Below are 113,219 nucleotides of genomic sequence, written 5' to 3'. Positions count from 1 at the left end.
GCTCGGCGTGAATCTGCTGTGGCAGCAGCGCGACACCTTGTTGCTGCGCGAGGACGCCGGAATGGTCGCGCAGGTGGCGGCGATCGCCGCACAGTTGCCGCGCGACCGGGTCAGTTATGTCGTCGCGGCCGGTCCGTTGGCCAGTGCGTTGATCACCGGATTCGGCGCGCGCGTCGCGCCGGTCGCATCGGCGTCGGGTCCGCAGTGGGAAGCGTTGCGCGATCCCGCGGCGAACGGCGCCCGACTGGTGCATTTCGCCGGCATGGACATAGGCCGCACCGATGCGGTCGAGGTGGCGACATTACCGATCCGGCGTCTGCGCCGGGCCACCTCGATGGGCGAGCCGGCGCACGGCACCCGCGAGGAAATCAGCGATTGGAAGGTGGTCCAGATCGGCCCATAGGCGGCCGCGCGGCCGCGTCCTCGCAAGCGGACGTGGATCGACGCGATCGCTTACCGGCGCAGGCAAGGCGAAGTCATCGCCATGGAATCGGATAGGAGCTCGAACGATGAATGCTCGCAGATCGTTTCGCATGGAAGACATCACGGTTCGGCATGCCGGCAACGCGATGTTGTCCGAACCGCTGGCGATCGGCGGCGAGAAGCTCGCACGCCGGCCGATCAAGGTGGTCATCCAGATTCCCTGTCGCGACGAAGCCGGACAACTGCCCGATACGCTCGCCGCGCTGCCTTCGTTCATCGGCGGCGTGCAGTCGGTGGAGTGGCTGGTCATCGACGACGGCTCGACCGATGAGACCACCCAGGTCGCGCTCGAGTACGGGGCGCATGCGGTGCTGCGTTTTCCGGGCAATCGCGGGCTGGCGCATGCGTTCTCGGCCGGGCTGGAAGCGGCCTGCCGTCGCGGCGCCGATGTCATCGTCAACGTCGACGGCGACAATCAATACGATGCGTCGGCGATTCCGCGCATGGTCGCCGAGATCGTGGCCGGTCGCGCCGACATCGTGGTGGGCTGCCGGCCGATCGAGCGCATCGGCCACTTCCCGTGGTGGAAGAAACGCCTGCAGCGGCTGGGCAGCCGGGTGGTGCGGGCGGTGTCCAACGTCGCCATCGAGGACGCCACCAGCGGATTTCGCGCCTACAGCCGCGACGCGGCGATGCGCATCAACGTCTACTCGCGTTACACCTACACCCTGGAAACCTTGATCCAGGCCGGTCAGACCGGACTGCGGATCAAGGGCATTGCGGTCGAGGTCAATCCGCCCACCCGGCCTTCGCGGTTGATTCGAAGCGTGCCCGAGTACATCGCCCGCTCGATGCTGACGATCCTGCGCTCGTTTCTGATCTATCGGCCGCTGGAGTTCTTCCTGGTGCCGTCGGGCCTGGCCGCATTGCTGGGCGTCGGGATCGGAGCGAAGTTCCTGTTCGAATTTGTTCAAGGTCGCGGCGACGGCCACATCCAGTCGCTGATTCTGGCCGCGACCGCGGTGCTGGCTGGCGCGATCGGCGGCGCGGTGGGACTGCTGGCGAATCAGTTGGTGGTGAACCGCCGGCTGCTGGAAGAACAGCAATTGAGCCGGCGCCGCGCGGAATGGCGACAGATGCCTTGAAGTCGTTCTGGTACATCACCCGAAAATTTCCGCCGTCGCGCGGCGGCATGCAGCAACTGAGTCATCGCATCGCGACCGAACTGAGCGTCCTGCGCCCGCTGACCTTGCTGCGCTGGCGCGCCGGGCAGTGGGGCTTGCCGCTGTTCGTGCTCGGCTCGTTGCTGCGCCTGGGCTGGGGCCTGCTGCGCGGTCGGGTCCGGGTGCTGCTGCTGGGCGATCCGGTGTTGTCGTTGTTGGCGCTGCCCGCGCGCTGGGCCGGGGTGCCGGTGGCGGTGGTGGTGCACGGTCTCGACCTGACCTATTCGAACCGTTTGTATCAATGGTACTTGCGGCTTTTTTTTCGCGGTCGCATGGATCGCCATATCTGCATCAGCCGGTTCGTGCTCGATGCGTTGATCGCGTATGGCGTGGACGAATCGCGATGCGCATTGATCCATCCCGGCGCGAGCGATTCGCCGATATCGCAAGCCGGCGGTGGAGACGATTCGCCGCCCGCCTTGCTGATTCTGGGGCGCTTGGTCCGGCGCAAGGGCGCGTTGTGGTTCGTGCGCGAGGTGATGCCGCGCCTGCTTGCATCGCGGGCGTCGGTGCGCCTGGACATCGTCGGCGACGGTCCCGAGCGCGCGGCGATCGCGCAGGCGATACGCGACGCGAACCTGGACGAGGCGGTGCGGCTGTGGGGCGACGTCGACGAGGCGAGCAAGGCGCAACGGCTGGCGCGATGCGATCTGCTGCTGATGCCGAACGTGCGGGTCGAAGGCGATCCGGAAGGTTTCGGCCTGGTCGCGCTGGAAGCGGCCATGAGCCGGCGTTACGTGGTGGCCGCCGATCTGGAGGGATTGCGCGACGCCGTCGCGCGTCCCGAGTTGGGTCGGCTGCTGCCGACCCAAGACGCCGACGCCTGGGCGATGGCGATCGTCGAGTTGCTTGCTGATCGCCAAAACCTGCGCGCCAAGGGCGAAGCGGCGCGCGCCTATGCCGCCGCGCATTGTTCGTGGCGACAGATGGGGCGGCGTTATGTCGAGTGTCTGGATGCGCTGGTCTAAGCTCGCCCGGCGCTTGGCGCGCAGTCTGGGTTGGGTGCTGGGCTTGCTGGCGCTCGGTCTGGTCGCGGCGCAGGCGTGGTCGCGGCAGGACCAATGGCTGCCGTTGTGGCGGCAATTGCAGGCGCGCGATGTCGTCGCGGTGGTGGGCCTGTGCCTGGTCATGCAGGTGTTGCTGGCACTGGCCTGGCATGTGTTCGTGCATGGACGGGTGGTGCCCGATCGATTGCTCGGCGATCAGTTGCGCTGGGGGCAGAGCCTGTTGGCCAAGTACCTGCCCGGCAAGATCTGGCAGGGCGTGGCGAGAGGAGCGTTGTACGCGCGCGACCGCGGTTCCGGCGCCGCGTTCGTTTTGTTCGTGCGCGAGCAGCTGTTGTCGCTCGGCATCAGCGCGTTGATCGCCGCCGCCGTCGCTCCCGCGGCGTTGTCGCCGCGACTGGGCTTGGGTTTTCAATGCGCTTTTCTCGCCGCTGCCGCGGCATTGACCTGGATCGCGATGCTGAAACGCGTGCCCGGACCGATCACGCGGCGTTTGCCCGCCATCGTCCGCGATGGTATCGCCGAGCGTCCGGACGCGACGACGATGCGGCGGGTGTGGATGCTGCAATTCGCGGGGTATGTGGCGATGTGCGCGGCGTTCGCGCTGCTGGTCGCGTCGTTCGGGCTGCGACTGGATGTGCTCCGACTGTCGGCCGCGTTGTGCTTCGCCGGTCTGGCCGGAGTGGCCGCGCTGTTCGTACCGGCGGGCCTGGGCGTGCGCGAGGCCGGTCTGTTCTGGTGCCTGAGTCCGTTGCTCGGCGCGGCCAATGCGGCGATGCTGGCGCTGGCCTGGCGGGTGGCGATCACCTTCGCCGAAGCGCTGTTCGCCTTGCTCAGTTTTGTTTTGAGCGTTGGTCGCCGTTGATGCGGAAACGGTTCCGCCCGCGGCGCGGACGGAACCGTATTCAGGCGATGAGTCGCTGTTTCTCAGAACTCTTCGATGACCGAGTGATTGACGAACAACGGCGGGTTGGAGCCGTTGCCGGACTCGCAGGTCAGGCCGTAATTCACCGGCAGGCTCAGCAGGTTGCGCGTCTCGACCTTGAGTTTCCACAGACCGTGCGCGCCGTCGTTGCGGGTGCTGCGTTCGCCCAGATAGACCTTCTGGAACGAGCTGACGTTGTTACCGCCGGCGACGACGTTGCCCTGCGGATCTTCCAGGCGCATTTCCAGCTGATTGGCGGCGGCGCCGTTGATCCGGCACTGCACCCAGTCGGGATGCTGCAGGTACAGGCCGAACTGATCCTGGCCGCTGGCCAGGCCGAGCAAGGTGCCGAGCGAGCTGTCCAGCGACACGCCGACTTTCTTGGAACGTTGATCGGCCGGATCGATTTCCTTGGCGATGCGGAAATCGCCGCCGAAGTAGGTGTTGTCCTGGGTGGTGCAGTAGGCCACATAGCCCGGATTGGTGCTGGCGGTGGACTCGGTGAACACCGCCTGGACGTTGGAGTAATCGCCCGCGGCCGCGCCGACCACGTTGAACACGTCGAGATAGCGGATGGTTTCGTTGGCGCTGAGGTTGCTGACCTGCGGGCTGCCGAGCGGCGCGCCGGCGCCGGTGCGCAGCGACCAGCTCACCGACACCGGTTCGCCGAGCGCGCTGATGAAGCAGTTGCTCTGATAGCCCGGCGCGGCGGCCTGACGGCGCAGGCCGGCGACCGCGGAGGTGGTCGAGCCGCCGCTCAGCGAGCCGACCTTGAACGATTCCACCGAGAAGCCTTGTCCGGCCGCCGATTGAATCCGGGAATAGCCCGAGATCGCCACGTTGGCCGCGCTCTGTTCCTCCAGCGCGAGCTGGCCGTAATTGCTGGTCGCGCTGACCGGGACCGAGCACAGCGTGGCCAGGTCGCTGCTCGCCACCGCGCCGGCGGCGACGGTCAGGGTCGAGCACGGGCGCGTGCCGGCGAACGGCGTGCCCGGCGCGCCGTAGTAGGTGACCTTGACGCTGGCTTCGCTGTCGCCGCCGTTGCGCACGAACAAGGTGGAGGAATAGGTCGAGCTGTTGACCACGAGCGGAATCCGCAGCGAGGTGCCGTAACCGTCGCTGGTCTGCGCCAACGCGTTCGAGCAGCACAGGGCCGCCGCCAACAAGCAGTATTTATAGGCTTTCATGATAAGGAACCCTCTCGTCCATAAAGGTCATGGGCGCTTGCCCATGGGTGGTCGTTCCGAACCGGACGCTTCGCTGGGGCCGCATCCGGGCTGAAGCACGGCTGGTCTTCGAAGGCTGTTCGCCGCCGAATGCCGAGTCCGCTTACTGATCGAGCAACTTCTCGGGGAAGGGCTTGGTGCCGGCGACGACGGCGGCGATATCGTTCGGGCTGATCTGATAGATGCGCGACACCGCCTCGGGTTGTTTGCGCATCTGCGCCAGCAACTCGCGCTTGAGTTGTTCGCGCGCGCCCGGCGACAGGTTCAGGCCTTGGTTGTAGACGATCTCGTGTTGCTTGCCGTCCGGCCCGGTGTAGTTGCGAGGCGGTTGCGCCTGCGCGCTCGCGCTGCGCGTGTGCTCGGCCGCCACGGCCGCGGCGCGCATCGTGGTGGTCATGATCGGCGCGGTTTGGGGCGTGGTAGCGACGGATTTCGGCGAGTCGGCGGGTGTGGAGGCCGTGGTCGGCGTCGACGCATCGCGCGAATATGAAGGCGTGTCTCTATGCCAAGGTTTCCACGCCAGCGCGATCAGGATAACGGCGGTGACGCAGAGTAAAGCCTTGGGAAGGCGCGCGGTTGCGGCCATGAGTTTCCCCCTGTTTTTACGGTTCTGAAAATTATTTCGCGAAGTCGGACGGAACAGTTTTCGTGTGACTTTCGGTGAGTTCGTGGCATCACTTTTATCGCTTCGCAATCGTCAATAACGTGACAAGCGGCGACAAAGCGAGGGCGCGTGCGCGTGGGTTCGGTTACTGCAACCGCAGACTCATGTGAACTGAGGATTGGGTCGCGCGATGTTTCCGGCGCGCGGGATGTTTTGTTTGCACGCGCGCGAGGCGCGCGGATATGTGTCGGTCGCGACCTTGATTCGCGTTTTTCATCGCATGGCCGATTCGAGCGTCTTACTTCGTTGGCCGTTTTTAATGGGCTCGAAACAGGCGTCGCATGATTGGAAGACGTGATCGTCGTGAACGCTCCGCTCGCTCTGAACGAAAAGCGCATGAGCACGGAATCGATGATGGCGCGCGCAATGAACTGCGATCGCGATCTTTTAATGCGTTCGATGATCTTGTGGTTACATCGATCAGCGCGGATCGCGCGCCGCAAATTCGGGATGCGTCGGGCAACCGGACACGGTGAGGGGCGTGCAAGTGGGCAGTCGCGGATGTGACGGCGCACGCATCGCGTGGTCGGCCGTCGACCTTGGTTTTCTGGCGCGGCGAATGGCGATTCGCGGCTCATCGCGGCTCATCGGAGCATCGACGCCTTGCGTCGCGGTTTCGCCGCGCAGATGGCGCCGGGGCGCTGCGCGCGGCAGGCAAGGCGCGACGCAAAGAAAAAGGGCTTCGCATCCGCGAAGCCCTTTTGCCTGCATCGAGGTCGGGACAAAGCCGCTTACGCCTCGGCTTCCTCTTCCTTGTACGCATCGATCGGAATGCATGCGCACATGACGTTCTTGTCGCCGTAGACGTTGTCCACGCGCGACACCGGCGGCCAGTACTTCTGCAGCTTCAGCGACGGCAGCGGGAAGGCGGCCAGTTCGCGCGGGTAGGCGTGGGTCCATTCGCTCGCGGTGACCTGGGTCGCGGTGTGCGGCGCGTGCTTGAGCGGGTTGTCCTCGCGGTCCAGGCGGCCGTCTTCGACCGCGCGGATTTCGTCGCGGATCTGGATCATCGCGTCGATGAAGCGGTCCAGTTCGTGCTGCGATTCGCTCTCGGTCGGCTCGACCATCAAGGTGCCGGCGACCGGGAAGCTCAGGGTCGGGGCGTGGAAGCCGAAGTCGATCAGGCGCTTGGCCACGTCCTCGGCGCTGATGCCGGTGGCGTCCTTGAGCGGGCGCAGGTCGAGGATGCACTCGTGCGCGACCAGGCCGTTGCGGCCGGTGTAGAGCGTTTCGTAATGCGGCTCCAGGCGCTTGGCGATGTAGTTGGCGTTGAGCAGCGCGACCTGGGTCGCCTTGCGCAGGCCCTGGGTGCCCATCAGGGTGATGTACATCCACGAGATCGGCAGGATGCTCGCCGAGCCGAAGCTCGCCGCGCTGACCATGCCGACCACGCCTTCGCCATCGACCGTCTTTGGCAGGAACGGCGCGAGGTGCGACTTGACCGCGCACGGGCCGACACCCGGGCCGCCGCCGCCGTGCGGAATGCAGAAGGTCTTGTGCAGATTGAGGTGCGACACGTCCGAGCCCCACTTGCCGGGCTTGGCCACGCCGACCAGGGCGTTCATGTTGGCGCCGTCGGTGTACACCTGACCGCCGTGCTTGTGGATGATCTCGCAGATCTCGACCACTTCCTCTTCGAACACGCCGTGCGTGGACGGGTAGGTCATCATGATCGCGGCCAGACGGTCGCTGTATTTCTCCGCGGCGCGCTGGATGTCGGCGACATCGACGTTGCCGTTGGCGTCGGTCTTGGTGACCACGACGGTCATGCCGCACATCTGCGCCGAGGCCGGGTTGGTGCCGTGGGCCGAATCGGGAATCAGGCAGATGTCGCGATGACCTTCGCCGCGCGAGCGGTGATAGGCGCGGATCGCCAGCAGGCCGGCGTACTCGCCCTGCGCGCCGGAGTTCGGCTGCAGGCTGACCGCGTCGTAGCCGGTGCATTCGACCAGCATCGCTTCGAGTTCTTCGATCAGCTGCTTGTAGCCGGCGGTCTGTTCGGCCGGGGCGAGCGGATGGATGTTGCCGAACTCGGGCCAGGTCACCGGGATCATCTCGGCGGTGGCGTTGAGTTTCATCGTGCAGCTGCCCAGCGGGATCATGGTGCGATCCATCGCCAGGTCCTTGTCGGCCAGCGAGCGCATGTAGCGCAGCAGTTCGTGTTCGCTGTGATGGGTGTTGAACACCGGGTGCTGCAGGAACGCGGACTTGCGCACCAGCGCGGACGGGATCGCGTCGGCGGTGGCGGCGTCGAGCGCGTCGATGTCGAGGGTGGCGCCGAACAGGCCGGCCAGCGCGCTCAGATCGTCGCGGGCGACGGTTTCGTCCAGGCTCAGGCTCAGGCTGGCAGCGTCGATCGGACGCAGATTGATGCCGGCCGCGCGCGCCTTGGCGTGGATCGCATCCGCATCGATGCCGCTGACGTGCAGGGTGTCGAAGAAACCGTCGGCGACGGTGATGCCGGCGCCGCGCAGCGCGGCGGCGAGGATCGCGGCCTGGCGATGCACGCGGCGGGCGATGCGGGTCAGGCCGTCGGGGCCGTGATAGACCGCGTACATGCTGGCCATGACCGCGAGCAGCACCTGCGCGGTGCAGATGTTCGAGGTCGCCTTTTCGCGGCGAATGTGCTGCTCGCGGGTCTGCAGGGTCAGGCGGTAGGCCGGCTTGCCGTCGGTGTCGACCGACACGCCGATCAAACGGCCCGGCATCGAACGCTTGAACGCGTCGCGACAGGCCATGAAGCCGGCGTGCGGGCCGCCGAAACCGAACGGCACGCCGAAGCGCTGGGTGTTGCCGACCACGATGTCGGCGCCGAATTCGCCCGGTGCCTTGAGCAGGGTCAGCGCGAGCAGGTCGCTGGCGATCGCGACGATGCCGCCGCGCGCGTGCACCGCGTCGGACACGGCCTGGTAGTCGTGGACGCCGCCGAAGGTGTCGGGGTACTGCAGCAGCGCGCCGAACGCGTCGACGGTCAGCGCGTCGGCGTCATCGGCGATGTGCAGCTTGATCTCGAGCGGCTCGGCGCGGGTGCGCAGCACTTCCAGCGTCTGCGGGTGAATGTTCTTCGAGACGAAGAAAGTGTCGGACTTGGACTTGGCCGAACGCTTGGCCAGGGTCATCGCTTCGGCCGCGGCGGTGCCTTCGTCGAGCAGGGACGCGTTGGCGATCTCCATCCCGGTCAGGTCGGCGACCATGGTCTGGAAGTTGATCAGCGCTTCCATGCGGCCCTGCGAGATTTCCGCCTGGTACGGGGTGTACGCCGTGTACCACGCCGGGTTTTCCAGGATGTTGCGCAGGATGACGTTGGGGGTGTGGGTGCCGTAGTAACCGCGGCCGATGAAGCTGCGGAAGACCTTGTTCTGGGTGGCGATGGCGCGGATCTTGGCCAGCGCTTCGACTTCGCTGATCGCGGTCGGCAGGGCCAGCGGCTGGGTCGACTTGATCGAGCCGGGCACGATCGCATCGGTCAGCGCTTCGAGCGAGTCGTAGCCGACCTTGCCCAGCATGTGGCCGATTTCGGCGTCGTTGGGGCCGATATGGCGCTCGATGAAGGCGTCGTGGTGCTCGAGCTCGCGCAGGGATACGTTCGTCATGGGCAGGGGGCGTCCTTTGGCAGCGTGCGGTGCCGCACGCGAGGCGCCCCTCTGTCCTTTTGCCTGAGAGTTTGGAAGCCCCGCTGCGGTCAGGCTGCGGTGTGACGGCTGGGGAGGGATGGCCGTTGGGGGCCGCTCCGTTCCGCGCTGGCTTCGTGCCCCTTCGGCGCCGGTTCCACCCGCTGGATCGCGGGTGGTCGGTCTCTCCAGAGTTTGTACACGCGGCGGTATGGGGCCTGAGCGATTACGGGCGTTGCGCCTTCGGCAGCGGTCCAGGCCTGGGGCCGGGGCGCTTCTCCCACCGGGTGTTTCAAGCCGGGGATTATAGCCGGGGATGGGGTTTGGGGGCAGGGGCTGGAGCGGGTTCAGGGTTGGGGCGGTGGGGTGAGGTTTGGGGTCGGTTCGGGGGCGGGCCGGAGGATGCCGCGACGATGGGCGCGGTACATGACAGCCGTCGTTTGGGTAAGGATTCCTCCGTAGATACGAATCTCTCAGTCCGTCATTCCCGCCTTCGCGGGAATGACGGTGGGAGAGATCATCGCGAGTGCGAGTTACCAACCCAGGATGATGACGACAAGAGCGCTACCAACAGCCCCGCATCCACCACCCTCAATCAACAAATCAAAACAACTTCTCCGCCCGATCGCATCCCCGCGCGGTTGTATGCTGTGAAGTCTCCCCCCAAGCCCCGACGCCGACATGAGCGCGCGACCGTTTCAGCTGATGCAACTCGATCACGTGGTGCTGCGCGTGCGCGACACCGCCGCGATGATCGCCTTCTATTGCGATGTGCTCGGCTGCACGGTCGAGCGGCGCCAGGACCCGATCGGGCTGGTGCAGTTGCGCGCCGGCGCCTCGCTGATCGATCTGGTCGACGTGGACGGCAAGATCGGCCGCATGGGCGGCGCCGCGCCGGGCGAGGAGGGCCGCAACATGGATCATCTGTGCCTTCGGGCCGAGCCGTTCGACCGCGAGGCGATCGTGGCTCATCTGGCCGCGCACGGCGTGCGCATCGGCGACTTCGGTTCGCGCTACGGCGCCGAGGGCGAAGGCCCGTCGCAATACTTGTTCGACCCGGAAGGCAATCTGGTCGAGCTCAAGGGCCCGCCGGACGAAGTGCCGATCGACACCCAGGCCTCGGGCGCGGTCACCTGATGAACGCTTCCGTCAAGGCGCCGTTGTCGATCCGTCGCCTGGCCCTGCTGCTGGGCGGCCTGGCGATGTTCGGGCCGTTCTCGATCGACACCATCTTCCCGGCGTTTCCGGCGATGGGCGCCGAACTGGGCGCGGACAAGCTGCAGATGCAGCAGACCATCAGCGTGTATCTGGTCGCGTATGCGCTGATGAGCATCGTGCATGGGCCGCTGTCGGATGCGATCGGGCGGCGTAAGGTGATTATTGGTGGGTTGGGGGTGTTTACGCTGGCTTCGGTGGCTTGTGCGTTGTCTACCGATCTGCCTACTTTGCTTTTCTTTCGCGCGGTACAAGGGCTTTCGGCGGGTGTTGGCCTGATCGTCGGACGCGCGGTGATCCGCGACGTGCTGCACGGCGACGATGCGCAGCGGCTGATGAGCCAGGTGATGATGATCTTCGGCATCGCCCCGGCGATCGCGCCGATCATCGGCGGCTGGATCCTGGGCTGGGCGCACTGGCCGGCGATCTTCTGGTTCCTGGTCGGTTTCTCGGTGCTGCTGCTGGCGGCGGTGATCGTGCTGCTGCCGGAAACCCATCCGCCGCAGGCGCGGCTGGCGCTCAAGCCCAAGCGCTTGCTGCGCGATTACGTCGCGATCTTCCTCAACCCGCGTTTCCAGCGCCTGACCGCGGCCGGTGCGTTCAACTTTGGCGCGTTGTTCCTGTACATCGCCTCGGCGCCGGCGTTCGTGCTCGACATCCTCAAGCTCAACGAGCGCCAGTTCGCCTGGTTCTTCGTGCCGACCATCGGCGGCATGGTGCTGGGCTCGTTCGTGTCCGGCCGCGCAGCCGGCAAGATCGGCGGCGATCGGCTGGTCAACATCGGCTTCGGTTTCTGCGCGCTGGCCCTGGCGATCAACCTGGGCTACAACCTGTGGACCGCGCAGCCGCAGGTGCCGTGGGCGATCATCCCGATGTGCATCGGCGCGTTCGGCATCGCCCTGGTGTTTCCGATCGTGACCTTGTCGATTCTCGACATGTACCCGCACCAGCGTGGCTCGGCTTCGTCGCTGCAGGCGTTTTCGGGGCTGGTGGTCAATGCGCTGCTGGCCGGGGTGATCTCGCCCTGGCTCAGCGACAGCGCCGTGCATCTGGCGATCGCCGCGTCGGTGTTGACCGCGGTGGCGTGGGGGTTCTGGCGTTGGGAAGCCTTTGTTTCGAAGGCCGCGTGCGCGCGGGTGCCGGAGGATGCGGTGATCGTGGAGCCGCAGGATTCGATGTGAATCGGGTGCGCGGCGGGTTGGGGCGTTTGCGCGTATTCGAATCCACGATGTTGTTGTGAATTCGCGGTCGCGGCTTACGCCGCTCCTACACAAAGCAATTCGGCAGCAGGCCGATTCGCATGCATCGGCCGCTCCCTGTAGGAGCGGCGCAAGCCGCGACCGCGCAACCTCAACGACGACGCAAGCGCGAGGCCGCGGCGATCGCCGCGGCCAACGCCATGCTGCAACCCCGACGCCTAGATCAAGCCCGGATCGGTAATGCCGTGCTCGCCGGTCTCCATGCGGCCGGCCAGGCGACGGTAATACGCCGGGTCGTTCGCGTCGGTCAGCACGAAGTCGTACCACTGCTGACTTTCGTCGAGCTTGATCGGCCGGTAATGCACCGCGGCCGGGCCCAGGCGCTCCAGGCGCGGTTCGTACAGGCCGTATTGGTCGGCGAGGTTCAACCGCAGCGGTTTGAACGCGGGGTTGCGCAAGGCCAGGATCAGCTTGCGGCGACGCAGGCGCAGGTCGGGCACGGTGGTCACGGTCGGGTTGGCGCCGCCGAACGAGCCGCGGAATTCGCGGAAGAATCCGTTCGGCGCGAACACCTGCAAAGCGTAGGCGCGGGCGCCGTCGCGTTGCAGCGTCCAGTCGCCGTGCAGCACCTTGCCCGGTTCGACCGTGTAGCGGCGCGGAATCGCGTTGGGATTAAGCAGGTCGTAGACATGGAACACCGCGGCGATGCGGCCGGTGTTGCCGAAGCTCAGGCGCAGCCGCCGCGCGTCGTGGTCGAAACGTTCGCCGACCTGCAGGTCGTAGGGCAGGGCGCGCGAGGGTTTGATGCCGGGTTGTTGCCGCGGCGCGCTCGCCACCGCCGGCGGCTTCGGCGCGGGCAGACGGCTTTGTTCGGCGACGATGCGGTCGGCGTCGCCGATGTCCGGCAGCGACGGAATCGGTTCGTGATTGGGATCGTGGAAGTTGAACGCGGTGGTCAGGTCGCCGCACACCGCGCGCCGCCACGCGCTGATGTTGGGCTCGACCACGCCGAAGCGTTTTTCCAGGAAACGGATCACCGAGGTGTGGTCGAACACCTGCGAATTGATCCAGCCGCCGCGGCTCCACGGCGAGATCACGTACATCGGCACGCGCGGGCCCAAGCCGTAGGGGCGGTCGTAATAGATCGCCGGGTCGCTGGAGCTGCCATGCGACGGGCCGCTGCGCGCGATGTGGTGTTCGCCGCGCAGGTCCACGGTCGAACCGCCGATCAAGCGGCGATCGGCGTCGAACGACGGCGGCGCCGGCGGCGGCATGTGATCGAAGAATCCGTCGTTCTCGTCGAAGTTGACGATCAGCACCGTGCGCGCCCACACCTGCGGATCGGCGGTGAGCGCTTCGAGCACGCGCGCGGTGTAGTCCGCGCCCCAGATCGGCGCCGACGGGCCGGGATGTTCGGAGTACTTGGCCGGCGCGACCAGCCACGACACCTGCGGCAGCTGGCCGCTGCGCACATCGCTGGCGAGATCGTCCAGAGTCCAGGTTTTCAACGCTTTTTCGGCCAGCGCCGAGCCCGGCGCGGCGGCGCGGAACTGGCGGAAGCCTTCCAGCGGGTTATCGGAGAAGTTGTCGTCCATGTCCTGGTACAGCTTCCAGCTCACCCCGGCCTGTTCCAGGCGCTCGGGATACGTCGTCCAGAAATAGCCTTCGCTGGCCGGGCCGCCATCGTCGAAGGTGTTGACGATCGCCGGGCCGCCGCGATCGGCGGCCGGGTTGTTGGTGCCGGTCCACAGGAACAGACGATTGGGATTGGTGCCGGTGAGCTGCGAGCAGTGATACGCATCGCACAGGGTGAAGGCGTTGGCGAGCGCGTACTGGAACGGGATGTCGGCTTCCTGGTAATGGCCGAGCGAGCGTTCGGTCTTGGCCGGCAGCCACTTGTCCATCAGGCCGTTGTTCCAGGCCGCCTGCGCATCGGGCCAGGTGTGCGGCGTGCCGCCGATGCGCTGCGCGCTCGTGGTCTTGGTGTCGATGTGATACGGCTGAATTTCGCGGCCTTGCGCGGTGGTCTGCCGCCACACCGGCTTGCCGCTGGGCAGCGGGATCGGGAAGCGGTCGCCGAATCCGCGCACGCCGCGCATCGCGCCGAAGTAATGGTCGAACGAGCGGTTCTCCTGCATCAGGATGACCACGTGTTTGACGTCGTGAATGGTGCCGCTGACGCGCGCGGCGGGGATCGCGAGCGCTTTCTGGATGGCGGGCGGGAACAGGTTGAGGGCCAGGCCGGCGGCGGTGGCGCCGGCGGCGCCGCGCAGGAAGCTGCGGCGGTGGGAATCGTGCGAGTCGGTCATGACAATCCGGGCATAAATCCGCTGGAAAGCGGGAGGCTGGGGGAGCGGCGGGCGACCGCCATCGCAGGGTGCTGGGCGCAGATGGCAGTGCGGTTACTGTCTGTGGACCGGTGCGCGGACTTGTGCGTGGCTGCGCAGTGCGCCGCGACGGTCGTCGCGGCCGCGCGGCGTCATGCGAGCCTGGGTTGCGGTCCGCAACCTCGCTGAACCCGTCGCATCGCGCGCGCATGCGGCCGGGCCGAGCGCGAAAACCGCCGCGCTGTGCCCGCCGTGGTCGCTGTGGCTATACTGCCGAATCGATCCATTCGCCAAGGAATGCCATGAATCAGCCCGTGATCCCCGACGTAGCCCTGGTCGACAACACCGAACAGCGCACGCCGCTGGTGCTGGTGCTGGACTGCTCGGGCAGCATGATGGGGCCGCCGATGCAGCAGTTGAACGAAGGGCTCAAGCTGCTGGAGACCGAACTCAAGAGCGACGTGATCGCGGCCAAGCGGGTGCGCGTGCTGGTGGTGCGCTACGGCGGTTTCGATCATGCCGAGGTGGTCGGCGACTGGTGCGACGCGATGGATTTCACCGCGCCGGTGCTGGAGGCCGACGGCACCACGCCGACCGGCCGCGCGATGGACCTGGCCCTGACCGAAGTCGAGAACGAAAAGCAGCGCTTCAAGGCCGCCGGCATCGCCTACACCCGGCCGTGGCTGTTCCTGATGTCCGATGGCGCGCCGACCGATACCTGGGAAGCTTCGGCCAAGCGCGCGCGCGAAGCCGAGCAGGCCAACAAGGTCGCGATTTTCCCGATCGCGGTCGGCGACGGTTCGCAGGTCGGCGCCATGGGGCAGTTCAGCGGCAAGGGCGAGGGCGGGGTCAAGCGCCTGCAAGGGCTGCAGTTCCGCGAATTGTTCCTGTGGCTCAGCGCGAGCATGCAGGTGGTGTCGCAATCGCGTCCGGGCGGACAGGCGCAACTGCCGTCGACCGACACCTGGTCCTCGGTGCCGACCTGAGCGGCGGGGCGCAGGCCATGGCTTGGCGCATCTACGCCGCATCGGCGACCGGAACTTCGCACGTTGGCAAAGGCATTCCCTGCCAGGACGCGTTCGCGTTTCATGCCGACGGCGAACGCCTGGTCGCGGTGGTTTGCGACGGCGCCGGCTCGGCGTCGCGCAGTGATCAGGGTTCGCGCGTCGTCGCCGATACGGTGACGCGCGTGCTAAGCGAACGGCTGCGCGGCGATTCGACCGGGCTGGACGACGAACACGCGTTCGAGGCGATCGCCAGCGCAGCGGTCGAGACCGCGCGCGCGGCCTTGATCGACATCGCCGACGCGGACAAGACCTCGCTGTCGAGTTATGCCGCGACCCTGGTCGGGTTCGCCGGCGACGGGCAGCGCGGCTGGTTCTTCCATATCGGCGACGGCATCGGCGTGGCCGAGGCGGCGTCGACGGACGAAGCGAGCGTGGTGTCGGCGCCGGAGAACGGCGAGTACGCCAACGAAACCTATTTCGTCACCGGCGACGCCTGGCGCCAGCACCTGCGCGTGCTCGCGGTGACCGCGCCGACCGCGCGGCTGGCGCTGATGTCCGACGGCGCGATGCCGTTCGCGATGGACAAGGGCAATACCGGCCTGTTCAAGCCGTTCATCGATCCGGTCGCGCGCTATCTGGCCTCGGTCGGCGAAGACGACGGCAGCCGCGCGCTGCTGGGCACGCTCGACGACCCGCGCACGCACGGCATCACCTCCGACGACAAGACCCTGCTGATCGCGTTGCGGGGCTGAGTCCGACGTCATGAGCACGTTGCCATGAGCCCCGACGCCATGCGTTTCCAGGTCGTCAGTGGCGCGGCTGCGGTCGAGGTCTTTGCGATTGGACTGGCCCCAACGCGTTCGCATGCTCATCGAACGGGCATGCGGCAAATGCGCCCGCAGCAAACGGGCCCGCGTCCATGAGCTTGGTCACCGGCCAGACCATCCTGATCGGCTCGCGCCGTTCGCGCCTGGGCAAGCTGATCAAGAGCGGCGGCGCCGGCAGCGTGTACCTGCTGCCGGACGATCCCAATGCGGTGGCGAAGATCTACCACGCGCGGGTCGATCCGCCGAGTTACACCGATCGCATCGAAGCCATGCTCGACCTGCGTCCGCATCTGCCCGACCAGATCGAAGCCGGCAAGCGTTACGTGCAGATCGCCTGGCCCGATGCGGTGGTGCGCGACGAACGCGGCAAGTTCGCCGGTTTCACCATGCCGGCGCTGGACGTGGATTCCACCTCCGAACTCGAACAGGTGCTGCAGGAGCGTCAGGCGCGCGCGGCCGGCCTGCCGGTCGGGCTGGGCCACAAGATCACCCTCGCGGCCAATCTCGCCGCGGTGCTCGCGGCATTGCATCAGCAGCATCACTGCGTGGTCGATCTCAAGCCGGTCAACCTGCGTTTCTATCGCGCGTCGTTGTACATCGCGCTGCTCGACTGCGACGGTTTCAGCATTCAGGGCCGCGGCCGGCGTTATTCGGCGCCGCAGTACACGCCCGATTACCTCGCGCCGGAGTATCAGGCGCACAAGCTCGACGAAGCCGGCGAGGAAACCCAGGACCGTTTCGCCCTGGCGGTGGTGATCTTCCAGCTGCTGAACTTCGGCATCCATCCCTACAGCGGCAAGCCGTCGTCGGATCGGGTGCCGACCGATATCCCCGGGCGCATCCGCGAACGCTGCTACGCCTACGGACTGCGCGCGAACCGGATCATGGCGCCCAGTCCGGTCAGCGCGCACGCGAGCATGCCGCGGGAACTGCGCGGCCTGTTCGATCGCGCGTTCGGCGACACGCCGTCGGCGCGGCCGCCGTCGTCGGAGTGGCGCGACGCCTTGCGCGCGTACGCGCAGCCATCGAGCGGACGGCTGGTGGTGTGCGGGCGCAATCGCGAACATCAGCATTACGCCGGTCAGCCTTGCGCGTCGTGCATACGCCTGGATCTGCTCGGCAAGACCGCGCGCAATGCCAAGCCGCGTCCGGCCACTCAGCCGCAGGATATGCCGCGCGCCTGGGCAACGGTGATGCGCACGACGGTGGCGGCGACGCAGCCGCGGCCGCAACCGGCGCCGCGCCGGTTCGGGGCGAGGCCGCCGTTGCCGTCTTCGGTGCCGCAGCGGCAAATGCCGTCAGGGGCTTCGACTACGCGGGGCTACCGACTCCAGACCTTGCGCGTGGTCGCGACCGCGCGCGCTGCGATGATCCTGGTGGTGCCGCTGGTGTTCGCCGCGGTGTCGTATCTGCTGCAGGGGTATTACGCCAGCCTGCGTAGCGCGGCCACTTCGCCGCTGGACGGCTGGATGAACCAGATCCTGCTGACCTTGATGGGCATCGGCTTCGTGGTGTTCTGCTATGTGTTTTTGGTGGTGTTGCCGCGGATGATCAAGAACCGATGAGCTGGCAGGGCCGTCCACCGCGCTGGCATCCGCTGCGTTCGCCGCCGACCCGCTTCGCCTTGATCAAGGTGGCGGTGCTGCTGTTCTTCGTGGTGATCTTCCTGGCGCCGCTGACCGGCTGGCTGATGTCGATGCCGATGTGGCTGATGGATTTCATCGGCTATCTGGTCTCGACCTCGCGGCACAGCCCGAGCGAACGCTGGTTTCGCGGCGCGCTGGCCGTCGGCGGCGCGGTGTGCACGATCGCGGTGCTGTGGCGCGCGCGCGAGGACGGCGACGGCGATCTGACCAGGCGCGCGGTGATCGCCGCGAGCATCCTGGGGGTGTATCTGGCGGCGACCTATCCGGCGTCGCGCGGCTCGCTGTCGCCGCGCGCCGAACGCGCCGCGCCTGGCCGCGCGCAAGCCGCGCCGTCGCCAGCGCGCGCGAGCCGCGCGCCGAACGCGCCGAAGACCGCGCCGGCGAAGTGGGGCGAACCGCTGCCGCGGCTGCCGTCGGCCGACTACAACGCGCTGGCCGAACGCCTGGTGCGCGGCGCGGCGCGCAGCGCGGCCGGCGGCGATCCGTTCTTTCGCCAGCAACTGGCGATGCTCGGCGAGCTGCGCAAGGAACGCGCGCCGGCCGAGGCCGACGGCGCGCGCTACGAAACCGCGATGCAGCGTTACCGGCGCAGCGCCGAAGCGGCCGTCGCGATGCGGCCGGTGGGAGAAAAGGTTCCGGCCGAAAACTATCTGCAGGCCGCGCGCAGCGCCGATCCGAATTCGGCGATGGCCGCGCGCGAGCTCGGCGCGTGGCGCTTGCGCGCCTACCTGCGTCAGGTTCAGGGCGATGCCGAGGGCGAGCCGGCGCGAGCCGACCATCTGCGCGAAGCCAGCACCGCGGCGCGGGCGATGTTCGTCGATGCCTTGCGCATGAATCCGTCCTACGACGGCGCCTGGCGCGGACTGGCCTGGAGCTGGCTGTACGACGATCCGGACCTGGCCCAGGGCGCGTTGACCATCGAGGCCGATCAGCAATTCGGCGCGGGCGGCGCCAAGGCCGTGCCCGCGACGATCGGCGCGGTCGGCGATGCGGCCGGCGCGGCGGGACGGCTCCGCTTCGAGGTGCTGCAAGCGCGTGCCCGCGCGACCGCGATGGACCTGCGCAATCTGTCGGTGCCCGGCGCTGTCCAGGAGGTCGCGCGCTTGCCGTTGCCGACCGCCGTCGGCCAGGCAACCCGCACGGCCGCGGCGGCGGCGAAGCAGGCCGATGCGAAGCGCGTGGCTTCGCGCGCCAATGCGATCGACCGGATCGAACGGCCGTGGCGCGACGGCAGCTTGAAAGTCGCCGGCGCGGCCGACCTGCGGGCGTGGACCGATGCGGCGCGCGCGCAGGCGGCGAGCTTCGCGCCCGATGCCGAGCTGACGCTGGCGGGCTTGCCGCGTTATCGCGTGGTCAGCGGTTTCAAGTGGCCCAAGGGCATGGCCGATGCGAGCCCGGCGGTGTTCGTGGTGCCCGAGCGGGTCGCGCGGCCCGGCGGCGATCCCGGCAATTCGCTGGTGCTCGACATCGCGCGCGGCGATTGCCAGGGCCGTTACTGCGACGGCGTGGTGCGCTTGAATTGAGCCTGCTTCGGTTGAGCCGGCTTTGGTTGAACCTGCTCTGGTTGAGCGTGCTTTAGTTGATCGCGCTCAAGCGGAGCGGGCCTCGGCCAAGCCTCGAGCCAAACCAGCTCAAGCCAAACCCCGCCAGAAACAAATATGCCGCCGCCCTGCGCCACCGAGCGAACTCCGGCCGATGCGCGTGGAGGTCCCCACTGACGCGCATCGGCCGGACCGCTGGAACGAGGTGCACAACTTCGACTCCCTTCCGAACGCACCACCCGGGCTTCGGTTTACACCGGCCCGTTCGGCAATTCCGACACGGTCGCGCCGATGATCAGCGCGCGCTCGCTGCTGGTGGTGCCGGTGAAGGTCTGGGTCGCCGGGTCGGCCTTCCAGCCGGCGGCGAGGCTGCCGCCTTCGGCTTCGAAGGTGAACGGTCCGATCCGCAGCCCGGTGGCGGCGCGGAACGGGTCGGCGAAACGGCGGAAGGTCGAGGTGGTGGTGCGGATCGCGAACGAGGGCTTGTAGCCCACGCACATGCCGTTCTTGATCAGGCCGAAGAAGCCCTTCTCGCCGAACACCGGCTGGCCGCGCGTCTCCACGGTGTCGCCGCCGAACGGGCTGTAGCCGTGGATGAAGGGGCCGTCGATCATGCCGCGGGCGAATTCGCCGTCGTACCACCCGCCCGGGCGGATGCCGATGCGGTCGACCGCCTGGAAGTCCAGCGACAGCTCGAGCTTGTTGTCGAATTCGAATTCGTCGATGCGCTCCCAGCGGCCGTTGATGCGCACCTGCCAGAACAACTGGCGGATGCGGCTGCGGCGGCCGGCCCAGGTCTGGCCGAAATCGTAGGGCGCTTCGCGATTGCTGAAACCCAGGGTCACGCCGCTGGGGCCGTGGCCGGCCTGGACCTTCGCGACCCAGTCGGCGGCCTCCTGATCGACCCGCCAGTCGTGGACCTTCGGCAGCTTGATCAGGTTGAGGTCGGCGAAGCGGACCTGATGCGCCTCGTTGCTGCAGCGCAATTGGGCCTGGCCGAGTTCGGGCGATTCACACTGCGCGACCAACGCGGCGTAATGGCTCTGGGCCTGGTTCATCGCCACCTCGGCGGCGACGATGCGGGTCTGATAACCGGCGCCGCCACGGCTGCCGAGCCATTCGGTGAAGCTCGGACGATTGTCGTCGACCTGATTGGCGTAGGCCGAGGCGGCCGAGGTGGTGGCGAGGGTGTAATGGTTGGTCGCCACCACCAGCGCGTCGTCGGCGTCGTGCAGGTGCTGGCGCAGGCTGCGGTACTCGGTCTGCGCCGGGATCACGTTGAGGAATTGCTGATAGGCCTGGTGGACGGCGTCGCCGCTGGACACGTAGGCGCCGATCGCGCTCCATTGCGGCGCGGTCGAGCAGAAATCGTAATGGGCCGCGGCGATGAAGCCGGCCTGGGTGCGCGGCCAGTCCCACGGCACCGATGGGTACATCAGCTGAAAGTCGTCGGGCGACAGGCCGATCGAATCGATCAGGGCGCGGTACAGCAGGCCCCAGGGTTTGTCGTCGAAGTCGCTGTTGGCGGCGATGTTGCCGGCGTCGAGGCGGGCGACTTCGAGCAGGCGCCGGTCCTGCGCGCCATGGCGGAATTGCGAGAGCGGACCCACGTCGTCCTGCGAATCGTCGGTGTCGCTGGCGCAGGGGTAGGGATACTCGGAATCGGACATGACGGCACTCCTGACTGCATCGCCGGATCGGCGCGTGGTGCCCGGGCCCCGCGCGCCGGCCGGCGTGTCGGTGTCCGGCCGTGGCACCCGCGGTCCGGATGCCGCGCAGGTTGCTCGTCGCCTCGCGCTCCTGCCTTACGGCAACCTTACGGAGCAGTTTTACCTTTTTGATCAATAAGTTGATGTCGGCCCCGTCAGGTTCGCGAGGCCCGGTTCCGGCCTGTGCGGGGCGTGGATTGCGCACGCGACTCACCGATTCGCTACCTCCGATCACCGCCGGCGACGGGCGCGATCGGGCGCGATCGGGCCCGGTCGCGGCGGGAGGCGACCGTCAGGTTGTGGTGCGGCGGGGCGGGTGGCGGGGCGCGCAGGGTGAGCCTGCGGTCATCGCCGCAGCGCGAAGCAGGTGCATCGGGACGCCCGGTGCGGTCGCGTCGAACGTCATGAACGCCAGACTCGTGAAGTGGTCGCTGCCGGTCGCGCTGGTCCTCGCCGTCTCGCCGGACCAGGCCGCCGCGACGCCGGCCTGCAAGTCGCTGCCCAAGGACGTGGCCAAGATGATCCAGTCGTTCGACACCCGCGCCCGCACCGACAACCCGACCGGGCCGGCCCCGCTGGGTTCGCCGCAGGGGCTGGTCTATCTGGTCCAGGAGAGCGCCAAGAGCCGACCGATCACCCAGCGTTATTACACCGGCGACAGCTTCGGCAAGTTCTGCACGATCAAGAAGTGAGTCCGCCGATTGGGTGAGCCTGCGTTGCAAGCACCGGCAATGAGTGCGGATCCGTTGGCGTTGCGAATCGTCGGAACGAACAGCGTCGTGGCTGAAACCCCTCCCACAAAAAATTTCGTGCCGTCGGGAGGCTCGATTGATGGTCGAGCGCTTATGAAGGCTGCGAGGTATTTTGTGGGAGGGGCTTTCAGCCCCGACGCCTTCCGGTCAGATCGCCGGGTCTTGTCAGGTCGGATCTTGTCAGGTCGGGTCTCGCCAAGTTGGATCTCGCCAAGTTGGATCTGGGCCACGTCGAATTTCGTGGAGTCGAGCCGGTATCGATCTGGGTCTGGAGGCAACAGCGGCCGGACGCACATTCGGCCGAACGCGGGCACCTGCATTCGCGACCCACACCCGCGCCGCCTACCGCAAGGGCGCAGACGGTCACGGGCCGTCTGCGCCATTGGCATTCGCGTGGGATCAGCCGCGCTTCTTGATGATGCCCGGCGGCACCGTGCGCGGGTCGTTGCCGACCTGCGGATCGCAGGAGATCACCCGCAGATCGTTGCTCTCTTCATCGCGCACCAGCACGGTGAAGAAGATCAGGGTCTGCACGGTGTTGCGGTTGTGCATGCTCACGCTGCGGCCGTCCGCGGCCACCCGCACCTTGTGGATCTGCTTGAAGGCGTCGGAGTTGAGCACGCTGACGATCTGGAAGCGCTGCGGCACCTGCGCTTCGAACTTGTAGGTGATCACCACCGGGCCGGCGCCCTGCACGGTGACCACGTCCGGCGCGAAGCTGTAGAAGTACTGGCCCAGTCCGGCGTTGCCGCCGAAGCCGACGTAGGCGACGGTCAGTTGGATATCGATCGGCGCCGGGTCGCCCTTCTTGCCCGACTTCTTCTGCTTTTCCGGCGCGGCGGCGGATTTCTTGCTGTCTTTCTTGCTGGCCATGAGCGGTTTCCTGGTGATTGGGATTGCTGCGGAGCGGCTTCGCGGACGCTCAGTAGAACGCGACGAAGCCGGGATGACGGTAGCCGGCGCGTTGCAGCCAGGCGATCTGGGTGGCGGCTTGCGCGCGCGTGCCCAGGTGGGCCTGGGTGCGCACCCAGGCTTCGAGCAGGTTGCGGTCGCGGGTGTCGGTCACGCGCTTGGCGAGCAGTTCGCGCACCCGGTTCCAGTCGGCGCGCGCGCGCGTGGCGTCGCCGTCGCGTTGATAGCGTTCGCCGCGCCAGACCAGGCTGCGCGCGAGCATCGACAGGATCGGCGGATCGTCCGGGGTTTGCCGGTGCAGCGCGTCGAGATCGGCGACCAGGCGATCGATCGCGGCCTGCGGCGGCGCCGCGGCGACCTGATCCATGCGCAACCGCACCAGCAGGTCGAGCACGCGCCAGTCCGGCAGAGGTTCGGTCTGTTGCAACAGCGGCGCCAGCACCTGCTGCGCGCGGCTCAGGCGTTCGTCGGCCAGGGCGGAGACGCCGCGCAGGTGCGCGACCCAGCCGGCGTGCGCGTAAGCATGGCCGAGGTTGCGGCGCCAGTCGCGATTGTCGGGCTGCTGTTCGACCAGCGCGCCGAGCAGACGGATCGCTTCGGCGATTTCGTTTTCGGCGTCGTCGGCCAGACCGCGATCGAGCGCGAGCACCGAACTGCGCAGCAACGAGGTCGCCAGCTTGCGCCGCCACGCGTCGGCTTCGGGTTCGCTGTCGACCAGCTCGCGCAGCATCGCGGTCTGCGCGGCATAACCCTTGGCGGCGTCGGCCAACTGGCCGCGCGCATCCTGCGCGCTGCTCAGCCACGACAGGCTGTCGACCAGTTCGTAGCGCAGCGGTTTGTCGGCCGGCTTGGCCGCGAGCAGGGCGCGCTTGATCGCGACCGAGCGCGCGAACAATTCGGCGGCTTCGTCGCTGCGCAGGCGCACGAAGGCGAGCGTGCCGAGGTTGTTGAGCGCGTACGACAGTTCCAATTGCCAACGCGGATCCTTCGGCGCGCGCGCGACCAGACCTTCGCTGGCGTGCAGATAGGCCTGCCAGTATTTTTCCGCCGGGTCGTACTGGTTCTTTTGATAGGCGTAATAGCCCAGCCAGTACGCGGTGGTCCCGGTCTCGGCCAACGCATCGAGCGAGTCGGGCGCGCCGGCCAGCGCGCGCCGCGCCGCATCGTCCGCGCGTTCGAACGCGGCGCGCGCTTCGTCGAAGCGGGCCTGGTTCATCAGCACTTCGCCGACCGTGCGTAATGCGCGCGCGTGGCTGACCAGTTCGCGCGGCTGCATTTGCGTTTCGGGCATGCGCTCCAGATACGTCAGCGCCTGGCTGCCGACGCTGTCGAGCAGTTTCAGATTGCCGATCGGACGCAGCTGCTCGGCCAGATCGCCGAGCATGAAGCCTACGAGTTGCTGAGCCTGATCGCGGCGTTGCTCGGCTTCGCGCCGCGCCTGCCAGGCTTGCAGGCCCAGCCCGGTTGCGGCGAGGGTCAGCACGCACAGGCTGGCGATCGCGCTGACGCGCAGCCATTGCTTGCGCCGTTGCTGACGCTCGGAGGCTTGCAGGAACTGGCGATCGTCTTCGCCCAGATCGTCGGGCAGGCGGCGCGCGGCCTCGCGCGCTTCGGCCAGCGGCCGGCCGGGGTTGAGCAGATGATCGGCGCGCCGGCCTTCCAACGCCCAGCGCCGGGTCGCGCGTTGCAGGCGTTCGCGCGCCTGCAGCAGTTGCCGGTTTTCGTTGGCCCATTCGCGCGCGCGCGGCCATTGCCGCAGCAGCGCTTCGTGGGCGACGCCGAAGCCCGGCTCGCCGCCGCTGAGTTCGCCGACGAACAAACGCGCGCGCACGAAAGCTTCGGCGAGTTCGCGCGCGGCCGCATCGTCCAATGTCGACCACAGCACGCGCCGGCCGGTGACCGCGTCGCTGTCGGGACGCAGCACGATCAATGCCGCGAGCACCCGTTCCAGGCTGGCCTGCGCGCTCGCCGGCAGCGCCGCGTAGACCTGTTCGGCGCGATGCGCCAGCGCGCCCTCCAGGCCGCCGAGTTCGCGATAGGTGCTGACGCTGAGCACGCCGCCTTCGTCCTGGCGTTCGTACAGCGCCTGCAGGGTGTGCTGCAGCAGTGGCAGCGAATCGGGATGCTGGGCGGCGGCGTCGCGCAGCAGGTCGTCCAGGCGCAGCGAGCTTTCCGGGTCTTCGCCGAAGCTCAGCCCAGCCAGCGCCGCGGGCGCGCGGATGATCTGGCCGATCTCGCCTTCGCGCGGCGTGAGCAGGTCGATATGGCCGTCGCCGGCCTTGAGTTCGGCCAGACCGGGCACGCTTTCGATCAGACGCGGGTAGAAATCGCTGCGGGTGATCGCGATCACCGCCACCCGCGGCGACGCGCAAAGTGCAGTCAGCGCGGCGCCGAACTCGGCGCGATCGCGCGCGTCGATGCCGGGCGCGGCGACCGCGGCCTCGGCGTGATCGACCACCAGCAGCAGATGCGCGCGTTCGGCCAGATGCGCGGTGCGGCGCGCGAACGCGTCGTCGATGCGCGCATGCACCGCGGCCGGGGTATCGCGCAGTTGCGCGGCGAGGATCTCGGCCTCGCCGGGCAGGTACAGCGGGCGGCCGTCCAGCGACCAGTCGCACAAGCTCTGGGCCAGCCGCGCGAGCAGGTCGCCGCCGCGGCAGGCACCCAGGTCGAAGTAGGCGCTGGTCAGCGCGTGCAGTCCATCGAAGCCGCCATCCTGTTGCAGCAGCGGCATAACCGCCGCGCGCAGCAGCGAGGTCTTGCCGCAGCCGCTCGCGCCGGAGACCAGGACGAAGCGGCGCTGGCTGTCGAGTTGTTCGCGCAAGGTCGCCAGCAGTTCGGCGGTGGCGCGGCTGCGGCCGAAGAACACGCCGGCATGGGCCTGGTCGAACGAACGCAGGCCGACATACGGGCTGCCCTGGGTCCATGCCGCCGCGCGCGGCAGGCCGCTGCGGTAGTCGTCGGGAAAGCTCACCCGCGCGACCAGCCGGTAGCCGCGCTTGCGGATGGTTTCGATGTAGTCCGGTTCGCGGCTGCTGTCGCCCAGGCGGCGGCGCAACTGGGCGATGGTCTTGTGGACCGGGTTGTCGCCGTAGAAGGTGCCGCGCCAGATTTCGATCAGCAGTTGTTCGGCGCTGATGACTTCGCCGGCGCGCTCGGCCAGCGCGATCAGCACTTCCATCATCCGCGGTTCCAGCGCGGTGGTGACCCCGTCGCGCACGATCGCCAGACGGTCGGGCTGGACCAGCAGCGCGCCGATGCGGAACTGCGATACCGCCGCCAGGTTCTTGATCCGGTCGATGCGTTGGGGCATCGCAATGCACACTCGCGTTAGAGAAAGGTCGTTCGCGTTCGGGGCCGGCGAGCATGGGCGGTCATGCATCCCCGTCGTCCGCGTCGGCCGGTGCGGCGAGTCGGCGTGACGCCGGCAACGTCGCACCCCATCGCGGCATCAGGCAGGCGGGTTTTGCCTCACGCAAACTAACAAACCTGTCGCCATTCGTGTGGTTCTATCGATGAAATATTGTGCGAGGCGGCTCGGTGGGTGGGGCTGATCGCGGCGTTGGCCGGTATCGGTGCCGTTTTGCGTCGGTCGCGGTGGCGAGGGGCGATTGCGCGGGCGATGGATCGCGGCCGGCATGGACAGCGGGCCGGTCCGATCGAGTCGATCCGACCAAACCGCTCCGATCAGACCGTTGCGAGCGACGCGGAATAAAAAAAGCCGGCCGGGGGCCACCCCCCGCGGCCGGCAGACGCTGGCGGCAGAGGGGGATCGGCCGCAGCAATAGCGAAACAAGGGACGGCCCGGGGCATCCGGGCCGACGATTTCATCGAAGCACGCGCAAGGGCTGCACCCAGCGGACGCGGCGCGCGATTCGGAAACAGGTGACGCCGTGCCGGGGCAGGGCGGTGGCCACGAGCGCTATCGAGGCCGGCGCCGACACGCGCCGACGCGATGGCGACCGCGGTTCGCAGCAGACGCTGCGGGTGCCTCGGTGGTGGGCGATTGCAGTCGGGTGGCGTCGACATGCCACGACCCTAGCAGCGCGCGCAGACGCCGAACTTGACGCGGCTCACATTGGCGAGGGCGATGCCGTCGCCGCCTGACAATCGTCATCGCCCGCGCCGCCGCTACAACGCCAAGCCCCCTGTAGGAGCGGCGCGAGCCGCGACCGCGCCACCACGACCACGACGGAGCTTTCGGCACGACCGCGCCATGACGCCAACCGCGCCGAGCCGGCAGGAGCGACGTGTCATCCCTGCGGCCGACCAGTCGGTCAACTCAGCCCGCACATTCCCGCGACTGCAACACCACCGCCGGCCTCTGCCGCAACACCTGCGCCACCGCCACACCGAGCAAGGTCAACACCCCACCAATCCAGTGATAGGCCTGCAACGGCTCGCCGAGCAAAAACACCGCCAACACCGCGGTGAACACCGGCGTGAGGTTCATCAGCACCGCGGTCTTGTCCGCGCCCAGGCGCAGCAGCCCGTGCATCCAGAACCACGGCGCCAGGGTCGAGGCGAGCAGGCCGGCGTACAACACCAGCGGCAGGTTGTGCGCGGTCAGCGCCACCGACGGCGCCAGCAGGAAACCCGGCAGCAACAGCGCCGTGCCGCACACGATCTGCAGATACAACGATTCGCCGTTGGGAATCGGCAGCGCCCAGCGCTTGACCAGCACGCCGTACAGGGCATACGAGCACGCCGCCAGCAGCATCATCAACTCGCCGCGGCCCAGGCCCTGTTGCAGCAATTGCGCAGGATGGCCGCCGCTGAGCAGCCAGCTCAGGCCGGCGAACGAGATCAGCGCGCCGATCAGCATGCCAGGCGACGGCCGGGTCTTGAGCACGACCATGCCGATCAGCATCGTCATCGGCGGAATCGCCGCGACGATCAACCCCATCGACATCGCGCTGACGCTGTGCGCGGCGAAATAGGCCAGCGACTGGTACATCACCATGCCCAGCGCCGACAGCACCACCAGCTTGCGCCAGTACGGACGCACCTGGGCGCGCAGTGTCCAGACCCGCGGCAGCAGGAACGGGGTCAACGCAAGCAGGGCGACCAGCCAGCGGTAGAACGAGATCGCCGCCGGGTCGATCGCGCCGGCCGAGAGTTTGCTGACGATCGTGTTGCCGGCCCAGATCAGCGTGGCCAGGATCGGCAGGAGCAGGTGCATGGGGGACTTCCTGGCTGAAACAGCCGTTACAACGTGGGGCCGCTCATTCTAGAATGTCGGGTAATCGGCAGATGCCGATAACCAGACAGGCCATGACGGGCCCCGGACAAGATGCGTCGCAGCCGCCAGTTCCACTATCCCTATCGCTCGTTGCCGGGCCCGCTGCTGCTGCGCTACGAAGCGCTGGCGGTCGATACCGAGAGCGCCTTGCACCAGCATCCCTGGGGCCAGCTGGCGTTCGTCGAATCCGGCAGCATGGCGTTCGTGGTCGAAGGCCAGCCGTTCTTCGCGCCGCCGGGGTATGCGGTGTGGATCCCGCCGCGGATGAATCACACCTCGCATAACCGGCGCGAAGTGAAATGCCGGCTGATCAATATCGCCGAACGCTACACGCCGCAGCTGCCGAAGGCGCCCGGCATCGTGCGCCTGCATGCCTTGTTCATCGCCGGGGTCGAGGACTTGTTCGATCGCGGTATCGAAATACCCGAATCACCGGGCGACCGCCGCCTGGCGCGGGTGCTGATCGACAAGCTGCTGGCCACGCCGATGCTGCAACGCTTCGTGCCGCAAAGCGGCGATCGCCTGCTGGCGCCGATCCTCGATGCCTTGCAGCACGCGCCGGGCGACAACACCACCCTGGAGCAATGGGCGCAGCGCGTGCATACCACCGAGCGCACCTTGAGCCGTCGTTGCCGCGACGAACTGGGCATGTCTTTCAGCCAGTGGCGGCAGCGGTTGCGTTTTCAGCAATCGATCCCGCTGCTGGAGCAGGGCCGAAGCGTGCAGCAGGTGGCGGCGCAGATGGGCTATGCGAGCGTGTCGGCGTTCATCGCGATGTTTCAGCAGTTCAGTGGGACTACGCCGCAGAAGTTTCGGAAGTGACGACGAAGGGCAAGCACTCCGAGGTCGCTACTTCCATCCACGCTCCCGTGCTTTTCCCCCCTTTGGAAAAGGGGGGCAGGGGGATTCGCTTTTGCTTTTGTTGTTGCTCTTGCTTTTGCCGCAAAAAACGGTTCGGAAGACTTCAAGCCGTCCGGGCTAAAAGCGAATCCCCCCTGCCCCCCTTTTCCAAAGGGGGGAACAGCAACAGCAGTCCCGCCTTATTTTCCGAAGGGGAACATCGACGGCAGTTTCGTGGCGACGGGGAACACAAGCACTTACTCCGCCTTCTGCGCCGCCACGCGCTTGCGCACCTCTTCCAACATCCCATCCAGCGCCTTGCGGTCGTACACGTTGCCGCGCAGCACGAAGGTATCGATGCGACGGACCGCGGCGATATCGCGCAGCGGGTCGGCGTCGAGCAACACGATATCGGCCGCCTTGCCGGCGGCGAGGGTGCCGTGCAATTTCTCCTGGCCCAGGAAGCGCGCGCCGTTGATCGTCGCCGCCTGCAAGGTCTGCAGCGGGGTCAGGCCGCTCTCGACGAAGCGCTGCATTTCATCGTGCAACCCCACGCCGGGGTAGTTGAAGGAATTGAGAAAGCCCGCGTCGGTGCCGGCCAGCAAGGTCACCCCCGATTGCTGCAGCAACGGCAGGAGCGCGGCGTTGCGCTCGTAGCGCTGATGGCGGCGCTCGATCGCGGCCGCGTCGTCCTTGGCCGCGCGCTCCACCCGCCAGGCATAGGTCGCCTGCAGGCCGGGGCCGATGTATTTCAGATAGTCGTCGCCGCGATGATCGTTGCGGTCCAGATACGTGGTCACGAAGCTGCCGTTGAGGGTCGGGGTAACCGCGGTGCCGCGCCGCGCCAGGCGCTTGTAAGCGGCGCGCGCGGTTTTTTCGTCGAAGCTGGATTGAATGCGATTCCAGCCTTCCTTGCTGTCGATCTCGCCGCGCCGGACCATCGCCCCGATCTGCGCTTCCTGCGGCGAGCCGGCCTTGTACGCGTAGTCGATGTGTTCGATGGAGCTCAGCCCGGCTGCGCTGACCTCGTCGATGGTGAGCGCGAACGGCACGTGCGCCGACACCCGCAGGCCGCGCGCATGCGCCTGCTTGAGCGCGTCCATGAACAACTCGGGCGACAAGGTGTTGTCGGTAATCTTGACGAAGTCGACCTTCCAGCCCTTCAGCTGGTCCAGCGCCTTGCTGATCTCTTCGTGACTGCCGACTTCGATATCGCCCGGCCAGATCGACTTGTAGCCCTCCAGCTTCGGGCCGGAGGTGAAGATGGTCGGGCCAGCGAGCGAGCCTGCATTGATCGCATCGCGCCATTCGAACACGCTCGGGCTCAGGTCGCCGGCGGCGTCGCGCACCGCGGCGATGCCGTGGGCGACATACAACGGCAGCAGGTTCTTGTTTTCCTCGATCAGCTTGTCGCCGCCGCCGAAATGCACGTGCATGTCCCACAGCGCCGGGATCGCGTACTTGCCTTGCGCGTCGATGCTGCGCGCGGCCTCGAAGCGCTTGGCCTTGGCGTCGTCGACGATGGCCAGGATGCGCGCGTCCTTGACCGCGATGGTCTGGTTCGCACGGGTCTTGCCGCTGGTCACATCGATCACCGCGGCGTGGCGGATCAGCAGGTCGGCGGTTTCGCCGGCGGCCTGGGCGGTGGTGGCGATGCAGGCGAGCGCGAGCAGGCTCAGCGCGAGGGCGTGGCGGCGATACGGGGCGATCATGCGGCGATTCCGGTTCGTGGTCCGCAGCGATGATCCGGCGGCGCGGCCGCCCGCGCCAGTCCCGATCGGGCGGGGCAGATGGATCGGATCGGGGGGTTCGCGCCGGGACGTGCCTGTCGTCCTGATTCAGCGTGGCCCGGCTTGTGCCTGGCTGTTGTCACCGGGCACCGCCGAGTAGTACTGCGCGACCCGCTTATGTTTCAGCAAGGCCTCAGGCCGGTACGCGTTCTTGCGATCGCGGATCAATACCCGTGAGGCCTCGAAACGCTCCAGCACGGTCGGATCCAGTTCGGCCTCGTCCTGAATCGGACGCGGCGCGCTGGACCACTTGAAGCAGCGCATCCACCAGGGGCCTTGTTGCCGTGCGAATACCTCGCAATGCTGCGGCCCGAGAGGATCCGGGTGCAGATGCAGTTTGCTCATGTCCAGCAAAATGGGATGCGGGCCGGCGGTCGCTTCGTCGATCATCCAGCGCAGGGAGATGTCCGACAGGCGCGACTCCTCTTCCGCGTAGCTGCCGCCGATGTCGGAATGGTTGCCGGCGAACCAGCGCTGGCGGAAGTGTCCGCGCGTGTCGTCCTGCCGGTCTTTATTCACCCGGCTTCCCCAGGTGACGCGCCCAAAGGCGATCCGCGTTTCGTCGATGGCCAGCGCGTGGCGCGCGATGGGAATGCGCGGGTCCAGAAAACGATCGTAGTTCTGCGAGCGCCACAGGGCGAAATGCCACGGCCGGGTCTCGCATCGAACGTCCTTCGACGCCCATCGAAAGGTGATGCGTGCGTAGGCGAACAGCGCCAGCGAGATGCCGGCCAAGAACACGACCCCCGCCACCTCCCATTGCGTCCGATCGAACCAATGACTCGCCAGCGCGCCCAGCGCCATGCTCACCGCACCCAGAACCAATGCAGCGACACCCATCAGCGCCAAACGCGCCGGCACGGGCAGACCCAAGGCCGCCACCGAATCGAATACGCCGATGAATTCGGGATGCACATCGCCGCGCGCGGGATGGTCTCCGGATCCGTACTTCAATCGAAAACGCCGGGCGATCGCCTCGCGCTGGCGTTCGAAGCGCTTGCGAGGGTGCCCGGCGCCATGCTCGTAGACTTTCACGACCGCCTCGGTGGCGATCGCGCGCAGCGCCCGGCCTGTTCTCGGCAGCGACCCGCCCTGGCCATCGGTGGTCGGCACGCCGCACAGGTTCAATACGTTGGCCAAGGCGCGCACGGTGTAGCCGCCGCGGCTGAATCCGAACAGATAGATCCGGTCGCCCGGTTCGTAGCGTTTGAGGATGGCCTCGTAGCAATCGATGACGTTGGTGCTGAAGCCCAGGCCGACCGCCAGCCCGGCCCAGGATTTCAATCGTTCCCACAGGCCCAGACTGACGTTACCGGCCGCGTTGGACGTTCCGAGACCCGGTTCGTAATAAGCGACCTGTTCGCTGGGATCGATCGGGCTGTCCGGCCCGACCCGACTCGCGCGGAACAGCTTGTAGATGTTGCTCAGTTGCTGATCCGGGCGAACGCCGCCGATCTGGCCGGTCCCGTCCGCGAATATCAGAATGTTCTTTGGCATGGTCGAATGCGCGCCTGTGCGGGCTTGGGCTTTTGGGTCGGGTCGACGACGGCTTTCGTGACGCCGACGAGCGCTTGCGCATTCACCACGGAAAATGCGTTCGCCAACCCGAATGCGGGCGCTTCCGGATTTCGATGCGTCGCTTCATGCCTGCGCCGGATCGTGGTCGCCGATTTCACTCGGACCCCATCCATCCAGCCTGGGACATCGCAACGGATCGCGCGTCCCGGTCGTCGTCGTCGTTTTTGTCCGATAAACGTCAGGACGTGGGCCGGCGTGAACGGCGCGAGCGCATGGACGTTGTTTCGCGCGAGCGGCGTTTCACAGCGATCAAATGCTTCAACGAATTAGCCCGATCGGATCGGCCAACAATCGGCCGCGGAGAGTCGAACGTTGGCGCTCCGACGCCAACGTCTGTCGCCGGCCAAATCGCTCCGCCGACCACTGCCCGAATCCCGAATCCCCAATCCCCAATAACAAACAAGCCGGCATAAGCCGGCCTGTCTGCATCACTTCAATGTCGCAAGCAAGGATCGATCAGCCTTCAAGCCCGATCGATCGCCGCCGCGCGCGGCTCAACCTTGCACAGGCTTCGCCTTGGCATCGGCCTTCACCGCCGGCTTGGCCGGCGACACCGGCGCCGGAGCGCCCGCGGCCGAGGCCTGCCAGCCGCAGCTCTTGCCTTCGTTCTGCTGCTTGAGCCAGGTCTGCAGCGGCGCGAAGTATTCCAGCACCGCGGTGGCGTCCATCTTCTCGCCGCCGGTCAGTTCCTTCATCGTCTGCTGCCACGGCTGGCTCGCGCCCTTGCTCAGCATCGCCTCGAACTTCGCGCCCGCGGCCTTGTTGCCGTAGAAGCTGCATTCGTACAGCGGGCCCTTGTAACCGGCCGCGTCGCACAGCGACTTGTAGAACTGGAACTGCAGGATGTGCGAGAGGAAGTAGCGCGTATACGGCGTGTTGCCCGGCACGTGGTACTTCGCGCCGGCGTCGAAGAACTCCTCGCCGCGCGCCTGCACCGGCGCCACGCCCTGGTACTTGGCCTTCAGTTCCCACCACGCCTTGTTGTAGGCATCGGGCTTGATCGAGCCGTCGAACACGCCCCAGCGCCAGCGGTCGATCATCAGGCCGAACGGCATGAACGACACCTTCGCCAGCGCCATGCGCATCTGCGCGTTGATCAACGCCTCGTTGCTCTGCTGCTGATTGCCGACCATGCCGATCGACTGCAGGTACTTGGGCGTCATCGCCAGCACGATGGTGTCGCCGATGGCTTCGTGGAAACCGTCGTGCGCGCCGGTCTGGAACAGCGGCGGCTGCTTGTTGTAGGCCAGGTAGTAATACACGTGGCCGAGCTCGTGATAGATCGTGGTGAAGTCTTCTTCGTTCGGCTTGATGCACATCTTGGTGCGCACGTCGCCGCCCATATTCATGTCCCACGCGCTGGCGTGGCAGACCACGTCGCGGTCGCGCGGCTTGACGAACTGGGTCTTGGCCCAATAGCTGTCGGGCAGCTTGGGCATGCCGAGCGAGACGTAGAAGTCCTGCGCGCGCTCGGTCATCTGCTTGGCGTTGGCCAGGTTGGCGTCGACCTCGGTCTGCGCCTGCTCCAGCGGGCTGCGATCGCCGCCGGCCTTGGCTTCCTGCGCATCGAGCACCTGCTGGTACTGACGCGCGAGCGCGCCGTTGATGTCGAGGCTGCCGGCCTGCTGCTCGGTATAGGGCGCGAGCACGTCCCACAGATTGCCCCAGTCCTGCTGCCACATGTTGCCGAGCAGGTGCGCCGGCAGCATGCCGCCGCCGGTCTGACCCTTGTCGACGCCGTACTTGGATTCCAGGCGCGAGCGGGTGTAGCAATGCAGTTGTTCGTACAGCGGCTTGACCTGGCCCCACAGGCGGTCGGTCTCGGCGGCGAGTTCGGCCGGGCTCATGTCGTAGCCCGAGCGCCACAGCTCGCCGGTGTCGGCGTAGCCGAGGTTCTGCGCGCCTTCGTTGACCAGTTCGACGAAGCGCGTGTAGTCCTTGCGCATCGGCTTGGAAATCGTGTGCCAACCCTTCCAGGCGTCGAGCTGGGCGTCGTAGTCGCGGCTGTTGCGCAGCACGTCTTCCAGATCGCCGAGCTGACGGCAGTCGGTGTCGCCAGGGCCGCTGCAATAGCTGCCCGAGCCGTACATGCCTTCCATGCGGGTGGCGATCTGGGTGAGTTCGGCGAGCTTGGCCGGGTCCTTCGGCGCCGGCATCGCGGTGCCGATCTTGAGCAACTGGATCGCGCGCGCGGTCGCCGGCGACATCTGCTTGCCTTCGAACTTCTTCGACTGCTCGATCCAGCTGTTGAGCTGGGTGAGGTAGCGCTCGTTGGCCTTGGCCGACAGCAACTGGCTGTCGTCGTTGATGTAGGTCGACGACAGCCACTGCGCGGCGGTCATCTCCGGATACATCTTCTTGTACTCGTCGTTGACCCGCGCGATGAACTGGTCCGCGGTCTCGCCCTCGGGCGCGGCGGCCGGAGCGGTGGTGCTCGAGGAGGGGACGGGTTCCTTCTTGCAGCCGCTCAGGCCGATCACGGCCGCAGCGACGCCGAGCGCCAACAAGGCGCGGACATGTTTCATGTGTGCTCTCTCCGGAAGAAGTGCGGCGCTTCGCGCGCGAGCCAGAAGGCTAGAGGCCGGGTCGGTCCGGCGCAAGCCGGGCTTGATCGGGCCGTCGGGATCGTCCGTCCGGCAGGTGAACGCCGGAGCGGCCGTAAGGAACTTTTGCGCAAACTCGGCACAGCCGCCGGACTGAAAACGGTTACGGCGCAGGTAGGGTGAGCCCGAATTTGGCCGATTCAGGCGAATTGCGCATTGTGACCCGCGAACGCCGTCGCGGAATTTTGTAAATAATTCGTTACGTGAAAACGTTTAGATTGTTTTATTTGTGTTATTCACGTGCGCTTTACGCAACGGCGAAGCCTTTTCGCAGCCGTTCGTTCAGTTTCTGATACGGCCACGATCCGGCCTAGCCCGATTCATGTCACAAAAACAGAATTGATTTGTGACGCGAAAACGGAAAAAGTGACGTCCAACGGCAGCCGTTCATCGGCTGCGCTGCCGGGGCGGGCAGGGCCGATCGGGGTATCTCTTCGGAGGGCTCCGTTCAGCGCACCCAACCCGGCACGGTCCTGGCTTCAAAAGGTAAGGCATGAAACATACGACGGGCACCGCGAACGGCACGCTGCACACCGCCACTCTGGCCTCGGCCCTGCCGATGCGCGGGCGCGAAGGCGGGGTCTGCCTGTTCTCGGCCGACCTGAGCTGGGCCCGCGAACAAGCGCCGGCGACCTCGCGCAGCCTGTTCGCACGAATTCAGTTCACCCGTATCGCCCTGTTCGCGTTGCTCGCGCTGGCGGTGGTCGGGGTGGTGATGATGAATGGGCCGGCCGATGCCGGCCCGAACCGTTCGCTTTCCAAGGCGCTGCCCGATCCGGTCAGCGAAGCTGAGGTCGAATCGGTGGTCGCGAACACGGGGCACCCGGCCGCGCGCCTGAAGGCGACGGCCGAACGCACGGTGGCGCGCTGACGCGCGAACCGGCGTACACCCGATACGGAACTCGGTGGGAGTAGGCGCCTGGATGGCGCAATCAGGGGAAGGGAAGCAAGCAGTACGCTTCAGCAGTACAAGTCGGAGTCCGGTTATGGGGATAATCCGTTCCGCGCAGTTTGAATGGCGTCGGCGCCACGGAAGGCGTCGGTGACCGCTGTCTTCCCGGCCCGTGTACGGGCCAGGAACAAGACCGACCTACCGCCGCGCGCAAGGCGCCGGCATCACCAGTCCGTAGGCGCGTAATCCTTGAGGAACTGACCCCACACGTGGGTGCCGGTGTTGAAGCCGTGGATGATCGGATCGACGATGCGCGCGGCGCCGTCGACGATGTCCAGCGGCGGATGGAAGCGTTCCTCGATCACCTTGCGCGCGGCGATCTCGACCGGATCTTCGTCGGTCACCCAGCCGGTATCGACCGAGTTCATATGGATGCCGTCGCCGTGGTAATCCGCGGCCGAGGTGCGCGTCATCATGTTGAGCGCGGCCTTGGCCATGTTGGTGTGCGGGTGCTTGGTGGTCTTGAAGTTGCGGTAGAACTGGCCCTCGACCGCCGACACGTTGACGATGTGCTTGTCGCGGCGCGGGCTGTCGCCCTCGGGCACGCGCAGCATCAGCGGCTTCAGCCGCGCGTTGATGATGAACGGCGCGATCGCGTTGACCAGCTGGGTTTCCAGCAACTCCACCGACGGCACCTCGTCCATCTGCAGGCGCCAGGAATTGCGTCCGCGCAGGTCGACCTGTTGCAGGTCCTGATCGAGGCGTCCTTCGGGAAACAGATGCGCTTGGCCGAGCAGTTCGTCGGCGAGCAGCGGCACCTGCGACAGTTCGGCGGCGCGGGTCAGGCCGGTCGCGTCGATCAGCGAGCGCACGTTGCCTTGCGCTTGCACGGCGGAGTTGCTCCCGCTTTCGCCAGCATCGGGCAGCAGATCGAACGCGCGCAGGCCTTCGTAGCGGCCGACCAAGCGGCGCACGTCGTCGGGCATCTCGTGCAGCGCGGAGGTCTCGCCGGCCATCATGTGCGCATAGAACGCCGGCGGGCGGCGCACGGTCTGGCAGGCGTTGTTGATGATGAAATCGAGTCGTTCGCGGGTCGCCAGCAGTTCGCTGCAGAACGCTTCCACGCTCGGGGTGTGGCGCAGGTCCAGGCCGAACACTTCCAGGCGATGGCCCCACTGGGCGAAGTCGGGCTCCTGCGCGTAACGCAGCGCCGAGTCGCGCGGAAAACGGGTGGTGACGATCAAACTGCAACCCGCGCGCAGCAGCTTCAATCCGGCCTGATAACCGATCTTGACCCGGCCGCCGGTCAGCAGCGCGACCCGGCCGCTGAGGTCGGCGGTTTCGGTGCGCTTGAAGAAGTTGAGCTCCGCGCAAGGCGGGCACATCTGGTCGTAGAAGTGATGGACCTGGGTGTATTTCTTCTTGCACACGTAGCAATGCAGCAGCTCGGGCGATTCGCTGTAGGCGATCGGCTCGGGCGCGTTGTTGCTGGGATCGTGCTGGCCGGCGGGCTGCGGCGGAAAATAATTCGGCGTGGTGAACACCGGCTTGCGGCGCAGCGCGCGGATGCCGGTCTGGTTGAGCAGTTCGTCGGCCTTGCGCAGCTTTTCCTGATGGCGGTCGCGCGCCTGTTGCTTGAGTTGCTTGCGCCGCGCCTTGGGTTCGGGATGGAAGGCCTGGGCGATCGCCTGGTGCAGGCGCGCGCGCTCGTCGGCGGGCAGCGCGTCGAGCATCGCGCGGTCGGCGTTGAGCTGTTCGAGCACGGCGAGCGCGTCGCGGACGCGATCGAGCAGCGGCGCGCGGTCGGTCTGCGCGGCGTCGGCGCCGTCCTGGGCGTTGTCGGTGGGAGTATTCAAAAGAGGGGGTCCGCGGCGCACGGCGAGGGTGCGCGATTCAATGGGGCTGATCGAAAGGGCGATGCGAAGGCGCGATTCTACAGTGCGCGCCCGTGACCGCCCGCGGACCGCCATGGAGGATGGATCGGGTGGCCGCTGATTCGACCGGCGGCGCCCGGGTCTTAAATCGCCAGAACCCGTTCAGGCAGCCGCACCAGCCCGTGTTCGGCCAGCCATTGCCAGGAGGTTTCGGCGTCCTGCTCGACGTAGGCGCGCGCCGAGCCCATGCGGAAGCTGTAGCCCCATTCGTCCATGTCGGCCAGAATGCGGTCGCGGCCGGCGCCGGGCAGGGCGTCGCCCAGCAGGGTCTGCAGCACGCACACCGCGTCTTCTTCCTCGACCGAGTCGGTGGCGTCGGTATGCACCTGCGCGCGGCGTTCGGGCGGCAGCACGATCAGGTGCGCGGCTTCGTGCAGCAGCGAATGCACGGGCGTGTCGCCGCGCGCGTACACGGTGCTGCCGATCAGGCCGGCCTCGTTGTCGCCCCAGTAGCTGCCCGGGATCGCCTCGCCGTCGGCGACCCGCTCCAGGCGCAGGTCGTAGCGCGCGAGCAGGGCGGCGGCGTCGTCGAAGGCGATGTCGGACAGGGTGAGCATGGGGTGGGGCGTTTTTGGTAGTAGAGGGTAGAGCGCGCTTGGGGCAAACGCAGTCCGCACGGGTGCGGGGGATTGCGATAGAGGCCCGAACAAAGCCGCATAGCCTTGGCGATGCGATATATGGCGTATTGACGCCGTCGTCGTATTGACGCGGTCGCGGCTTACGCCGCTCCTACAGGGGGATACGGGGCAAACAGCGGCGGTCGGCGGGCCGACCGCTTGCCGTCAGGCTTGCGCCTGGTGCGGGGTTTCCGGCAGCGCGACGGAAATATCCAGCACCTTGTTGTCGCCTTCGCCGATCAGATCGACCTTGACCGATTCGGCGTCGACGTTGACGTACTTGCGGATCACTTCAAGCAGCTCGCGCTGCAGCATCGGCAGATAGTCGGGACCGCCGCCGCGGCCGGCGCGCTCGTGCGCGACGATGATCCGCAAACGCTCCTTGGCGACGTTGGCGGTGGGTTTCTTGGCCAGCAGGAAGTCGAACAGACCCATGAGCTCAGCCTCCGAACAGCTTGGTGAAGAAGCCCTTCTTTTCCACTTGCGTGAAGCGCATCGGTCGGGTGTCGCCGAGCAGGCGGGCGACGGCGTCGTCGTAGGCCTGGGCGGCATCGGATTCGGTTTCCAGGATCACCGGCTCGCCCTTGTTGGACGCGTTGAGCACGTCGCCGGATTCGGGAATCACGCCGATGGTCTTCAGGCCGAGGATTTCCTCGACGTCGCCGATGCTGAGCATCTCCTGGTCTTCCACGCGCTTGGGGCTGTAGCGGGTCAGCAGCAGGTGTTCCTTGACCTTCTCGCCGTTCTCGGCGCGGCGGGTCTTGGATGCGAGCAGGCCCAGGATGCGGTCGGAGTCGCGCACCGACGAGACTTCCGGGTTGACCACGACCACCGCCTGATCGGCGAAGTACATCGCCAGGAACGCGCCTTTTTCGATACCGGCCGGCGAATCGCAGACGATGTAGTCGAAGCCTTCGGCGGCGATGTCCTCGAGCACCTTCTGCACGCCTTCCTTGGTCAGCGCGTCTTTGTCGCGCGTCTGCGAGGCGGCCAGGATGAACAGGTTCTCGAAGCGCTTGTCCTTGATCAGCGCCTGCTTGAGGTTGGCTTCGCCGTTGACCACGTTGACGAAGTCGTACACCACGCGGCGTTCGCAACCCATGATCAGGTCGAGATTGCGCAGGCCGACGTCGAAGTCGATCACGGCGACCTTGTGGCCGCGACGGGCGAGGCCGCAAGACAGGCTGGCGCTGGTGGTGGTCTTGCCGACGCCACCCTTGCCCGAAGTGACAACAATTATTTCGGTCAAAACACGTTCCTCCAATGGTGCGGCGTCAATCCAGCGCCGCAATTTTGATTTGTTCGTCTTCCAGCCAGATCTGCACGGCCTTGCCGCGCAGCTCCTTCGGGATGTCTTCGAGCACCTTGTAATGGCCCGCGATCGCGACCAGCTCGGCATGAAACTCGCGGCAGAAGATGCGGGCCTTGGTATTGCCTTGCGCGCCGGCCAGCGCGCGTCCGCGCAACGGGCCGTAGATGTGCACCGAGCCGTCGGCGATGACTTCGGCGCCGGCGCCGACCGTGGTCAGCACGGTCAGATCGCGGTTGTCGGCGTAAATCTGTTGGCCCGAGCGGACCGGAGCGGATTGGATAAGTCCAACCGAAGTGGACTGAGCAACCGCCGCTGGCGCCGTAGCCGAGCGCGACACTTTAGCCGGCTCCGGCGCGGCGACCGCCGCGGCCTCACGTCGAGGCGCGGCCGCTTCCGGCGCGGTGGCGCCGTCGGCGCGTTCGTACGACGCGCGGAACTTGGCCAGCAGCGGCAAGCCCAGCGCCTGCGCCAACCGATCGGTCTCGCTGGTGCCGTAAGCCAGCGCCACCGGCAGCACGCCGGCGGCGCGCAGCCCGTCGAGCAAGGCTTGCGCGGTGACCGCGTCCGGGGTCTGGCTGAGGCCGCCGAAGTCGATCACCACCGCGGCGCGGCCGAACATGTTCGGCGCGCGCTGCACGCGGCTGCGCATTTCTTCGGTCAGGCGTTCGACATCGAGGGTGCGGATGCGCAGGTTGGCGATGCCGACTTGGCCGATCTTGAGTTCGCCGGCCTGTTCGTAGTCCACGGCTACGCTCACGGGCACGTCCCGGTCGGCCGCTGCGCGGCCTGGTCGGGCACGCGCTGCACCGGCACCCGCGGACGGGTCAGCCAGCTGGCCTCGGGCAGGGCGTCGCCATAGGTTTCGCGCACCCAGGCGTAGCTGCACAGCGGCTTCATCAGCATCGCCGCGCGCACGCCGGCTTCCTCCATCACGTGCTGGCCGACCTCGCGGAAACCGAAGCTGCCATGGAACAGCAGCGCCGGGTCGTTGCCGCCTTCCAGGAACACCTCGCAGGCCAGCTGCGGATAGCGCAGCTCGGCGTAGCTTTGGGCGTCGGCATAAAACGCGCGGCCGACACCGCCGCCGCGGCGCCGGCTGGCGACGACGATGCGGTCGATGTAGAAGAAATCCGGGTGACGATCGCGAAACCAGCGGAAATTACTGCTGTCGTGATCGGTGTTGGCGCCCATCCCAATCAAGAAACCGGCCAGGGTCCCGTCGCGCTCGGCGACGCGGAAATATTCGGCGCTGTCGAAGAAATGACGCAGACGGGCCGCATCCAGCGGCAGGATCGCGGGGCCGGCGGCGTTGTTGAGGGCAAGGACGGAATCCAGCTCGTGCTCACGCACGTCGCGGACGACGATCGACATTCCACGCTCCAAGTATTCAAAAACCGGCACGCGTTCCGTGCCGGCGTCCCGATTATCGCATGGCCGTCCGCCTGGGGCGAACGGCAAGTGCATGACTTCTGGACGGCTCGGCGGGGGCGCCCATACCGTTAGCATGCATTCATGCTGGCTCGCCTCACTCCTACTCAACTCATGCGGTTCGCCGGGCTGTTCACCTGGGGCATGGCGGGGTGCTGGCTGGTGATCATGTGGCTGGAGCCGGAAGCGGCCGCCACCCTGCCGGGCGGCAGCGAGCACACCTTCTTCCTGCTGATCCTGCGCTGGGTCGCGATCCATCTGGCCTTCGGCGCGGTGTACTGGTGGGCCAGCCGCGGCCTGGGCCAGCGCCGGCCGGGGCCGACCGACTACGCCATGGTCCTGGTCCTGACCGCCTGCGCGATCGGGGTCGGCTACTACTCCAACAGCGGCATCGGCAGCATTCTGCTGATGGTCGTGGCCGGGCTGCTGCCGTGGCTGCTGCCGCTGCGGGTCGGCGCGGCCTGGCTGGTGCTGGGCAATCTGTCGATCATCCCGGTGTTCGTGATCGCCATCGGCCAGCCGCTGCTGGTCGCGATCGTGCAGTCGCTGGCCTATGCCGGCTTCTCCAGTCTGGTGTTCGTCAGCTCGCTGGTGGCGATGCAGCAGGCCCTGGCCCGCGAGGACCAGCGCCGGCTCAACGCCGAACTGCGCGCGACCCGCGCCCTGCTGGCGGAAAGCGCGCGGATAAACGAGCGCACCCGGATCTCGCGCGAACTGCACGACTTGTTGGGCCACCACCTGACCGCGCTGAGCCTGAACCTGGAGGTCGCCGGTCACCTGTCCGAAGGTCGGGTCAAGGAACACGTGCAGCAGGCGCATACTCTGGCCAGACTGCTGCTCACCGACGTGCGCGAGGCGGTCAGCCAATTGCGCGAGAACGGCGCGATCGATCTGGCCCTGGCGCTGCGTCCGCTGGCCGAAAACGTACCGGCGCTGGACATCCGCATCGACATAGAAACGCCCCTGACCCTGGACGATCCCGAGCGCGCCCACGTGCTGCTGCGCTGCACCCAGGAGATCATCACCAACACCGTGCGCCATGCCGGCGCGCAGCACTTGTGGATCGATGTGCGCCGCAACGGCGAACAGATCGTCATGAGCGCGCGCGACGACGGCCGCGGCGCCGATCACCTGATCGCCGGCAACGGCTTGCGCGGCATGCGCGAGCGGCTGCAGCAGTACGGCGGACAACTTCTCATCGAAACCCGGGCCGAGGCGGGCTTTTGCCTGCAGCTGACACTCCCCGCCACCGCGGCCGCCATGGCCCGCGAAGGAGCGCTTGCATGATCCCCAACCCCATCCGCGTATTGCTGGTCGACGACCAGACCCTGGTCCGGCAGGGGGTGCGCTCGCTGCTCGCCCTGGCCGAGGGCATCGAGGTCGTGGCCGAGGCCGGCGACGGCCGCCAGGCGGTCGAGATCATTCCGCAGATCCGTCCGGACGTGGTCCTGATGGACATGCGCATGCCGGTCATGTCCGGCCTGGAGGCCCTGCAGGCGCTGTCGCGCGCGGGTTACCTGCCGCCGACCATCATCCTGACCACCTTCGACGACGACCAGCTGGTGCTGGCCGGGCTCAAGGCCGGCGCCAAGGGCTATCTGCTCAAAGATGTGTCGCTGGCGCAGCTGGTCGGCGCGATCCAGGCGGTGGCCGACGGCGGCTCGCTGGTCCAGCCGGCGGTGACCCAGCGCCTGCTGTCGGGGCTGGAGCACATGCGCAACGACTTCGTCAGCCTGGACCGGCCCGATCCGCTGACCGAGCGCGAGACCGAAATCCTGCGGCTGATGGCCGGTGGCTTTTCCAACAAGGAAATCGCCAATTCGCTGGGCGTGGCGGAGGGGACGATCAAGAATCACGTCTCCAACATCCTGTCCAAACTGGGCGTGCGCGACCGCACCCGCGCGGTGCTCAAGGCGTTCGAACTGCAGTTGGTCTGAGTCGTCGGGCTGAATCGTCGATTCGATTCGGACGCTTCCGGCCCGGCGCGCCGCGCCGGGCGTTCGCGATAGAGCGAGTCGTTCATCCGGAGCGGCCGCGCATTGGACGCATCGAAGGCGCCGATCGCGCCCGTGTCGCGCACTCTCGGCCCCCGCCGACTTGTCCGAATTTGCGCATCCGCATCCGCGCGGCCGCCGCGTACCGTGGCGAATGCGGGCGGCAGACGAGGAAAAGCCGGTGATTTCCCGGCTTTTCGCGACGCGATGGTCCAAGTGGGCGATTCGGCGAATTTTCTTCGCTGTGACGGCTGTCCTAGCCGGGATTTATCTTGCTACGATTGTGGGTCTGCGCCCCCGGCCCGATCCGGGCCCGGCCCTGGAGAACCTGAATGACCCGTCTGATCGAGATTCTGATTTCACTGGCGATCGTCGCCGTGCTGTTCCTGGTTGTCGGCATCGTTCTGCCGTCGAGCCGCCATCTGTCGCACTCGGTTGAGACCAACCGCAAGCTGACCATCGTGTTCGACACGTTGAACAGCATGCGCCGCTTCAAGGATTGGAACCCGCTGGCCCTGCGCGATCCGAACATGGAGATCAAGCTGGTCGGCAAGGAAGAGGGCGTCGGCGCCCGTCTGGAGTATTCGTCCAAGGAACGCGGCCTGGGCAACGGCAGCTGGGAAATCGTCAAGAGCGAGCCGGGCAAGCTGGTCGGCTACAAGATCAGCAACCTCGAGCGCGGCGACAACAAGCGCTCCGAGTTCACCCTCAAGCCGACCGGCAAGAACAACCGCAACGTCGAGATCACCCAGACCTACGACGTCGACTACGGTTGGGACCTGCTGGGCCGCTACTCCGGCCTGTACGTGAGCAGCAACGTCGGCGAAGACGTCAAGATGGGCCTGGCGCGACTGAGCAACCTGCTCGCGACCGTGCCGAACTACGACTATTCCAAGCTGGCCGAAACCGATCCGGCCGGCGCGCCGAAGATCGTCGACCGTCCGGCCGAGAACGTGCTCAGCGTGACCGCCGCGGTCGAGCGCAACAACGACAAGATCAAGGGCCAGATCCACTCCAACATGGAATGGATCAAGAAGGTCATCGCCGCCAACGGCCTCGAGGCGGTCGGTCCGGTCCGCATCGTGACCAACGAGTTCGGCGCCGAAACCTATTCGTTCGACGTGGTCCAGCAGGTGCGCAAGATCGGCGACACCAGCACCGAAGCGACCAAGCTCGACGTCAAGATCGACGGTCCGGGCAACCCGGTCAAGGCCGAGTTGCTGCCGCCGACCAAGGTCGTCGTTTCCTCCAGCAGCGGCCACAACTTCGCGGCGCTGCCGCCGGTGCGCGACGCGGTCCGCGCCTGGGCGCTGACGCGCGGCTACACCACCACCGATCGCCCGTACGAAGCGTGGAAGGCCGGCATCGACGAAAGCTTCGATCCGGCGCTGGGCAAGTTCGACGTGTACTGGCCGGTAAAGTAAGCCGCGCCACATCGCGACGCCGCCGAGGCGGTGTCGCGTGCGAAAACGCGCCGCGGTTTTCCGCGGCGCTTTTTTTTGGCGCTCGCGTTGCCGCGTGCCGGTCGGGCGATGGATTGCGGGCGCTGCGTTGCGTCGCTCGCCTTCGACCGGGAACGTCGCCGCCCGCATCACCGCCGAGAGGCGGCTGCGTGGACTATTGATCTGCAGTCGCAAGGAATGGGGTGATCCGGCCAGCGCCGGCGCGGCGGTTGCTCCTGCGATGCACCGACCGCTGCATTCCTGCGCTTGCATGCGACCTTGGATCGCATGGCCCACGCGCCGCGGGCCACGGCTCGGCTGTTATCGTGGCGTTCCGCGAATCCCATGGTTTCGACCCGCATGAACCTTCCCGCGCACGACGCCCGCGATGGGCGAGCCGCGTTGTTCCCGTTGCCGTTTTCGTCGCGATTCTTGGCCGCCGCCGGGGCCTTGCTGGCCGCGCTCGCGGTCGCCTTGTCGGCCTACGCCGCGCACGTGGCCGATCCGGCTGGGCAGTCGCGCCTGCAGACCGCGGCGATGTACGCCTTCGGCCACGGCATCGCGCTGGCCGCGCTGGCGCCGTTGGCGCGCCGCGCCCTGGGCCGTTACGCCTTGATCGCGGTGTTGATCGGCACGCTAGTGTTCGCCGGCGGCCTGGCGTGCGCGCATTTCCTTCATACCTCGACCGCGCTGCTGCCGTATGGCGGCAGCCTGATGATCCTGGCGTGGCTGGTCTACGCCATCGATGCGCTGAGGCGCTGAGCATGCCGCGCCAGGTTCGCGGTTACGACGCGCAGGCCGCTTACGCGCACTTGAGCAAACGCGACCGCAAGCTCGGTGCGTGGATGAAGAAAGTCGACGCGCTCGAAGGCGGCCCGATCCCGACCGATCCGCGTTGGCGCAAAACCTTCGATCCGGTCGATGCGCTGGCGCGCGCGATCTTGTTCCAGCAACTCAGCGGCAAGGCCGCCTCGACCATCGTCGGCCGGGTCGAAGCCGCGATCGGCGCGAGCCGTCTGCATTACGACACTCTGGGCCGTTGCGACGATGCGACTCTGCGCGGTTGCGGCGTGTCGGGCAACAAGCTGTTGGCGCTGCGCGATCTGGCCGCGCGCGAATCGCGCGGCGAGATTCCCGATCTGCGGCGCATGGCCGGCATGGACAACGAAGCGATCATCGCCGCGCTGGTGCCGATCCGCGGCATAGGCCGCTGGACCGTGGAGATGATGCTGATGTTCCGGCTCGGCCGAGCCGACATCCTGCCGGTCGACGATCTCGGCATCCGCAAGGGCGCGCAGCGGGTCGACAAGCTCGAGGCGATGCCGGCGCCGAAGGCGCTGGCCGAACTCGGCGAGCGCTGGGGGCCGTATCGCAGCTATGCCAGCTTGTATCTATGGCGGATCGCCGATATCGGCGATGGACCGAAGATCGGCAAGGCCAAGACGAATCGTTCGCAGGATTGAGCGACGGTGGGTCGATGCACTTGGTGGGTGGGTTTTTACCGGGCGAGTGCGTGCGATCTGAGACAAGAGCGTCGAGGCTGAAGCCCCTCCCACAAAAGACCTCGGGGCTTCGACGTACAGTCCCGCATCAGTTCCTGGCAAAGGCGTCGCTCTGTGCAGGAACCTTCGTGCACAAGAATTTTTCCCGCACGAGGCCTTATAGCCGCGAAGTCTTTTGTGGGAGGGGCTTCAGCCCCGGCGCTTTTGTCTCAGGTAGCGGCGCAATCTGGAGGCTTGAGGTGGGGCGCGAGACATTGCGTCCATCCGAACAGGAAGCAAGCACCTAGCCCGTATCCGCAACCAGCAGCAACGAAACAGGCCGCCCGCTCACCGGATGCACCGGTTCGGCCAGTTCGCGCAAGCGCAGTCCGCTGCGTTCGAGCAGCGCGACCCAGCCGCCGATGGTGCGGAAATACCACGGCGCCGGTTCGCCGAACGCCGCGTCGCAACCGGCCCAACTGCCGTCGCGCCAACCGTCGATGTAGGGCGCCTCGCCGCAGGCTTGCGGCGGATGCAGGGTCTGGATCAGCACCCGGCCGCGCGGGTTCAATAGGCCCGGCATCGCGCCCAGTAGGCCGGCCACGCTGTCGTCGCCGAGCAGAGAGAAGTTGCAGATCGCCAGGTCGTAACGCGTGCTCAAAGCGCCGGCAGCGATGTCTTCGTAACTCAGACAGTCGTAGCGTGGCTCGGACGCGTCGGCGCCGGTTTGCATCTGGCGGGCGGCATCGATCAAGTCCGCTATCGCATCGACGCCATGCACGTCGATGCCGCGCACGCACAGTGCGCGGCTGAGCCAGCCTTCGCCGCAACCCAGGTCGAGCACGCTGCGCGGCGCCAGCCGCAGCGCGGCATCGACGACGGCGCGGTCGGTGACCAGGCGCCGGCTTTCGATCGTCTGCGCGCGCACTGTGCGGGTCCACGGCGCGGCGTTCTCTTGCCAGGCCTCGAGCACGCGCGCATCGCTGTGGCGCGGTGGAGTGCGGGTCATGGCTCAGGCTTCGGCGGCGGTAGGGTCGCGGCGGCGTGAGGTCGAATACGCCAGCCACGCCAGGCCGGCCAGGGCCAGCACCGCGATCGATCCCGGCAGGTACAGCACGAACCAGGCGATCGCGGTGTCGGCCTTGCCGTAGGTCCAGATCGTGAACGCCGCGAACAGGCCGTCGGCCAGGATCAGGAACGCCAAGGTGGTGGTGCGGCGCACGCTGGCGAGCAGGCAGGTCAGGGCGATCAAGGCCTGCGGCAGGCCGATGTAGAAGAAATTCATCGCGCCGGCGTACAGCGATTGCGACAGGCCATGGCCGTCGGCGATCCACGACTGGGCGAAGAAATACCCGAACGGCAGCGAGAACAGAATGGTGGCGAGCGGCCAGAACCGGCGGGTGCTCATGCGACGCTCCTTGAGCGGATCGGATTTCGATTGGGTTCGACGACCCCGCCTGGTCCCGCGGCGGTACGCATGCGATGCGTACTGTTTTGTAGCCAGTGGTGCCACAACGCCGGCTGAGTGGAATGCGGTGGCACACCCGATGCTGCTTCGTTACACGTGGGTTTCGAAGCCGACGCCCGATCCGCCCGCGTCGATGCGCTCAGCCCGCCGCCGCCGCGGCCATCGCGGTCAGGCCAGCGCGCTCAGATCAGCGTGCTCGGACCGGCATGCTCAGACCGGCGTGCTCAGACCGACGTGTAACGCCAATGCCAGGGTTCGTAGACGATCCCGTGCGGATTGCCGCGCGGATAACTCATCGCATAGCCGTAGCCTCCGGCGCGCTCGCGCAACCAGGCGAAGGCCGCGCTGTGTTCGAAGGATTCTTCGGCCGGCGGTTCGCCCGGCGTGCCGATGTCCAGCGCCAGGCCGCTGTGGTGTTCGCTGTAGCCCGGCGCGGCGTTGACGGTGAGGATCTCCTCGACGCTCAGGCCGCGCGCGAGTTTGCGTTCGAAGATGCCCAGTTGGTAATCGTGGCTGCGATAACCGGAGATCGCGTCGAGCACGATGCCGTCGCGTTGCGCGGCCTCGCGCAGATGAGTCCAGGCGCGCGCGGCGGCCGGGTGCAGCCACAGCGGGCGGCGGAAGCGGTCGACGCCGGCCAGCGCCAATCGATCGGGTTCGGCGACCAGGGCCAGGCCGGTGCGTTGTTCGTAGGCGCCGCCGTCCAGGTCGAGCGCGTCGAGCCGATGCTCGATCCGATCCAACGGCAGCTCGTGCACGCGGACCAGGCCTTCGCGGCGGTACTCGACAATGCTGTCCAGGGCGTCGAGCGCGGCGTCGATGCCGTCCTCGCGCATCAGCCGGTGGACCAGCGGCAGCAGGCCTTCGGGCAGGTCGGCGGCGAGGAAACGGCCGTCGTGCTTGCGCCGCAGCACGTGGCGCGCGCGCGCCAACGCGCGGGCGTCGTGGTTGCTGCGCGCGCGCAGCAGGCCGCCCGGCCACAGTTCGATCTCGGGCGTGTTGATCAGGACAGTGCCGGGGCCGCGCATGGGCTCAGGTTAACGGCTGCGGCCGCGGCGTGTCACGTTGCCGAGGGCCGGCCGGGCTGAAGTGTGCCGGGCAGCGCGCGGACTGGTCATGCCGGCTGCTTGAAATACAGACGGGTGCCGAGGATGCCCGGGTCGTGTTCGACCGCGACCAGTTCCCAGCCCTGTTCGCCGCGCTGATCGAGTTCGCGCTGGATGCGTTCGCGCATCGGCGCCTCGAACAACTGATAAGTGAGTTCGGTGACGTGGTGCTTCCATTGGCTCATGCGTCGTCCTCGGGCGTCGGGGTGTCCTGGCGCGGTAGCCGGCCGCTCTTGCGCAGCGCCTCGCGCAGGACATATTCGATCTGCGCGTTGAGCGAGCGCAACTCGTCGTCGGCCCAGCGCTGCGCGGCGGCGAGCACTTCGGCGTTGATGCGCAGCGGGTAGGCCTTCTTCTCGCTCACCGGCGGCCGGTCCGCTCGCCGCGCGATCCATTCGCTGTGTCGTTGCGCTGCGAGTCGCGGTCGCGGTAACCGCGTCGCGCCTTGGCCACCGCCAGCATCAGCGCCACCACCAGGCCGTTGACCGCGATCAGCAGCGCCACGGTGACGCCGGTGGTGCGGCTGTCGTTGCCGGCGGCCCAGTAGTAGCCCGGCGCGGCCAGCAGGATCGCGATGGCGATCAGCGCGAGCAGCCGCGACAACCGCTCCGCAGTCGCGGCCGGGTCGCGCAGGCGCGAGGCATCGAGCCCGTTGACCAGGTGCAGGTTGCCGCGCGCGACCAGGACCGCAGCGACCAGGGTCGGCACCGCGCTGATCAGCATGATCGCCGGCAACATCAAGGCGTGAGTGGTCGTGCTCATGGGCGGGCCTCAGTACAGGGTGCCGGCGTTGACGATCGGCTGGGTGCTGCGGTCGCCGCACAGCACCACCAGCAGATTGCTGACCATCTGCGCCTTGCGCTCTTCGTCGAGCTGCACCACGCCGTTCTTCTGCAATTCGGCCAGGGCCATCTCGACCATGCCGACCGCGCCGGAGACGATGCGGGTGCGCGCGGCGATCACCGCGTTGGCCTGCTGGCGCTGCAGCATGGCGTGGGCGATTTCCGGCGCGTAGGCGAGGTGGCTGATGCGCGCGTCGACCACGTGGATGCCGGCGTCGGCCAGGCGTTCCTGCAGTTCGTCGCGCAGGTGCACGGAAATCTCGGCGGCGTGGCTGCGCAGCGAGAGCTGGCCGTCCTCGTGCTGGTCGTAGGGATAGCTGGTGGCCATCGCGCGCACCGCCGACTCGGTCTGGATGTGGACGAAGGTTTCGTAGTCGTCGACGTTGTAGACCGCCTCGGCCGAATCGACCACCTGCCAGACGATCACCGAGGCGATCTCGATCGGGCTGCCGTCGAGTTCGTTGACCTTGAGCCGGCCGCTTTCGAAATTGCGCACGCGCTGGCTGACCTTGCGCTTGGCGAACAGCGGGTTGTTCCAGCGCAGGCCGTTTTCCTTGACCGTGCCGATGTAGCGGCCGAACAGGCTCAGCACCGCGGCCTGGTTGGGTTCGACCATGTACAGGCCCATCAGGCAGAACGCGGCGGTCGCGCCGATCAGCGCCGAGGCCACCATGGACAGGAAGCGGCCGGGCTCGACGAATCCGGTGAGAAAGCCGTAGGCGCAGACGAGCAGGATCAGCGACAGGCCGATCAGGGTCGGAATGCCGGGCAGGGAGGTGGTCGGGTTTTCTTTCATGGCGTCGGCTCGGTCGGTGTCTGCGATATTGATATCAGATTGATATCAAATTAGGGCGGCCGTTCGTCGGGGCGGTGCGTCGGGCGAGGTGGCACGCCCGGTCTGGCTTGAGCGGCGGTCTGAAATCCCGCGACCACGCCAACTCGCCTGCCGGCGCAAACCGCCGGCGGCGATGCTCCATCCGATTCCCGATTCCCGATTCCCGATTCCCGAATCCCAGCCGTCAAGGCGTAACCCGATAAAGCGGCGCCGGAATGAATTCCCCGGTCGCATACAGGCTGTGGCCGTCGGCCGACCAGCCCAGCGCCTCGGCCTGCGGCAGCCACGGCAGATCGCTGACCCGCGGGGTGCCGGTGACCGCCTGGGCCCAGCTCTGCTTCGGCTGGCGCGGGTACTGCAACAGGTAGCGATACGTCATCACCGCCAGGGTCGCGCCGTCGGGCGAGATGTCGGCCGCGGTGACCTGGCCTTGCAGCTTGGCCCGGCCGGGGTTTGATTTGCGCAGTGCCTCGTCGGCTTGCGGGATACCGGCCAACTCGCCGAGCCGGGTCGCGGTCTGCAACGCATTGCCGGCCGGCATCAGCGGCAGCGCGAACAGCTCCGGCGGCTGGCGTTTCTTCGAAATCAGCAGCACCTGCCTGCGCGCCACGTCGACCGCCACCGCTTCGCAGTCGCGCGCGCCGTCGGGCCAGCGGAACGCGATCGACCAGGCCGGCTTGAGCCGCGCGTTCTCGATCTTGGAAGGCTCTTCGATCACATGCAGCTGCAGGCTGCGGCGCAGGCCGCCGTTGTCGCCGGTGTCGGCGATCAGCAGGTAGGAGCGGCCGTCGAGTTCGAACGCGGCCATGTCCTCCCAATCGGTCTTGGTCACGCCCTCGATCCGCAACGTGGCCAGGCGGTCGCCATTGGTCGCGACCGCGAACAGGCGCTCGGGGTTGCCGCCGTCGTCGTGCATCCACAGCACGTCCGGATGCCGGCGCGAGGCGGCCAGGCCGCTGATCTCCGACAGCTGCGGGTCCAGCATCATCCCGGCCAGTTCGCTGCTGCCGTGTTCGGGCGGCGTGTCCGAGCCCGAGCACGCGGCCAGCACGGCAGCGCCGAGCACGCCCGAGAGCCACGCCAACCGGCGCCGAACGCCGCCCGGCGCGGCGGCGGCGCGGGCGGTCGGCGGGGCATCCGGCGATGCGGGAGCGACGGCGCGCGCTGCGGGCCGAGGACGGGCAAAGGGCATGGCCACAGCATCGCACGGGCGATGTGTGCCGCCATAGTCCGCGAACGCCGCGCCGGCGCGGAAAGTTAGACTAGGCTCATCCCACCCCACTTGAGGTTTCGTCCATGACCACGCTCGGTACGCCGCTGTCCCCGCACGCCTTTCGCGTGCTTCTGCTCGGTTCGGGCGAGCTGGGCAAGGAGGTGGCGATCGAGTTGCAGCGCTTCGGGGTGGAAGTGATCGCCGCCGACCGCTACGCCGACGCGCCGGCAATGCAGGTCGCCCATCGCAGCCACGTGCTCGACATGCTCGACGGTCAGGCCATCCGCGCCCTGATCGCGGCCGAGCGGCCGCATCTGATCGTGCCGGAGATCGAGGCGATCCACACCCAGACCCTGGTCGAACTGGAACGCGAATTCGCCGAGCGCGGCACCGAAACACGGGTGATCCCGACCGCGCGCGCCGCGCGCCTGACCATGGACCGCGAAGGCATCCGCCGTCTCGCCGCCGAAACCCTGCAACTGCCGACCTCGCCGTACCGCTTCGTCGACACCGTCGAGGACTACCGTGCCGCGGTCGCCGAACTCGGCCTGCCGTGCGTGATCAAGCCGGTGATGTCGTCCTCGGGCAAGGGCCAGAGCCTGGTGCGTGATCCGGGCGAGATCGACAAGGCCTGGAACTACGCTCAGACCGGCGGCCGCGCCGGCGCCGGCCGGGTCATCGTCGAAGGCTTCATCGATTTCGAATACGAAATCACCCTGCTGACCGTGCGCCATGCCGGCGGCGTGACCTACTGCGCACCGATCGGCCACTTGCAGCGCGACGGCGACTACCGCGAAAGCTGGCAGCCGCAGCCGATGAACCCGGTCGCGCTGGCGCGCGCGCAGCAGATCGCCCGCGCCATCACCGACGATCTCGGCGGTTACGGCGTGTTCGGCGTGGAGTTGTTCGTCAAGGGCGACGAGGTGTGGTTCAGCGAGGTCTCGCCGCGGCCGCACGACACCGGCCTGGTCACGCTGATTTCGCAGGACCTGAGCGAATTCGCCCTGCATGCGCGCGCGATCCTCGGCCTGCCGATTCCGACCATCCGCGAACACGGCGCGTCGGCTTCGTGCGCGGTGCTCGCCCAGGGCGTCGGCGTGCCGGTGTTCTCCGGCGTCGATGCGGCGCTGGGGCAGGTCGACACGCAATTGCGCCTGTTCGGCAAGCCGCGCGTGGAAGGCCAGCGCCGGGTCGCGGTGACCCTGGCCTTGGGCGCCGACATCGATCAAGCCCGCGCCAAGGCGCGCGAAGCGGCGGCGCAATTGCAGATCGAATTGCGCTGAGCGCGAGCAGGCGCCGCGATCCTCGATTCGCGGCGCGACAGCGTCCGCCGCCGCGCGCGCCGGACCACCCGGTACCGAACCATCCAGGGAAGCGACGATGAACGACACGCAGGGCTACGCGGTATTTTTCTTCCCGCAGGCGTTGGAGGTGCTGGGCGATGCGATCCGGCCGTATCTGCTCGACGGGCCGGCCGGCGCGCATGTGCTGTGCAAGGAAATCGACACCGGCGGCGCGTTCACCGAAATGACCCTGGAAGGCCGCACCGCCGACGGACAGTTTTTGTCGCTGGAGTTGATGGTGCCCGGCAGCATGGTGCGCATGATCGTCTCGGCGCACGGCGAAGGTTCGTTCGGTTTCGGCGCCAGCCTGCCTAAGCCCGCGCCGAAAGCCGCGCCGAAGACCGTGCCCGCGACTGTCGCGCCAGCCGCGGTGCCAAGTTCCGCTCCGACGCCCGCGCCGGCGGTGCCGGATGCGCCGGCGACGGTTATCGCGGCCAGCAATCCGAATAAAACCGAGTAAGCCCTGGATAAACCCGACTGAGCGGCGTCGTCACCGAGCCGCCGCGATCGTACCGCGTCGCACGCGCGCATCGTTTGCGAGCGCGATCGACGCAAACGCGGTAGATTGCGCCGCTTCGGGCCGGACGATGGATTCGGCCCGCACTTCGCCTGCGGGTCGGGCGCGGACAAGGAGTCCAGCAATGAACGCTGCAAGCAAGCACGAAGACACCGTCACCCTGTACAGACCGGTTGGCCCGGAGGAGCTGGCGAAGCTGCGCGACAGCGCATTCAAGCGCTGGCCGCCGCGTCTGCCCGAGCAGCCGATCTTCTATCCGGTGACCAACGAGCAATACGCGGCCGAGATCGCCGAACGCTGGAACATCAAGGACAGCGGCTACGGCGCGGTCACCCGTTTCCAGGTGCGCGCCGCGTTCATGGCCCGCTATCCGATCCAGAAAGTCGGCGGCGCGCATCACACCGAGTGGTGGGTGCCGGCGGAGGAGCTGGAAGCGCTCAACGACGAAATCGTCGGGACCATTGAGGTCATCCGCGAATTCCATCGGCCTGCCGAGGGCTGAGCCGCGCGCGGCGCTGGCGGATCGGCGATCGCCGCGTCAGCGTTGCGTATCGGTTGGAGATATCGCCAGGCTTGAGCGACCCGTCAGGTTCGCACTGGCGGTTGGTTTATTCGTCGTCCGCCGAACTCGGATGCGGCGCGATGCACGGGTCGCGACGAATTGGTCGTGGATGGTTGCCGGTAGAGCGCCCGCTACGTTGGCAACGACGTGCGTTCGCGCAACGATGCTTCAGGCTAGTTAAGCCTCAATCCAACGGACAGCCTGCGTCGAGCCAGCCCGCAAGATCGTCGCCGACCACGACGAAGTCGTCCTCGCTCATGCTGCCGTGGCCGACCACGAACACGGTCGGTGGCGCCAGCCCCGCGTGCACGAGGATCGCGCGGCCGCCGCCATCGTCGCCGATGGTCAGATAGCCCGGGCAATAGACCTGGGTTTCATAGCATTGATTGCGTTCGGTCAGTTCCTCGACCGCGTACAAACGGACCGCACCGATCTCGCCGCCGCCATGGCCGGCGATCGCCTCGCGCAACCCCGTCGCGATCGGCGCGCCGAACCAGCGCTCGATCGCCGTCCACGGTTCATGCGGGCGCATCGGCTTCGACCGCCGTGGCCGCGTGAGGCGAGGCGGCGAAATGCACGGTCACCGCGGCGACGATCTTCTCGATGTCGTGCGCATAGAAGCCCGACGAATTGAAGGTATTGAATTCGATCACCTTGAGCCCGTCGTCGGTCTGGGCCACGTCCATCACGCAGGTGCGGTGCGGCAGCCAGCCGTCGGCCAGCGCCTGCGCCTGTTCGTACAGTTCCGGACGCGCGACCGCGTTGGCCATGCGCTGGCCGGCGATGCGGTAGGAGGAGCCGTCCACGACGGTGCCGTCGACGATGAAATATCGCCACTCGGCGTGAATTTTCCGCGGCGGCGCGACGATCACTTCGGTATCGCCGTCGAAACTGAAGTTGCCCGAATCCACGCTGCTCATCCAGCGGCGGATTTCCTTGGCGACGGTCACCGTGCCGTCGAAATGCTTAAGGTCATGCAGCGGGCGCACGAACCAGACGCTGTCGTCGGGCTCGTGTTCCATCGCCGCCATGCACTCGCGCACGCTCATCTGCCGCACGTGCTGGTTGAGCATGTCGTCGCGGTTGCGATTCCAGCAGTCGACGCGGAAGGTGTCGGGATCGAAGCACAGCCCGGCCCAGCCGCGCTGCATCGCCAGCCGGGTCAGCTTGGTCGCGCCGTAGGGAATCACCACGCCGTCGATCTGCGGCACGTGGTTGCCGAGTTCATCGGAGAACGGAATGACCTGAATCTCCTGCACGCGCGCGCCGGCATCCTCGGCGGCGTTCCACACCCGGCGGATCTGCTCGTCGGCGATGAAGTTGGTCTGGATGGCCCAGGTGACTGAGGTGCTCATACGATGGTTGCCGCTCGGGGTGGGTGCGATGACGCAGGCCCCGATTCTATCGCCCGGATTTCACCGGCGGCGATGGCGAACGGCGATGGCGCATGCGGCGACGGCCATCGCGACAACGCGAAAGACGCGGCCGGCGCGTTCTATGCGCGCGCGAAAATCCGCAGGTCGCTGCTGGTGGCGATCACCAGGCTCAGTCCGGTGGCGGAGAAGCCGCAGGCGCGCACGGTCGAGTCCTGATGGATCTTGTGCAGCGGCGCTGGCTTGTCGTACAGATCGCCGAACAGGTGCGAGCCCGGTTCGGTCAGCACCAGTTCCTGTCCGGGCCAATCCAGTTCGAGCCGATGCACGGCCCAGCCGTCCGCGGTGGTGGTGGCCAGTCCGCCGCCGCCCGCGCCGGCGATGCGGATCGCGCGGCCTTGCAAGGGGCCGATGCCTTGCGCTTCCAGATGGGCATGGTCTTCTTCGTAATCGCCGCGATCGCGCGCCACGCGCTCGCCGCGCAGGCAGTCGAACACGCCGCGCCCTTGGCTGGATACGACCAGCAGCAGATCCGAATCGCGGTCGAAGCCCACCGAACTCAAGCCGCCGACGGCGACATTCGCGATCGCTTTCCAGGGCGCGGGCGGTGGGGTCGTCGGCAGCGAACGAATGCGTTCGCGCAGTGTTTCAAGACGTGAAGTATTCAAGGTCGACATCGGTTGTGGCGGTGGAATCGTTGCGGGTCCGGCCGCGATGGCGGGCATCGGACCGGGCGCTTCATCGAATCGGGCGGCCGACGCGAAGCGCGGCGTCGGCGTGGGTTGCAACTGCTGCGTTGTATAACTCGATCGGCGCGTGCGGATCAGGACAGCGCTCCGGCCTGCACAGCATGCCGGTGTCTCGGCGGAAATTCTGAGGTCTGTGCGTCCGGTTAATGTGATCTTCAGCACCGCGCTTCAGCCCAGGCGGTTGCGGTGCCCGCTCGCGCTGTGCTCAGTTGCTCAGATCGACCCACACCAGGTGATGGTCGCTGGCTTCGGAAATCTTCGCGTCGTCGCTGCCGGCCTTCGGCCAGAACACGCCGGTGTCCTCGACCTTCCAACCGCGCGAAGGCAGCACGTAGTCCAGGCGCAGGGTGCCGGCCTTCGGACCGAAATCGCCGGTGTGCTGTGCGATATCGCCTTTGCGCGGGAAGCCGTAAAAGCTCGCGCGCTCGGCGGCGCCTTCGCTGCGCGGAATGTGGCTCGCATCGACGCGCGGGTGGTCGAGCAATTGCTTGATCGAGCCCGGCACGCCGTCGCCGTCGACGGGATCGGCATTCATATCGCCGACGATGACGAAGCGCGCATCGCTCGCCAGTCCGCCGCAGCGGCCCTGGTCGTCGCACAGCCAGGCCGGCGTGCCGCCGTCGAGGTAGCGCGCCCACAGTGCGATTTCATCGTGATTGCGCGCGCCGTTGCGATCCTCCGGGCCGTCGAACACCGGCGGGGTCGGATGCGCGGCGAGGAAATGCAGCACGCCCAGCGGCGTTTTAACCGGCACGTCCCAATGCGATTTCGACGACAGCCGCATCTGCGGCCACACGCTGGCCGAGTACCAAGTTTTGCCGGTGGCCGGATCGCGCGGCTGGCGCGCGCCGGGCAACGCGCTCCACTTGAAGGTCTGGAAGCTGCGCACCGCGGAGGTGTCGATCGGATAACGCGACAGCACCAGCATGCCGTATTGGCCCGGATGCAGACCGTAGCCCCAGGCGTCGTTGCCGCGCGCGCGGTCGGCGCGCTTTGCATCGCCGGATTGGCCGTCGCCGTCCAGGTCCAGGCCGCTCGGCACGCCGGTGTTGACCGGGGCGAGATAGCGGTAGGGATAGCGCAGGGCGTCGCCGCCGCCGGGCTGGGCGACTTCCAGGTAATTGCGCTGGAACAGGTCGGCCGCGCGGTGTTGCGGGTCGTAGTCGAATTCGTTGAGCAGCACCAGGTCGGGACGTACGCGCTGCAGCACCGCGGCGATCTTGCGCGCGTTGCCGTCGTCGCCTTGCAGGCGCGCGATCAGGCCGCCGTCGGCGTCGTCGTAGAGCGAGGTGTTGTAGGTCGCCACGCGCAGTTGCGCGGTCTCGTTCTGGGCCTTGACCCAGGCCTTGGGATCGCCGTGAACGTTCACTTGCGTGCAGGCCGCGAGCAGAGCCGCGAGGGTCGCGGCGACGTAGGGAAGTGGTCTGGACATGAGCGCATGATGGCACGGCGCGATTCGGGCTTAGTGACAGTTTCGGGCGGTTAGCCGGGCGAGTTGTCGGCGGTTCGGGACGATCTGGAACGATAAAAAACCTCGTGGCCCGCGCGATCGTTCGTGCTGGCGATGCTCCAATTCGGCATCGCAAGCCTCACGCTCGAACCGATTCCCGATTCCCGATTCCCGACTGCACCTCCACAAACAACAACGCCCCGGCAAGCCGGGGCGTCGCGTCGAGCCCGAAGGTTCGAATTACAGGGTGCAGCCGAACGAGGCGTACTGCGCCTTGCTCTGGTCCAGCGCCATCTTGCAGGCGTTGGCCAGCGCTTCCTTGCCCTGCGGCGTAGCAGCGGCCTGGGCCCAGGCATTGCGGCTCTGATCCAGACCGGTCTGGAACGCGGCGCGCTGGGCTTCCGGCACCTTGTCGGTGAGGCAGGCGCTGACCTTGGCCAGGTAGTCGTCGCACTCGGCGACGCCGACGCTGGCGGCGGCCGGAGCAGCGGCCGGCATGGCCGGGTCCATCGGAGCAGCCGGAGCGGCGTCCGGAGCCGGGGTCGCGGCCGGATCGGCGGCCGGCGCGGCAGCGGCGTCGGCGGCCGGGGCGTCGGCGGGCTTGTCGGCGGGCTTGTTACAAGCGGCCAGGCTCAGGGTGATCGCGGCAGCCAGGAACAGGGTGTTCAATTTCATTGCGGAAACTCCATGTGGCGTTGAGTGATGAGGGTGGCGGCTCCATGCCAGGCCTGAGCGGCGCCTTCCCGCATGTCGTGACTACGACGCGGCTACGAAATACACGACCCGCACGCACAGAGTGTTACGAATGTGTAAAAACCCGCCAATCGCGACCATCGAATGCCTCCAACGGTCGGAAACGGCGTTTGTAATCCATCTTCGGATGGCCGGCGATCCAGTAGCCCAGATACAGATGGCCGCGCCGTTCGCGCCGGGCCCATTCGATCTGACGCAGGATCGCCAGCGTGCCCAGGCTGCGATCGGCCAGGTCGGGGTCGTAGAAGGTGTAGACCGCCGACAGGGCGTTGTCGACCACATCGGTGACGGCGACCGCGAGCAGCTTGCCGTGGCCGCGCGGCGCCGGTTCGCGCAGCTCGAGGAAGCGGTTCTCGCTCCAACTGCCGATCAGGAACTGGTCGAACTCGAGCGCGCCGTGGCCGTCCATGCCGCCGCCGGCATGGCGCGAGGCGAGGTAGCGCTTGTACAGCGCGAGTTGTTCCTCGTCGCGTTCGGCCGGGCGCACGCGCATTTCCACCGCGGCATTGCGCGCCAGACAGCGGCGCTGGCTGCGGTCGGGCACGAAGCGATCGACCGGGATGCGCACCGCCACGCAGGCGCGGCAGCCGCTGCAATGCGGGCGGTAGACGATGTCGCCGGAGCGGCGGAAGCCCCAGCCCAGCGCATGTGGATACCACTCGCGCAGACGCGGATCGCGCGGGTCCAGGACCAGATCGCGGGCGGTGCGCTCGGGCCAGTAGCCGCAGGCGTGCTCGCCGGTGTGGAACAGGCGGAGATCGTCGCTGTCAGGCTGAGGTTGCGTGCCCATGAGCGCAGCATAGCGCCGCGTTCGCCCGATGCGCAGGCCGGCGTCGGAGTTTTGCGCTGTCGGCGACGGGTTAGCGACGGCTCGACGCGGATCGGCCGGCTGTCGCGCCGATGAATGTCCGCGCCCGCGTGTCAACCGCCTTACGGCGGGGACGTTGATCCGCTCATCGGCGCCACGGTGGCGCCTGCCGCAGGAGTCAACGCATGACCCGTTCCCCCCTCTATGTCGCCGCGCTCGCCGCGGCCATGCTCGCCGGCGCGGCCATCGCCGCGCCCCAGACCGACACCGCCGCGCCGCAGCGCCAGCGGATCAAGCTCGACGCCAACAACGACGGCGTGATCACCCGCGAGGAAGCGTCCAAGCTGCCGCGCCTGGCGGAGAACTTCGACAAGCTCGACAAGAACCGCGACGGCAAGCTCGATGCGAGCGAACGCCCGCAGCGTCGCGGTGGCCGCGAACACGGCGGTCGTGGCGGGCACGGTGGCCACGGCGGTCCGGCCGCGCTCGACACCGACGGCGACGGTCGAATCAGTCAGGCCGAAGCGGCGAAGTCGCCGCGCCTGGGCGACAAGTTCGCGCAGATCGATCGCAACCGCGACGGCTACATCGTGCGCAGCGAGCTGCACGCTTACTTCGAAAGCGAGCGGCCCAAGCGCGAAGCCGAACGCGCCAAGCGCTTCGACGAGAAGTTCGCCGCCGCCGATCTCAATCACGACGGCAAGCTCAGCAAGATCGAGGTCGAGGAAAAGATGCCGCGCCTGGCCAAGAGCTTCGCGTTCCTCGACGAGAACCGCGACGGCTTCCTGACCAAGGCCGATCTCAAGCCCACGCCGCATCGTTGAGGCGAACGCGGGTTGCGCCGCATCGGAGTCGGGTTCGTTTCCGATGCGGCGCGTGGCGGCCGCACGCGCGGCTTGGTTCCAGCGCACTGAAACGATCGGTATCGATCGCGCCGCGGATCGATGGAGGTCGGCTCGGCGCGTCGGGCGGTCCGGTCCGGATCTGGCCGCATGCGCCGGGTAAACCGGCAGACAAGAATCTGATTGAATTGTTGTGACTATTTGACTCAGTTTATGTGGCTTGGCGTCGAGTCGGTTGCAAGCGTTTTGCGCAGCGGTCGTTTCGGCCCGGATGAATTAGCTGCACGAAATCAGGAGTTTTTTGCAGATGCATGCTTTTTTAGTGGATCTAGCGTGCCTCTTGTGAACATAAACTGCGCGAAATAATTTTATTTTCGCTGAGGCCGCGCGCAGTCTTCTGTTTTCGAATTTTTGGGATTAGTAAGTAGTGCCATGGCATCCGCGAATCGCGATGCCGATACGTCGCATAGGGGAGCGATGCTATGGCGCTATGGCACCTGTTCAATGCACAGCCGATCGGATCCCGCGCTTTGCCGGGGCGGCGCCGCCGCCTCGCGGTCGCGGCTCTCGCGATCGTCGCGACGATGCTGGCGCCGGCCGCGCAGGCCGATCGCGCGTTCGCGCCGCGCTACCAGAACCCGGCCGTCAACGGCGACATCACCGGCATCGGCAATATCAACCTGCATTGCGGCGGCAACATCATCTTGTGTACGCAGGCGCAGAGCGGCAGCGTCACCGTCGTCAATCAGGACCCGGCCATCGCCATGGTCTATGTCGATGTCGACAGCGACCCGACCACGTTCAATTCCAGCAGCGCCACGCTCGCGCTTCCGACCGGATCGACCGTGCTGTTCGCCGGCCTGTACTGGAGTGGCGTCAGCGCTTCGCTCGCGCGCAACGCCGTGCGTCTGCGCACGCCCGGGTCCGCGCTGTACACCTCGCTCAGCGCCGACGAACTGTTGACGAACTCGGCCGGCGCGTTCGGCGACGCCGCCTACCAGGGCTTCGACGACGTCACCGCGCTGGTCCAGGCCGCGGGCAACGGCAGCTACACCGTCGCCAACGTGCAGACCACCCAGCGCGGGATCGGTTCGTTGGGCAGCACCTGGGCCGGCTGGGCGCTGGTGATCGCCTACCGCGATCCGGCCCAGGCCGCGACCCGCAGCCTCAATATCTACGACGGCCTGCTCAGCGCCAGCGACTCGGCCTTGCCGGTCGACATCGCGTTCGGCGGCTTCATCACCCCGGCCACCGGGCCGGTCAACTCCACCCTCGGGCTGCTGGGCTGGGACGGCGACGATACCACCGACGGCGCGGTCGGACTGCAGTACGGCCGCAACGCGGCCACGCTGAGCAACGTGTCCAACGCGGCCAATCCGGTCAGCAACTTCTGGAACAGTTCGATCTCCCGCAACGGCGCCGACGTCGGCGCGCGCACGCCGAACTATTTCGACACCCTGGGCATGGACCTGGATTTCACCCCGCCCAACGTGCCCTTGCCCAACGGCGCGACCTCGGCCTTGATCCGCGCCCGCGGCAGCATCGACGAGGTGTTGATCTTCGGCATGATCAGCCGCGCCACCGACGTATCGCGGCCCAATCTCAAGGATCGGCTGCTCAAGAGTTCGGCCGATCTCAACGGCGGCGGCCTGTTGCCGGGCGAATTGCTTGAATTCACCGTCGGCACCACCAACATCGGCAGCGATTCCTCGTTGCAGACCGTGCTGACCGATGCGATCCCGGCCAATACCACCTACGAGCCGGGCAGTCTGGTCATCGTCAGCGGCGCCAATGCCGGCGCGCTCAGCGACGCGGCCGGAGACGACCAGGCCGAATTCGATGCCGGCAACAATCGCGTGGTGTTCCGCCTGGGCACCGGCGCGACCGCCGGCAGCGGCGGCACGATCGCGCCCGGCGAAAGTTTCAGCCTGCGTTTCCGCGTGCGGGTCAACGCCGGCGTGGCGGCCGGCACGGTGATCAACAACAGCGCGAGCGTGGCGCATCGCGCCGCGACCCTGGGTCAGGACCTGCTCGACGTCAGCGACGCCGATCCCGCCACGCCCGGCGATCAACCGACCCGCAACGTGGTCGCGGCCTTGCCGCGGATCGTGCTCAACAAGACCAGCCTGCGCGGTGTCGGCAGCTTCGGCTTCACGCTGACCAATACCGCGCAGGCCACCGGCAACGTCACCACCCAGGCCGCGGGCACCGCGGTCCAGGTCGACGGCGACGTCAACACTGCCGGCGTGCAGGCGTACACGGTCGTCGCGGCCGGTACCGACGTGACCATCGCCGAGACCGGCCTGCCGGCCGGCTATACGCTGACCTCGGCGCTATGCCGCAACGCCGCCAACACCGCGGTCGGCGCGCTCGCGGGCACGGTCTACACGATTCCCGGCGCCAGCGTGGTCGCCGACGAAGTGCTGACCTGCGCCTTCACCAACACCCGCAACCAAGTGGCATTGTCGATCGTCAAGAGCGATGCGAGCGCGACCTACACGCCGGGCGGCAGCGCCGTGTACACCATCACCGTGCGTAACGACGGCCCCGACGCGGTGGCCGGCGCGCTGGTCGAGGACCTGCTGCCCAACGGCGCGACCCTCGCCGCCGCCTGGAGCTGCGCGATCGGCGCCGGCACCGGCGCGTGCAATCCGGCCAGCGGCGGCGCGGCCGGCGGCGCCGCGGTCAATCTGAGCGTGGATCTGGACAATGGCGCGAGCGCGACGATCACCGTGCCGGTGAACTTCGCCGCCGCGCCGGAGGCGTATGTGCCATGAGCATGCGCATGACGCGCGATGCGGCGGGCGATGCGAAAAGGGAATGCTCGCGCGCACAACGCACAACGCACAAAGCACAACGCGCGACGCGCGAAGCGGGGCGGCAATGCACGCGCGGATCGCGCGCGATCCGCGGGGACGATGTTGGCGCGGGGGCGCAGCGGAGCCGCGGCGGCGCATTGGGGCGCCGCCGCGGCGATCGCTGGCGGTCGCTACCGATAGCGATCAGCCGAAGCGGCCGTCGCGGAACAGCACGTACACCACCGAGGCGAGCATCACCAGCGAACTCCAGACCATCGCCTGCGGCCCCAGCACCCAGCGATAGACCAGGCTGCGCTTGGGATCGCGGCCGGTTTCGCGGCGGATCCGCGCCATCGACGGCGCCAGCGCGCGCGGCACCACGACCAGCCATTGCCACAGGCTCAATACGATCACCGCCAAGGTCACCGCGAGCGGCACGATCCAGCCGCGGCTGACCTCCAGCGTGACCAGGGTGGCCAACGCGAGCAGCGCGCTGGTCACGCTCATGACCGTGATCAGCCGGCCGATCTCGCGCCGCTCCTGTGGTGTGGCGGCGAAACCGAGCATGTAGCGCGCGATCAGCACCGTGGCGATCAAGCCGCCGACGAAACCGCCGATCACCCCGCCCAGGGTCTGCGAACTGATCGTCGTCATGCGCACGGCGATCGAGGCGCTGTCCAGCGGCGCGCCGGTCATCGCCTCGGACACCGGCGACAACACCCGTTCGACCACGAACACCACCACGCTGCCGACCACGCCGCCGGAGGTGCCGGCGGTGCCGAGCCCGCCCAGGCCGAACTTGCCGGCCAGGCCCGAGCCGATCGACCCGGCCGCGATCGCCGCGGTGGTGGTGCCGGCCGGCGCGATCACGCCGAGCGCGCTGGCGACCAGGGTGGTGAAACCGACCGTGGGCGCGCTGGCCCGCGCGAACACCGCGAAGCGATCGAGCAACTCGCCGCGCACCGTGCTGCGCGCGCGCGACAGGCGCTTGCGCACGGCCGCGTCGCTCAGGCCGAGCAGGGCGGCGACCTGCTGCGAGCTTTGGCCTTCGCGGTAATACAGCAGCAGGACCTCGCGGCTTTCGTCGGGCAGGGCCGAGATCAGTTCGGCCGCGACTTGCGCGCGTTCGGCTTCGATCAGGCGTTCGACCGCGCTGGGTTCGGGATCGGCCGCGGCGGCGATGGCCGCGTCGAAATCGTCGCTGCCGCGCGGCAGGCGCTGGCGCGCGCGCAGATGATCGTTAGCGAGGTTGCGGGTGATCTGGCGCAGCCACGGCAGGAAGCTGGACGGGTTCTGCAGCTTGCGGATGTTCTGCCAGGCGTTGAGGAAGGCTTCCTGGGCGATGTCCTCGCTGGCGTGGACGTCGCGCACCATCGCCAGGGCGATGGCGGTGACCGAGTTCTGGCAGGCGCCGACGATGCGCGAATACGCGGCGGTATCGCCGCGCGAGGCCGCCGGCAGGTGGTGGTCGATCAGCGAATGCAGGGCTTCGGCATTCATCGCCAGACGCTCCGGAGGGCGGGTGCGGGAAGGGCGGGGACGCGGCGCGGCGGGTGGGCGGGTGTCATGCAAGCGGTCTCGAGGCGGCGGCATCCGGCGATGCCTGCAAACCTAGACGTAGCCCGCCGGGAAATGTGACCGACCGGCGCGGCGGCGGCAAGAGCGCGCCCGAAGCCGCGTTCGGACGGGGCGTCGAGCTTCGGCCGTGCGTGTCGCTTGCCGCCGATGCATGGATAGGACGAGTCAGAAAGTCGACGCAATGCGATGAGGTCGGTGTAAATCGCGCGGTAATCCAGCATCCGGCGGCGTCGCCGATCCGGGCCGGTATTTCTAATGAGCCGTCCGCGTTGATCGACACGGACGGCGCGGGCACCGATGCCCGCGTCTCATTACAGAAGTAGATAAGGAGATTATTCATGATTGCTAAATCGCTCCTCCCCCTGATGGTGCTGTCGGCGTTGGCGTTGGCCCCGCTGTCGGTGGCCTGCGCCAACGACGATCCGATTGTCAGAACGGCGAAAACCTCGTACTCCACCAACCACGAGGGCCCGCTGTATACCCAGCTTCTGGAGCGGCCCGCCCTGGCCGGTGCGGAGCAGGTCGTCGACACCCACCTGGTGGTCGCCAACAACGAACTGGACTGCACCGCCGCGGTGTTCGAACTGATCTCGGATGGATGGGCGTATCCGGCGGAAATACAGCCGTGGGCGGATGCATGCGCGCCCTCGCGCGGCGTCATCAATGAAATGGTGCCCGTTTCCCTCCCGCCCGGCGTCATGCCGGGCCTGTGGATCAGCGATATCGCCCGCAAGCCCGATCCGGGACAGACCACGTCGACGATCAAGGGCAAGGTGGTGAGCACCCACAGTCTGGGCACCACGGATTTCATGTTCAACAATCAGATGTCGTTGAACTGGCAGTACGACGCACTGCCGGAGGACAAAACGCCGTTCGGGACGAGAATCCGCACCACTCAGACCAAGGGCACGGTGATCGTCGACGGCAGGATTATCGGTCAACGGTTCGTCCTTAATCCCTTGGAGAGATAAGTCTGGAGACACGCCGTGTGAGCGGCGGCGACCGCGGATCGCGCCAGGGCGGAACATCGCGCCTGGGCCGGACCTAAGCGGCGCGTGATGTAAGCGGCGCAGGATGCGCCCGCAGCGGCATGGCGGTGTTGGTCGCCATGCCGTTTCTCGGTGGCGTGGCAGCCGAGCCCGCGTCGCGCTTGCGTGCGCAAGTCCGTGCGCGTGCGCGAAGCCGGATTGCATTCGCGGCGGGTGCCGCGCTCAGCCCATCGCGCGCACGGTCTTGACCGTCTTGACCACCGTCCAGTTGCCGTCGACCAGCTTGACCTCGGGCGTCTTGTACACCGCCTGCGAGCGGCTGAAGTACGCCGAATACTCGACCGTGCCGGTGCTCGCCGAGGTCGGCCGGAACGCATGCACCTGGATCAGTTCGGCCGGCGCGCCGTCGAGCGCGTGGCTGCCTTGTTCCTCGTCGGGCACTTCCACGCACTGGCTCGCCGGCAACAGTCGCAGGTTCGAACGCGCCAGCGCGGTCAGCAGTTTGCGCGAGGCATCGCTGCGATCCACGCGCAGGCATTGTGTCGTGGATAGGACGAGTCAGAAAATCGACGCAGTGCGATGAGGTCGGTGTAAATCGCGCGGTAATCGAGGACCCGGCGATGCCCGACGGTCCGTGCCCGTAGTTCTAATGGGCCGTCCGTGCCGATCGGCGCGGACGGCGCGGGCACCGATGCCCGCGTCTCATTACAGAAGTAACTATGGAGATTTTTCATGATTGCAAAATCGCTCCTCCCCCTGATTGCGCTGTCGGTGTTGGCGTTGGCCCCGTTGTCGGCGGCGGCCCAGGCCGTCGACGATCCGATCGTCAAAACGGTCAAAACCGAATTCTCCACGAACTACGAAGGCCTCTACACGCAGCTTTTGGAGCGGCCCGCAACCGGCCCGTCGGGTCCCTTCACCGACACCCACCTGATCGTCACCGACCACCTGGGGGACTGCCTCGGGCTGGTCGAGTTTCGCGGCGTGCAGGGGTGGGTCGCCGCGGAGTCGGCGACCATCTGCGCACCCACGCGCGGTGTGATCACCGAGATGAAGACGCCGTCCGGCGTCTCGACGAACAGCTCCCTCTGGATCAGCGGGATCGTCCACGTAACCGAGCCGGGTCAGACCACGCCGCCGACGAAGGCCGTGGTGGTCAGCAACGACGAGCTCGGCCCCATCAGTTTCATGAATCTCAGGCAGCAGATGTCGCTGAAGTGGAAGTACGATGCGAGCCCGGAGGACCTGACGGTGGCGCCAGGTGCGATCAGAGTCCGCAGCACCCTGACCAAGGGGACGATGATGGTCGATCATCGGCTGATCGCTGAGCAACTCTGAGCGGCGACGACATGCAGTGCGACAGGATGATCGCCTCAGCGCGGAATCGCGCTGAGGCGATACGGTAAACAGCGCAGGATGCGATCGGAACGGCATGGCCATGTACGCGCCATGCCGTTCCAACATCGGCATGAGTGGCTCGGGTCGGTCGTATTGCGTCGCGACGTGTTCGAGATGCTCACAGTCGCCGCGCCGCGAACTGGGCTCCCTTCGCGGCGTGTCGCGCTCAGCCCATCGCGCGCACGGTCTTGACCGTCTTGACCACCGTCCAGTTGCCGTCGACCAGCTTGACCTCGAGCGTCTTGTACACCGCCTGCGAGCGGCTGAAGTACGCCGAATACTCGACCGTGCCGGTGCTCGCCGAGGTCGGCCGGAACGCATGCACCTGGATCAGTTCGGCCGGCGCGCCGTCGAGCGCGTGGCTGCCTTGTTCCTCGTCGGGCACTTCCACGCACTGGCTCGCCGGCAACAGGCGCAGGTTCGAACGCGCGAGCGCGGTCAGCAATTTGCGTGAGGCGTCGCTGCGGTCCACGCGCAGGCATTGGGTCGGTTGATCGGCCTCGGCCAACTGTTGCTTGAACACCGCCGCGGCCAGCCCGGCCGGTATCGCCGCGACGCTGCCGTCGAACGTGTGGGTCTGCAGCGCGACCATCGCCGGATCGACCGCGGGCGCGGCCACCGGGCGATTGCGCAGGTTATGGAACATCGCCAGGCCCAGCACCACCGCGATGCACAGCAGCAGACCGATCTTGATCCGGAACGCGCGTTTCTGCCCCGGCGTGCGGGTCTGGTCGATGCTCGACTGAAAACGGAACGGCGCGTGATGCGATTCTTCGGCGCGGGTGCTGTCGATCAGCCCGGCCTCGCGCAGCAGATCGCGCGCGCGCAGCTGATCGCTGGACTGCACCACCCACACCGCGGGACGTTCCTTGGGTTGTTCGGCGTAACTGAAGGTCGAACGCCGGTTGCCCTTGTAGGAGCGGTCGTTGGTGACCCGCACTTCGATCCCGGCGTCGCGCAACAACTGCGCCACGCCTTCGACGTTTTCCAGTCGCGGACTGCTGAATACCTGCCTCATGTCATTCCTTCGCCGGAACCTGCGCGGCGCTGGCGGCATCGCGCACCACCCGGATCAGGCCTTCCTGCGCGCTGCTGGCGACCAGTCGTCCCTGCCGATCGAAGATCTGCCCGCGCGCCAACCCGCGCGCGCCTTGCGCGCTGGGGCTGTCGATCGAATACAGCAGCCAGTCGTCGGCGCGGAACGGACGGTGGAACCACAAGGCGTGATCCAGCGAAGCCATCTGCACGTTCGGCTGGTAGTAGCTGATGCCGTGCGGAAACGTCGCGGTGCCGAGCAGATGGAAGTCGGAGGCGTAGGCGAGCAGGGCGCGATGCAGCTCCGGCGCGTCGCCGACCGGTTCGCTCAGGCGGAACCAGACCTGCTGGAACGGCGGCCGCTTGGGCGGATTGAGTTCGTCGCGCGGATACACATGGCGGAATTCGAACGGCCCTTGCCGCGACAGCCAGCGCTGGACCTTGGTTGGCAAGGTCGCCATGACCTCGGCCGGCACCGCAGGCGCCGGATCGATGTCCTCGGGCTTGGGCACTTCCGGCATCGACAGCTGGTGTTCGCCGCCGTCCTGGTCTTTGTGGAACGAGGCGGCCAGGAAGAAGATCGGCTGACCGTGCTGGATCGCGGTGACCCGGCGCACCGAGAAACTGCCGCCGTCGCGGGTGCGGTCGGCCTGGTAGACGATCGGCGCTTCGATATCGCCGGCCTTGAGGAAATACGCATGCAGCGAATGCGCCGCGCGCGCGGTGTCGAGGGTGGCCTGCGCGGCCGACAGCGCTTGGCCGAGCACCTGCCCGCCGAACACGTACTTGGTGCCGATATCGCGGCTCTGGCCGCGAAACAGGTTGTCCTCCAATCGTTCCAGCGACAGCAGTTCGATCAGTTCGGAGACGGGGGAGGAGGTCATCGGCGCGCGGTTTGGGAGGTCGGGTGGAGTATAGCGGGACGCCCGCCACGGTCCGGCGCGGCGCGGTGGGCCGGTGAGGTTGCGCGCCGACGCCGCGTGACGCGCCGATACCTCAGCGCGGCAACCGCTCCAGCCCGCACCCCGCCAACACCCGCGGCCACGGAAACCACGGGCCCGGATCGAGCTTGCGCTGGACCAGCACCGAGGGATCGTCGCTGGCTTCGACCTGGGTGGTGTCCAGGTCCTCGTGCCCGGCGATGTAGCGCAGCGACGGCAGGCGCTGGCGCAGGTCGCTCAACAGGTCGGTCAGCGCCTGGATCTGCGCTGAGGTGTAGTCCTCGGGCATGGCCTGGCGGCGCGAATCCAGCCAGTGCGGATAACGGCCGATGTTGACCAGTTCGATCCCGATCGAGCGCGGGTTGTAGCCGCGCACGTGATGGGCGATGCGGTCCTCGCCGACATAGCGCAGCACCGAGCCGTCGCGGTCGATGTAGTAGTGGCCGCTGTTGCCGGTGCCGGACTCGGCGTACAGCACCCGCTCGCCGTATTCGCGCGCCGTGGCCAGGTCGGGCAACTCGGTGCAATGGATCACCACCAGGTCGATCGAGGCCGGTTCGCGCGGCGTCAGCCGGGCTTCGTAGGGCAGGGGCGCGGACGTGAGATTCAGGGGCGGCATGCCTGCGGATGCTACCATTCGCCCTCCCACGGAGCCCCCCATGACCCTGCCGCCCGCCGACTCCGCGCTAGGAAAGCTGATGGCCACGTTGCCGCGGCCCGGCCGGGTCGAATGGATCGGCGTGCGTCCGGCGCGGGCGGTGCGGATGCAGGCCCTGGACGAGGTCGTCGCGCAGGCCGGCGCGGGCTTGGCCGGCGACCGCTACAAGGGCGGCAGCGGCAAGCGCGGCGTGACCCTGATCCAGGCCGAGCATTTGCCGGTGATCGCGGCCCTGTCGGGTCACGAATCGCTGGAACCCGCGTTCCTGCGCCGCAATATCGTGGTCTCCGGGCTGCCGTTGCTGGCCTTGAAAGATCGTCGCTTCCGCCTCGGCGGCGCGCTGTTGGAATGGACCGAGTCCTGCGACCCGTGTTCGATGATGGAAGCCGCGCTCGGCCCGGGCGGTTTCAACGCGATGCGCGGCCACGGCGGTCTGTGCGCGCGGATTCTCGAGGGCGGCACGATCCGGCTTGGCGATGCGCTGGTGCCGGTGATCGATGCGGTTGCGGGTTGATCGCGCGATTGGTGCGGATGATCCGGCGTGCTGGTTTGTTTCGCGATCGGTTGCCGCCTCATGATCGCGGGTCGGGCATGACGGTTTCGGCGCGCGCGCCATGATCGCGGGCGTCGGGATGGATTTCATGCGCGATGGTCGCCATGGCTTGTTGTTTGCTGGCGCGATGGGATCCGCGATTGATTCACATCGGTTCTTGGATGATTGCGCGGGAACTCGTGTCTTTGGACTTTCGCGGTGATCTGCAATTACTTCACCTCGGCTCAAAGATGATCACTCCAGGTCACTGCATTCCCGGACTTTCGTCGTGATCTGCCACTACTACACCCCGGCTCAAAGATGATCGCCCCAGGACATTGCATTCTGTCTCATGGCTTCGAAAGCGGTCCCGACGCGACCAAGGTCACCGCCCTGGCCGAGGCGGCGCAGCGTCTTGGCTGGACCCACGAGCGTCCCGACTACACCGACCTGGACGCCAAACGCGAGGTCAGCGATCTGGGCGATGTCTACGCGCGCATCGAGCGTCTGCTCGGGCTGGCGCGCACGGCCGCGCAGCGCGGGCCGGTGGTGCTCGCCGGGTCGAGCCTGGGCGCCTATATTTCCGGCGCGGTGTCGATGCAGGTCCGGCCCGCCGCGCTGTTCCTGATGGCGCCGCCGATCGCGATGGGCCCTGCGCCCACGCTGCAGGCCGCCGATGTACCGATCAGCATCATTCACGGCTGGGACGACGAACTGATCCCGGCCGCCGATGTCGTCGCCTGGGCCCATCCGCGCCGTGCGCGGTTGCTCCTGGTCGACGACAGCCACCGCCTTACGGCGCACGTGCAGGGCAGCGCCGACGCGTTCGCGCGCCTGCTCGAAACATTGTGAGTACCGCGCAAGCATGAGCAAGTTCTACGCAAGCTGCGGCAAGGGTCTGGAATACCTGTTGGCCGACGAACTGATCGCGCTGGGTTGCCAGCGCGCGACCGCCGCCACCGCCGGCGTCAACGTCGAGGGCGAACTCGCCGACGCGCAGCGCGCGGTGCTGTGGTCGCGTCTGGCCAGCCGGGTGTTGTGGCCGATCGCCGAATTCGATTGTCCCGACGAGCACGCCCTGTACGCCGGCGTCGCCGCGCTGGATTGGCCCGCGCACATGGAGAGCGTGCATACGCTCGCGGTCGACGCGCACGTGTCGGGCGAGGCGATCACCCACGCGCGCTACGCCGCGCAGCGGGTCAAGGACGGCGTGGTCGACGTGATGCGCGCGCGCACCGGTTCGCGCCCCGACGTCGACACCGATCAGCCCGATCTGCGTTTGAATCTGGTGATCCGCAAGGGCAAGGCGATCGTGTCGATCGACCTGGGCGGCGGTTCGCTGCACCGGCGCGGCTGGCGGCAGAAACAGGGCGAAGCGCCGCTGAAGGAAAATCTCGCCGCGGCGGTGTTGCTGCGCGGCGGTTGGCCGAAGGTGTACGCGAACGGCGGCGGCTTGTTCGACCCGATGTGCGGCAGCGGGACCTTGCTGATCGAAGGCGCGCTGATGGCCGCCGACGTCGCGCCGGGTCTGCTGCGTCACGGCGCGTTGCCGCCGACGCGCTGGCGCGGGTTCGATTTCGCCGGCTGGCGCACGCTGTGCGAGCAGGCGCGCGAGCGCGAAGCCGCGGGACTGGCCGCGCTGCGTCCGGTATTCGCCGGCAGCGATATCGATCCGCATGCGATCCGCGCGGCGCGCGACAACGAGATCGAAGCCGGGTTGGCGGGAGTGATCGAGTGGAATGTCGCGGCGGTGGAGTCGTTGCAGGCGGCGCCTGAGCGGCTTCAGATCGCGAAGTTTCAAGCCGCGCAGCCTGAAGTCCGTCATCCCCGCCCAGGCGGGGATCCAGAGACTTCAGAGTCAAGTCGCGATAAAGCCCTGGATTCCCGCGTTCGCGGGAATGACGGTCTTGAAGAGGCGATGTCCTCGGGGACCGGCGCAAGCCCGGATGCGAACGCGAAGAGCGATGCGCAGACTCCGGGCCTGGCCGTCTGCAACCCGCCCTACGACGCCCGCCTGACCGCCGATCCCGCGCTGTATCGCGCGCTCGGCGAAGCGCTCAAGCGCACCGTGCCGAGCTGGCGCGCCAGCCTGCTGTGCGGCGATCCGGCGCTGGCCCAGGCCACGACCCTGCGCGCCAGCAAGAAGTACCAGATCTTCAACGGCGCGATCGAATGCGCCCTGATCGTGTGCGAGCCGATCGCGCGCATCGGCCACGCCGAACGCAAGGCGCAGGCCGAAGACGCCGCGCCGCCGCCGTTGAGCGAAGGCGCGCAGATGGTCGCAAATCGCCTGCGCAAGAACCTGCGCAAGCTCAAGAACTGGCGCCAGCGCGAAGCGATCGACTGCTTCCGCGCCTACGACGCCGATCTGCCCGAATACTCGGCCGCGATCGACGTCTACACCACCGACGAACCGCAGCCGCGCACCTATCTGCACGTGCAGGAATACGCCGCGCCGTCCGACATCCCCGAAGCCGACCAGCGCCGTCGTCTCAACGAATTGCTCGCGGCCGCGCGCGAGGTGTTCGCGGTGCCGCGCGAGCGGCTCGCGATCAAGACCCGCGCGCGCGGCAAGGGCGGCAGCAAGTACGGCCAGTTCGATCAGCGCGGCGAATTCATTGTCGTGCGCGAAGGCGCCGCGCGGCTGCGGGTGAATCCGTTCGATTATCTCGATACCGGCCTGTTCCTCGATCATCGGCCGATGCGCCTGCGCATCGCCGAAGAAGCGCGCGGCAGCCGTTTCCTCAACCTGTTCGGTTACACCGGCGCGGCCACCGTGCAGGCGGCGGTCGGCGGCGCCAGCGAGACCACCACGGTCGATCTGTCGGCCACCTACCTGCAGTGGTGTTCGGATAATCTGCGCGAGAACGGCGTGACCGGTTCGCAGCACCGCCTGGCTCAGGCCGACGCGGTGCAATGGCTGGAAGCCGATCGCGGCCGTTACGACCTGATCTTCTGCGATCCGCCGACCTTCTCCAATTCCGCGCGCGCCGACGACTTCGACATCCAGCGCGAACACGTGCGCCTGCTGCGCGCCGCGGTCGCGCGCCTGGCCGACAACGGCGTGCTGTATTTTTCCAACAACTTCCGCCGGTTCCGTCTGGACGAAGATGCGATCGCCCAGTTCGCCCGCTGCGTGGATATCAGCGCGCAGACGATTCCGCTGGATTTCGAACGCGACGCCCGGATCCACCGCTGCTGGCGGCTGGAGCCGCGTTGATGGCGTCCCCTTTTCGTCGTAGCAGCCTCGCGCGTGCGCGTTGCTTGGAGCATCGCGCATGAAGTCGCACCGCAAGCCCGGTACCTGGACCTTCTTCCGTCAGTGGCTCAAGAACCCGTTGCGGGTGGCGGCGGTGGCGCCGTCCAGCGCCGAACTGGCCGCGGCGATGATTTCCGAACTGCCCGACGACGTGAACCGGGTGATCGAACTCGGCGGCGGCACCGGCGCGATCACCCGCGCCTTGCTCGATGCCGGCATCCGCGACGAAGACCTGCTGGTGCTCGAACTCAACGAAGAATTGCACGCGCATCTGCATCTGCGTTTTCCGCAGGTGCCGGTGGTGCTCGGCGACGCGCGCGAGTTGCCGCAGCTGGCGCGCGACGCCGGTTATCTGCGCGCCGGTCCGGCCGACGCGATCGTCTCGGGTCTCGGGTTGCTGACCATGCCGCACCCGCTGCAGCGCGACATCCTCGGCGCGGCGTTCGAATGCCTGCGCGAGGACGGCGTGTTCGTGCAGTTCACCTACGGCCCGGCCGCGCCGGTGGCCGATCCGGTCGCGCGTTCGCTTGGGCTGCAGGTGCGGCGCGGCGATTTCGTATTGCGCAACGTGCCGCCGGCGACGGTGTATGTGTATACGCGGGTGTAGCGTCGGCGTGTACTCCCGGTGGCAACGCCGAGGCCCTAGCGAGCGATCTCTTGCCGAGCCTCGACCGATGCTTTCCCTCTCCCGCTTGCGGGAGAGGGGAGGGTGAGGGCGCTTCTGGGAGCTTTGCGCCATGCTGTTTCCCTCACCCCGGCCCTCTCCCGCAAGCGGGAGAGGGAGATAAGAAGCCGGGTGAGGCAGTGAAACGCGGGCGGACGATAGCGGCTTATTGTTCTGTTTATATGATTGATGATTGCATGCAGAGCGCTATCGTTCTGAAAATGCAGTGGCATCCTATGCCCATCGCCAATCCGGCATCCGCATAGGACAGGACCATGGACACCGCCACCCCCGCCACCGCTTACGCCCGCGTCGGCCGCAAGCTGCGCGGCCAGCCGACCTCCGACGGCGCCGGGGTCCGCCTGACCCGGGTCATCGGCGGTCCGCAGCTGCCCGATCTCGATCCGTTCCTGCTGCTCGACGAATTCGGCACCGACAAGCCCGAGGATTACCTCGCCGGTTTCCCGGAGCACCCGCACCGCGGCTTCGAGACCGTCACCTACATGCTCGACGGCCGCATGCGCCACAAGGACAACCACGGCAACGAAGGCGTGCTGGTCCCCGGCAGCGTGCAGTGGATGACCGCCGGCCGCGGCCTGGTGCATTCGGAAATGCCCGAGCAGGAACAAGGCCGCATGCGCGGCTTCCAGCTGTGGGTCAACCTGCCGGCGCGCGAGAAGATGACCGAGCCGAAATACCAGGAGTTCGCGCCCGACCGCATCGTCCAGGTCCAGCCGGCCGACGGCGTGCAGGTCAAGTTGATCGCCGGCCGCATCGGCGACCTGCGCGGGCCGATCGCGCAGCCGGCGACCGACCCGGTCTATCTCGACATCGCGCTCGACGCCGGCGCGAGCTGGGAGTACGAATTGCCCGAAGGCCACAACGCGTTCGCGTACGTCTACGAAGGCGGCGTGCGGATCGGCGACGGCGAGGACGCGCGCGAACTCGATGCGCAGGAACTGGCGGTGCTGGCGGGCGGCAACGTGCTCAAGCTGGGCGACGCGAAGCCGGGCAGCCGCCTGATCGTGATCGCCGGACGGCCGCTGCGCGAACCGGTCGCGCGCTACGGTCCGTTCGTGATGAACACCAAGCAGGAAGTGATGCAGGCGTTCGTCGATTTCCAGGAAGGCAAGTTCTGATCGCGATTCGTGTGTGAAGTGAAAGACGCAAAAGGCCACGCGCGAGCGTGGCCTTTTGTTTTCGCGCGCCGGTAGTCGCATGCGCGGCGAGCGTGGCTCTTGCTCGAATGCCGATGTTTCACCCGCGATACGTCCGTAACCCGCTGGCGCGCGCGTTGTTTTCTATCGGACGCAACATCGACGCATGCCCGCGACGATGGGCGAAGACACGCGCGCCGCCGCGCAAGCGGAGGTGAGCGTCACAAGGAGCAACATCGTATGGCTACCAAGCTCGATCCCAAGCAGATCACCCTCGTCGCCACGTTCGTATCGGCCGGCGTCGCCAACGGCGCCAGCGGCTGGATGATCGTCGGCGGCAAACTCAAGAAGATCCCGCCGCGCGGCATCAAGCAGCTGCAGGCGGTGTCGCAGATGCTCAACGCCGCCGACGCGGTCGGCAACGCGCGCCTGGCCGCGCAGTTGCAGCAGACCGCGATCGAGGTCGCGAACGAAGCGGTGCGTTAGTCGGTGGCGCATTGACCGGCGACGCGTTGCTGCGTCTACCTCACGCGCTGTTCGTTGTTTCGCTCATGTCGTTGCGGCGAAGTCCGCATTGCATCGCGTCCAGACGATCGATGCATGCCCGTGTCGAAGGCAGCGCGAGCGCCGCGTCGCGCCCAAACGAAAAGCCGCGCAGGTGCGCGGCTTTTCGTTTCCCATCGAGCGAGCTTTCAGTCCTTGCCGAGCCAGCGATACACCGCGCCGCCGAGCAGGCCGCCGACGATCGGCGCGACCCAGAACAGCCACAGCTGGCTGATCGCCGCGGCGCCCGCGAACAAGGCCACGCCGGTCGAACGCGCGGGATTGACCGAGGTGTTGGTGACCGGAATGCTGATCAGATGGATCAAGGTCAGGCCCAGGCCGATCGCGATCGGGGCGAAGCCGGCCGGCGCGTTCTTGTGGGTGGCGCCGAGGATGATGATCAGGAACATCGCGGTCATCACCACTTCGGTCAGCAGCGCGGCGGTCAGCGAATAACCGCCCGGCGACATCAGGTCGTAACCGTTGCTGGCGAAGGTGCCGGCCGCATTGGGGTCGATGGCGAAACTGCCGTTGCCGCTGGCGATCTGCAGCAGGATGAAGCCGGCGAGGATGCCGCCGAGCACCTGGGCGACGATGTAGGGGAACAAGTCCTTGGCCGGGAACCGGCCGCCGGCCCACAGGCCGAAACTCACCGCCGGATTGAAATGGCCGCCAGAGATGTGGCCGAACGCATACGCGCCGGTCAACACGGTCAGGCCGAACGCCAGCGCCACGCCCAGCAGGCCGATGCCGAGCGGATTGCCCGCGCCGCCGAAATTGGCCGCCAGCACGGCGCTGCCGCAACCGCCGAGCACCAGCCAGAACGTACCGATGAACTCCGCACCGAGTCGCTTGATCATGATCGTCATCCTTTGAGGTAGTGGGGCAGGCCCTGCGGATCGACGATCAGCCCTGTTCAGTCTTGGAACGGGGCAGTTCGACCCTGTTCAGCCAGGCCATTCTTATGCTGGCCGATTCCTCAAAAATGAGCAATACATCACAAATATGCAGCGCGGACACAGCAAAGCGACCGCGCTGAGGCCAGCACGGTCGCTTTGTTGGAACTCACTGCCTGAATTACTTGTTCGCGCTCAGTTGGGTCGTCGGAAATCGCAGGCCCTCGGTCTGGCCGATGACCTCCTTGAGCTGGTCCGGCGACGCCGCCTGCAGCCAGATGTGCGCGATCTTGCCCGACCCGATTTCGATCAGCGTTTCGCGGACCTGGATATCGGGTTTGCCGGCGAGCTCGCCGCGATACCAATGCATCGCCTTGCCGTCGATCGTGCTGGCTTCGGCACGATCGCTGCGTTTGGGCGTGAACGGCGATTTGCTGGCGATGTACAGGCCGAAGGCTTCCGAGCCGTCGGCGCGCAGAGCGCGGCAGAAATCCGAATCCGCGCTGGCGCGGTACTCCCAACGCAAACCGGTGCTGGCAGGCAACGCCGGGCAATTGCCCGGGTCATCCGCAGCGGCGTCCTGGGCTTTGGCGTTGGCACACAATGCAAACAACAACACCAGCCACGGCATAGCGTGCTGGTTCTTTCCCCATGACTTCACGACACTTCCCCCTGCAACCGGATGTATGGTTAAGCGGTGTTGCGAGTCCTATAGGTTGTGACCTTAGTCCACTTTGCGGGGATTGACAAACGCCAGATTCGGAAAAGTCACCGTTCAGGTAATGGAATGAATTCGTGCTCACCCGGGATGTGACCGAATCGTCCTTCGGCCCAGTCCTGCTTGGCCTGCTCGATCCGCTCACGCGAGCTTGAGACGAAGTTCCACCACAGATGGCGCGGCCCATCCAGCGGTTCGCCGCCGAGCAGCATGGCCTTGACCGGGGTCTTTGCGCGCAGGCGCGGCCGGGTGCCTGGGTCGAGCACGATCAGGTGTTTTTCCGGCAGGTCGGCGCCATCCAGTTGCGCCTGGCCTTCGAGCAGATACAGCGCGCGCTCAGCGTGACTGTCCTCGATCTCGAGTTCCTTGTCCGGGTCCAGATCGATGGCCACGTACAGCGTGTCGGCGAATACGCGCACCGGCGATTCCTGGCCGAAGCCGCGGCCGGCAACCACGCGCAACCAGGCACCGTCGCGGTGCAGCTGCGGCAGGGTCGCGGCGGGATGGTGGTGGAACGCCGGCGCGGTTTCCTCGAACGAGCGCGGCAGCGCGACCCAGGTCTGCATGCCGTGCAGCGGATGACCGTCGGCGCGCGGTTTTTCCGGGGTGCGTTCGGAGTGGGCGATGCCGCGGCCGGCGGTCATCCAGTTGACGTCGCCGGGATGGATGTCCTGCACGCTGCCCAAGGTGTCGCGATGGCCGATCGAACCGGCCCACAGAAAGGTCACCGTGGCCAGGCCGATATGCGGATGCGGGCGCACGTCGATGCCGTGGCCGGGTTCGAACGCGGCCGGTCCCATGTGATCGACGAACACGAACGGACCGACCGAGCGCGCCTGCACGCTCGGCACGGCGCGGCGTACCTGGAACCCGCCCAGATCGTGGATGCGCGGGGCGATGATCGTGGTCATGACGGACTCCTGCAGGACTGATACCCGCAGATTGGCATGACTTTTATGCATTCGCGGTGTCGATGCTGCAACTCGGTGTTGCAGTTGCCGGGCTTGGTCGCGGCAGGCGGCGGGATGCCTGCGCCGCATGCGCGATGCGGTGCGATATCGAGCGAGACGGTGCCCATCGCGACAGTTGTCGCCGGCCTCAGCCGGCTATCGATCCGATGGACGACAAACCCGTGATCGGCCTGTCACTTCGCCTGGAATTGCACCGTCGCAAGCGGCGGCTCAGCGAAATCCAGCGCCTGCAATTCGAACGTCCACGCACCCGCGCTCTTGCTCGGTTCCGCCGGCGTGTTGAGCGACACGGTGGCCTGCGTGCCGTCGCTGCCGGTCCATTGAAACTCCAGGGTCGCATCGCCGGCCCAGATGCACTGCAGTCCCGGCTTGCAGCGCGAATCGGCGGTGACGGCGACGAAACGCAGGCGCGAGCGGTCGGGCAGGGTCACTTCATCGCCGGGTTGCATCGACAGCGGCTGCCCCGGCCGGGCGCTGTCGCCTGCTTCGGGCTTGGCATCGGCGGGATCCGACGGCGCGGCGTGCGCGCAGGCGGTCAGGGCGAACACGCACGACAGCATCGAGGCGACCAACGCGGATTTCATGGCGGAACTCCCTGCGGACGGACAAACGAACGGGCAAGAGGCATGCTCGGCGATCTTGGATGACGCGTCCAGCCGCGCGGGCCTGGCCTTACGCGCGCCGCGTCACTGATCGCGCGATTCGCTGTAGCGCGGATGGCCGTCGCGATCGAAGTCGATACGCATGCGCCGGTCGAATTCGGTCTCCGCCACCGGCGTCACCTTGCACTGGCACAGTGCCGCGGCGATGTCGGGCGCGGTATTGCTGTGAGCGACCACCAGCACGGTGCCGGCGGCGTGCTCGCGTCGCAGGGTCGCGGCGAAATCGGTTGCCGGCTGTTTGGCGTCGTAGGTGACGACCTGCAGACGATGCGATTGCGCGGTCGGCTCGCCGGTCTGCTGGGTGCGGCGATACGCGGTGGCGTAGACCGCGCGCACCGGCTGGTTTTTCAGCGCGGCGGCGAGACGTTGCGCGCGCGCGCGGCCGGCGTCGCTCAGGCTGGGATCACGCGGATCGTCGTCGGCTTTTTCGGCGTGGCGCACGATCACGAAACTCGCGCCCGGCGTCGGCGGCGCGCTTGCGCAGGCGGCGAGCAAGACGCTCAAGCTCAGGACGGAAAGACGAGTGATCGGAGCCATGCTGGAATCCCTGAAACGCTTCGAAGTGCGGACGATGCGGCCGGCCTACTTCAACACATCGGCGCCGGCCTGGGCGATCTCGCCGTCCTGCGCGGCCCGCGCGCCGGACACGCCGATGCCGCCGATCACCTGATCGCCGTGCAACAGGCGCACGCCGCCTTCGATCGGCGTGATCGACGGCAGCCCGAGCACGACGTTATTGCCTTCGCTGAGCAGCTTTTCATGGAAGGCGGTATCGCGGCGGTAGTTGACCGCATGCGTGGCCTTGCCGATGGCGACCTCGACGCTGGAGTTCGGCGTACCGTCCATGCGCTGGAAATGCACGAGCCGGCCGGCGTCGTCGACGACCGCGATCGACACGCTCAAGCCCTGGGCGCGCGCCTTGTCCTCGGCGGCCTGGGCGATCTGCTTGACCGCGGCGAGATTGAGGGTGGTGCGTTGGCTGAGTTCGATCTTCATCGCGGCCGTTGCGGTGAGTGCGAGCCCTGACAGCGCCGGTATCAGCAGCGCGAGGGCGAGGAAGCGTGCGTGGCGAGACGGCATGAGGCGCTCGGGTTGGGAAGGGAGCGGCGATGGTAGGGCGGGTGTGGGGTGGGCGTCAGTGTGGAATGTCAGGGTGCGAGGAGTGAGGGGAGAGGAGTGAGGAATGAGTAAAAGCGAAGCGGGCGGATGACACAGGCACAGGAGCGTGTCGGCGGGCATGGTGATATCGCCAATGCCCGCGTCAGTGAAATCCGCGGCGTACCGTTCCCCCCTTTGAAAAAGGGGGGCTAGGGGGGATTTGCTTTCCGCTCACGGTCATCGCAATGAGGCAAAAGCGAATCCCCCGCGCTATCGATCAAGCGGACATCGTGCTGACGCCGGGCGCTTGCCCCCTTTTGCAAAGTGGGCATGGAGTAGCGCGCGGCGCGCGATGTGGGCGGCGCGATGTCCTGCGCGCGATGTCCGCTGCGCAACCTCAGTGCTTGGTATCGAGCAAGGTCAACAAGCCCTTCGCCGCCGCCAGCCGCGCCAGCGCGTCGGGCAGATCCAACTTGATCTTGAGCTTGTCCGGCCCATCCATCTGATACAGCTTCGGCTGTCCCTGGATCAGCTTGATCACCGACATCGGGTCCACGTTCGGCCGTTCGACGAACTGCAAGCGGCCGCCCTTTTCGCCCAGGTCGAGCTTGCGGATGCCCAGGTTGGTCGCGATCAGCTTGAGTTCGGCGACCGCGAACAGATGCTTGGCCGCGTCGGGCAACAGGCCGAAGCGGTCGATCATCTCGACCTGCAACTCACGCAGCTCCTCGCTGTCGCGCGCGCCGCTGATGCGCTTGTACAAGGTCAGGCGGGTGTGCACGTCGGGCAGGTAATCGTCGGGAATCAGCGCCGGGATATGCAGTTCGACTTCGGCGCCGCGCGATTCGGTCGAGTCCAGGTCGGGCAGCTTGCCCTGGCGGATCGAGCGCACCGCGCGTTCCAGCAACTCGGTGTAGAGGCTGAAACCGACCTCGGCCATCTGCCCGCTCTGGTCCTCGCCGAGCAACTCGCCGGCGCCGCGGATTTCCAGATCGTGGGTCGCCAGGGTGAAACCGGCGCCGAGTTCGTCCATCGAGGCGATCGCTTCCAATCGCTTCTGCGCGTCGGTGGTGATCGAGCGCTTGTCGGGCACCACCAGATACGCATAAGCGCGATGGTGCGAACGGCCGACCCGGCCGCGCAGCTGATGCAACTGGGCCAGGCCGAACTTGTCGGCGCGGTTCATGATGATGGTGTTGGCGTTCGGGATGTCGATGCCCGACTCGATGATGGTCGTGCACAGCAGCACGTTGAAGCGCTGCTTGTGGAAGTCGAGCATGACGCTTTCGAGTTCGCGCTCGGCCATCTGGCCATGAGCGACGCCGATGCGCGCCTCGGGCACCAACTCCTCCAGTTGACGCTTCATGCGGCCGATGCTTTCGACATCGTTGTGCAGGAAGTAGACCTGTCCGCCGCGCGACAATTCGCGCTGGAAGGCTTCGCGCAACTGCATGTCGTCCCAGGGCACGACGAAGGTCTGCACGGCCAGACGATGCGCGGGCGGGGTGGCGATGATGCTCAGGTCGCGCAGGCCGGCCATGGCCATGTTGAGCGTGCGCGGGATCGGTGTCGCGGTGAGCGTCAACAGATGTACGTTGGCGCGTAAGGCCTTCAAGGCTTCCTTCTGGCGCACGCCGAAGCGTTGTTCTTCGTCGACGATGACCAGGCCGAGATCCTTGAAGCGCACGTCGCCCTGCAACAGGCGATGGGTGCCGACCACGACATCGATCTTGCCCTCGGTCAGCTTCTCCAGTTCGGCCTTGATTTCCTTGCTACTCTTGAAGCGCGACAACACCTCGACCTTGAGCGGCCAATCGGCGAAACGATCGCGGAAATTGCGGTAATGCTGTTCGGCCAACAACGTGGTCGGCACCAGCACCGCGACCTGCTTGCCGGCGGTGGCGGCGACGAAGGCCGCGCGCACCGCGACTTCGGTCTTGCCGAAACCCACGTCGCCGCAGACCACGCGGTCCATCGGCTGGCTGCTGCCGAGGTCGCGGATCACCGCTTCGATCGAGGAGTGCTGGTCGGGCGTTTCCTCGAACGGGAAACCGGCCGCGAACGGTTCGTACATCGAACGGTCGACATCCAGCGCGAGGCCGGCGCGGGCCTGGCGCTTGGCCTGGATTTCCAGCAGTTCGGCGGCCACGTCGCGAACTTTTTCCGCGGCCTTGCGCTTGGCCTTGGTCCATTGCTCGCCGCCGAGCGAATGCAGCGGCGCGGTTTCCACCGAGGCACCGGAGTAGCGGCTGATCAGGTGCAGTTGCGCGACCGGCACATACAGCCGGTCGCCTTTGGCGTATTCGATTTCCAGGTATTCGCCGGGCTGGCCGCCGGCTTCGAGCACGATCAGGCCGCGATAACGGCCGACGCCGTGATCCTCGTGCACGATCGGCGCGCCTTCGGACAACTCGCCCAGATCGCGGATGATCGCTTCGGGTTCGCGGCCGGCGCGCTTGCGCCGGCGCGGCTGCGAGGCGCGTTCGGGAAACAGCTGGCGTTCGGTCAGGATCGCCAGCGCTGGTTCGCTGAGCGCGAAACCGTCGTCGAGCGGCGCGACCGCGATCGCGAAGCGGCTGGCGCCGTCGCGGAACGATTTCCAGTCGGCGACCACATCGGGCTTGAGCGCCGCGGCCTGCAGCACTTCGAGCAAGGCTTCGCGGCGGCCGGCGGTGTCGGCGGCGATCAGCACGCGGCCGGGATAACTGCTCAGGAACGACTTCAGCGCTTCGGCCGGCGCGGCGTCGCGCGCGGCGACCGGCAGGGTCGGCGCGGGCTGATCGCCCAATGCGACGGCCTTCGTGCGTTGCGGATGCTGTTCGCCGCACAACTCGATGCGCGCGGCCTGATTGAGCCGTTCGCGCAGGCCGACCGGGGTCAGGTACAGCGAATCGGGCGGCAGCAGCGGGCGTTCGAGATCGTGGCGGCGCTGTTCGTAACGCTCGCCGGTGTGACTCCAGAATTGATCGGCCGCGTCCAGCGCGCCGTCGGCGATCACCGGCAGCACCTTGTCGCCGAGGTAATCGAACAAGGTCGCGGTCTGTTCGAAGAACAGCGGCAGGTAGTACTCGATGCCCGACGGTGCGATGCCGGCCTTCAGATCCTGATACAGCGCGCTGCGCCGGGTATCGAGGTCGAAGCGTTCGCGCAACGCATCCAGTGCGCGCTTGAGCGAGGCGTCGTCGAGCGGCACTTCGCGGCCCGGCAACAGGTGCACGCGGTCGATCTTGTCGAGCGAACGCTGCGATTCGGGATCGAACGCGCGGATGGTGTCGATCTCGTCGTCGAGCATCTCGACCCGGAACGGGGTGTCGGCGCCCATCGGGTAGACGTCGAGCAGGCCGCCGCGCACGGCGAAATCGCCCGGATCGAGCACCTGCGGCACGTGCCGGTAACCGGCGGATTCGAGCCGGCGCTTTTCGTTGTCGAGGTCCAGCACCTGGCCGACGCGGACATCGAAGCTGCCGCCGACGATATGCCGCAACGGCGCCAGCCGCTGCAACAGCGTCTGCACCGGCACCACCACGATGCCGCGCTTGAGCGTGGGCAGGCGGTGCAGGGCCGACAGGCGCTGCGAGACGATGTCCGGGTGCGGACTGAACAAGTCGTAGGGCAGGGTTTCCCAATCCGGGAAGGTCAGGACCGGCAACGCGCCGTCGTGACCGGCGTCCGCGCCCAGCAGGGTGCGCAGGTCGGATTCGAGTTGATGCGCGCCGTGGTTGTCGCGCGCGACGACGAGCAGCGGGCCGTCGTAATCGGCGCCGGCGCGGGCGATCGCCCAGGCCAGGGCGGAAGGCGAAGCCGGCGCGCGCCACCAGGCGCGCTGCTGGCCGGTTTTAGGCAGAAGGGCAGACACGTGATTGGGGGAACTCACAGAGGGCGGCTAGGTTAGCCGCCGGGGGAGATAAGGTCACGTCGCGCGCGCGGGCTTTCGCCTGCATGATGGCGCGGCGCCGAAGGACGGACCGGAACAGTTCGTCCGGCGCAGGGGCCGGCGCTCACCGAGCCCGGCTCACGCGGGCCGAAGCCGCCATCGCGCGGCATCGGCCTTACGCTCATGAAGATCATGGAGGAAAGTGCAGTCATGAAGCTCGATTCGTTGGTTTCGCGGTTCCGCCGGCCGTTGCTGGCGTTGGGTGTGATGGGTGTGGTCGTGGCGTCGGCGTCGGCTCAACCGCCGCGTCCGCCGACCGCGGTGTCGGTGACCAGCTACTACACCGACGCCTCGCACGCGTATGTCGCCGGAGTGGTCTTCTTCGGCGATTGCCCGGCGATCAGTTCCGGTTCCTTGATCGGCGCCTCGACGCCGTATTCGGACACCACCACGGTCATGTGCGACGACGTGGACAGCGTGCCGCTGCCGTTCTGACCGGTGTCGCGGTAGTTTCAATGGGGTCGTGATCGGCCCGCGACAAGGCGCCCAGGAACGGGCGCCTTGTCGTTTTTGCGCGAAAGCGGATCAGCGCCGCGGGTGGGGCGGCCGCATCGGGCTTGGTGGTGCCGAACTCAGTTCTGGTTGGCGTTGCAGGTGGCGTAGTGCCAGCTGAACTTCGCGGTCTGCTGGCCCCAGTCCAGCGGCCTCGGGCCGGGGCAGCCGGCGCCTTGATAGCGCATGCCGACGACTCTTTCGATGCCGTCGCGACCGGCCGGGCCGTAGTAGGTGTAGACCAGCCAGCCGCTGCCGGACGGCGGGACCGGCAAGGCCGAGCTCGCCACCGAGAACAGTCCGCCGACCACGATCGTGGCCAGCATGGCGAGGCGTTTGAAACCTGAGCGCTGCGTCGTCGTTTGCATAAAGACTCCTTGTCGTACGCGGTTGTCGAAGGTGTAACCGACCGGCATTGCGCCGCAAACGAATCGCGGCGGCATCCGGCCATGGCGACACGAGCGCAGCCTAGCAGCCAAGCCTTGCCGGTGCGCGTGGGCACGGCGCATTTGGTTTTCCGCGGTGTTTGAACGCCTATGCCGCATGCGAGCGGCAGGCCGCGGCGATCGCCGCGGCGGTGAAGAAGATGGCGATGAGGCGCGTGCCGAAACGCGAGCCGGCCGATCTCAGCTGCCGCGCGTGGTCTCGCCGCTGGCGCGGTCGTCGGCGGCGGCCTTGGTGCTGCGCAGGTCCAGCGATACCCGGATCAGGCCCGGTGCGTCCTGCTGGAATTCGCGCTCGAAGCCCAGCGACTGGGCCAGCGACAGCATCGGCGTGTTGTGCTCGAACACGTCGCCGTACAGGCGGTGCACCTTCTTGCCGCGCGCCCACTTCACCAGCCGGGTCATCAGATAACGGCCCAGGCCCATGTTGGCGATGTAGCGGCTGACCAGGATCGCGAACTCGGCGTCCTGGGTGCGTTCGTCGATCGCCACCCGCGCGACCGCGCCGACCAGGGCTTCGCCCGGCGGCAGTGGCTCGGCCGCGACCAGGGCGAATTCGGTGCGCGGATCGATTCGGGTGAAGCGCTCTGCCATGTCCGGGGTGAGTTCCTTGAGCGCATACAGGAAGCGCTGTCGGATTTCGTCGGGCTGGAGCAGGGCGAAGCCGGCCCGCAGGGGCTCGGCGTCCTCCGGCCGGACCGGACGGATCAGAACTTCGCGTCCGTTGGGAAGACGCTGGCGTTCGTGCCAGGGAGGCAAACGTTCACGCGTGGCCATGGTTGGGATAGTGGCACATTGTGACGAATTTGGCCCTTCATCTTCGTGAGGGGCGCTCGCCGGTGCGGTCGGCGGCGCTGAGCGCGCTGGATCTCGGCTCATCGGACTTGCGCCGGTGAAGGGTGGGCCGGCGCAGGCTCCAGTACAGCGGTTTCGTTGATGCGATGCACGCTGGAAATGAGAATTGCTCGCATGATGGCTGGGTGATGACGGCCTGACAATGCCCCGATGGCCGGCCAAAACGCCAGTGCCCCGCGCGCCGGCCTTCAGCCGGGCGGCGGCTTTCGGCCGAGCCCGTTGCCGGGCCCGCGCTCGGGCCTTGGTGTTCTGGACGGGGGCGGACGGGTCCGGCGACGGCTTGCGTCGCCCGGCGGTGCCGACGGTGAGGTTGAGCCTGCCGCCGCGCTGGCGCAGGACGAATTGGCACCAGCAAAGTGGCGGCCGCGTGCGCGGAATCTGGCGCTGTGCGACAGCCACGAGCCGAATCGGCAGACCGGCGTTTCGAACGGCGATGGCTTTGCCGGCGATGGGCGCGATGTGAGTGCGCCGCGATGTCGTGTCGTTGAATACGGCGCTTGGTCGTGCGTCATTTGCCGCGGGGAGCGCGGTGGGTGGATTGGCGCGGTCGCGGCTTGCGCCGCTCCTACAGGGGGGCTGGCGTTGCTTGCCGGTGGCCGTGTAATCCGCATGGGCTTTCCGTAGGAGCGGCGCAAGCCGCGACCGCGCGACTGCATCCACGCCGCGGGCCCGCCTGCCTGCGTGGATGACGCCGCGCTCGCACCCCCGCACTGGCACCCACCCCGGCCTATCCAAAGGCCAGCATCGGCAATGCTAGACTCCGCCGCTCGACCCGAAGGAGCAGTTCAGTCATGGCAGGTGGTGGCGATTCGACCCGCGCGATTTTGTTTGCACTTGGCGCCAATTTCGCGATCGCGGTGGCCAAGGGCGTGGCCGCGTTCTTCACCGGTTCCAGCGCGATGCTGGCCGAGACCGTGCATTCGCTGGCCGACTGCGGCAATCAGGGGCTGCTGCTGCTGGGGCTCAAGCAGTCCAAGCGGCCGCCGACGCCGGATTACCCGCTCGGATACGGCAAGGCGATCTACTTCTGGTCGTTCCTGGTCGCGGTAATGCTGTTCACCGTCGGCGGCATGTTCTCGCTGTACGAGGGCATCCATAAATTGCAGCACCCCGAGCCGCTGAAGCAGTGGTGGTGGGCGGCCGGCGTGCTGGCGTTCGGCATCGCCGCCGAATGGGTGTCGATGCGTGCCTGCCTGCAGGAAGTGGACAAGGCGCGCGGTCAGCGCTCGCTTTGGCAGTGGTTCCGCGAAAGCCGCCAGGCCGAACTGGTGGTGATCTTCGGCGAAGACCTGGCCGCGCTGCTGGGCCTGGTGCTGGCGCTGGGCGCGGTGCTGCTGGCGGTGTTCACCGGCAACCCGATCTGGGACGCGATCGGCACCATCTGCATCGGCGCGCTGCTGATCATCGTCGCGGTGTTCGTCGCGATCGAAGTCAAGGCGATGCTGATCGGACAGAGTGTGGACCCGATGCGTCAGCAGCAGATCCGCGAGTTCCTCGATTCGCGCCCGGAGATCACCAAGGTCATCAGCGTGATCACCCTGCAGCTCGGCAACGAGGTGATGGTGTCGGTGCAGGCGCAGATGCGCGAAGAGCAGAGCGTCGCCGGCCTGACCGAGCAGATCAACACGGTCGAGCGGGCGATGAAGCAGGCCTTCCCGGAAGTGCGCTGGAGCTTCTTCGAGCCCGACCTCAAGCTCGGCGACTGAGCGTTCGCGCCGTCGCGTAATAACCCGGCCGGGGGAGCAGACGCTCCCCCGGCTTTTTTCTGGGCGCGTTCTGCGGGCGAACGAGGTTCGCCCTCACGGCGTGTTCTTGGCCATAATCCGCGTGGAGAACCGGCAAGCGAATGGACGGCGGACGATGAAGACGGGCAAGGCGGTGTTGGTGTCGGTGGGGATCATCTCGGCGGTGCTCGCGGTCGCCGGCGGCGTGGGCTATTTCGTCTATTACAAGATCGACACCCGCGACAAGCGGGCCGCCGCGCAGGTCGAAGCCGAAGCCGCGCTCGAAGACGCCGACCGCAACGCGCCGCAATGCGGCAGCCAGGACGACGACGAACGCGCCAAGGCGGTGCTGGCGCCGATCGAACCGGCCTTGCAGAACACCCAGCGGCCGGTGGCGCGGATCGCGTTGGAGGCGATGAAGGCCGACGACGTCGCGGTCAGCAAGGTCGGCGGCCGCGCCTACTGGGCGGCCGGGCGCTACTACCCACGCGATCCGCAGGGTCAGCCGTTGTTCCTGCTGGCGCAGATCCAGCTCAGCGAATTGCCGAAGATGCCCGGTTATCCCGAGCGCGGCATGCTGCAATTCTTCATCTCCGGCGACGATTACTACGGCGCCGCCATCGACGCGGCGCACGGCCCCAAGCGCATGGATGCGTTGGCCGAGCCGAAGGGTTTTCGGGTGGTTTACTGGGCCGATGCGAGCGCGCCGGCGATCGCGCCGCCGGCCGCGAGCGCCGGCCTCGACGCGCTGCCGTTCGACCCGGCCAAACCGCGCCGCATCCGTTTCAGCGCCGACCACGAAACCATGGGCATCCACGATGTCGGCCTGGACAAGGTGCTCGGTACCAACATCTATGCCTTGTCTGAGCGCTATATCAGCGCCAACGTCGACGATCGCGTCGCCGTCGAGGATCTGAGCGACGAAGTGTCCGACTACCTCGATCGCACCGGTCATAAGCTCGGCGGCTATCCCGATTTCACTCAGGACGATCCGCGCGGCGCCGACGACAAGCGGGTGCTGCTGTTCCAGCTCGACAGCGACGACGAGCTGATGTGGGGCGATTCGGGCATCGCCAATTTCTTCATCGACCCGGCCGATCTGGCGCGTGCGGATTTCAGCCGCGTGTCCTACCACTGGGATTGCTATTGAGCATGCCGACTTGAGCGAGCCAGTTGCGCGCGCGTACCGCGAAGACGACCACGCCGCCTGCGTGGCGCTGTTCGAATCCAACGTGCCCGAGTATTTCGCCGCGGTCGAGCTCGAGGATTTCCTGCAGACCTTGCGCGACATCGATCGGTATTGGGTGATCGAACTGGCCGGCGAGGGCATCGTCGCCTGCGGCGGCTATGACGGCATAGACGATCAGCCGGGTGTCGCCGCGCTGTGCTGGGGAATGGTGCGGCGCGACCTGCACCGGCGCGGCCTCGGCGATTTTCTGGTCAGCGAGCGTCTGCGCCGGATCGACGCCGACGGGGATTTCAATGCGGTGGTGATCGAGACCACGCGTTTCAGCTGCGACTTCTACGCGCGCTATGGGTTCGAAGTGATCCGCGAACAGGCCGACGGCTTCGCGCCCGGGTACGACCTGGTGGAAATGCGCCGGCCGGTGCCGTGGCCGCGCGCCGCGCGCGGAGGCTAGGCGCCGAGCCGATGGCGTACGCGGTGGCGCGGCGCGCGCACGCACGCAGCGGGCGGTGTCGGTCGCGCGGCGCCGTCGCCGGACCGCCTGCTGGCGCAGGACGATACGGCGACAGCCGACCGGCGTCAGGGCACTTCGCAGCCGGCGCGTCCCATGCAGCCCAGGTAGGCGCGCTCGCACACGTCGGGCGGGAGGCCGTTCGACAGGCAATTGCGTTGGATGCGTTCGCAATTGACGATCGCCTGCGGCGTGCACAGTGCGGCGAGCGCGGTGGTCGACAGGCCGGCGGTGAACACGAAGGTGCAGACGAACAGCAGCGTGGTCCTGGATCGTTTGGTCGGACGGGTCATGGGCAATCCTTTATCGGGGTCAGCGGATTGATGGCAACGATGCCGATGACGAGCGTCGTTGCAACGTGTGGTGAGCGACCGCGGCCTTGTGCGCCGGCAGTCGGAGGTGCCGGGTGGGTCCAGTGGAGCGCGCGGTGGCGGCTGGTCGCCTGGCAATCGGGTGCGAAGGTGAAACAGGCGTCGCCTCGGGTGGCCCGCGGCCGGAGAGGTGGCTCTCCGGCCGCGGGTGAATCGCCTGCCCGATCTCGCGATCGGGTCCCGCGATCAGGGGATGATGCAGCCGCAACTGCGATAGCAGTTGGCGTAGTTCAGTTCGCAATCGGTGGTGTTGGGATCGCACAGGCTGTACGCGCGTTCGCAACCCAGGCGGCAGGTGTTGTTGCACGCGGCGATCGCGGTGGTCGCCATGCCGATGCCGAAGGCGAATGCGCACAGGGCGAGAAGGGTGGATTTCTTCCTGATCATGGGAACTTCCTGTCTGGGCCCGTCATTGGGCACGGGCCGTCATACGCCGAATGTCGGTGTAGCCGCAAGGCGATTTTCTGACAGGTGTGCGATCCGGCCGCGCATGAAGCGGCATGCAAAAATGCCGATATTCGAGTGGTTTTTGGCTTGCTCAGACGGCTCGCGACGGCCGCGCGATGGCGATGCGCGAGGGCAAAATGCAATCGGCGATGGCGTTAGGCGACCAGAGCGGCAGGGTGTCTCGCTGCGCTGCAACGCGGTATCGCGGCGATGGCCCGTGCGACGACGCAGCGCAGGGTGTGATCGGGTGCGCAGTTGGGTTTGTGATCGATCGACAGAACACGACGTGCGGATACGGCTTCGCTCACATCGCGGGATGAAGGTCGGATCGGTGCCGTCCGAGCTGAATCGGCTCGCCTGAGCCGTGAGGCTCAGACGGCGGGAGAAGGCCGGCGTACAACCGCGCGCCGCAGAGATCGTTTAATCGCCCTGCTTGAGCCAGGTGATCGCGGCGGACGCGTCCGCGGTTTCGCCCAAGGTGCGCGCGAGCACCGGCAGCACCGCGTCGAGGGTGCGATCGAATTGCCACGGTGCGTTGAGCAGCAACAGGCCGCTGCCGTTCATGCGCAGCGGCGAATCGTCGGCGCGCACCAGCAGTTCGGCGGTCATCACCGATTTGGCCGGCAGGGTCGCGGCGCGGCGGTAGAACGATTGCAGCGAGCGGCGACGCTTGATCGGATACCACAACACGTAGATGCCTTGCGGCCAGCGCGCCAACGCATCGCGCAGCGCGCCCAGGGCGGTGTCGAATTCTTCCAACTGCGCTTCGTACGGCGGGTCGATCAGGACCAGGCCGCGGTTGAAGCGGGTCGCGCCGAGCTTGGGCGGCAACAGCGCCTTCATCCCGGTGTAGCCGTCGCGGGCGTGGACCGCGATGCGGGTGTCGTTCTCGAAATGATGCTTGAGCTGGGCCGCTTCCTCCGGCTGCAGTTCGCAGGCGGCGATGCGGTCGTCGTCGCGCAGGGCGTGCGCGAGCAGCCACGGCGAGCCCGGATAAGCGGCCGGCCCGTGCTCGGCGCGGCAGGCGCGCACGGCGGTGAGGTAGCGGCCGATCGCCGGCTGCTTGGGCGCCTCGGCGAGCAGCCGGCCGATGCCGCCCTCGGCCTCGCCGGTGCGCTGCGCCGAATTGCCGTCGAGCGGGTACAGCCCGCGTCCGGCATGGGTATCGAGCGCGAACAGCGGCGCCGGCTTGGCGGTCAGCGCGTCGCACAGGGCCAGCACGGCGATGTGTTTGAGCACATCGGCGTGGTTGCCGGCGTGGAAGGCGTGGCGATAGTTCATGGGATTTGGGATTCGGGATTCGGGATTGGGAAAAGCGGGGCACGGCCTTTCGCGGGGCATTATGCGGGTTGGGGCTGCGTAGCGTGCCCGATCGCAGCCGATGAAGCGGTTTTGCGCCGCATCGGGCACCATTGCCGGCATGTCAGTCCCCTCCCGAATCCCGAATCCCCAATCTCGAATCCCGGCTTTATGCGCATCCTGCTAGTAGAAGACGAATCCGCCATCGCCGACACCGTGCTGTACGCGCTGCGCGCCGAGGGCTTCGAGACCACCCACTGCCTCACCGGCGGCGAGGCGCTGCGCGAGGCGCAGCGGGTGGCTTACGACCTGGCCGTGCTCGATATCGGTCTGCCCGACATCGGCGGCTTCGCCCTGTGCCGCGAGTTGCGCCGCGATCGCGACCTGCCGGTGATCTTCCTGACCGCGCAGAACGCCGAGGCCGACCGCATCCTCGGCCTGGAGATCGGCGCCGACGATTACGTGACCAAGCCGTTCTCGCCGCGCGAACTCGCCACCCGGGTGCGGGTGGTGCTGCGGCGCAAGGGCGGGGCGAACATCCCGGCCGAGTCCGAGGCCGGCTTCGTCCACGACGGCGAGGGCAAGCGCATCCGTTACCGCGGCCAGGCGCTGGACCTGACCCGCTACGAATACGGCCTGCTGGCCGCGCTGCTGCAGCGCCCGGGCGCGGTGCTGTCGCGCGCGCAGCTGATGGACCGGGTCTGGGGAGATGCGCTCGACAGCGGCGACCGCACCGTCGACACCCACATCAAGACCCTGCGCGCCAAGCTGCGCGAAATCGGCCCCGACAGCGACCCGATCCGCACCCATCGCGGCCTGGGGTACTCGTTGGAACTGGGCTGAGGCTATCGGCATGCGCATCGGGCTGCGGATCTTTCTGGGGTATTTCCTGATCGTCGCGGTCGCCGCGCTGCTGCTGGCGCGGGTGTTCGTCGCCGAGGTCAAGCCCGGCGTGCGCCAGGCGATGGAAGACACCCTGGTCGACACCGCCAACATCCTGGCGGAACTGGCGGCCGACGATTTCCTCGCCGGCCGCATCGACCACGGCGATTTCGCCAAGCGCGTGCGCGCGCTCGGCGAACGCGACGTCGGCGCGGCGATCTGGGGCTTTCGCAAGCGCGCGACCACGTATCGCGTCTACATCACCGACGCGCGCGGCATCGTCGTGTTCGACAGCGACGGGCGCGATGTCGGCCAGGATTACTCGCGCTGGAACGATGTCTACCTGACCTTGCGCGGCCGCTACGGCGCGCGCTCCAGCCCGGCCGCGCAGAACAATCCGGACGAGACGATCATGTACGTGGCCGCGCCGATCCGCGACGACGCGCGGCGGGTCGTGGGTTCGCTGACCGTGGCCAAGCCCAACAGCGCGATCGCGCCGTTCATCGCCCGCAGCCAGTCGGTGGTGATGCGCTGGGGCTTCGTGCTGATGGGCGTGGCCTTGCTGATCGGCGTGTTGGTGTCGTGGTGGCTGTCGCGCCAGATCGACCTGCTGCGGCGCTACGCGCACGCAGTCACCGCCGGCGCGCGCGCGCCGCCGCCGGATGCGGCGGGCGAATTCGGCGAACTCGGCCGCGCCCTGGAAACCATGCGCACGCGCCTGGAGGGCAAGCAGTACGTCGAGCAGTACGTGCATACCCTGACCCACGAAATGAAGAGCCCGCTCGCGGCGATCCGCGGCAGCGCGGAACTGCTCGAATCCCCGCCCGGCGACGGCACCATGGCCGACGCCGACCGCGCGCGCTTCGCCGGCAGCATCCGTAGCCAGGCCGAGCGTCTGGCGCAGATGATCGACAAATTGCTCGCGCTGGCCGCGGTCGAACACCGTCAGCGGCTGGAGAAACCCGAGCCGGTGGCGCTGGCCGCGATCGCTCAGGAGGCAGCCGAGCAATGCGCGCAGCGGCTGCACCGGACCGGCGCGAAGCTGTTGCTGGACCTGGAACCGAACCTGCCGCCGGTGCTCGGCGATGGGTTTTTGTTGCGTCAGGCCTTGATCAATCTGATCGAGAACGCGGCGGATTTTTCGCCGGCGCAGGGCGAGATCGTGCTGCGTCTGCGCCGCGATGGGGAATCGCAGCGGGTCGAGGTCAGCGACCGTGGGCCGGGCGTGCCGGATTACGCGGTGGGGCGGGTGTTCGAGCGCTTCTATTCGTTACCGCGACCGGCCGGCGGCAGCCGCAGCAGCGGGCTGGGGTTGTGCTTCGTTGCCGAGGTGGCGTCGCTGCATGGCGGTGGGGCGGCGCTGATCAATCGCGATGAGGGTGGGGCGGTGGCTAGTCTGGTGGTGCCGGGGTAGGGCGGTTGGTTGGGATTGTTCGCGCCCACCCTTTATCGCGAAATTGGCTCGTGGAAGATTCGCCCCTGGAGAATTCGCCCACTTTGTAAAAGGGGGCTGCGCCCTGCGTTGCATGAAGTCTGTACTTCGCTGATTGGCGCGGGGGATTCGCTTTTGCTTTTGCTACTACTCGGTGGAAGAGCAAAGCAAAAGCGAATCCCCCTGCCCCCTTTTCCAAAGGTGGGAACAGCAACAGCAGTAGCAGTAGCAACAGCAAACAAGCCGCCGGCAGCAGCGTCCGCTTCTTTTCGTCAGCCCCAGAAAAATCGCCCACTTTGTAAAAGGGGGCTGCGCCCTGCGTCGCACGAAGCCCCACGCCGTCGACTGGCGCGGGGGATTTGCTCTTGCCTTTGCTTCACCACCACTTCACCAACCCAACACCGCAACGTCATCGCCTCCCCGCACACGGCCCCCAAGCTGTGCGCCAACGTCACGGAAGGAGTACGACATGCGGGTGTGGTTGAAGATGCTGATGGTGCTGGGCATGACCCTGGCGATACTCATTCCCTTGCTGATGATCGGCGGGATCATCACCGAGCGGCAGCACTACCGCGCCCAGGCGGTCGCCACGGTGGCGCGCAGCTATGCCGGCGCGCAGGCGTTTTCGGGGCCGGCGCTGGTGGTGCCCTACGAGGACACCTGGGTCGAGGCGGAAACCAACGACAAGGGCGTGGTCAAGCACACCGTGCATCGCGAACAGGGCCGCTGGACCTATTTCCCCAACAAGCTCGCGGTTAGCGGCGACCTCAATCCCGATATCCGCCGGCTCGGCCTGCACAAGGTCCTGGTCTACACCTGGCAAGGCAAGGCCGAGGCCGATTTCGCCGCGAACATCCCGGCCAATCCGGTCGCCGCGGCCGGCACCACGGTGTCGGGCATCACCCGCGTGATCGGCAAGCCGTGGTTGAGCTATGCCTTCGCCGACGTGCGCGGCCTGCGCGATCCCAAGTTGAAACTCGACGGCGCGCAGGCGGCGATCGAAGACGGCCTGGGCACGCGCGACGGCGGCGGCATCCATGCGCGGCTCGCCGCGCCGGCGCCGGGCACGCAGCTGCGCCTGCAGACTCAGCTGGAGTTCGCCCTGGGCGGCACCGAGTCGCTGGCGCTGGTGCCGCTGGGCAAGGACAACCGCTTCGCGCTGAACTCCTCGTGGCCGCATCCGAACTTCGGCGGTAGCTTCCCGCCGAGCTCCGACGGCATCACCGACAAGGGCTTCAAGGCCGAATGGCGAGTGTCGTCGGTCGCGACCAACGCCCAGCGCCAATATCAGGCCGGCACGATCATCCCGTCGGTGACGGTGATCGGCGACGATTCGGTCGACGGCGCGGCCGGCGGCGACATCAACGCCGTCCAGGTCACCATGAAGGACCCGGTCAACGTCTACTCGCAGGCCGATCGCGCGACCAAGTACGGTCTGCTGTTCGTGCTGCTCACATTCGTCGGCTTCTTCATGTTCGAACTGATCAAGCAGCTGCGCATCCACCCGATCCAGTACGGCCTGGTCGGACTGGCGCTGGCGATCTTCTTCCTGCTGCTGGTCAGCCTCAGCGAACACATGGATTTCGGCCTGTCCTACCTGGCCGCGACAGTCGCCTGCATCGGCCTGATCGTGTTCTACCTCAGCGCGGTGCTGCGCAGCGTGGTGCGCGCGCTGGGCTTCGGCGCGATGCTGGTGACCTTGTACGGCGCGCTGTACGGCCTGCTGATCTCGGAAGACAACGCCTTGGTGCTCGGCGCCGGCCTGCTGTTCGTGATCCTGGCCGCGATCATGGCGCTGACCCGCAAGGTCGATTGGTATCAGCTCGGCGGCAACGCCGGCCCGGCGGCCAAGCGCAGTGTCGCTCCGGCACCGGCCAGCGCGGCCCCGCCGCGCGATCCCAGCGTCCCGCCGGCCCTGTAAACGCCCGGCGTTGTAAACGACCGTCCCCCCGGCGGCGGCAGGCGACGATGCCTGCCGCCGCTGTCGTTTCCAGGCCAGGACGCGAGGCCTGGGGCCAGCCCCGATTGGCAGGATCGTCGGCGGCGGCGGAAGATGCGGTTCCGCGATCACCCGATCCGCCCGGCGCCCGCCGCCCCGCGCCGGCCCCCAGCGCTCATCAAGATGCCGATATGAAGAAACCGATGCCCGAGATCCGCAGCTACGCCGGCGCCGAAATCACGCCCTATCTGGACGCGATCGCCGCCCTGCGCATCGCGGTGTTTCGCGACTGGCCGTATCTGTACGACGGCGATGCGGCCTACGAGGCCAAGTACCTGCAGACCTATCGCGATTCGTGGCGCAGCATCGCGGTGCTGGCCTTCGACGGCGCGCGCGTCGTCGGCGCGTCCACCGGCGTGCCGATGAGCGATGAAATCCCCGAGTTTCGCGCCGCCTTCGACGATCATCCGCTCGATGTCGATCACGTGTTCTATTGCGGCGAATCGGTGCTGTTGCCCGACTACCGCGGGCGCGGCGTCGGCCATCGTTTCTTCGACATGCGCGAGGCGCATGCGCGCGCGCTCGGCGGTTTCAACTGGACCACGTTCTGCGCGGTCGAGCGCGAGCCCGGCGACTCGCGCCAGCCGCCGTTTCATCGCGGCAACGAGGTGTTCTGGAAAAAACGCGGTTACACCCATCGCCCGGAACTGCGCGCGAGCCTGCCGTGGAACGAAGTCGGCCGCGGCGAGCGCGAACACACCCTGAGTTTCTGGCTGCGGCCGCTGGGGCGCGCATGATGCGGGTGGCCGTGGCCAAGTACGCGATCGGCGCGCCGCGCACCTTCGCCGAATTCGCCGACAAACAGGCCCAGTGGCTCAGCGAAGCGCGGCGCAGCGGCGCGCAACTGGCGGTGTTGCCCGAATACCTGTCGCTGGAACTGGGCGCGACCTTCGGCGCGGCGACTCAGGGCGACCTGCATGCCTCGCTGGTCGCGACCCAGGCCTATCACGGCGCCTGGCTGGATTTTTTCGCTCTGCTTGCGCGCGAATTGGGGCTGCATATCGTCGCCGGCAGTTTCCTGTTCGATCCCGGTCATGGTCGTTACCGCAACCGCAGCTATGCGTTCGCGCCCGACGGCGGTTGCCTGTGGCAGGACAAGTTGCAGCTCACGGGTTTCGAAAAACAGGCCGGGGTGATCGAGGCCGGCGACGCGCTCAAGACCTTCGCCCTGGGCGAACAGCGCGCCGGCATTGCGATCTGTTACGACATCGAGTTCCCGTTGCCGGTGCGCGCGCAATGCGAAGCCGGCGCGCGTTTGCTGATCGCGCCCAGTTGCACCGACACCGCGGCCGGCGCGACCCGGGTGCGGGTGGGGTGTCTGGCGCGCGCGCTGGAAAACCGTTGTTTCGTTGCGCAGGCGGTGACCGCGGGCGAGGCGTTATGGAGTCCGGCCTTGGACACCAACACCGGCGAGGCGGCGGTGTATGCGCCGATGGATGTGGGTCTGCCGGCGGACGGGGTGTTGGCGCAGACGCGCGGTGGGCAGCGTTGGGCGTATGCGGATCTGGATTTCGTCGCGCTGGAGGCGAGTCGGGCGCGGGCGCAGGTGGCGAATGATCGCGATTGGGTGGGGCAGTTGCGGCCTGGGGTGTTGAGGGCGCAGGTGGATCGGTTTGGGTGATGGGTGGGGTGTTTTTTGCTTCCGAGTGGATGCGGCGTTGATGCGGATTCGCGATCGCGGCTCACGCCGCTCCTACAGGGACGGCGATGTCGACTTGGGCACCAGCCGGTCAGGCCAACGCACGCCGCGCAACCCCTCAACCAAACAACGTCACCCCAGGCACCAACCACAACGAAACCCCGGCCAGACTCGACCCGATCACCGTCGCGGCGACCACATCGCTGGGGTAATGCAAACCCAACACCACCCGCGACGCCGCCACGCTGGCGGTGAACGGGATCAACAGCCAGGCGAGCACCGGGTAATGCGCCATCGCCACCAGGCTGAAGGCCACCGCGTGCAAGGTGTGGCCGGAGGGGAAGCTGAATTCGTCCAGCGGCGCGACCCAGGCGTGGATGCGCTGGTCGGAGGCGAACGGGCGCGGACGGCGGGTCCAGCGCTTGAGCAGTTTGTACAGCGCCAGCGCGATCACCCCGGTCGCGGCCAAGTGCACCGAGGCGCGCAGGCCGTCGTAGCCGTCGACGACGATCAGCGCGGCCATCAGCGCGTACCAGAACACCCCGTCGCCCAGGCGGCTGACCGCTGCGAAGTAGGCGCGCGAACTGTTGCGTTCGCCGAGGCGATTGGCGCGCAGGCACCAACCCGATTCGCCGGCGATCAGACGCTTGCGCAAGGGCAACCGGTTCATACGACCTCCTGCTTGGGTTTGGGTTTGTCGCGTTGCGATGCGGGGGTGTTGCGATTGCGCGGGTTGCGCTGCGCCAAGGCGTGCAGCAGCGCGTCGAAATCGGCCGCGACCTGGGCCGGGCGCAGGCCGCTGATCGCATCGCGGCCTGCGCGGGACATTCCCGCGCGTAGTGCGTCCTGGCTGCCGATGCGCACCGCGGCCTGGACGAAGCCGGCATCGTCGCCGTCGGCGATCGCCGCGCCGTGCAGGCCGTCGCGCAGGTGTTCGCGCGCGGCGCCGTAGTCGAACGCCACCGTCGGTACGCCGCTGGCCATCGCTTCCAGGGTGACGTTGCCGAAGGTTTCGCTGTGGCTGGGAAACACGAACAGATCGCCGCTGGCGAAGTGCTCGGCGAGCACCTCGCCGCGCTGCACGCCGCAGAAGATGAAATCCGGGTTGTCGCGCTGCAGTTTTTCCCGCGCCGGGCCATCGCCGACCCAGACGAAACGCGCCTGCGGCCGTTGTTGCTGCAAGGTGCGGAACGCGCGCACGGCGAGGTCGAGATTCTTTTCCGCCGCGATGCGGCCGACGTAGATCGCGGCGAAGCCGTCGTCGTCCAGACCCCACTGCCGGCGCAACTGCGCGCTGCGCCGTTGCGGGTCGAACAACTGGGTATCGACCGCGCGCGGCAATCGCACCACGTCTTCGAAGCCGCGCGAACGCAGGAACTCGGCGAGCTCGCGGGTCGGCACCAGGGTCGCGTCGGCGCCGTTGTGGAAGCGGCGCATCCACGCCAGCGCGGTGCCGGCGAGGAACGGCGCGCCGTAATCGCGCATGTATTCGTCGAAACGGGTGTGGAAACCGGTCGCCGCCGGAATGCCCAGGCGCTTGGCCGCGCGCAGCGCCGACCAGCCCAGCGGGCCTTCGGTGGCGACATAGATCGCGTCGGGGCGGTCGCGCGTCCATGCCGCGCGCAGACGACCGGCGCAGGGCAGTCCGAAGCGCAATCCCGGATAGCGCGGCAGCGGCAGGCTGTTGACCAGCAGTTCGTGCGGCTGCGGCTGTGCGCCGTCGCTGAGTTGGCGCGGGCGGACCAGGCCGACCTCGTGGCCGCGCGCGCGCAGACCCTGCTCCAGACCTTGCACGGTCAGGGCCACGCCGTTGATTTCCGGCGGATAGGTCTCGGTGACGATCGCGTAGCGCATGCCGCGGCTCCCGGTTTGGGCAATCCTGGGCGTGGGCCGTGTCGCGCTTGTGGCGTTGGCATGACCGGCGGATGACGTCGCCGGGTAATCGTTTTCTTGTGATCGATTCGGCGATTCGCCCGCGCGCGGCGGGTTCGCGCGCGATCCGTCAAGCCGGTCGCGCGCTCGGCGTATTCCAGGTTGTTAACAAGCGCATCCCTACAATCGCCGGGTTTATACGATCCGAGGTGGTTCTTGCAGCGACGCGAATTGCTCCAGGCAGGCCTGAGCCTGCCGTTGGCCGCGCTGGCCGGCGGCGGCTGGTTGCCGGCCCTGGCCGCCGCCGGCCCCGCCCAGCGCTTCGACGCCGGCACGGTGCCGGGGTTGGCGCGCGCGCTGGCCGCCAAGCCCTTTCGACCCGCCGATGCCGACCTGCCCGAGGCGCTGGCGCGGATCAAGTACGACACCTACCGCGACATCCGCTTCGACCCGGCACAAGCGTTGTGGAAAAAGGACGGCCTGCCGTTCCAGGTGCAGTTCTTCCATCGCGCGTTCCTGTTCAAGCATCGCGTCGACATGCATCTGGTCCACGGCGGCCAAGCCACGCCGGTGGTGTACCGGCCGCAGATGTTCGACTTCGGCAAGGCGCCCAAGCCGGCGCAGGACGATCTGGGTTTCGCCGGCTTCCGCCTGCATGCGCCGATCAATCGCAAGGATTATTTCGACGAGGTCTGTGCGTTCCTCGGCGCGAGTTATTTCCGCGCGGTGGCGAAAGACCTGTTGTACGGATTGTCGGCGCGCGGACTGGCGCTGAACACCGGCGCCGGTGGCGACGAGGAATTCCCGGTGTTCACCGGCTTCTGGATCGAGCAGCCGGCGGTCGGCGCGAAACAGATCGTCGTGCATGCGCTGATGGACAGCCCCAGTGTGGCCGGCGCCATGCGTTTCGCGATCACACCGGGCACGCAGACCGTGTTCGACACGCAACTGCGGCTGTACCCGCGGGTGGCGCTCGATCGGGTCGGGATCGCGCCGTTGACCAGCATGTATCACTTCGATGCCACCGACCGGGTCGGCATCGACGACTTCCGTCCCGCCGTCCACGATTCCGATGGTCTGGCCTTGCACAACGGCGCCGGCGAACAGATCTGGCGGCCGCTGCACAACCCCGGATCGCTGCAGGAAAGCGCGTTCCAGGACCGCAGCCCACGCGCGTTCGGACTGATGCAGCGCAAGCGCGCGTTCGCCGATTACGCCGACAGCGAGGCGCATTACGAGCGCCGTCCGAGCCTGTGGGTGGAACCGGTCGGCGATTGGGGCGAGGGTGCGGTGCATCTGATCGAGATCCCGACCAAGGACGAATACCACGACAACATGGTCGCGTTCTGGCGCCCGCGCGCGCCGCTCGCGGCGGGACGCGAGCACCGTTTCGACTACCGCCTGCACTGGTGCGCCGAGCACGCCTGGGCGCCGACGCTGGCGACGGTGCGCCGCACCCGCATCGGCGCCGGCAACGGCGGCGCGCGCTTGGTGGTGATCGATCTCGACGGCGGCCGCCTGCGAGGCTTGGCCGCCGATGCGAAGCCGCGCGCGGTGGTGTGGGCCTCCTCAGGCCAGGTCGTCAACGCGCTCGCGCACGCCAACCCCGGCACCGGCGGCTGGCGGATGTCGTTCGAACTGCAACCCGGGGACGCGCGCGTGGTCGAACTGCGCGCCGTGCTGGAAGACGCACGCGGTCCCCTTTCCGAAACTTGGCTGTATCGTTGGACTGCATGAACGCAACTGTCGCTCCCCCGAAAACAACGCCCGCCGCGGCCTACGAAGCGCTGCCGGCCGAAGCGCCGATGGCGATGCCGGTGCAATCGCTGCGCGTGGGCGAACGCCCCGACCGGCCGCTGCCGAGCGCGCCCAACGCGATGGCGTGGCGCCGGCTGTACGTGATCGGCGGCGCCGCGCTGCTGACCCTGACCGCCGGTTATCACATCCTGCGGGTGCTGTACGTCGGCGGGCTGAGCCTGCTCGAAGGCATGCTGCTGGTGCTGTTCGTGCCGCTGTTCGCCTGGATCGCGCTGGCGTTCACCAGTTCGCTGGCCGGGTTCTGCCTGATCCTGTCGCGGCGGCGCTGGCGCTTCGGCCTCAAGCAGGGCGGCGAGCTGCCGGTGCTGGGGCTGCGCACGGCCTTGCTGATGCCGACCTACAACGAAGACCCCGAGCGGCTGATGGCGGGTCTGCAGGCGATCTACGAATCTGTGGTCGCCACCGGGCAGGTCGATCGCTTCGACTTTTTCATCCTCAGCGACACCACCAAGGAGCCGATTCGCCAGGCCGAGATCCGCGCGTTCCTCGCCTTGCGCGAACGCACCGGCGGGCACGATCGGATCTTCTACCGTCGGCGCAAGAACAACGACGAACGCAAGGCCGGCAACATCGCCGAATGGGTGCGGCGCTTCGGCGCGGCCTATCCGCAGATGCTGATCCTCGACGCCGACAGCCTGATGACCGGCGAGGTGATCGTGAAACTGTCTGGCGCGATGGAACGCAACGCCGACGTCGGTTTGATCCAGACCCTGCCGATGATCGTCAACGGCCAGACCCTGTTCGCGCGCATGCAGCAGTTCGCCGGGCGCGTGTACGGGCCGGTGATCGCCTACGGCATCGCCTGGTGGCACGGCGCGGAGAGCAACTACTGGGGTCATAACGCGATCATCCGCACCCAGGCCTTCGCCGATCACGCGGGCCTGCCGGAATTGCGCGGCTACAAGCCGTTCGGCGGCACCGTGCTGAGCCACGATTTCGTCGAGGCCGCGTTCATGCGCCGCGGCGGCTGGGCGCTGCACATGGTGCCGGGGCTGGTCGGCAGTTACGAGGAAGGCCCGCCGTCGCTGACCGACATGCTGGTACGCGATCGCCGCTGGTGCCAAGGCAATCTGCAGCACGGCGCGGTGGTGTCGGCGAAGGGCCTGCACTGGATCAGCCGCATGCATATGGCGATGGGCATCGGCCATTACTTCACCGCGCCGATGTGGGCGATGTTGATGTTGATCGGCCTGGCGATTCCGCTCGACAAGGAAGGCTTCTTCAACTGGGTCAGCATCCGCCTGCCGGGGTTTTCGCCGAGTTCGTACTGGCGCGATCAGGACCCCGACCGGGTGCTGTGGGTGTTCGTCGCGACCATGGCGGTGCTGCTGGCGCCTAAGTTCATGGGCTTCCTGGCGATGCTGACCGATCGCGAGACCCGCCGCGGTTGCGGTGGCGCGATCCGCGCCTTCCTCAGCATGATCTTCGAAACCCTGCTGGCCGCGCTGATGGCGCCGGTGACCATGTACGTGCAGTCGCGCGGCGTGGCCGAGGTCTTGGCCGGCAAGGACTCAGGTTGGGAATCGCAGCGCCGCGACGACGGCAGCCTGCCGTTGTCGGGCTTGATCCGCAGCTACGGCGGCCTGAGCCTGCTCGGCGTGCTGATCGGCGGCATGGCCTATGTGGTGTCGCCGCCGCTGGCGGCGTGGATGTCGCCGGTGATCATCGGCCTGATGCTGTCGATCCCGGTGGTCGCTTTCACCTCCGCGCGCAGCACCGGCTTGTGGCTGCGCAAGATCGGCATCTTCCGCATTCCCGAAGAAATCACTCCGCCGCCGGTGCTGGTGCGGGCCAAACAGCTGCGCGCCGAGGCGGCGCAGCGCGGGGCGTCGTGATCGGTTTGGGTTGAATCATCCGCGATGCGACCGGTCGTGACGATGCAGCGATGAAAAAAGCCCGCCTTTCGGCGGGCTTTTTCGTACTCAGGATCGGCGCATCACTTGCTGCGAGGCAACGCGCTCAACTGCGCCGGAGTCGGGATGCCGTCCCAGGCCATCACCGCCTTTTCTGTCGCCTCGCCGTTCGCGGTCAGCCATGCGCCGAAATCGTTGGCGGCGTTCTCGCCGTAGACGCGATGAGCATAGATGGCGATGGTGCCGGTGTTGTCGATCAGCTTGATCCGCGCGAACACGGTCTCGACGAACCCCTTGCCCGGCAGCACCGCCACGATCAGGTGCTCGGCGGGGCTCTGCGGGGTACGCGGCTTGGAATCGGTCCTGATGATCTTGCCGGCCTGCTTGTAGCGGGCGAGCACGGCCTCGGCGAGTCCGGCGAGTTGCTCGCCGTCGCGCGCGCTGGCGTTGGTCACCACGGTGATCATGTCCTGCCACTTGCTCAGGTCTTCCTGGCCGGCGGGGGTGAACTCGGCCTGGGTGCTGTCGGACCAGCGATGCAGGTAGCGCGTGCCGTTGAAGTTCACGGTCGCGGCCGATCGGCTTTGCGCGGCGGCGGGCGAGCCGGTCGCGGGCTGCTTGGCCTGCGTCGGCGTCGACAGCGCGATCGGGACGATCAGACACAGCGCGAGGCGCGAAAGAGAAGGGATCATCGACATGCGGGGTTCCTGCCTTGGAATGAGTACGGTCGGCATGCGGCGGTGGGTTGCACAGCGCGTTGTTCGCCCGCGCCGTCATGCGGACTCAATCAGAGAGCAATTGCGCGCACAAAGCAATCCACGGCCAGCCACGGCGGCATCGGTGCCGGAATCGTCATGGGTCGGATGGCTGCAACGCGGACCGGGCAGGTTCGGACGGTTCGCGTCGGCATCCGATGTATAGCCGGTGCAATAGCGCCGGTGAGTTCGCAGGTCGGCCACGGCGCGGCGCAAGCACGCCGGCGCCCGCATGCCATTGTCCCGTTCCCCGGATCACGGGCCCGGGCAGGCGCTTTCGGCCGGCGCATCTTTCAGTTCGACATGACCATAACCGGCGAGCTTCAACAGTCCCAGCGCATCGGCGATCTTCGACATGTCGACGCGTCGCGAGCATGGTGTTATCAGCACCCGGGTAGATTCGGACGCGCCCAGGCCCTTGATGGCGTCCGCCATGGGCACCGCGCCTTGTTCGGTCTGTACATGTCCGTCTTCGCGAATGCGCACAAGCGTATCGGTCAATACCGGCGCCGGTGCATTGGAGGCCGGAAGCTGTACGTCGACCACGGGATTGCAGCCGAGCAGACACAGCGAAAGAAAAACCACGTAGGCGAGTTTCATCGTTCCACTCCAGGGTTGGACGGCCGGGCGACTGCCAGGCATTGCGTCGACGCGATATGCCTACCCAATCGGTCGCCATGGTCGGCGCAGGACATGCATGGGCTCAGCCGCGCACGGGCGGTCACGGCTGCGTCGGGACCATGAGCGCCGAGCCATCGATGCGCGGAAACGGCGGCCTTGGCCCTGCCGGCCCGGTCAGTTGCCCGGTTGCGCCGATGCGGACGGGATCATGGCGACTTCAAGCGCGGCGCCGGCCCTGGAACGCAATCACGGATCGGTCATCGCAACGCCACCCGCGGCGGATCGCGCCGCGGCCTGCGGCTATGCTGTCGCCATGAACGCCACCCACGCCACCCCAGACGCTGCATTGAGCCACGTCGTCGGCGCCACCGCGCCGCCGCTGTTGCAAGAAACCATCGGCGCGATGCTGGCGCGCATCGCCGCGACCTGGCCCGAGCGCGAGGCGCTGGTGGTGCCGCCGCAAGGCGTACGTATGAACTGGCGCGAGTTCGATGCGGCGGTCGGTCGGCTTGCCGCGGGCCTGCTCACACTCGGCCTCGCCCCGGGCGACCGCATCGGCGTGTGGTCGCTCAATCGCGCCGAATGGGTGCTGCTGCAATTCGCGAGCGCGCGGGTCGGCCTGATCCTGGTCAACATCAATCCGGCGTATCGCACCCACGAGCTGGAATACGCCTTGAATCTGGTCGCCTGCCGGGCCCTGGCGATCGTGCCTTCGTTCAAGACCTCGCACTATCTGGAGATGCTGCGCGAACTGGCGCCGGAACTGGATCGGCATCCGCCCGGGTTGTTGCGCGCGCGGCGCTTGCCCGATCTGCGCCACGTGCTGGCGATGGGAGCGGGCGAGCCGCCCGCGGGTACGCATGCGTTCGATGCGATCGCCGCCTGCGACGATGCCGACGCGCATGCGCGACTCGAACAAATCGCCGCGCGGTTGTCGCCGGACGACGCGGTCAATATCCAGTTCACCTCCGGTACCACAGGCGCGCCGAAGGGCGCGACCCTGACCCATCGCAACATCGTCAACAACGGTTTCTTCGTCGGCGAGGCGATGCGCTTGAGCGAGCGCGACCGGCTGTGCATCCCGGTGCCGTTCTATCACTGCTTCGGCATGGTCCTGGGCAATATGGCCTGCGTCACCCACGGCGCGTGCATGGTGATCCCGGGCGAGGGCTTCGATCCGCTGGTCACGCTGCGGACCGTGGCCGATGAGCGTTGCACCGGCCTGCACGGCGTGCCGACGATGTTTATCGGCGAACTGGAGCATCCGCGTTTCGGCGAGTTCGACCTGTCGAGCCTGCGCACCGGGATCATGGCCGGTTCGAATTGCCCGATCGAGGTGATGAAGCAGGTGGTCGATCGCATGCGCATGCAGCAGGTCACCATCGCCTACGGCATGACCGAGACCAGCCCGGTCAGTTTTCAGACCGTGCCCGAGGACCCGCTGGCGCGGCGCGTGGACTCGGTCGGTCGCGTGCACCCGCATGTGGAAGTGCGCATCGTCGACGAAGGCGGCAACACCGTGCCGCGCGGCGAGATCGGCGAACTGCTGACGCGCGGGTATTCGGTGATGCAGGGCTATTGGGGCGATCCGCAGCGCACCGCCGAAGCGATCGACAGCGAGGGTTGGATGCATACCGGCGATCAGGCCGTCATCGACGCGGACGGTTACGCCCACATCGTCGGGCGCTTGAAGGATATGCTGATCCGCGGCGGCGAGAACGTGTATCCGCGCGAGATCGAGGAATTCCTGTATGCGCACCCGGCGATCGCCGACGTGCAGGTGTTCGGCGTGCCCGACGCGAAATTCGGCGAGGAAGTGTGCGCCTGGATCCGTATCGCCGACGGCGCGACCTTGGACGCCGATGCGGTGCGCGCGTTCTGCCAGGGCCGCATCGCCCAGTACAAGATCCCGCGCTACATCGAATTCGTCGACAGCCTGCCGATGACGATCAGCGGCAAGCCGCAGAAGTTCGTGATGCGCGAGCAGATGATCGAGCGGTTAACGTCGTCCGGCGGCGATGAGCATGATTGAACAGCGAAGAGCGGCGATTGCGCGGTGAACTCTATCGATGCGTAAGGGAGCGATTCAGATGTTTTTTAGATTTTCGCAAGCGGCATGGATGTGTTCACAAAAAAAGAAGCCCGCAAAAAGGCGGGCTTCTTTCTAGCGGTCGACAAGTCGCCGCGCGATGCGCTTACTTGAGATAAATCTCGACGATGTTGCAGCCGCTGGTGCGAACAGAGACCTTGCGCTTGTTGAGGAGGGCGCTGGTCAGGATCGCCAGCAGGCCCTTGCCGCCGGGCTGTGCTTCATCGAATGCCAGAACGGAATTGGTGCCCTGGGCGGCGCACTCGGCGGATATGCCCGTGGACAGCCACACGAAGTGCGTGGTCGAAGCCTGATATGCGCCGATCTGAGAGATTTCGGTGGTTTCGATGAATTCGGCGGAGGCGCTGCCGCTGAAAGCGAGGAGGGCGGCAGCGAGCGTGGTGAGAATGGTCTTCATGCGATCAATCCTTTGAGTAGGCGAATGGTGTGCGTCGAGTGATGTATTCAGGCGTCAATTCAGTAAGTAGCTGATGATGGGTGTGTTGTCGGCGAATGCTGCGGCCAGGCTCAACGGCTGCGAATTGGAGCCGCGCGAGAAATGCCGATCGCCGCTGAAGCTTGCGGTGAAGGTTTGTTGTGTGGTGTCCATGGGCATCTGAAACTTCACCGAGTAGCTGGTGGTGTTGAAGCCATAGTAGAAAAAAGGACACGTCGTGCCGAGCTGGGCGCAGCCGGGGTCGTTGATCCAGCCGAGGTAGACTTGATGGGTATTTTCCGGCGCGATCTGGACACTGCCGATGCGCGTCGCGCCGGCGAAGACATCGATGATGCCGCCGATTTTTTGAACCGAATGGTCCGGATTTTCGCACGAAACGGAAAACACTTCGGCGGCCTCGACCAATGCGGTCAAGATGACTTCGTCGCCTGGGCGCGGATTTTCGGGGTTGGCGCTGAGCGCGGTGATCGTGGGCGAATTGCCGAAGCGTTGCGCCTCTTTGCAGCCCACTGCGAACGCGCCGCCGGAATGAAGTACGGCGAGCGCGAAAATAAGATATCGAAGCATACGCGATCCTCTGCGTTGAGATGTGGCTTAGGAAGCGCCGTTCCAGTGCCTGTACGAGCGAAGCACGTGAGAAGCTCTTCCTCTCCTTGGATATCGCTAGTGACCCAATAGCCCGGATTTCGCTTGCACCTCCTGTGCATGAATCGTGGAAGCCGTGCAACGGTCTGCCGCGACATGGCGTGCGAGGCCAGTCGATGCCGTCAACGGAGAGTGTTTATTGAAGCACTCGCAAGTCGCTGAACTTGCGACATCCGCCTGCGCGTATGCGCGATCATCCGGATGCGGAACGAGCGTGGTGGAAAACGAGCGCGAGGGAACCGTGCGATGAGCATGGTGAATTGCCTTTCCTTGGCTGCTTGGACGTAGATTGCCGGCGAAAAATCCGATCGCGCGGCGCCGGCCAATGGCGGCCGATGAACGCAGCTATCCTGCTGCTTTCGCGAATCAATCTATGTCACTTATCTGCGTCGAACAAGCGGTTCATGGCGATACCGCGTGCGAATTGTATTCGCAGACCAGTCTCAGGTGCGGGAGTCGATTGCCGCACGCTACGGCGCGAGTTAAGCCGCCAGCAACTTCAACGCAATCCCCAGCCCCGCCATATCCTGCGGCTCGCCTTCCAGATCGGCGCGGATCAACGGCCGCGATTCCAGCCAGCGCTTGGAAACGGTCAAGGTCAGCGTATTGCCGTCGGCGTGCGCGTCGAGCTGCGGGATCGGGTCGGACTCGTGGGCGCGATGCAGCAGCACCGCCAGGCGCAACAACGCCGAGCTGCGCCGCACCGCCGCGAGCAGGCGGTCGGGCAGGGCGTCGAAGGCGTTCTTTGGAATGCCGCGGCGATGGGTGCGGACCAGCGCGGCGAGGAATTGCTGCTGCTGGCGCGAAAAGCCGGAAATGTCGGAGTTCTCGATCACGTAAGAGCTGTGCACGTGGTACTGGCTGTGCGCGATCACCAGGCCCAGTTCGTGCAGGCGGGTCGCGCGTTGCAGCATCAGGCGGTCGTCGGCGTCGAGGTGCCAGCTCTTGGCGACCTGATCGAACAACCGCAGCATGGTCGCCTCGACCCGCGCGGACTGCTGTTCGTCGATGCCGTAACGCTTGACCAGCGCGACCACCGCGGCATCGCGCGGATCGTCGGCGCCGCCGCGGCCGAGCATGTCGTACAGCACGCCCTCGCGCATCGCCGCTTTGCTGATCGCCATGCGCTGCAGGCCGAGCACGTTGAACGCGGCTTCGAGAATGAGGATGCCGCCGGCGATCACCGGACGGCGGTCGGCGGACAGGCCGGGCAGGTCGATGGTCTCGATCCGGTCGGCCTGCAACAGGCGGTCGCGCAACTGCGGCAGGGCCTCGGCGGTGACCGCGCCCTTGGTCAGCTTCATCGCCGCGCAGATTTCGCCGATGGCCTTGTTGGTGCCCGAGGAGCCCAGGGCCTCTTGCCAGCCGAGCGCGCGGTAGGTGCCGGCGAATTGCTGGAACTCGGCCGACACTTCGGTCAGCGCGTCGCGCCATTTCTTTTTCGACAGCTTGCCGTTCTCGAAGAACCGCCGGGTGGTGGCGATGCAGCCGACCTGCAGGCTTTCGCGCTCGATCGCTTCGAAACCGCTGCCGACGATGCATTCGGTCGAACCGCCGCCGATGTCGATCACCAGCCGGCGTTCGCCGGGCTTGGACGGTTGGGCGTGGGCGATGCCCAGGTAGATCAGGCGCGCTTCCTCGCGGCCGGACACGACTTCGATGGCGTGGCCCAGCGCCGATTCGGCCGGCATCAGGAACGCCTGCGGCGCGGCCAGCCGGCGCACGGTGTTGGTCGCGATCGCGCGCACCCGCTGCGGCGGCACGTCGCGGATGCGCTGGCCGAAGCGCGACAGACAATCGAGCGCGCGCTGACGCACCTCCGGCGCCAGCCCGCCCTTGCGGTCCAGGCCCTCGGCCAGGCGCACGGTCTCGCGCAGACGATCGACCGTGCGCAGCTGCCCGAGCACATACCGCGCGACCACCATATGGAAACTGTTCGATCCCAGGTCGATCGCGGCGAGCAGGTCGCCGTCCTGGAGCGGCAGGCGGGTGGTCGGGAAAATATTGTTCATGCGCGGAATTTTATCCGCAGATCTTGGCGAGCAGGGTCGATTGGGCCGAATGCGGCATTTCGCCGTCGCGCGGCAGCACCCGCGAGTAGTGGCCGTCGGCCTGCAATTCCCAGGCGTTGAGGTTGTCGGCGAGGTAATTGGCCAGGGCTTCGTCGTAGACGCGGGCGCGCAAATCCGTGTCGAGAATCGGGAAACCGGTCTCGACCCGGCGCAGCAGGTTGCGCTCCAGCCAGTCGGCGCTGGAGCAGAACAGGTCCGGCGCGCCGTCGTTGGCGAACCAGTAGACGCGGTGATGCTCGAGGAAGCGGCCGACGATCGAACGCACCCGGATATTGTCCGAAATGCCTTCCACGCCCGGACGCAGGGTGCAGGCGCCGCGCACGATCAGGTCGATCTGCACGCCGGCCTGCGAGGCCTGGTACAGCGCGCGGATCACCTGCGGCTCGTTCAAGGCGTTCATCTTGGCGACGATGCGCGCGGGCTTACCGGCGCGTGCATGCTTGGTTTCGCGGTCGATGCGCTTGAGCACCCCGGCGTGCAGGGTGAACGGCGATTGCAGCAGGCACTTGAGCTTGAGCGACGGCGCCAGCCCGGACAGCTGCTGGAAAATCATGTGCACGTCGTTGCCGATGTCCGGATCGGCGGTGATCAGGCCGAAGTCGGTGTAGGCGCGCGCGGTGCCGCTGTGGTAGTTGCCGGTGCCCAGGTGGACGTAGCGCTTGAGCTTGCGGCCTTCGCGGCGGACGATCAGCAGCATCTTGGCGTGGGTCTTGTAGCCGACCACGCCGTACACGACCTGCACGCCGGCTTCCTGCAATCGATCGGCAAGGCCGAGGTTGGCTTCCTCGTCGAAGCGCGCGCGCAGCTCGACCACCACGGTCACGTCCTTGCCGTTGCGCGCGGCCTGGACCAACTGCTCGACGATCGGCGAATCCTTGCCGGCGCGGTACAGGGTCTGCTTGATCGCGAGCACGTTCGGGTCTTCGGCGGACTGACGGATCAGCTCCAGCACCGGCGCGAACGAATCGAAGGGGTGGTGCAGCAGCACGTCGCCGTCGGCGACGGTGTCGAACAAGGTGTCGACACCGGGCAGCACGCGCTGCTGGTACGGCGGGAATTTCAGTTCCGGGCGTTGCACCAGATCGTAGACCTGGATCACGCGATTGAGATTGACCGGCCCGTTGATGCGGTAGACCGCGTTCTCGGGCAGATCGAAATTCTCCAGCAAGGTGCGCACGATCGGCTTGGGGCATTGTTCGGCGATTTCCAGCCGTACCGCGCGCAGATAACCGCGGCCGATCAACTCGTCGCGCAAGGCCAGGGCGATGTTGTCGACTTCTTCCTCGTCGACCAGCAGTTCCGAATTGCGGGTGACGCGGAACTGATACGCGCCCTTGACCTCCATGCCCGGAAACAATTCATCGACGAACGCCGACAGCACCGAGGACAGGAATACGAAATCGTGCTTGCCGCCGGAGACGTTCTCCGGCATCTGGATGATTCGCGGCAACGAACGCGGCGCGCGCACGATGGCCAGGTTGCCGGCGCGGCCGAACGCGTCCTTGCCCTTGAGCACGACGACGATGTTGAGCGATTTGTTGAGGATCTTCGGAAACGGGTGCGCCGGATCGAGGCCGAGCGGCGACAGCACCGGCATGATTTCATCGCGGAAATATGCGCGCAGCCAGCGGGTCTGGCGCGCGTTCCAGGAGTTGCGGCCGAGCACGCGCACGCCCGATTCCTGTAGCGCCGGGCGCAGCACATCGTTCCAGCATTCGTACTGGGCCTTGACCAGTTCGGCGGCGCGATCATGGATGCGCGACAGCACGGTCTGCGGCGCGAGGCCGTCCGGGCCCGGCGCGAGGCCGAGGTCCTGGGCATGGCGCAGGGTGCCGGCGCGGATCTCGAAGAATTCGTCGAGGTTGGTGCAGGAGATGCACAGGTACTTCAGCCGCTCCAGCAACGGTACCTGCGCGTCCTGGGCCTGGGCCAGCACGCGGAAGTTGAAGTCCAGTTGCGACAGCTCGCGATTGAAGTACAGGGCGCTGTCGCGCAGCGGATCGGTGTCGAGCGAGGTGTCCGTCATCGCGTTCATGGCGCTGTCGCTGGTTCCCTGAGGCTTAAATATCGGAAGGGTGGGCGGGATAGGCAAGGTTATCGGCATATGCCTCGCCGTAGGCATCGCGGCGGCGGATGCGGTCGACTCCGAAATGGCAGGCGAAGGTGCTGCCGCGGCCGACTTCGCTGGCGATTTCCAGGCGCGCCTGATGCAGATGCAATACGTGCTTGACGATCGACAGGCCCAGGCCGGTGCCGCCGCTTTCGCGCGAACGGCTGGTTGAGACGCGATAGAAACGTTCGGTGATGCGCGGCAGGTGCGCGGCCGGAATACCGTAGCCGCTGTCGACCACTTCCAGCACCACGCCGCGCGCGATGCCGGCGCTCTCGGGGCGGAAGCGGATGCGGATGCTGCCGCCGGCCGGGGTGTAGCGGATCGCGTTGCCGACCAGGTTGGAGAACGCGCTGTGCAGTTCCTTGTTCGATCCGAACAGATCGACGCCGGCCAAGTCGTCCATCGCTATTTCATGGCGACCCTGACTCAATGCGTTCGCCTCGCGCTTGAGCGTGGACAGCATCGAGGCCATCGACACGGTGTCCTCGGCCGGCAGGTTGTCCTGCGATTCCAGCCGCGACAGGGTCAGCAGGTCTTCGACCAGTTGGGTCATGCGCTGCGACTGGCGCTGCATCTCGGCCAGCATCGGCGCCCAGTCCGGGTGTTCCTCCGGATCGAGCATGTCGAGATAGCCGTGAACCACGGTCAGCGGCGTGCGCAGTTCGTGCGAGACGTTGGCGACGAAGTCGCGGCGCATCTGTTCGAGCTGCAGCAGCCGGCTGACGTCGCGCGCGACCAGCAGCCACAGGTTTTCCGAATACGGGATCAGGCGCAGGCTCAGGGTGATCGCCGGGTTCCACGGCGAGGCGGCTTCCAGCGGTTCGGCGTTGCGGCCCGAGGCCAGCCAGTGCGCGAGTTGCAGCGGTTGCAGGCGATTGACCACCGGCGCGCCGATGTCGCGCGGGTAGCGCAGGCCCATCAGCCCGGTCGCGGCTTCGTTGAACCACTGGATGCGCTGGCTGTTGCGTTCGACCACCACGATCGCGTCGGGCATCGCCGCCGCGGCGGCGCGGTAGGCGCGCAGCATTTCGATCAGGCGGCGCTTGCGGCCGCGCATTTCCGCCTGGCTGCGGTGCAGCAGGCGGTCGAGCTCGTTCCAGATGCCTTCGCCGAGCGGCGGGGTCAGGCGCTGGCGCGCGGTCAGGCGGATCAGCACCCGCCGCAGCCGCCAGTAATGCCACGCGACCACGCCGAGCGCGGCGGCGGTGACGATGGGCCAGGGGTAGCCGACCAGGATCCCGAGCACGGCCGCGCCGACCAGGATCAGCGCCAGCTGACCGAGGGTGCGGAACCAGGCGGAGCGTGCGCGCGGCGGCATACCTCCAGCTTACGCGGCGAGCGAAGCGGAGAAGCGGTAACCCGCGCCGCGCACGGTCTGGACCATGCCGTCGAGACGGTGCGGTTCCAGGGTCTTGCGCAGGCGGCGGATGTGCACGTCGACCGTGCGTTCCTCGACGTAGACGCTGCCACCCCAGACGTGGTCGAGCAACTGGGTGCGCGAGTAGACGCGTTCGGGGTGGGTCATGAAGAAGTGCAGCAGGCGGTATTCGGTCGGGCCGATCTGGACCGGCTGCTGCTCGCCGCCTTCGGCCTGGGCGAACACGCGGTGGGCGGCGCCGTCGATGCGCAGCGGGCCGACGCCGACGCTGCCGTCTTCGTCGTCCTCGCGCGAGCGGCGCAGCACGGCGCGGATGCGCGCCAGCAGTTCGCGCGCCGAGAAGGGTTTGACCACGTAATCGTCGACCCCGGCTTCGAGGCCGCCGACGCGGTCGTTCTCTTCGCCGCGCGCGGTCAGCATGATGATCGGGATCTCGCGGGTCAGCGATTCCTTGCGCCAGCGCCGGGCCAGTTCCAGGCCGCTGGTGCCCGGGAGCATCCAGTCGAGCAGGATCAGGTCGGGGACGCGGTCGGCGATGGCGGCCTGGGCCTCGCGGGCGTCGCCGGCGTGGACCGGGTCGTATTCGCCCTTGCGCAGGGCGAAGGACACCATGTCGCGGATGGCGGGCTCGTCTTCAACTATCAGGATGCGCTTCTGCACACGGTCACCGAGGGGGAGGCGGAAAGGGTTCGTCCTTGAAACCGCGCCAGTACACTACCGTTTTGTGACGACTCCATGACATGGGACGGGCGGCATTGTCGGCTTTGTGATGTCGTGCCGCTGTGCATGTGCCATCCATACGCGTCCAGGCCTGGCGCGGTTCTGCCGGGGTTGGACGCGCTTTCGCCGCCGTTGCCGTCGTTATCGCCGGAACTGGAGTTTGGCGGGCAGGTTACATGGTGATGGCAGAACGTTGGCCCGGGCGGTGTGTGAAGCGACGTTTTCCGATAACGATTCCACGAAATAATTGCCCCCTTTGAAAAAGGAGGCGGCGCCTTGCGACAGATTGGTTTCGGTCGGGAGTTGCGGCGCGGGGGATTTGCTTTGGCTTTTCGGGTGCTCGGGCGCTGCGAAGAGCAAAAGCAAATCCCCCCTGGCCGCTTTTTCAACGGGGGGGAACGCTTCGGGTGGGTTGCCGGTTGCTGGGTTGCGCGGGCCGGCCTTACTGCCGGCGCAGGTCTTCGTCGCGCACGCCCTGGCGCTTGAGTTC

General features: G+C 67.1%; 103 protein-coding genes, 1 pseudogene and 1 riboswitch (2 of these 105 running past the window's edge). Of the genes and pseudogenes, 44 read left to right on the top strand and 60 right to left on the bottom strand.

Annotation, left to right across the window (positions count from 1 at the left end; all coding sequences use genetic code 11):
- The 4 genes from AC3A4T_RS02100 to AC3A4T_RS02085 form a co-directional block, all read left to right on the top strand.
- On the top strand, window positions 1-403 hold the 3' portion of the coding sequence (locus tag AC3A4T_RS02100) for a hypothetical protein (protein WP_487673856.1). It extends 1,658 nt beyond the left edge of the window; 403 of the gene's 2,061 nt are visible here — the last part of the coding sequence; the start codon falls outside the window, past its left edge; its stop codon occupies window positions 401-403.
- Between the two features lie 106 nt (window positions 404-509).
- Window positions 510-1,568: a glycosyltransferase family 2 protein gene (locus AC3A4T_RS02095; RefSeq protein WP_487673855.1), complete on the top strand. Its 1,059-nt coding sequence runs from the start codon at window positions 510-512 to the stop codon at window positions 1,566-1,568.
- The gene (locus AC3A4T_RS02090) at window positions 1,550-2,614 is read left to right on the top strand and encodes a glycosyltransferase family 4 protein (protein ID WP_487673854.1); all 1,065 of its coding nucleotides are present in this window, start codon (window positions 1,550-1,552) and stop codon (window positions 2,612-2,614) included. Before AC3A4T_RS02095 ends, AC3A4T_RS02090 begins: the two co-directional genes overlap by 19 nt.
- Window positions 2,601-3,515: a lysylphosphatidylglycerol synthase domain-containing protein gene (locus AC3A4T_RS02085; protein WP_487673853.1), complete on the top strand. Its 915-nt coding sequence runs from the start codon at window positions 2,601-2,603 to the stop codon at window positions 3,513-3,515. Before AC3A4T_RS02090 ends, AC3A4T_RS02085 begins: the two co-directional genes overlap by 14 nt.
- 62 nt (window positions 3,516-3,577) lie before the next feature.
- Here AC3A4T_RS02085 and AC3A4T_RS02080 read toward each other — a convergent pair whose 3' ends face one another.
- Both AC3A4T_RS02080 and AC3A4T_RS02075 read right to left on the bottom strand, forming a co-directional pair.
- Window positions 3,578-4,762 (bottom strand): hypothetical protein, encoded by a 1,185-nt coding sequence (locus AC3A4T_RS02080; protein ID WP_487673852.1) that lies wholly within the window; start codon window positions 4,760-4,762, stop codon window positions 3,578-3,580.
- A gap of 142 nt (window positions 4,763-4,904) precedes the next feature.
- Window positions 4,905-5,387: a hypothetical protein gene (locus AC3A4T_RS02075; RefSeq protein WP_487673851.1), complete on the bottom strand. Its 483-nt coding sequence runs from the start codon at window positions 5,385-5,387 to the stop codon at window positions 4,905-4,907.
- Window positions 5,388-5,750: 363 nt separating this feature from the next.
- Here AC3A4T_RS02075 and AC3A4T_RS02070 point away from each other — a divergent pair, with 363 nt between their 5' ends.
- Window positions 5,751-5,972: a hypothetical protein gene (locus AC3A4T_RS02070; protein WP_487673850.1), complete on the top strand. Its 222-nt coding sequence runs from the start codon at window positions 5,751-5,753 to the stop codon at window positions 5,970-5,972.
- Window positions 5,973-6,196: 224 nt separating this feature from the next.
- On the opposite strand, the gene gcvP is transcribed toward AC3A4T_RS02070, so the two are convergent.
- The gene (gcvP, locus tag AC3A4T_RS02065; RefSeq protein ID WP_487673849.1) at window positions 6,197-9,058 is read right to left on the bottom strand and encodes an aminomethyl-transferring glycine dehydrogenase; all 2,862 of its coding nucleotides are present in this window, start codon (window positions 9,056-9,058) and stop codon (window positions 6,197-6,199) included.
- A gap of 215 nt (window positions 9,059-9,273) precedes the next feature.
- Window positions 9,274-9,369: riboswitch (glycine riboswitch) on the bottom strand.
- A 388-nt stretch (window positions 9,370-9,757) separates the two neighbouring features.
- Between gcvP and AC3A4T_RS02060 the strand changes: the two genes are divergently transcribed.
- Complete coding sequence (locus AC3A4T_RS02060) at window positions 9,758-10,213, top strand: VOC family protein (RefSeq protein WP_487673848.1); 456 nt, start codon at window positions 9,758-9,760, stop codon at window positions 10,211-10,213.
- A complete protein-coding gene (locus tag AC3A4T_RS02055) occupies window positions 10,213-11,472 on the top strand; it encodes a multidrug effflux MFS transporter (protein ID WP_487673847.1) in 1,260 nt (419 codons plus the stop codon). The genes AC3A4T_RS02060 and AC3A4T_RS02055 overlap by 1 nt, the downstream gene beginning before the upstream one ends.
- 236 nt (window positions 11,473-11,708) lie before the next feature.
- Here AC3A4T_RS02055 and AC3A4T_RS02050 read toward each other — a convergent pair whose 3' ends face one another.
- Complete coding sequence (locus AC3A4T_RS02050; protein ID WP_487673846.1) at window positions 11,709-13,799, bottom strand: phosphocholine-specific phospholipase C; 2,091 nt, start codon at window positions 13,797-13,799, stop codon at window positions 11,709-11,711.
- A gap of 320 nt (window positions 13,800-14,119) precedes the next feature.
- Here AC3A4T_RS02050 and AC3A4T_RS02045 point away from each other — a divergent pair, with 320 nt between their 5' ends.
- The 4 genes from AC3A4T_RS02045 to AC3A4T_RS02030 all read left to right on the top strand — a co-directional run bounded on the left by AC3A4T_RS02045 (window position 14,120) and on the right by AC3A4T_RS02030 (window position 18,820).
- Window positions 14,120-14,803: a vWA domain-containing protein gene (locus tag AC3A4T_RS02045; protein ID WP_487673845.1), complete on the top strand. Its 684-nt coding sequence runs from the start codon at window positions 14,120-14,122 to the stop codon at window positions 14,801-14,803.
- Between the two features lie 17 nt (window positions 14,804-14,820).
- Window positions 14,821-15,576 (top strand): PP2C family serine/threonine-protein phosphatase, encoded by a 756-nt coding sequence (locus AC3A4T_RS02040; RefSeq protein WP_487673844.1) that lies wholly within the window; start codon window positions 14,821-14,823, stop codon window positions 15,574-15,576.
- Window positions 15,577-15,743: 167 nt separating this feature from the next.
- Window positions 15,744-17,216, top strand: a complete 1,473-nt coding sequence (locus tag AC3A4T_RS02035) for a hypothetical protein (RefSeq protein WP_487673843.1) — start codon at window positions 15,744-15,746, stop codon at window positions 17,214-17,216.
- Complete coding sequence (locus AC3A4T_RS02030; protein WP_487673842.1) at window positions 17,213-18,820, top strand: hypothetical protein; 1,608 nt, start codon at window positions 17,213-17,215, stop codon at window positions 18,818-18,820. Before AC3A4T_RS02035 ends, AC3A4T_RS02030 begins: the two co-directional genes overlap by 4 nt.
- A 269-nt stretch (window positions 18,821-19,089) precedes the next feature.
- Here the strand turns inward: AC3A4T_RS02030 and AC3A4T_RS02025 are convergent, their stop codons facing one another.
- Window positions 19,090-20,508 (bottom strand): hypothetical protein, encoded by a 1,419-nt coding sequence (locus AC3A4T_RS02025; protein WP_487673841.1) that lies wholly within the window; start codon window positions 20,506-20,508, stop codon window positions 19,090-19,092.
- Between the two features lie 443 nt (window positions 20,509-20,951).
- Between AC3A4T_RS02025 and AC3A4T_RS02020 the strand changes: the two genes are divergently transcribed.
- Complete coding sequence (locus tag AC3A4T_RS02020; protein ID WP_487673840.1) at window positions 20,952-21,239, top strand: hypothetical protein; 288 nt, start codon at window positions 20,952-20,954, stop codon at window positions 21,237-21,239.
- Window positions 21,240-21,698: 459 nt separating this feature from the next.
- Here the strand turns inward: AC3A4T_RS02020 and AC3A4T_RS02015 are convergent, their stop codons facing one another.
- The 3 genes from AC3A4T_RS02015 to AC3A4T_RS02005 form a co-directional block, all read right to left on the bottom strand.
- On the bottom strand, window positions 21,699-22,172 hold the full coding sequence (locus tag AC3A4T_RS02015) for a DP-EP family protein (protein ID WP_487673839.1): 474 nt from the start codon (window positions 22,170-22,172) through the stop codon (window positions 21,699-21,701).
- A 49-nt stretch (window positions 22,173-22,221) separates the two neighbouring features.
- Window positions 22,222-25,524: an nSTAND1 domain-containing NTPase gene (locus AC3A4T_RS02010; RefSeq protein WP_487673838.1), complete on the bottom strand. Its 3,303-nt coding sequence runs from the start codon at window positions 25,522-25,524 to the stop codon at window positions 22,222-22,224.
- A gap of 969 nt (window positions 25,525-26,493) precedes the next feature.
- Window positions 26,494-27,393: a DMT family transporter gene (locus tag AC3A4T_RS02005; protein WP_487673837.1), complete on the bottom strand. Its 900-nt coding sequence runs from the start codon at window positions 27,391-27,393 to the stop codon at window positions 26,494-26,496.
- Between the two features lie 111 nt (window positions 27,394-27,504).
- Between AC3A4T_RS02005 and AC3A4T_RS02000 the strand changes: the two genes are divergently transcribed.
- Window positions 27,505-28,275 (top strand): helix-turn-helix domain-containing protein, encoded by a 771-nt coding sequence (locus tag AC3A4T_RS02000; RefSeq protein WP_487673836.1) that lies wholly within the window; start codon window positions 27,505-27,507, stop codon window positions 28,273-28,275.
- 275 nt (window positions 28,276-28,550) lie between these two features.
- Here AC3A4T_RS02000 and AC3A4T_RS01995 read toward each other — a convergent pair whose 3' ends face one another.
- The 4 genes from AC3A4T_RS01995 to AC3A4T_RS01980 all read right to left on the bottom strand — a co-directional run bounded on the left by AC3A4T_RS01995 (window position 28,551) and on the right by AC3A4T_RS01980 (window position 34,186).
- On the bottom strand, window positions 28,551-30,005 hold the full coding sequence (locus AC3A4T_RS01995; protein WP_487673835.1) for an amidohydrolase family protein: 1,455 nt from the start codon (window positions 30,003-30,005) through the stop codon (window positions 28,551-28,553).
- Window positions 30,006-30,131: 126 nt separating this feature from the next.
- The gene (locus AC3A4T_RS01990) at window positions 30,132-31,580 is read right to left on the bottom strand and encodes a phospholipase effector Tle1 domain-containing protein (protein ID WP_487673834.1); all 1,449 of its coding nucleotides are present in this window, start codon (window positions 31,578-31,580) and stop codon (window positions 30,132-30,134) included.
- A complete protein-coding gene (locus tag AC3A4T_RS01985) occupies window positions 31,562-31,759 on the bottom strand; it encodes a hypothetical protein (RefSeq protein ID WP_487673833.1) in 198 nt (65 codons plus the stop codon). Before AC3A4T_RS01985 ends, AC3A4T_RS01990 begins: the two co-directional genes overlap by 19 nt.
- Before the next feature lie 396 nt (window positions 31,760-32,155).
- Window positions 32,156-34,186 carry a M2 family metallopeptidase gene (locus AC3A4T_RS01980; protein WP_487673832.1) on the bottom strand — a complete coding sequence of 677 codons (2,031 nt, stop codon included), beginning with the start codon at window positions 34,184-34,186 and terminating at the stop codon, window positions 32,156-32,158.
- Window positions 34,187-34,757: 571 nt separating this feature from the next.
- Here AC3A4T_RS01980 and AC3A4T_RS01975 point away from each other — a divergent pair.
- Entirely contained in the window at window positions 34,758-35,135 is a 378-nt protein-coding gene (locus tag AC3A4T_RS01975) for a hypothetical protein (RefSeq protein ID WP_487673831.1), read from the top strand.
- Window positions 35,136-35,380: 245 nt separating this feature from the next.
- Here the strand turns inward: AC3A4T_RS01975 and AC3A4T_RS01970 are convergent, their stop codons facing one another.
- From AC3A4T_RS01970 to AC3A4T_RS01945, 6 genes are all read right to left on the bottom strand, one after another.
- Window positions 35,381-37,012, bottom strand: a complete 1,632-nt coding sequence (locus tag AC3A4T_RS01970) for an SDR family NAD(P)-dependent oxidoreductase (protein ID WP_487673830.1) — start codon at window positions 37,010-37,012, stop codon at window positions 35,381-35,383.
- Between the two features lie 161 nt (window positions 37,013-37,173).
- Window positions 37,174-37,647, bottom strand: coding sequence for a hypothetical protein (locus AC3A4T_RS01965; RefSeq protein ID WP_056111259.1), 474 nt, complete (start codon window positions 37,645-37,647; stop codon window positions 37,174-37,176).
- A gap of 225 nt (window positions 37,648-37,872) precedes the next feature.
- Window positions 37,873-38,142, bottom strand: a complete 270-nt coding sequence (minE, locus tag AC3A4T_RS01960) for a cell division topological specificity factor MinE (protein ID WP_036109358.1) — start codon at window positions 38,140-38,142, stop codon at window positions 37,873-37,875.
- Window positions 38,143-38,146: 4 nt separating this feature from the next.
- A complete protein-coding gene (gene minD / locus AC3A4T_RS01955; protein ID WP_036109357.1) occupies window positions 38,147-38,956 on the bottom strand; it encodes a septum site-determining protein MinD in 810 nt (269 codons plus the stop codon).
- 25 nt (window positions 38,957-38,981) lie between these two features.
- Window positions 38,982-39,782 carry a septum site-determining protein MinC gene (gene minC / locus AC3A4T_RS01950; RefSeq protein WP_487673829.1) on the bottom strand — a complete coding sequence of 267 codons (801 nt, stop codon included), beginning with the start codon at window positions 39,780-39,782 and terminating at the stop codon, window positions 38,982-38,984.
- On the bottom strand, window positions 39,773-40,390 hold the full coding sequence (locus tag AC3A4T_RS01945; protein WP_487673828.1) for a GNAT family N-acetyltransferase: 618 nt from the start codon (window positions 40,388-40,390) through the stop codon (window positions 39,773-39,775). The genes minC and AC3A4T_RS01945 overlap by 10 nt, the downstream gene beginning before the upstream one ends.
- Before the next feature lie 141 nt (window positions 40,391-40,531).
- Here AC3A4T_RS01945 and AC3A4T_RS01940 point away from each other — a divergent pair, with 141 nt between their 5' ends.
- From AC3A4T_RS01940 to AC3A4T_RS01920, 5 genes are all read left to right on the top strand, one after another.
- On the top strand, window positions 40,532-41,734 hold the full coding sequence (locus tag AC3A4T_RS01940; protein WP_487673827.1) for a sensor histidine kinase: 1,203 nt from the start codon (window positions 40,532-40,534) through the stop codon (window positions 41,732-41,734).
- Window positions 41,731-42,384 (top strand): response regulator, encoded by a 654-nt coding sequence (locus AC3A4T_RS01935; RefSeq protein WP_036109344.1) that lies wholly within the window; start codon window positions 41,731-41,733, stop codon window positions 42,382-42,384. Before AC3A4T_RS01940 ends, AC3A4T_RS01935 begins: the two co-directional genes overlap by 4 nt.
- A 389-nt stretch (window positions 42,385-42,773) precedes the next feature.
- Entirely contained in the window at window positions 42,774-43,865 is a 1,092-nt protein-coding gene (locus AC3A4T_RS01930; RefSeq protein ID WP_487673826.1) for a polyketide cyclase, read from the top strand.
- Window positions 43,866-44,243: 378 nt separating this feature from the next.
- The gene (locus tag AC3A4T_RS01925; RefSeq protein WP_487673825.1) at window positions 44,244-44,645 is read left to right on the top strand and encodes a DUF423 domain-containing protein; all 402 of its coding nucleotides are present in this window, start codon (window positions 44,244-44,246) and stop codon (window positions 44,643-44,645) included.
- Window positions 44,646-44,647: 2 nt separating this feature from the next.
- Window positions 44,648-45,346, top strand: coding sequence for a DNA-3-methyladenine glycosylase family protein (locus tag AC3A4T_RS01920; RefSeq protein ID WP_487673824.1), 699 nt, complete (start codon window positions 44,648-44,650; stop codon window positions 45,344-45,346).
- Between the two features lie 322 nt (window positions 45,347-45,668).
- Here AC3A4T_RS01920 and AC3A4T_RS01915 read toward each other — a convergent pair whose 3' ends face one another.
- The 8 genes from AC3A4T_RS01915 to AC3A4T_RS01880 all read right to left on the bottom strand — a co-directional run bounded on the left by AC3A4T_RS01915 (window position 45,669) and on the right by AC3A4T_RS01880 (window position 50,681).
- Window positions 45,669-46,373 (bottom strand): class I SAM-dependent methyltransferase, encoded by a 705-nt coding sequence (locus AC3A4T_RS01915; protein WP_487673823.1) that lies wholly within the window; start codon window positions 46,371-46,373, stop codon window positions 45,669-45,671.
- 3 nt (window positions 46,374-46,376) lie between these two features.
- Window positions 46,377-46,772 carry a hypothetical protein gene (locus AC3A4T_RS01910; protein WP_487673822.1) on the bottom strand — a complete coding sequence of 132 codons (396 nt, stop codon included), beginning with the start codon at window positions 46,770-46,772 and terminating at the stop codon, window positions 46,377-46,379.
- 284 nt (window positions 46,773-47,056) lie between these two features.
- Entirely contained in the window at window positions 47,057-47,860 is an 804-nt protein-coding gene (locus tag AC3A4T_RS01905) for a M15 family metallopeptidase (protein WP_487673821.1), read from the bottom strand.
- Window positions 47,861-47,946: 86 nt separating this feature from the next.
- Window positions 47,947-48,123, bottom strand: coding sequence for a hypothetical protein (locus tag AC3A4T_RS01900; RefSeq protein ID WP_157476612.1), 177 nt, complete (start codon window positions 48,121-48,123; stop codon window positions 47,947-47,949).
- Window positions 48,120-48,302 (bottom strand): type II toxin-antitoxin system antitoxin, encoded by a 183-nt coding sequence (locus AC3A4T_RS01895; RefSeq protein ID WP_487673820.1) that lies wholly within the window; start codon window positions 48,300-48,302, stop codon window positions 48,120-48,122. Before AC3A4T_RS01895 ends, AC3A4T_RS01900 begins: the two co-directional genes overlap by 4 nt.
- Window positions 48,299-48,700 (bottom strand): hypothetical protein, encoded by a 402-nt coding sequence (locus AC3A4T_RS01890; RefSeq protein WP_487673819.1) that lies wholly within the window; start codon window positions 48,698-48,700, stop codon window positions 48,299-48,301. The genes AC3A4T_RS01895 and AC3A4T_RS01890 overlap by 4 nt, the downstream gene beginning before the upstream one ends.
- A 9-nt stretch (window positions 48,701-48,709) precedes the next feature.
- Window positions 48,710-49,576: an SPFH domain-containing protein gene (locus AC3A4T_RS01885; protein WP_487673818.1), complete on the bottom strand. Its 867-nt coding sequence runs from the start codon at window positions 49,574-49,576 to the stop codon at window positions 48,710-48,712.
- Window positions 49,577-49,799: 223 nt separating this feature from the next.
- Window positions 49,800-50,681 (bottom strand): hypothetical protein, encoded by an 882-nt coding sequence (locus AC3A4T_RS01880; protein ID WP_487673817.1) that lies wholly within the window; start codon window positions 50,679-50,681, stop codon window positions 49,800-49,802.
- A gap of 230 nt (window positions 50,682-50,911) precedes the next feature.
- Between AC3A4T_RS01880 and purT the strand changes: the two genes are divergently transcribed.
- The 3 genes from purT (at window position 50,912) to AC3A4T_RS01865 (ending at window position 53,190) form a co-directional block, all read left to right on the top strand.
- Complete coding sequence (gene purT, locus AC3A4T_RS01875; protein ID WP_487673816.1) at window positions 50,912-52,111, top strand: formate-dependent phosphoribosylglycinamide formyltransferase; 1,200 nt, start codon at window positions 50,912-50,914, stop codon at window positions 52,109-52,111.
- A 97-nt stretch (window positions 52,112-52,208) separates the two neighbouring features.
- Window positions 52,209-52,631, top strand: coding sequence for a hypothetical protein (locus AC3A4T_RS01870; protein ID WP_487673815.1), 423 nt, complete (start codon window positions 52,209-52,211; stop codon window positions 52,629-52,631).
- Between the two features lie 181 nt (window positions 52,632-52,812).
- Window positions 52,813-53,190: an ADP-ribosylation/crystallin J1 gene (locus AC3A4T_RS01865; RefSeq protein WP_487673814.1), complete on the top strand. Its 378-nt coding sequence runs from the start codon at window positions 52,813-52,815 to the stop codon at window positions 53,188-53,190.
- Between the two features lie 244 nt (window positions 53,191-53,434).
- Here the strand turns inward: AC3A4T_RS01865 and AC3A4T_RS01860 are convergent, their stop codons facing one another.
- From AC3A4T_RS01860 to AC3A4T_RS01835, 6 genes are all read right to left on the bottom strand, one after another.
- The gene (locus AC3A4T_RS01860) at window positions 53,435-53,782 is read right to left on the bottom strand and encodes an SMI1/KNR4 family protein (RefSeq protein WP_487673813.1); all 348 of its coding nucleotides are present in this window, start codon (window positions 53,780-53,782) and stop codon (window positions 53,435-53,437) included.
- Entirely contained in the window at window positions 53,769-54,605 is an 837-nt protein-coding gene (locus AC3A4T_RS01855) for an ATP-grasp domain-containing protein (protein WP_487673812.1), read from the bottom strand. Before AC3A4T_RS01855 ends, AC3A4T_RS01860 begins: the two co-directional genes overlap by 14 nt.
- Window positions 54,606-54,745: 140 nt before the next feature.
- Entirely contained in the window at window positions 54,746-55,291 is a 546-nt protein-coding gene (locus AC3A4T_RS01850) for a hypothetical protein (protein WP_487673811.1), read from the bottom strand.
- 286 nt (window positions 55,292-55,577) lie between these two features.
- Entirely contained in the window at window positions 55,578-56,804 is a 1,227-nt protein-coding gene (locus AC3A4T_RS01845; RefSeq protein WP_487673810.1) for an endonuclease/exonuclease/phosphatase family protein, read from the bottom strand.
- A gap of 258 nt (window positions 56,805-57,062) precedes the next feature.
- Entirely contained in the window at window positions 57,063-57,497 is a 435-nt protein-coding gene (locus tag AC3A4T_RS01840; protein ID WP_036109309.1) for a hypothetical protein, read from the bottom strand.
- Between the two features lie 124 nt (window positions 57,498-57,621).
- Window positions 57,622-58,365, bottom strand: a complete 744-nt coding sequence (locus tag AC3A4T_RS01835) for an arginyltransferase (protein ID WP_056111315.1) — start codon at window positions 58,363-58,365, stop codon at window positions 57,622-57,624.
- Window positions 58,366-58,568: 203 nt separating this feature from the next.
- Here AC3A4T_RS01835 and AC3A4T_RS01830 point away from each other — a divergent pair, with 203 nt between their 5' ends.
- Window positions 58,569-59,207 (top strand): EF-hand domain-containing protein, encoded by a 639-nt coding sequence (locus AC3A4T_RS01830; RefSeq protein WP_487673809.1) that lies wholly within the window; start codon window positions 58,569-58,571, stop codon window positions 59,205-59,207.
- 602 nt (window positions 59,208-59,809) lie between these two features.
- Complete coding sequence (locus AC3A4T_RS01825) at window positions 59,810-62,002, top strand: prealbumin-like fold domain-containing protein (protein ID WP_487673808.1); 2,193 nt, start codon at window positions 59,810-59,812, stop codon at window positions 62,000-62,002.
- 225 nt (window positions 62,003-62,227) lie between these two features.
- Here the strand turns inward: AC3A4T_RS01825 and AC3A4T_RS01820 are convergent, their stop codons facing one another.
- A complete protein-coding gene (locus AC3A4T_RS01820) occupies window positions 62,228-63,523 on the bottom strand; it encodes an RNA polymerase sigma factor (RefSeq protein WP_487673807.1) in 1,296 nt (431 codons plus the stop codon).
- 416 nt (window positions 63,524-63,939) lie between these two features.
- On the opposite strand from AC3A4T_RS01820, the gene AC3A4T_RS01815 reads away from it, so the two are divergent.
- Window positions 63,940-64,572: a hypothetical protein gene (locus AC3A4T_RS01815; RefSeq protein ID WP_487673806.1), complete on the top strand. Its 633-nt coding sequence runs from the start codon at window positions 63,940-63,942 to the stop codon at window positions 64,570-64,572.
- Between the two features lie 240 nt (window positions 64,573-64,812).
- Here the strand turns inward: AC3A4T_RS01815 and AC3A4T_RS01810 are convergent, their stop codons facing one another.
- Entirely contained in the window at window positions 64,813-65,118 is a 306-nt protein-coding gene (locus AC3A4T_RS01810; RefSeq protein ID WP_487673805.1) for a hypothetical protein, read from the bottom strand.
- 204 nt (window positions 65,119-65,322) lie between these two features.
- On the opposite strand from AC3A4T_RS01810, the gene AC3A4T_RS01805 reads away from it, so the two are divergent.
- Window positions 65,323-65,928 (top strand): hypothetical protein, encoded by a 606-nt coding sequence (locus AC3A4T_RS01805; protein ID WP_487673804.1) that lies wholly within the window; start codon window positions 65,323-65,325, stop codon window positions 65,926-65,928.
- Window positions 65,929-66,154: 226 nt separating this feature from the next.
- On the opposite strand, the gene AC3A4T_RS01800 is transcribed toward AC3A4T_RS01805, so the two are convergent.
- The 3 genes from AC3A4T_RS01800 to AC3A4T_RS01790 form a co-directional block, all read right to left on the bottom strand.
- On the bottom strand, window positions 66,155-67,006 hold the full coding sequence (locus tag AC3A4T_RS01800) for a hypothetical protein (protein ID WP_487673803.1): 852 nt from the start codon (window positions 67,004-67,006) through the stop codon (window positions 66,155-66,157).
- A gap of 1 nt (window position 67,007) precedes the next feature.
- On the bottom strand, window positions 67,008-67,907 hold the full coding sequence (gene tesB / locus AC3A4T_RS01795; protein WP_487673802.1) for an acyl-CoA thioesterase II: 900 nt from the start codon (window positions 67,905-67,907) through the stop codon (window positions 67,008-67,010).
- Between the two features lie 112 nt (window positions 67,908-68,019).
- Entirely contained in the window at window positions 68,020-68,601 is a 582-nt protein-coding gene (locus AC3A4T_RS01790) for an N-acetylmuramoyl-L-alanine amidase (RefSeq protein ID WP_487673801.1), read from the bottom strand.
- A 22-nt stretch (window positions 68,602-68,623) separates the two neighbouring features.
- On the opposite strand from AC3A4T_RS01790, the gene AC3A4T_RS01785 reads away from it, so the two are divergent.
- The 6 genes from AC3A4T_RS01785 (at window position 68,624) to AC3A4T_RS01760 (ending at window position 74,720) form a co-directional block, all read left to right on the top strand.
- A complete protein-coding gene (locus tag AC3A4T_RS01785) occupies window positions 68,624-69,136 on the top strand; it encodes an MOSC domain-containing protein (RefSeq protein ID WP_487673800.1) in 513 nt (170 codons plus the stop codon).
- Between the two features lie 342 nt (window positions 69,137-69,478).
- On the top strand, window positions 69,479-70,006 hold the full coding sequence (locus AC3A4T_RS01780) for a hypothetical protein (RefSeq protein WP_487674034.1): 528 nt from the start codon (window positions 69,479-69,481) through the stop codon (window positions 70,004-70,006).
- 13 nt (window positions 70,007-70,019) lie between these two features.
- Window positions 70,020-72,374: a bifunctional 23S rRNA (guanine(2069)-N(7))-methyltransferase RlmK/23S rRNA (guanine(2445)-N(2))-methyltransferase RlmL gene (gene rlmKL, locus AC3A4T_RS01775; protein ID WP_487673799.1), complete on the top strand. Its 2,355-nt coding sequence runs from the start codon at window positions 70,020-70,022 to the stop codon at window positions 72,372-72,374.
- Window positions 72,375-72,432: 58 nt separating this feature from the next.
- On the top strand, window positions 72,433-73,020 hold the full coding sequence (locus tag AC3A4T_RS01770; protein WP_487673798.1) for a class I SAM-dependent methyltransferase: 588 nt from the start codon (window positions 72,433-72,435) through the stop codon (window positions 73,018-73,020).
- Window positions 73,021-73,352: 332 nt separating this feature from the next.
- Entirely contained in the window at window positions 73,353-74,216 is an 864-nt protein-coding gene (locus AC3A4T_RS01765; RefSeq protein ID WP_487673797.1) for a pirin family protein, read from the top strand.
- A 258-nt stretch (window positions 74,217-74,474) separates the two neighbouring features.
- The gene (locus tag AC3A4T_RS01760) at window positions 74,475-74,720 is read left to right on the top strand and encodes a hypothetical protein (RefSeq protein WP_056111352.1); all 246 of its coding nucleotides are present in this window, start codon (window positions 74,475-74,477) and stop codon (window positions 74,718-74,720) included.
- Window positions 74,721-74,926: 206 nt separating this feature from the next.
- Here the strand turns inward: AC3A4T_RS01760 and aqpZ are convergent, their stop codons facing one another.
- The 7 genes from aqpZ to mfd all read right to left on the bottom strand — a co-directional run bounded on the left by aqpZ (window position 74,927) and on the right by mfd (window position 82,996).
- Window positions 74,927-75,637 (bottom strand): aquaporin Z, encoded by a 711-nt coding sequence (aqpZ, locus tag AC3A4T_RS01755; protein ID WP_057923606.1) that lies wholly within the window; start codon window positions 75,635-75,637, stop codon window positions 74,927-74,929.
- Window positions 75,638-75,854: 217 nt separating this feature from the next.
- A complete protein-coding gene (locus AC3A4T_RS01750; RefSeq protein ID WP_487673796.1) occupies window positions 75,855-76,334 on the bottom strand; it encodes a hypothetical protein in 480 nt (159 codons plus the stop codon).
- A 107-nt stretch (window positions 76,335-76,441) separates the two neighbouring features.
- Window positions 76,442-77,302, bottom strand: coding sequence for a pirin family protein (locus AC3A4T_RS01745; protein ID WP_487673795.1), 861 nt, complete (start codon window positions 77,300-77,302; stop codon window positions 76,442-76,444).
- Between the two features lie 233 nt (window positions 77,303-77,535).
- The gene (locus tag AC3A4T_RS01740; RefSeq protein ID WP_487673794.1) at window positions 77,536-77,946 is read right to left on the bottom strand and encodes a hypothetical protein; all 411 of its coding nucleotides are present in this window, start codon (window positions 77,944-77,946) and stop codon (window positions 77,536-77,538) included.
- Between the two features lie 102 nt (window positions 77,947-78,048).
- Window positions 78,049-78,561, bottom strand: a complete 513-nt coding sequence (locus AC3A4T_RS01735) for a histidine phosphatase family protein (RefSeq protein WP_487673793.1) — start codon at window positions 78,559-78,561, stop codon at window positions 78,049-78,051.
- Between the two features lie 45 nt (window positions 78,562-78,606).
- Entirely contained in the window at window positions 78,607-79,104 is a 498-nt protein-coding gene (locus AC3A4T_RS01730; RefSeq protein ID WP_487673792.1) for a GlcG/HbpS family heme-binding protein, read from the bottom strand.
- Window positions 79,105-79,519: 415 nt separating this feature from the next.
- Window positions 79,520-82,996 (bottom strand): transcription-repair coupling factor, encoded by a 3,477-nt coding sequence (mfd, locus tag AC3A4T_RS01725; protein WP_487673791.1) that lies wholly within the window; start codon window positions 82,994-82,996, stop codon window positions 79,520-79,522.
- Between the two features lie 210 nt (window positions 82,997-83,206).
- Between mfd and AC3A4T_RS01720 the strand changes: the two genes are divergently transcribed.
- On the top strand, window positions 83,207-83,491 hold the full coding sequence (locus AC3A4T_RS01720; RefSeq protein ID WP_487673790.1) for a hypothetical protein: 285 nt from the start codon (window positions 83,207-83,209) through the stop codon (window positions 83,489-83,491).
- A 137-nt stretch (window positions 83,492-83,628) separates the two neighbouring features.
- On the opposite strand, the gene AC3A4T_RS01715 is transcribed toward AC3A4T_RS01720, so the two are convergent.
- Window positions 83,629-83,916 (bottom strand): hypothetical protein, encoded by a 288-nt coding sequence (locus tag AC3A4T_RS01715; protein ID WP_487673789.1) that lies wholly within the window; start codon window positions 83,914-83,916, stop codon window positions 83,629-83,631.
- A 258-nt stretch (window positions 83,917-84,174) separates the two neighbouring features.
- A complete protein-coding gene (locus AC3A4T_RS01710) occupies window positions 84,175-84,768 on the bottom strand; it encodes an N-acetyltransferase family protein (RefSeq protein WP_487673788.1) in 594 nt (197 codons plus the stop codon).
- A gap of 869 nt (window positions 84,769-85,637) precedes the next feature.
- Between AC3A4T_RS01710 and AC3A4T_RS01705 the strand changes: the two genes are divergently transcribed.
- From AC3A4T_RS01705 to AC3A4T_RS01695, 3 genes are all read left to right on the top strand, one after another.
- Entirely contained in the window at window positions 85,638-86,552 is a 915-nt protein-coding gene (locus tag AC3A4T_RS01705) for a cation diffusion facilitator family transporter (RefSeq protein ID WP_487673787.1), read from the top strand.
- 154 nt (window positions 86,553-86,706) lie between these two features.
- Entirely contained in the window at window positions 86,707-87,720 is a 1,014-nt protein-coding gene (locus tag AC3A4T_RS01700; protein ID WP_487673786.1) for a YwqG family protein, read from the top strand.
- Between the two features lie 10 nt (window positions 87,721-87,730).
- Window positions 87,731-88,210, top strand: a complete 480-nt coding sequence (locus AC3A4T_RS01695; RefSeq protein WP_487673785.1) for a GNAT family N-acetyltransferase — start codon at window positions 87,731-87,733, stop codon at window positions 88,208-88,210.
- A gap of 125 nt (window positions 88,211-88,335) precedes the next feature.
- Here the strand turns inward: AC3A4T_RS01695 and AC3A4T_RS01690 are convergent, their stop codons facing one another.
- The 3 genes from AC3A4T_RS01690 to AC3A4T_RS01680 all read right to left on the bottom strand — a co-directional run bounded on the left by AC3A4T_RS01690 (window position 88,336) and on the right by AC3A4T_RS01680 (window position 90,366).
- Window positions 88,336-88,560, bottom strand: coding sequence for a hypothetical protein (locus AC3A4T_RS01690; protein ID WP_487673784.1), 225 nt, complete (start codon window positions 88,558-88,560; stop codon window positions 88,336-88,338).
- A 264-nt stretch (window positions 88,561-88,824) separates the two neighbouring features.
- On the bottom strand, window positions 88,825-89,025 hold the full coding sequence (locus AC3A4T_RS01685) for a hypothetical protein (protein WP_036109252.1): 201 nt from the start codon (window positions 89,023-89,025) through the stop codon (window positions 88,825-88,827).
- A gap of 480 nt (window positions 89,026-89,505) precedes the next feature.
- Window positions 89,506-90,366 carry a 23S rRNA (adenine(2030)-N(6))-methyltransferase RlmJ gene (locus tag AC3A4T_RS01680; protein ID WP_487673783.1) on the bottom strand — a complete coding sequence of 287 codons (861 nt, stop codon included), beginning with the start codon at window positions 90,364-90,366 and terminating at the stop codon, window positions 89,506-89,508.
- A gap of 189 nt (window positions 90,367-90,555) precedes the next feature.
- Between AC3A4T_RS01680 and creB the strand changes: the two genes are divergently transcribed.
- The 5 genes and pseudogenes from creB to AC3A4T_RS01655 all read left to right on the top strand — a co-directional run bounded on the left by creB (window position 90,556) and on the right by AC3A4T_RS01655 (window position 96,318).
- Complete coding sequence (gene creB / locus AC3A4T_RS01675; protein WP_056111404.1) at window positions 90,556-91,227, top strand: two-component system response regulator CreB; 672 nt, start codon at window positions 90,556-90,558, stop codon at window positions 91,225-91,227.
- Between the two features lie 10 nt (window positions 91,228-91,237).
- Window positions 91,238-92,680 (top strand): two-component system sensor histidine kinase CreC, encoded by a 1,443-nt coding sequence (creC, locus tag AC3A4T_RS01670; RefSeq protein ID WP_487673782.1) that lies wholly within the window; start codon window positions 91,238-91,240, stop codon window positions 92,678-92,680.
- Window positions 92,681-93,167: 487 nt separating this feature from the next.
- Window positions 93,168-94,532 (top strand): annotated as a pseudogene (creD, locus tag AC3A4T_RS01665) (cell envelope integrity protein CreD); the annotation flags it as partial.
- A gap of 296 nt (window positions 94,533-94,828) precedes the next feature.
- Window positions 94,829-95,434, top strand: a complete 606-nt coding sequence (locus AC3A4T_RS01660; protein ID WP_487673781.1) for a GNAT family N-acetyltransferase — start codon at window positions 94,829-94,831, stop codon at window positions 95,432-95,434.
- Window positions 95,434-96,318, top strand: coding sequence for a carbon-nitrogen hydrolase family protein (locus tag AC3A4T_RS01655; RefSeq protein WP_487674033.1), 885 nt, complete (start codon window positions 95,434-95,436; stop codon window positions 96,316-96,318). Before AC3A4T_RS01660 ends, AC3A4T_RS01655 begins: the two co-directional genes overlap by 1 nt.
- Window positions 96,319-96,454: 136 nt before the next feature.
- On the opposite strand, the gene AC3A4T_RS01650 is transcribed toward AC3A4T_RS01655, so the two are convergent.
- Together AC3A4T_RS01650 and AC3A4T_RS01645 are read right to left on the bottom strand one after the other, a co-directional pair.
- Entirely contained in the window at window positions 96,455-97,006 is a 552-nt protein-coding gene (locus AC3A4T_RS01650; RefSeq protein WP_056111413.1) for a phosphatase PAP2 family protein, read from the bottom strand.
- Window positions 97,003-98,190, bottom strand: a complete 1,188-nt coding sequence (locus AC3A4T_RS01645) for a glycosyltransferase family 4 protein (RefSeq protein ID WP_487673780.1) — start codon at window positions 98,188-98,190, stop codon at window positions 97,003-97,005. The genes AC3A4T_RS01650 and AC3A4T_RS01645 overlap by 4 nt, the downstream gene beginning before the upstream one ends.
- 234 nt (window positions 98,191-98,424) lie before the next feature.
- Here AC3A4T_RS01645 and AC3A4T_RS01640 point away from each other — a divergent pair, with 234 nt between their 5' ends.
- Both AC3A4T_RS01640 and mdoH read left to right on the top strand, forming a co-directional pair.
- Window positions 98,425-99,945: an OpgD/OpgG family glucan biosynthesis protein gene (locus AC3A4T_RS01640; protein WP_487673779.1), complete on the top strand. Its 1,521-nt coding sequence runs from the start codon at window positions 98,425-98,427 to the stop codon at window positions 99,943-99,945.
- On the top strand, window positions 99,942-101,861 hold the full coding sequence (gene mdoH, locus AC3A4T_RS01635; RefSeq protein ID WP_487673778.1) for a glucans biosynthesis glucosyltransferase MdoH: 1,920 nt from the start codon (window positions 99,942-99,944) through the stop codon (window positions 101,859-101,861). Before AC3A4T_RS01640 ends, mdoH begins: the two co-directional genes overlap by 4 nt.
- Before the next feature lie 101 nt (window positions 101,862-101,962).
- Here mdoH and AC3A4T_RS01630 read toward each other — a convergent pair whose 3' ends face one another.
- Both AC3A4T_RS01630 and AC3A4T_RS01625 read right to left on the bottom strand, forming a co-directional pair.
- The gene (locus AC3A4T_RS01630) at window positions 101,963-102,577 is read right to left on the bottom strand and encodes a hypothetical protein (protein WP_487673777.1); all 615 of its coding nucleotides are present in this window, start codon (window positions 102,575-102,577) and stop codon (window positions 101,963-101,965) included.
- A 312-nt stretch (window positions 102,578-102,889) separates the two neighbouring features.
- The gene (locus AC3A4T_RS01625) at window positions 102,890-103,234 is read right to left on the bottom strand and encodes a hypothetical protein (protein WP_487673776.1); all 345 of its coding nucleotides are present in this window, start codon (window positions 103,232-103,234) and stop codon (window positions 102,890-102,892) included.
- Between the two features lie 334 nt (window positions 103,235-103,568).
- On the opposite strand from AC3A4T_RS01625, the gene AC3A4T_RS01620 reads away from it, so the two are divergent.
- Window positions 103,569-105,287, top strand: a complete 1,719-nt coding sequence (locus tag AC3A4T_RS01620) for an AMP-binding protein (RefSeq protein WP_487674032.1) — start codon at window positions 103,569-103,571, stop codon at window positions 105,285-105,287.
- 163 nt (window positions 105,288-105,450) lie between these two features.
- Here AC3A4T_RS01620 and AC3A4T_RS01615 read toward each other — a convergent pair whose 3' ends face one another.
- From AC3A4T_RS01615 to AC3A4T_RS01585, 7 genes are all read right to left on the bottom strand, one after another.
- The gene (locus AC3A4T_RS01615) at window positions 105,451-105,762 is read right to left on the bottom strand and encodes a hypothetical protein (RefSeq protein ID WP_487673775.1); all 312 of its coding nucleotides are present in this window, start codon (window positions 105,760-105,762) and stop codon (window positions 105,451-105,453) included.
- 54 nt (window positions 105,763-105,816) lie between these two features.
- Window positions 105,817-106,368 carry a hypothetical protein gene (locus AC3A4T_RS01610; protein ID WP_487673774.1) on the bottom strand — a complete coding sequence of 184 codons (552 nt, stop codon included), beginning with the start codon at window positions 106,366-106,368 and terminating at the stop codon, window positions 105,817-105,819.
- Window positions 106,369-106,928: 560 nt separating this feature from the next.
- Entirely contained in the window at window positions 106,929-108,458 is a 1,530-nt protein-coding gene (gene ppx / locus AC3A4T_RS01605) for an exopolyphosphatase (RefSeq protein ID WP_487673773.1), read from the bottom strand.
- Window positions 108,459-108,468: 10 nt separating this feature from the next.
- Complete coding sequence (ppk1, locus tag AC3A4T_RS01600; RefSeq protein ID WP_056111433.1) at window positions 108,469-110,553, bottom strand: polyphosphate kinase 1; 2,085 nt, start codon at window positions 110,551-110,553, stop codon at window positions 108,469-108,471.
- A 25-nt stretch (window positions 110,554-110,578) separates the two neighbouring features.
- Window positions 110,579-111,949 carry a phosphate regulon sensor histidine kinase PhoR gene (gene phoR, locus AC3A4T_RS01595; protein WP_483585046.1) on the bottom strand — a complete coding sequence of 457 codons (1,371 nt, stop codon included), beginning with the start codon at window positions 111,947-111,949 and terminating at the stop codon, window positions 110,579-110,581.
- A gap of 9 nt (window positions 111,950-111,958) precedes the next feature.
- Window positions 111,959-112,669, bottom strand: a complete 711-nt coding sequence (gene phoB / locus AC3A4T_RS01590) for a phosphate regulon transcriptional regulator PhoB (RefSeq protein WP_036112073.1) — start codon at window positions 112,667-112,669, stop codon at window positions 111,959-111,961.
- 502 nt (window positions 112,670-113,171) lie between these two features.
- Window positions 113,172-113,219 carry the end of a M48 family metalloprotease gene (locus AC3A4T_RS01585; RefSeq protein ID WP_487673772.1) on the bottom strand. Its footprint extends 1,590 nt past the window's final position, so 48 of the gene's 1,638 nt are visible here — the last part of the coding sequence; its start codon lies off the right edge, out of view — the gene reads right to left on this strand; its stop codon occupies window positions 113,172-113,174.

The sequence above is a fragment of the Lysobacter sp. Soil_N_51 genome (assembly GCF_057655755.1).
Note: the sequence above shows the minus strand (reverse complement) of the source record. Positions and strands in the feature narration are given on the sequence as shown.

Coding starts and splice junctions, on each gene's coding strand:
- minE (WP_036109358.1), bottom strand. CDS start 38,142: ATGGGTCTGTTCGACTTCCTGCTGGCCAAGAAACCCACCGCCAACGTC.
- AC3A4T_RS01830 (WP_487673809.1), top strand. CDS start 58,569: ATGACCCGTTCCCCCCTCTATGTCGCCGCGCTCGCCGCGGCCATGCTC.
- AC3A4T_RS01745 (WP_487673795.1), bottom strand. CDS start 77,302: ATGACCACGATCATCGCCCCGCGCATCCACGATCTGGGCGGGTTCCAG.
- AC3A4T_RS01935 (WP_036109344.1), top strand. CDS start 41,731: ATGATCCCCAACCCCATCCGCGTATTGCTGGTCGACGACCAGACCCTG.
- AC3A4T_RS02055 (WP_487673847.1), top strand. CDS start 10,213: ATGAACGCTTCCGTCAAGGCGCCGTTGTCGATCCGTCGCCTGGCCCTG.
- phoR (WP_483585046.1), bottom strand. CDS start 111,949: ATGCCGCCGCGCGCACGCTCCGCCTGGTTCCGCACCCTCGGTCAGCTG.
- AC3A4T_RS01690 (WP_487673784.1), bottom strand. CDS start 88,560: ATGACCCGTCCGACCAAACGATCCAGGACCACGCTGCTGTTCGTCTGC.
- AC3A4T_RS01920 (WP_487673824.1), top strand. CDS start 44,648: ATGCCGCGCCAGGTTCGCGGTTACGACGCGCAGGCCGCTTACGCGCAC.
- purT (WP_487673816.1), top strand. CDS start 50,912: ATGACCACGCTCGGTACGCCGCTGTCCCCGCACGCCTTTCGCGTGCTT.
- AC3A4T_RS01630 (WP_487673777.1), bottom strand. CDS start 102,577: ATGTCGATGATCCCTTCTCTTTCGCGCCTCGCGCTGTGTCTGATCGTC.
- AC3A4T_RS02085 (WP_487673853.1), top strand. CDS start 2,601: ATGCGCTGGTCTAAGCTCGCCCGGCGCTTGGCGCGCAGTCTGGGTTGG.
- AC3A4T_RS01650 (WP_056111413.1), bottom strand. CDS start 97,006: ATGAACCGGTTGCCCTTGCGCAAGCGTCTGATCGCCGGCGAATCGGGT.
- AC3A4T_RS02045 (WP_487673845.1), top strand. CDS start 14,120: ATGAATCAGCCCGTGATCCCCGACGTAGCCCTGGTCGACAACACCGAA.
- AC3A4T_RS02020 (WP_487673840.1), top strand. CDS start 20,952: ATGAACGCCAGACTCGTGAAGTGGTCGCTGCCGGTCGCGCTGGTCCTC.
- AC3A4T_RS02075 (WP_487673851.1), bottom strand. CDS start 5,387: ATGGCCGCAACCGCGCGCCTTCCCAAGGCTTTACTCTGCGTCACCGCC.
- AC3A4T_RS01805 (WP_487673804.1), top strand. CDS start 65,323: ATGATTGCAAAATCGCTCCTCCCCCTGATTGCGCTGTCGGTGTTGGCG.
- AC3A4T_RS01730 (WP_487673792.1), bottom strand. CDS start 79,104: ATGCCGTCTCGCCACGCACGCTTCCTCGCCCTCGCGCTGCTGATACCG.
- AC3A4T_RS02025 (WP_487673841.1), bottom strand. CDS start 20,508: ATGTCCGATTCCGAGTATCCCTACCCCTGCGCCAGCGACACCGACGAT.
- AC3A4T_RS01925 (WP_487673825.1), top strand. CDS start 44,244: ATGAACCTTCCCGCGCACGACGCCCGCGATGGGCGAGCCGCGTTGTTC.
- AC3A4T_RS01980 (WP_487673832.1), bottom strand. CDS start 34,186: ATGAAACATGTCCGCGCCTTGTTGGCGCTCGGCGTCGCTGCGGCCGTG.
- gcvP (WP_487673849.1), bottom strand. CDS start 9,058: ATGACGAACGTATCCCTGCGCGAGCTCGAGCACCACGACGCCTTCATC.
- AC3A4T_RS01930 (WP_487673826.1), top strand. CDS start 42,774: ATGACCCGTCTGATCGAGATTCTGATTTCACTGGCGATCGTCGCCGTG.
- AC3A4T_RS01885 (WP_487673818.1), bottom strand. CDS start 49,576: ATGAAAGAAAACCCGACCACCTCCCTGCCCGGCATTCCGACCCTGATC.
- AC3A4T_RS01800 (WP_487673803.1), bottom strand. CDS start 67,006: ATGAGGCAGGTATTCAGCAGTCCGCGACTGGAAAACGTCGAAGGCGTG.
- creC (WP_487673782.1), top strand. CDS start 91,238: ATGCGCATCGGGCTGCGGATCTTTCTGGGGTATTTCCTGATCGTCGCG.
- ppx (WP_487673773.1), bottom strand. CDS start 108,458: ATGAACAATATTTTCCCGACCACCCGCCTGCCGCTCCAGGACGGCGAC.
- AC3A4T_RS01815 (WP_487673806.1), top strand. CDS start 63,940: ATGATTGCTAAATCGCTCCTCCCCCTGATGGTGCTGTCGGCGTTGGCG.
- AC3A4T_RS01785 (WP_487673800.1), top strand. CDS start 68,624: ATGACCCTGCCGCCCGCCGACTCCGCGCTAGGAAAGCTGATGGCCACG.
- AC3A4T_RS01710 (WP_487673788.1), bottom strand. CDS start 84,768: ATGGCCACGCGTGAACGTTTGCCTCCCTGGCACGAACGCCAGCGTCTT.
- creB (WP_056111404.1), top strand. CDS start 90,556: ATGCGCATCCTGCTAGTAGAAGACGAATCCGCCATCGCCGACACCGTG.
- AC3A4T_RS01990 (WP_487673834.1), bottom strand. CDS start 31,580: ATGCCAAAGAACATTCTGATATTCGCGGACGGGACCGGCCAGATCGGC.
- AC3A4T_RS01840 (WP_036109309.1), bottom strand. CDS start 57,497: ATGAAATTGAACACCCTGTTCCTGGCTGCCGCGATCACCCTGAGCCTG.
- AC3A4T_RS01770 (WP_487673798.1), top strand. CDS start 72,433: ATGAAGTCGCACCGCAAGCCCGGTACCTGGACCTTCTTCCGTCAGTGG.
- AC3A4T_RS01655 (WP_487674033.1), top strand. CDS start 95,434: ATGCGGGTGGCCGTGGCCAAGTACGCGATCGGCGCGCCGCGCACCTTC.
- AC3A4T_RS01615 (WP_487673775.1), bottom strand. CDS start 105,762: ATGAAGACCATTCTCACCACGCTCGCTGCCGCCCTCCTCGCTTTCAGC.
- AC3A4T_RS01915 (WP_487673823.1), bottom strand. CDS start 46,373: ATGACCCGCACTCCACCGCGCCACAGCGATGCGCGCGTGCTCGAGGCC.
- AC3A4T_RS01870 (WP_487673815.1), top strand. CDS start 52,209: ATGAACGACACGCAGGGCTACGCGGTATTTTTCTTCCCGCAGGCGTTG.
- AC3A4T_RS02090 (WP_487673854.1), top strand. CDS start 1,550: ATGGCGACAGATGCCTTGAAGTCGTTCTGGTACATCACCCGAAAATTT.
- AC3A4T_RS01945 (WP_487673828.1), bottom strand. CDS start 40,390: ATGTCGATCGTCGTCCGCGACGTGCGTGAGCACGAGCTGGATTCCGTC.
- AC3A4T_RS02035 (WP_487673843.1), top strand. CDS start 15,744: ATGAGCTTGGTCACCGGCCAGACCATCCTGATCGGCTCGCGCCGTTCG.
- AC3A4T_RS01890 (WP_487673819.1), bottom strand. CDS start 48,700: ATGAGCACGACCACTCACGCCTTGATGTTGCCGGCGATCATGCTGATC.
- AC3A4T_RS01820 (WP_487673807.1), bottom strand. CDS start 63,523: ATGAATGCCGAAGCCCTGCATTCGCTGATCGACCACCACCTGCCGGCG.
- AC3A4T_RS01740 (WP_487673794.1), bottom strand. CDS start 77,946: ATGAAATCCGCGTTGGTCGCCTCGATGCTGTCGTGCGTGTTCGCCCTG.
- AC3A4T_RS02040 (WP_487673844.1), top strand. CDS start 14,821: ATGGCTTGGCGCATCTACGCCGCATCGGCGACCGGAACTTCGCACGTT.
- AC3A4T_RS01620 (WP_487674032.1), top strand. CDS start 103,569: ATGAACGCCACCCACGCCACCCCAGACGCTGCATTGAGCCACGTCGTC.
- AC3A4T_RS02010 (WP_487673838.1), bottom strand. CDS start 25,524: ATGCCCCAACGCATCGACCGGATCAAGAACCTGGCGGCGGTATCGCAG.
- AC3A4T_RS01625 (WP_487673776.1), bottom strand. CDS start 103,234: ATGAAACTCGCCTACGTGGTTTTTCTTTCGCTGTGTCTGCTCGGCTGC.
- AC3A4T_RS01900 (WP_157476612.1), bottom strand. CDS start 48,123: ATGAGCCAATGGAAGCACCACGTCACCGAACTCACTTATCAGTTGTTC.
- AC3A4T_RS02080 (WP_487673852.1), bottom strand. CDS start 4,762: ATGAAAGCCTATAAATACTGCTTGTTGGCGGCGGCCCTGTGCTGCTCG.
- AC3A4T_RS01790 (WP_487673801.1), bottom strand. CDS start 68,601: ATGGTAGCATCCGCAGGCATGCCGCCCCTGAATCTCACGTCCGCGCCC.
- AC3A4T_RS02030 (WP_487673842.1), top strand. CDS start 17,213: ATGAGCTGGCAGGGCCGTCCACCGCGCTGGCATCCGCTGCGTTCGCCG.
- AC3A4T_RS01705 (WP_487673787.1), top strand. CDS start 85,638: ATGGCAGGTGGTGGCGATTCGACCCGCGCGATTTTGTTTGCACTTGGC.
- AC3A4T_RS01685 (WP_036109252.1), bottom strand. CDS start 89,025: ATGATCAGGAAGAAATCCACCCTTCTCGCCCTGTGCGCATTCGCCTTC.
- AC3A4T_RS01910 (WP_487673822.1), bottom strand. CDS start 46,772: ATGAGCACCCGCCGGTTCTGGCCGCTCGCCACCATTCTGTTCTCGCTG.
- aqpZ (WP_057923606.1), bottom strand. CDS start 75,637: ATGATCAAGCGACTCGGTGCGGAGTTCATCGGTACGTTCTGGCTGGTG.
- AC3A4T_RS01965 (WP_056111259.1), bottom strand. CDS start 37,647: ATGCTCACCCTGTCCGACATCGCCTTCGACGACGCCGCCGCCCTGCTC.
- AC3A4T_RS01765 (WP_487673797.1), top strand. CDS start 73,353: ATGGACACCGCCACCCCCGCCACCGCTTACGCCCGCGTCGGCCGCAAG.
- AC3A4T_RS01940 (WP_487673827.1), top strand. CDS start 40,532: ATGCTGGCTCGCCTCACTCCTACTCAACTCATGCGGTTCGCCGGGCTG.
- AC3A4T_RS01975 (WP_487673831.1), top strand. CDS start 34,758: ATGAAACATACGACGGGCACCGCGAACGGCACGCTGCACACCGCCACT.
- AC3A4T_RS01865 (WP_487673814.1), top strand. CDS start 52,813: ATGAACGCTGCAAGCAAGCACGAAGACACCGTCACCCTGTACAGACCG.
- AC3A4T_RS01845 (WP_487673810.1), bottom strand. CDS start 56,804: ATGTCCAGACCACTTCCCTACGTCGCCGCGACCCTCGCGGCTCTGCTC.
- AC3A4T_RS02050 (WP_487673846.1), bottom strand. CDS start 13,799: ATGACCGACTCGCACGATTCCCACCGCCGCAGCTTCCTGCGCGGCGCC.
- AC3A4T_RS01760 (WP_056111352.1), top strand. CDS start 74,475: ATGGCTACCAAGCTCGATCCCAAGCAGATCACCCTCGTCGCCACGTTC.
- AC3A4T_RS01715 (WP_487673789.1), bottom strand. CDS start 83,916: ATGCAAACGACGACGCAGCGCTCAGGTTTCAAACGCCTCGCCATGCTG.
- AC3A4T_RS01720 (WP_487673790.1), top strand. CDS start 83,207: ATGAAGCTCGATTCGTTGGTTTCGCGGTTCCGCCGGCCGTTGCTGGCG.
- AC3A4T_RS01860 (WP_487673813.1), bottom strand. CDS start 53,782: ATGCGCCCGCATGAACCGTGGACGGCGATCGAGCGCTGGTTCGGCGCG.
- rlmKL (WP_487673799.1), top strand. CDS start 70,020: ATGAGCAAGTTCTACGCAAGCTGCGGCAAGGGTCTGGAATACCTGTTG.
- AC3A4T_RS01825 (WP_487673808.1), top strand. CDS start 59,810: ATGCTGGCGCCGGCCGCGCAGGCCGATCGCGCGTTCGCGCCGCGCTAC.
- AC3A4T_RS02005 (WP_487673837.1), bottom strand. CDS start 27,393: ATGCACCTGCTCCTGCCGATCCTGGCCACGCTGATCTGGGCCGGCAAC.
- AC3A4T_RS02060 (WP_487673848.1), top strand. CDS start 9,758: ATGAGCGCGCGACCGTTTCAGCTGATGCAACTCGATCACGTGGTGCTG.
- AC3A4T_RS01610 (WP_487673774.1), bottom strand. CDS start 106,368: ATGCTTCGATATCTTATTTTCGCGCTCGCCGTACTTCATTCCGGCGGC.
- AC3A4T_RS02015 (WP_487673839.1), bottom strand. CDS start 22,172: ATGGCCAGCAAGAAAGACAGCAAGAAATCCGCCGCCGCGCCGGAAAAG.
- tesB (WP_487673802.1), bottom strand. CDS start 67,907: ATGACCTCCTCCCCCGTCTCCGAACTGATCGAACTGCTGTCGCTGGAA.
- AC3A4T_RS02000 (WP_487673836.1), top strand. CDS start 27,505: ATGCGTCGCAGCCGCCAGTTCCACTATCCCTATCGCTCGTTGCCGGGC.
- AC3A4T_RS01855 (WP_487673812.1), bottom strand. CDS start 54,605: ATGAGCACCTCAGTCACCTGGGCCATCCAGACCAACTTCATCGCCGAC.
- AC3A4T_RS01735 (WP_487673793.1), bottom strand. CDS start 78,561: ATGGCTCCGATCACTCGTCTTTCCGTCCTGAGCTTGAGCGTCTTGCTC.
- AC3A4T_RS01905 (WP_487673821.1), bottom strand. CDS start 47,860: ATGCGCGGCCCCGGCACTGTCCTGATCAACACGCCCGAGATCGAACTG.
- AC3A4T_RS01995 (WP_487673835.1), bottom strand. CDS start 30,005: ATGATCGCCCCGTATCGCCGCCACGCCCTCGCGCTGAGCCTGCTCGCG.
- AC3A4T_RS01680 (WP_487673783.1), bottom strand. CDS start 90,366: ATGAACTATCGCCACGCCTTCCACGCCGGCAACCACGCCGATGTGCTC.
- AC3A4T_RS01700 (WP_487673786.1), top strand. CDS start 86,707: ATGAAGACGGGCAAGGCGGTGTTGGTGTCGGTGGGGATCATCTCGGCG.
- AC3A4T_RS02095 (WP_487673855.1), top strand. CDS start 510: ATGAATGCTCGCAGATCGTTTCGCATGGAAGACATCACGGTTCGGCAT.
- ppk1 (WP_056111433.1), bottom strand. CDS start 110,553: ATGAACGCGATGACGGACACCTCGCTCGACACCGATCCGCTGCGCGAC.
- AC3A4T_RS01645 (WP_487673780.1), bottom strand. CDS start 98,190: ATGCGCTACGCGATCGTCACCGAGACCTATCCGCCGGAAATCAACGGC.
- AC3A4T_RS01660 (WP_487673781.1), top strand. CDS start 94,829: ATGAAGAAACCGATGCCCGAGATCCGCAGCTACGCCGGCGCCGAAATC.
- mdoH (WP_487673778.1), top strand. CDS start 99,942: ATGAACGCAACTGTCGCTCCCCCGAAAACAACGCCCGCCGCGGCCTAC.
- AC3A4T_RS01835 (WP_056111315.1), bottom strand. CDS start 58,365: ATGGGCACGCAACCTCAGCCTGACAGCGACGATCTCCGCCTGTTCCAC.